The 115,343-nt window shown below is 32.8% G+C and carries 85 protein-coding genes and 2 tRNA genes (2 of these 87 only partly in view); 49 read left to right on the top strand and 38 right to left on the bottom strand.

Going from position 1 to position 115,343, the window contains the following annotated elements; genetic code table 11:
- A protein-coding gene (locus tag EAG11_RS07795) for a metalloregulator ArsR/SmtB family transcription factor (RefSeq protein ID WP_129538688.1) crosses the window boundary here: on the bottom strand, window positions 1-605 show its 5' portion. The gene continues 7 nt to the left of window position 1, outside the view; only the first 605 of its 612 coding nucleotides appear in the window; its start codon is at window positions 603-605; its stop codon lies beyond the left edge, outside the window.
- A gap of 435 nt (window positions 606-1,040) precedes the next feature.
- Here EAG11_RS07795 and EAG11_RS07790 point away from each other — a divergent pair, with 435 nt between their 5' ends.
- The 4 genes from EAG11_RS07790 (at window position 1,041) to EAG11_RS07775 (ending at window position 7,615) form a co-directional block, all read left to right on the top strand.
- Window positions 1,041-1,538, top strand: coding sequence for a DUF2480 family protein (locus EAG11_RS07790; protein WP_129538687.1), 498 nt, complete (start codon window positions 1,041-1,043; stop codon window positions 1,536-1,538).
- On the top strand, window positions 1,525-2,670 hold the full coding sequence (locus EAG11_RS07785) for an efflux RND transporter periplasmic adaptor subunit (protein ID WP_129538686.1): 1,146 nt from the start codon (window positions 1,525-1,527) through the stop codon (window positions 2,668-2,670). Before EAG11_RS07790 ends, EAG11_RS07785 begins: the two co-directional genes overlap by 14 nt.
- Before the next feature lie 6 nt (window positions 2,671-2,676).
- On the top strand, window positions 2,677-5,826 hold the full coding sequence (locus tag EAG11_RS07780) for an efflux RND transporter permease subunit (protein WP_129538685.1): 3,150 nt from the start codon (window positions 2,677-2,679) through the stop codon (window positions 5,824-5,826).
- A gap of 403 nt (window positions 5,827-6,229) precedes the next feature.
- Entirely contained in the window at window positions 6,230-7,615 is a 1,386-nt protein-coding gene (locus tag EAG11_RS07775; RefSeq protein ID WP_129538684.1) for an efflux transporter outer membrane subunit, read from the top strand.
- Between the two features lie 63 nt (window positions 7,616-7,678).
- On the opposite strand, the gene EAG11_RS07770 is transcribed toward EAG11_RS07775, so the two are convergent.
- Window positions 7,679-9,088 (bottom strand): MFS transporter, encoded by a 1,410-nt coding sequence (locus EAG11_RS07770; RefSeq protein ID WP_129538683.1) that lies wholly within the window; start codon window positions 9,086-9,088, stop codon window positions 7,679-7,681.
- A gap of 412 nt (window positions 9,089-9,500) precedes the next feature.
- On the opposite strand from EAG11_RS07770, the gene EAG11_RS22145 reads away from it, so the two are divergent.
- Both EAG11_RS22145 and EAG11_RS22140 read left to right on the top strand, forming a co-directional pair.
- The gene (locus EAG11_RS22145; protein ID WP_242499290.1) at window positions 9,501-9,872 is read left to right on the top strand and encodes an EamA family transporter; all 372 of its coding nucleotides are present in this window, start codon (window positions 9,501-9,503) and stop codon (window positions 9,870-9,872) included.
- 65 nt (window positions 9,873-9,937) lie between these two features.
- Entirely contained in the window at window positions 9,938-10,228 is a 291-nt protein-coding gene (locus EAG11_RS22140; protein ID WP_242499349.1) for an EamA family transporter, read from the top strand.
- A gap of 234 nt (window positions 10,229-10,462) precedes the next feature.
- On the opposite strand, the gene EAG11_RS07760 is transcribed toward EAG11_RS22140, so the two are convergent.
- From EAG11_RS07760 to EAG11_RS07750, 3 genes are all read right to left on the bottom strand, one after another.
- Window positions 10,463-12,457 (bottom strand): TonB-dependent receptor domain-containing protein, encoded by a 1,995-nt coding sequence (locus EAG11_RS07760; protein ID WP_129538682.1) that lies wholly within the window; start codon window positions 12,455-12,457, stop codon window positions 10,463-10,465.
- 63 nt (window positions 12,458-12,520) lie between these two features.
- A complete protein-coding gene (locus tag EAG11_RS07755; protein ID WP_129538681.1) occupies window positions 12,521-13,372 on the bottom strand; it encodes a hypothetical protein in 852 nt (283 codons plus the stop codon).
- Between the two features lie 78 nt (window positions 13,373-13,450).
- Window positions 13,451-13,822, bottom strand: a complete 372-nt coding sequence (locus EAG11_RS07750; RefSeq protein WP_129538680.1) for a hypothetical protein — start codon at window positions 13,820-13,822, stop codon at window positions 13,451-13,453.
- A gap of 237 nt (window positions 13,823-14,059) precedes the next feature.
- Here EAG11_RS07750 and EAG11_RS07745 point away from each other — a divergent pair, with 237 nt between their 5' ends.
- The 4 genes from EAG11_RS07745 to EAG11_RS07730 all read left to right on the top strand — a co-directional run bounded on the left by EAG11_RS07745 (window position 14,060) and on the right by EAG11_RS07730 (window position 20,416).
- Window positions 14,060-14,446 (top strand): hypothetical protein, encoded by a 387-nt coding sequence (locus tag EAG11_RS07745; RefSeq protein WP_129538679.1) that lies wholly within the window; start codon window positions 14,060-14,062, stop codon window positions 14,444-14,446.
- A gap of 176 nt (window positions 14,447-14,622) precedes the next feature.
- Complete coding sequence (locus tag EAG11_RS07740) at window positions 14,623-15,705, top strand: efflux RND transporter periplasmic adaptor subunit (RefSeq protein WP_129538678.1); 1,083 nt, start codon at window positions 14,623-14,625, stop codon at window positions 15,703-15,705.
- Window positions 15,706-15,822: 117 nt separating this feature from the next.
- Window positions 15,823-18,990 carry an efflux RND transporter permease subunit gene (locus EAG11_RS07735; protein WP_129538677.1) on the top strand — a complete coding sequence of 1,056 codons (3,168 nt, stop codon included), beginning with the start codon at window positions 15,823-15,825 and terminating at the stop codon, window positions 18,988-18,990.
- Entirely contained in the window at window positions 18,983-20,416 is a 1,434-nt protein-coding gene (locus EAG11_RS07730) for a TolC family protein (RefSeq protein ID WP_129538676.1), read from the top strand. Before EAG11_RS07735 ends, EAG11_RS07730 begins: the two co-directional genes overlap by 8 nt.
- Window positions 20,417-20,666: 250 nt before the next feature.
- Here the strand turns inward: EAG11_RS07730 and EAG11_RS07725 are convergent, their stop codons facing one another.
- Window positions 20,667-21,416: a DeoR/GlpR family DNA-binding transcription regulator gene (locus EAG11_RS07725; RefSeq protein ID WP_129538675.1), complete on the bottom strand. Its 750-nt coding sequence runs from the start codon at window positions 21,414-21,416 to the stop codon at window positions 20,667-20,669.
- Between the two features lie 84 nt (window positions 21,417-21,500).
- Between EAG11_RS07725 and EAG11_RS07720 the strand changes: the two genes are divergently transcribed.
- Window positions 21,501-22,034 carry a 5'(3')-deoxyribonucleotidase gene (locus tag EAG11_RS07720; RefSeq protein WP_129538674.1) on the top strand — a complete coding sequence of 178 codons (534 nt, stop codon included), beginning with the start codon at window positions 21,501-21,503 and terminating at the stop codon, window positions 22,032-22,034.
- A gap of 101 nt (window positions 22,035-22,135) precedes the next feature.
- On the opposite strand, the gene EAG11_RS07715 is transcribed toward EAG11_RS07720, so the two are convergent.
- Window positions 22,136-22,732, bottom strand: coding sequence for a methyltransferase domain-containing protein (locus tag EAG11_RS07715; RefSeq protein ID WP_129538673.1), 597 nt, complete (start codon window positions 22,730-22,732; stop codon window positions 22,136-22,138).
- A gap of 178 nt (window positions 22,733-22,910) precedes the next feature.
- On the opposite strand from EAG11_RS07715, the gene EAG11_RS07710 reads away from it, so the two are divergent.
- From EAG11_RS07710 to EAG11_RS07695, 4 genes are all read left to right on the top strand, one after another.
- A complete protein-coding gene (locus EAG11_RS07710; protein WP_129538672.1) occupies window positions 22,911-23,783 on the top strand; it encodes an AraC family transcriptional regulator in 873 nt (290 codons plus the stop codon).
- Between the two features lie 179 nt (window positions 23,784-23,962).
- The gene (locus tag EAG11_RS07705) at window positions 23,963-24,379 is read left to right on the top strand and encodes a cupin domain-containing protein (RefSeq protein WP_129538671.1); all 417 of its coding nucleotides are present in this window, start codon (window positions 23,963-23,965) and stop codon (window positions 24,377-24,379) included.
- 191 nt (window positions 24,380-24,570) lie between these two features.
- On the top strand, window positions 24,571-24,978 hold the full coding sequence (locus tag EAG11_RS07700; RefSeq protein ID WP_129538670.1) for a cupin domain-containing protein: 408 nt from the start codon (window positions 24,571-24,573) through the stop codon (window positions 24,976-24,978).
- Between the two features lie 1,823 nt (window positions 24,979-26,801).
- The gene (locus EAG11_RS07695) at window positions 26,802-27,857 is read left to right on the top strand and encodes an NAD(P)-dependent alcohol dehydrogenase (RefSeq protein WP_129538669.1); all 1,056 of its coding nucleotides are present in this window, start codon (window positions 26,802-26,804) and stop codon (window positions 27,855-27,857) included.
- A 65-nt stretch (window positions 27,858-27,922) separates the two neighbouring features.
- Here the strand turns inward: EAG11_RS07695 and EAG11_RS07690 are convergent, their stop codons facing one another.
- Entirely contained in the window at window positions 27,923-28,810 is an 888-nt protein-coding gene (locus EAG11_RS07690) for an S-adenosyl-l-methionine hydroxide adenosyltransferase family protein (protein WP_129538668.1), read from the bottom strand.
- 165 nt (window positions 28,811-28,975) lie between these two features.
- On the opposite strand from EAG11_RS07690, the gene EAG11_RS07685 reads away from it, so the two are divergent.
- From EAG11_RS07685 to EAG11_RS07640, 10 genes are all read left to right on the top strand, one after another.
- Window positions 28,976-31,672 carry a TonB-dependent receptor gene (locus EAG11_RS07685; RefSeq protein WP_129538667.1) on the top strand — a complete coding sequence of 899 codons (2,697 nt, stop codon included), beginning with the start codon at window positions 28,976-28,978 and terminating at the stop codon, window positions 31,670-31,672.
- A gap of 232 nt (window positions 31,673-31,904) precedes the next feature.
- A complete protein-coding gene (locus EAG11_RS07680; protein WP_242499289.1) occupies window positions 31,905-32,048 on the top strand; it encodes a LytTR family transcriptional regulator DNA-binding domain-containing protein in 144 nt (47 codons plus the stop codon).
- A 159-nt stretch (window positions 32,049-32,207) separates the two neighbouring features.
- Window positions 32,208-34,760 carry a magnesium-translocating P-type ATPase gene (gene mgtA, locus EAG11_RS07675; RefSeq protein ID WP_129538666.1) on the top strand — a complete coding sequence of 851 codons (2,553 nt, stop codon included), beginning with the start codon at window positions 32,208-32,210 and terminating at the stop codon, window positions 34,758-34,760.
- A 371-nt stretch (window positions 34,761-35,131) separates the two neighbouring features.
- The gene (locus EAG11_RS07670; protein ID WP_242499288.1) at window positions 35,132-36,472 is read left to right on the top strand and encodes a TolC family protein; all 1,341 of its coding nucleotides are present in this window, start codon (window positions 35,132-35,134) and stop codon (window positions 36,470-36,472) included.
- A gap of 10 nt (window positions 36,473-36,482) precedes the next feature.
- Window positions 36,483-37,739, top strand: a complete 1,257-nt coding sequence (locus EAG11_RS07665) for an efflux RND transporter periplasmic adaptor subunit (RefSeq protein ID WP_129538664.1) — start codon at window positions 36,483-36,485, stop codon at window positions 37,737-37,739.
- A gap of 29 nt (window positions 37,740-37,768) precedes the next feature.
- Window positions 37,769-38,530, top strand: coding sequence for an ABC transporter ATP-binding protein (locus EAG11_RS07660; protein ID WP_129538663.1), 762 nt, complete (start codon window positions 37,769-37,771; stop codon window positions 38,528-38,530).
- The gene (locus EAG11_RS07655) at window positions 38,517-39,737 is read left to right on the top strand and encodes an ABC transporter permease (RefSeq protein WP_129538662.1); all 1,221 of its coding nucleotides are present in this window, start codon (window positions 38,517-38,519) and stop codon (window positions 39,735-39,737) included. The genes EAG11_RS07660 and EAG11_RS07655 overlap by 14 nt, the downstream gene beginning before the upstream one ends.
- Before the next feature lie 105 nt (window positions 39,738-39,842).
- Complete coding sequence (locus EAG11_RS07650) at window positions 39,843-40,265, top strand: MgtC/SapB family protein (protein ID WP_129538661.1); 423 nt, start codon at window positions 39,843-39,845, stop codon at window positions 40,263-40,265.
- Between the two features lie 321 nt (window positions 40,266-40,586).
- A complete protein-coding gene (locus EAG11_RS07645) occupies window positions 40,587-41,459 on the top strand; it encodes an AraC family transcriptional regulator (RefSeq protein ID WP_129538660.1) in 873 nt (290 codons plus the stop codon).
- A 115-nt stretch (window positions 41,460-41,574) separates the two neighbouring features.
- A complete protein-coding gene (locus EAG11_RS07640) occupies window positions 41,575-42,429 on the top strand; it encodes an MBL fold metallo-hydrolase (protein WP_129538659.1) in 855 nt (284 codons plus the stop codon).
- Between the two features lie 175 nt (window positions 42,430-42,604).
- On the opposite strand, the gene EAG11_RS07635 is transcribed toward EAG11_RS07640, so the two are convergent.
- Entirely contained in the window at window positions 42,605-43,150 is a 546-nt protein-coding gene (locus EAG11_RS07635; protein ID WP_129538658.1) for a DUF4494 domain-containing protein, read from the bottom strand.
- A gap of 322 nt (window positions 43,151-43,472) precedes the next feature.
- Here EAG11_RS07635 and EAG11_RS07630 point away from each other — a divergent pair, with 322 nt between their 5' ends.
- From EAG11_RS07630 to EAG11_RS07585, 10 genes are all read left to right on the top strand, one after another.
- Window positions 43,473-44,465 (top strand): helix-turn-helix transcriptional regulator, encoded by a 993-nt coding sequence (locus tag EAG11_RS07630; protein WP_129538657.1) that lies wholly within the window; start codon window positions 43,473-43,475, stop codon window positions 44,463-44,465.
- An 8-nt stretch (window positions 44,466-44,473) separates the two neighbouring features.
- Complete coding sequence (locus tag EAG11_RS07625; protein WP_129538656.1) at window positions 44,474-45,463, top strand: helix-turn-helix domain-containing protein; 990 nt, start codon at window positions 44,474-44,476, stop codon at window positions 45,461-45,463.
- Window positions 45,464-46,125: 662 nt separating this feature from the next.
- Window positions 46,126-47,106 (top strand): helix-turn-helix transcriptional regulator, encoded by a 981-nt coding sequence (locus tag EAG11_RS07620; RefSeq protein WP_129538655.1) that lies wholly within the window; start codon window positions 46,126-46,128, stop codon window positions 47,104-47,106.
- Window positions 47,107-47,115: 9 nt separating this feature from the next.
- The gene (locus tag EAG11_RS07615; protein WP_129538654.1) at window positions 47,116-48,114 is read left to right on the top strand and encodes a helix-turn-helix transcriptional regulator; all 999 of its coding nucleotides are present in this window, start codon (window positions 47,116-47,118) and stop codon (window positions 48,112-48,114) included.
- A gap of 310 nt (window positions 48,115-48,424) precedes the next feature.
- Window positions 48,425-49,360 carry a type IX secretion system membrane protein PorP/SprF gene (locus tag EAG11_RS07610; RefSeq protein WP_207209627.1) on the top strand — a complete coding sequence of 312 codons (936 nt, stop codon included), beginning with the start codon at window positions 48,425-48,427 and terminating at the stop codon, window positions 49,358-49,360.
- A gap of 21 nt (window positions 49,361-49,381) precedes the next feature.
- A complete protein-coding gene (locus tag EAG11_RS07605; RefSeq protein WP_129538652.1) occupies window positions 49,382-51,616 on the top strand; it encodes an OmpA family protein in 2,235 nt (744 codons plus the stop codon).
- 372 nt (window positions 51,617-51,988) lie between these two features.
- Window positions 51,989-56,269 (top strand): hypothetical protein, encoded by a 4,281-nt coding sequence (locus EAG11_RS07600; RefSeq protein WP_129538651.1) that lies wholly within the window; start codon window positions 51,989-51,991, stop codon window positions 56,267-56,269.
- Window positions 56,270-56,358: 89 nt separating this feature from the next.
- A complete protein-coding gene (locus tag EAG11_RS07595; RefSeq protein ID WP_129538650.1) occupies window positions 56,359-58,758 on the top strand; it encodes a hypothetical protein in 2,400 nt (799 codons plus the stop codon).
- A gap of 125 nt (window positions 58,759-58,883) precedes the next feature.
- On the top strand, window positions 58,884-60,110 hold the full coding sequence (locus tag EAG11_RS07590) for a gliding motility-associated C-terminal domain-containing protein (RefSeq protein ID WP_129538649.1): 1,227 nt from the start codon (window positions 58,884-58,886) through the stop codon (window positions 60,108-60,110).
- A gap of 66 nt (window positions 60,111-60,176) precedes the next feature.
- On the top strand, window positions 60,177-60,641 hold the full coding sequence (locus EAG11_RS07585; protein WP_230728996.1) for a hypothetical protein: 465 nt from the start codon (window positions 60,177-60,179) through the stop codon (window positions 60,639-60,641).
- 291 nt (window positions 60,642-60,932) lie between these two features.
- Here EAG11_RS07585 and EAG11_RS07580 read toward each other — a convergent pair whose 3' ends face one another.
- A complete protein-coding gene (locus tag EAG11_RS07580) occupies window positions 60,933-61,565 on the bottom strand; it encodes an NAD(P)H-dependent oxidoreductase (protein ID WP_129538648.1) in 633 nt (210 codons plus the stop codon).
- A gap of 110 nt (window positions 61,566-61,675) precedes the next feature.
- Between EAG11_RS07580 and EAG11_RS07575 the strand changes: the two genes are divergently transcribed.
- The gene (locus EAG11_RS07575) at window positions 61,676-62,029 is read left to right on the top strand and encodes a helix-turn-helix domain-containing protein (RefSeq protein WP_129538647.1); all 354 of its coding nucleotides are present in this window, start codon (window positions 61,676-61,678) and stop codon (window positions 62,027-62,029) included.
- A 162-nt stretch (window positions 62,030-62,191) separates the two neighbouring features.
- Here EAG11_RS07575 and EAG11_RS07570 read toward each other — a convergent pair whose 3' ends face one another.
- A complete protein-coding gene (locus EAG11_RS07570; RefSeq protein ID WP_129538646.1) occupies window positions 62,192-62,626 on the bottom strand; it encodes an META domain-containing protein in 435 nt (144 codons plus the stop codon).
- 325 nt (window positions 62,627-62,951) lie between these two features.
- Window positions 62,952-64,244, bottom strand: a complete 1,293-nt coding sequence (locus EAG11_RS07565; RefSeq protein WP_129538645.1) for a S28 family serine protease — start codon at window positions 64,242-64,244, stop codon at window positions 62,952-62,954.
- A gap of 154 nt (window positions 64,245-64,398) precedes the next feature.
- Here EAG11_RS07565 and EAG11_RS07560 point away from each other — a divergent pair, with 154 nt between their 5' ends.
- The 3 genes from EAG11_RS07560 to EAG11_RS07550 all read left to right on the top strand — a co-directional run bounded on the left by EAG11_RS07560 (window position 64,399) and on the right by EAG11_RS07550 (window position 68,015).
- Entirely contained in the window at window positions 64,399-65,373 is a 975-nt protein-coding gene (locus tag EAG11_RS07560; protein WP_129538644.1) for an ornithine cyclodeaminase family protein, read from the top strand.
- A complete protein-coding gene (locus EAG11_RS07555; RefSeq protein ID WP_129538643.1) occupies window positions 65,366-66,433 on the top strand; it encodes a proline racemase family protein in 1,068 nt (355 codons plus the stop codon). Before EAG11_RS07560 ends, EAG11_RS07555 begins: the two co-directional genes overlap by 8 nt.
- Before the next feature lie 370 nt (window positions 66,434-66,803).
- Entirely contained in the window at window positions 66,804-68,015 is a 1,212-nt protein-coding gene (locus tag EAG11_RS07550) for a Xaa-Pro peptidase family protein (protein ID WP_129538642.1), read from the top strand.
- A 208-nt stretch (window positions 68,016-68,223) separates the two neighbouring features.
- Here EAG11_RS07550 and EAG11_RS07545 read toward each other — a convergent pair whose 3' ends face one another.
- The 10 genes from EAG11_RS07545 to EAG11_RS07505 all read right to left on the bottom strand — a co-directional run bounded on the left by EAG11_RS07545 (window position 68,224) and on the right by EAG11_RS07505 (window position 84,825).
- A complete protein-coding gene (locus EAG11_RS07545) occupies window positions 68,224-68,601 on the bottom strand; it encodes a hypothetical protein (protein ID WP_129538641.1) in 378 nt (125 codons plus the stop codon).
- 106 nt (window positions 68,602-68,707) lie between these two features.
- Entirely contained in the window at window positions 68,708-72,670 is a 3,963-nt protein-coding gene (locus EAG11_RS07540) for a M43 family zinc metalloprotease (protein ID WP_129538640.1), read from the bottom strand.
- Window positions 72,671-73,108: 438 nt separating this feature from the next.
- The gene (locus tag EAG11_RS07535; protein WP_129538639.1) at window positions 73,109-74,566 is read right to left on the bottom strand and encodes a SusD/RagB family nutrient-binding outer membrane lipoprotein; all 1,458 of its coding nucleotides are present in this window, start codon (window positions 74,564-74,566) and stop codon (window positions 73,109-73,111) included.
- 11 nt (window positions 74,567-74,577) lie between these two features.
- Complete coding sequence (locus tag EAG11_RS22135; RefSeq protein WP_242499287.1) at window positions 74,578-76,500, bottom strand: TonB-dependent receptor; 1,923 nt, start codon at window positions 76,498-76,500, stop codon at window positions 74,578-74,580.
- Between the two features lie 17 nt (window positions 76,501-76,517).
- The gene (locus EAG11_RS22130) at window positions 76,518-77,771 is read right to left on the bottom strand and encodes a TonB-dependent receptor plug domain-containing protein (protein ID WP_242499286.1); all 1,254 of its coding nucleotides are present in this window, start codon (window positions 77,769-77,771) and stop codon (window positions 76,518-76,520) included.
- Window positions 77,772-78,345: 574 nt separating this feature from the next.
- The gene (locus EAG11_RS07525; RefSeq protein WP_129538638.1) at window positions 78,346-79,641 is read right to left on the bottom strand and encodes an aminopeptidase P family protein; all 1,296 of its coding nucleotides are present in this window, start codon (window positions 79,639-79,641) and stop codon (window positions 78,346-78,348) included.
- Window positions 79,642-79,645: 4 nt separating this feature from the next.
- Window positions 79,646-80,881 carry an FAD-binding oxidoreductase gene (locus tag EAG11_RS07520; RefSeq protein WP_129538637.1) on the bottom strand — a complete coding sequence of 412 codons (1,236 nt, stop codon included), beginning with the start codon at window positions 80,879-80,881 and terminating at the stop codon, window positions 79,646-79,648.
- Window positions 80,882-80,958: 77 nt separating this feature from the next.
- The gene (locus EAG11_RS07515) at window positions 80,959-81,969 is read right to left on the bottom strand and encodes a 4-hydroxyproline epimerase (RefSeq protein ID WP_129538636.1); all 1,011 of its coding nucleotides are present in this window, start codon (window positions 81,967-81,969) and stop codon (window positions 80,959-80,961) included.
- Window positions 81,970-81,972: 3 nt separating this feature from the next.
- Entirely contained in the window at window positions 81,973-83,556 is a 1,584-nt protein-coding gene (locus tag EAG11_RS07510) for an aldehyde dehydrogenase (NADP(+)) (protein ID WP_129538635.1), read from the bottom strand.
- A gap of 348 nt (window positions 83,557-83,904) precedes the next feature.
- A complete protein-coding gene (locus EAG11_RS07505; protein WP_129538634.1) occupies window positions 83,905-84,825 on the bottom strand; it encodes a dihydrodipicolinate synthase family protein in 921 nt (306 codons plus the stop codon).
- A gap of 142 nt (window positions 84,826-84,967) precedes the next feature.
- Here EAG11_RS07505 and EAG11_RS07500 point away from each other — a divergent pair, with 142 nt between their 5' ends.
- Entirely contained in the window at window positions 84,968-85,855 is an 888-nt protein-coding gene (locus tag EAG11_RS07500; RefSeq protein ID WP_371414631.1) for an AraC family transcriptional regulator, read from the top strand.
- An 80-nt stretch (window positions 85,856-85,935) separates the two neighbouring features.
- Here the strand turns inward: EAG11_RS07500 and EAG11_RS07495 are convergent, their stop codons facing one another.
- The 4 genes from EAG11_RS07495 to EAG11_RS07480 all read right to left on the bottom strand — a co-directional run bounded on the left by EAG11_RS07495 (window position 85,936) and on the right by EAG11_RS07480 (window position 91,805).
- Entirely contained in the window at window positions 85,936-88,296 is a 2,361-nt protein-coding gene (locus EAG11_RS07495) for a mechanosensitive ion channel family protein (protein ID WP_242499285.1), read from the bottom strand.
- Between the two features lie 172 nt (window positions 88,297-88,468).
- A complete protein-coding gene (locus EAG11_RS07490; protein WP_129538633.1) occupies window positions 88,469-89,215 on the bottom strand; it encodes a succinate dehydrogenase/fumarate reductase iron-sulfur subunit in 747 nt (248 codons plus the stop codon).
- A 15-nt stretch (window positions 89,216-89,230) separates the two neighbouring features.
- On the bottom strand, window positions 89,231-91,141 hold the full coding sequence (locus tag EAG11_RS07485) for a fumarate reductase/succinate dehydrogenase flavoprotein subunit (protein ID WP_371414630.1): 1,911 nt from the start codon (window positions 91,139-91,141) through the stop codon (window positions 89,231-89,233).
- A gap of 7 nt (window positions 91,142-91,148) precedes the next feature.
- The gene (locus EAG11_RS07480) at window positions 91,149-91,805 is read right to left on the bottom strand and encodes a succinate dehydrogenase cytochrome b subunit (protein ID WP_129538631.1); all 657 of its coding nucleotides are present in this window, start codon (window positions 91,803-91,805) and stop codon (window positions 91,149-91,151) included.
- An 888-nt stretch (window positions 91,806-92,693) separates the two neighbouring features.
- On the opposite strand from EAG11_RS07480, the gene EAG11_RS07475 reads away from it, so the two are divergent.
- The 5 genes from EAG11_RS07475 (at window position 92,694) to EAG11_RS07455 (ending at window position 98,057) form a co-directional block, all read left to right on the top strand.
- Window positions 92,694-93,857 carry a DcaP family trimeric outer membrane transporter gene (locus tag EAG11_RS07475; RefSeq protein ID WP_164998670.1) on the top strand — a complete coding sequence of 388 codons (1,164 nt, stop codon included), beginning with the start codon at window positions 92,694-92,696 and terminating at the stop codon, window positions 93,855-93,857.
- Between the two features lie 31 nt (window positions 93,858-93,888).
- Entirely contained in the window at window positions 93,889-94,938 is a 1,050-nt protein-coding gene (locus EAG11_RS07470; protein ID WP_129538629.1) for a type II asparaginase, read from the top strand.
- 29 nt (window positions 94,939-94,967) lie between these two features.
- Window positions 94,968-96,377 (top strand): aspartate ammonia-lyase, encoded by a 1,410-nt coding sequence (aspA, locus tag EAG11_RS07465; RefSeq protein WP_129538628.1) that lies wholly within the window; start codon window positions 94,968-94,970, stop codon window positions 96,375-96,377.
- Window positions 96,374-97,708, top strand: coding sequence for an anaerobic C4-dicarboxylate transporter family protein (locus tag EAG11_RS07460; RefSeq protein WP_129538627.1), 1,335 nt, complete (start codon window positions 96,374-96,376; stop codon window positions 97,706-97,708). The genes aspA and EAG11_RS07460 overlap by 4 nt, the downstream gene beginning before the upstream one ends.
- Before the next feature lie 276 nt (window positions 97,709-97,984).
- Window positions 97,985-98,057: transfer RNA gene (locus EAG11_RS07455), tRNA-Met, on the top strand.
- A gap of 297 nt (window positions 98,058-98,354) precedes the next feature.
- Here EAG11_RS07455 and EAG11_RS07450 read toward each other — a convergent pair.
- Window positions 98,355-98,882, bottom strand: coding sequence for a hypothetical protein (locus EAG11_RS07450; RefSeq protein ID WP_129538626.1), 528 nt, complete (start codon window positions 98,880-98,882; stop codon window positions 98,355-98,357).
- Window positions 98,883-99,590: 708 nt separating this feature from the next.
- On the opposite strand from EAG11_RS07450, the gene EAG11_RS07445 reads away from it, so the two are divergent.
- From EAG11_RS07445 to EAG11_RS07435, 3 genes are all read left to right on the top strand, one after another.
- Window positions 99,591-100,148 carry a Crp/Fnr family transcriptional regulator gene (locus tag EAG11_RS07445; protein ID WP_129538625.1) on the top strand — a complete coding sequence of 186 codons (558 nt, stop codon included), beginning with the start codon at window positions 99,591-99,593 and terminating at the stop codon, window positions 100,146-100,148.
- Window positions 100,149-100,212: 64 nt separating this feature from the next.
- The gene (locus EAG11_RS07440; RefSeq protein WP_129538624.1) at window positions 100,213-101,661 is read left to right on the top strand and encodes an amidase; all 1,449 of its coding nucleotides are present in this window, start codon (window positions 100,213-100,215) and stop codon (window positions 101,659-101,661) included.
- 643 nt (window positions 101,662-102,304) lie between these two features.
- On the top strand, window positions 102,305-103,348 hold the full coding sequence (locus tag EAG11_RS07435) for a serine hydrolase (protein WP_129538623.1): 1,044 nt from the start codon (window positions 102,305-102,307) through the stop codon (window positions 103,346-103,348).
- Between the two features lie 109 nt (window positions 103,349-103,457).
- On the opposite strand, the gene EAG11_RS07430 is transcribed toward EAG11_RS07435, so the two are convergent.
- Window positions 103,458-104,843 (bottom strand): serine hydrolase, encoded by a 1,386-nt coding sequence (locus EAG11_RS07430; RefSeq protein ID WP_129538622.1) that lies wholly within the window; start codon window positions 104,841-104,843, stop codon window positions 103,458-103,460.
- Window positions 104,844-105,361: 518 nt separating this feature from the next.
- On the opposite strand from EAG11_RS07430, the gene EAG11_RS07425 reads away from it, so the two are divergent.
- Window positions 105,362-105,434 (top strand) — tRNA-Met (locus tag EAG11_RS07425).
- Window positions 105,435-105,556: 122 nt separating this feature from the next.
- Here EAG11_RS07425 and EAG11_RS07420 read toward each other — a convergent pair.
- The 10 genes from EAG11_RS07420 to EAG11_RS07375 all read right to left on the bottom strand — a co-directional run.
- Window positions 105,557-106,447 (bottom strand): hypothetical protein, encoded by an 891-nt coding sequence (locus EAG11_RS07420; RefSeq protein ID WP_129538621.1) that lies wholly within the window; start codon window positions 106,445-106,447, stop codon window positions 105,557-105,559.
- A gap of 119 nt (window positions 106,448-106,566) precedes the next feature.
- Window positions 106,567-106,935, bottom strand: coding sequence for a VOC family protein (locus tag EAG11_RS07415; RefSeq protein WP_129538620.1), 369 nt, complete (start codon window positions 106,933-106,935; stop codon window positions 106,567-106,569).
- A gap of 204 nt (window positions 106,936-107,139) precedes the next feature.
- Window positions 107,140-107,955 carry a helix-turn-helix domain-containing protein gene (locus EAG11_RS07410; protein WP_129538619.1) on the bottom strand — a complete coding sequence of 272 codons (816 nt, stop codon included), beginning with the start codon at window positions 107,953-107,955 and terminating at the stop codon, window positions 107,140-107,142.
- Window positions 107,956-108,011: 56 nt separating this feature from the next.
- Complete coding sequence (locus EAG11_RS07405) at window positions 108,012-109,679, bottom strand: DUF6138 family protein (RefSeq protein WP_207209625.1); 1,668 nt, start codon at window positions 109,677-109,679, stop codon at window positions 108,012-108,014.
- 370 nt (window positions 109,680-110,049) lie between these two features.
- Window positions 110,050-110,202, bottom strand: a complete 153-nt coding sequence (locus EAG11_RS22125) for a hypothetical protein (protein WP_242499284.1) — start codon at window positions 110,200-110,202, stop codon at window positions 110,050-110,052.
- A 56-nt stretch (window positions 110,203-110,258) separates the two neighbouring features.
- Window positions 110,259-110,702 (bottom strand): hypothetical protein, encoded by a 444-nt coding sequence (locus EAG11_RS07395; protein WP_129538618.1) that lies wholly within the window; start codon window positions 110,700-110,702, stop codon window positions 110,259-110,261.
- 212 nt (window positions 110,703-110,914) lie between these two features.
- Window positions 110,915-111,229: a hypothetical protein gene (locus EAG11_RS07390; RefSeq protein ID WP_129538617.1), complete on the bottom strand. Its 315-nt coding sequence runs from the start codon at window positions 111,227-111,229 to the stop codon at window positions 110,915-110,917.
- Window positions 111,230-111,397: 168 nt separating this feature from the next.
- Window positions 111,398-112,123, bottom strand: a complete 726-nt coding sequence (locus EAG11_RS07385; RefSeq protein ID WP_129538616.1) for an SIMPL domain-containing protein — start codon at window positions 112,121-112,123, stop codon at window positions 111,398-111,400.
- Between the two features lie 603 nt (window positions 112,124-112,726).
- The gene (locus EAG11_RS07380) at window positions 112,727-113,914 is read right to left on the bottom strand and encodes a restriction endonuclease subunit S (protein ID WP_242499283.1); all 1,188 of its coding nucleotides are present in this window, start codon (window positions 113,912-113,914) and stop codon (window positions 112,727-112,729) included.
- A protein-coding gene (locus EAG11_RS07375) for a class I SAM-dependent DNA methyltransferase (protein ID WP_129538615.1) crosses the window boundary here: on the bottom strand, window positions 113,857-115,343 show its 3' portion. It continues 541 nt past the right edge of the window; only the last 1,487 of its 2,028 coding nucleotides appear in the window; its start codon lies beyond the right edge, outside the window — the gene reads right to left on this strand; the stop codon is at window positions 113,857-113,859. Before EAG11_RS07375 ends, EAG11_RS07380 begins: the two co-directional genes overlap by 58 nt.

Here is a 115,343-nt window from a genome sequence, read left to right as displayed (position 1 = left end):
GAAGTAATCTGATACGCACATCTTCTGTCACCTCCGATGATATGGCTAACGCGATTAATTATAATATCTTTACCTAATACTGATCTAAAAGTATTTAATTCAGAAGAACAAAAACCTTGATATATAGTTGCGGCCGCACAAATTGGGCAATGATTTTCGACTAAAAGATAACCCTCATCATTTTTTGAGTATTCCGCCATATAACCTTCTCTTGTTCTTATTTCGACAAGTTTTTGTAATTTTTGTTCCAGATTACTAATGGTATCAATTTCTTCATGATATTTCTTTTTTCCTGTTTCTTCATAAACATCTATAACCGTTTGCAAAGCATTTTCACCCATTGCATTAATAATGTTTATCAACTTTAGAGTTAATTCAGCGTGCGTGTCTGGAAATTTTGCATTTCCATTTGAAGTTAGGCTAAATGTTTTTTGAGGTCTACCCACACCTTTGGATTCTTCTTGTGGATGAATAAGATCCTCTTCAACAAGTTTAAGTAGCTGTTGTCTAACCCCTTCCTTTGTTATCTTAAGTTCATGCGCAATTTCAAGAGCCGTAAGAGGACCTCGCATTTTGAGTAGCATTAATATCTTATTTGTAGTCATAAATTAATAAAACAAGTATTTAGTTGTTTTATTATGCAAAATTATTAATTTTGCATAACTTATCAAAGCTGATTGGAAGATTTTATCCACCTAAATTCAATCAATATTGTAAGTTACAGAATTTAAAAACGTAAAATTATAGATTATGTTATTAGAATTACAAGAGCTTCCCATTAGTTCATATAATATGATTGACTTTCCTGTATACATCGTTCCGTACTGGAATGTACTTATGAAATTTACAATTAGTATATATCCTCAACTATAGATTTTTAGAAATCTCAAAAATCTTTAATTAAAATTAAAGCAGTTTTTACAATGTGCTCAGCAACCTAGAATAGTATTCAGATTGGGCGGGGGATACCTATGTCTAAAAATTAGCAATACCCAAAAATTATAACGCAATAAATAACTCAATAATTTAATAATCAGAATATGGAAATAATAAATAAAATAGATGCTTCAGGCATACAAACACTAGATCTACGTAACTATAAATCTAATGGAGAAGATTTTATAGTATTTGATATTGTACCATTTCTAATAGAAGATTTTCTATTACAGGAAAAAATATTTCGATCAGAAATGGCTCAAATAGATTGGAATCAATTTACAGGAAAAGACGTTGTTATCTGTTGTTCTAATGATGCGATTATACCACTTTGGGCTTATGCATTAATTAGTTCACTCTTAGCTCCTCATGCATCTATAGTGGTGTATTCAACAATAGGGAATCATGAAAACCTTTTATGGATGGAAAGAATAAGAAAGATAGAATTTTCGGCTTTTATCGGTCAGAAAGTGGTTTTAAAAGCAAATACAGCTATACCAGAAGAAATTCTTGTATTGGCTACAAGTCAGTTAATAAAATATGTACAAACCTTAATGTGGGGAGAAGCAGGTTCTCCTTTAATGATTTATAAAAGAAAATAAGAGATATAATGAAAATATAATAGCAATTCTGTTCATAGGAACTCTTTCGATAGTTTCATGTAATACAAAAAGTACAGAACAAATAGAAAGTCCGACAGCATATCCAACACTTATATTAAAGGCTCAAGAAGCAAATGTTTCTATTGAATTTCCAACAACATTAGAAGGAGAACAAACAGTCGAAATACGCTCTAAAATCGACGGATATATAGAGCAGGTTTATGTAGAAGAAGGTTCGGTTGTAACCAAAGGGAAGCCTTTATTTAAAATAGACGCTAATAGTTATTTACAAGAAGTAAACAACAAAAAAGCGGCAGTTCTAGCTGCCGAAGCCAGCTTGGAAACAGCAGTTATACAAACCAAAAGAACGGCAGCATTGGCAGAAAAAAAGATAATAAACAACTACGAATTAACATCTGCCAAGAATATAGAAAGAGTAAAAAGAGCTGAATTAAGTCAGGCAAATGCTGATTTGTCAGCAGCTAAATCAAAGCTTGCTTTCACCAATATAGTGAGTCCAATAAATGGAGTAGTAGGAAGCCTACCGTATAAGATAGGAAGTTTGGTGAGTAGTTCTGCACCAGATCCTATAACTACAGTTGCTAATACCAAAAACGTTTTTGCTTATTTCTCATTAAGTCAGCAACAATTAAATTCTTTTTTGAGTCAATATTCAGGAAATCAATTAAAAGAAAAATTTAAGAATATGCCAGCCGTTTCTTTAGTTACTGCTGATGGAGAAACATATCCACTAAAAGGAAAAATTCAAACTTTAAGTGGTGTATTAAATGCAAGTACTGGAGCTGCTAATTTTAAAGCAGTTTTTCCAAATCCAGATGCTAAACTTTGGAGTGGAGCAAGCGCTACGATTGTTATTCCAACACAATTAGAAGATGCAATCCTGGTTCCTAAAAAGGCAGTATTTGAATTGCAAGGGCGCTTTTTTGTCTTTACTGTAGATGCAAAAAACGTAGCACATAATACTGAAATAAAAATAAGAAACACTGCAACCGAAAAAGAATATGTAGTAACCGAAGGCGTAAAATCTGGAGATACTATAATTGTTGACGGAATTGGAAATTTAAGAGATGGAATGAAAATAGCACCGATAGCTTCTTTAGCTAAAAAATAATAAATCATGTTTAGAAAATTTATAGAAAATCCGGTATTATCCACGGTAATATCGATAATAATAGTGATTTTGGGATTATTAGGATTGGCTTCATTGCCTATCTCTCAATATCCCGAAATTGCTCCACCTACAGTTGTTGTAACAGCTTCGTATCAAGGAGCAAGTGCCGATGTGGTCATGAAAAGTGTGATTGTTCCTTTAGAAGAACAGATAAATGGAGTAGAGAATATGAGCTATATGACTTCTACTGCAAGCAGCAATGGTAATGCATCAATAACGATATTCTTTAAGCAGGGAACTAACCCTGATATGGCTGCAGTAAATGTTCAGAACAGAGTTACAAAAGCTACAAGTTTATTACCTAATGAGGTCATAAAATCTGGGATTACAACAAGCAAACAACTAAGCAGTACTGCTTTTAGTTTTTTGTTATATAGCAAAGATGGAAAGTATGATGAAAAATTTCTCGATAATTATTTGAGAATAAATATTATGCCAGAGATGAAACGTGTCGAAGGTGTAGGAGGGACAGAAATTTATACGAGCCAGGAATATTCAATGCGTATTTGGTTAAAACCTGATGCGATGGCAAGTCAAGGCCTTGTTCCTGATGATATCATCGCGGCATTAAAAGAACAAAATATCGAAGCAGCCCCAGGGAAAATTGGAGAAAATAGTAAAGAATCAGTTCAATATGCTCTAAAATTTACAGGAAGATTAGAAAGCCCTGCTGCCTTTGAAAACATTGTTTTACGAAGTGGTAAACAGGGGAGTTTGTTGCGCTTAAAAGATGTAGCTGATATTGAGTTTGGTGCTTTAGATTATACGACTTCATTAATTACTCAAGGAAAAGTTTCTTCGGGAGGAGCAATAAGTCAAATTTCAGGATCCAATGCCAGAGAGCTTATTATTGCTTGTGAAGACATCTTAAAAAAAGCATCTAAAGATTTCCCTCCAGGATTAGAGTATCATACATTTCTAAATGCCAATGACTTTTTAGACGCTTCAATCGAAAAGGTGGTTTATACTATTATTGAAGCTTTTATTCTGGTTTTTATTGTTGTATTTATCTTTTTGCAAGATTTTAGATCTACATTAATTCCAGCAATTGCAGTTCCAGTATCGATTATCGGTACCTTCTTTTTCTTGAAGTTATTTGGCTTTACGATTAATTTATTGACTCTTTTTGCTTTGGTTCTTGCTATTGGTATTGTCGTGGATGATGCGATTGTAGTTGTTGAGGCTGTTCATGCAAAATTAGATCAAGGTGCAAAATCGGCTAAGAAAGCGACTATACATGCTATGAGTGAGATTAGTGGAGCGATTATATCAATCACCTTAATTATGTCAGCAGTATTTATTCCGGTTACATTCATTACAGGTTCGGCGGGTGTGTTTTACAAACAATTCGGATTGACATTGGCAGTAGCCATATTAATTTCTGCAGTTAATGCATTGACTTTAAGTCCTGCTCTTTGTGCTATATTATTAAAACCACACGATTCACAAAAATCAGATTATCCCAAAGGTTTCTTGCCTAAATTCTATGCGAGTTTTAATGTAGCTTTTGAAACGGTTACAAATAAATATATTAATGCAGTTCGATTCCTGATTCGTAGAAAATGGATATCCTTAGTTGCAATTGCAATTTTCGGAATAGTGTTCTATGTACTTATGAAAAATACGCCAACTGGTTTTGTACCTAATGATGATGGAGGAGCTATTTTTGGAAATGTAGTTTTACCACCATCTTCGACTCTGGAACGTACCGAAGAAATTACCAAAGAAATTGATAGTATTGCGAGAAGTATTCCAGAAATAGAGCTTTCATCGACACTTTCTGGAATGGATTTAATTCATGGAAATGGAGGTTCTTATGGAGCATTGTTTATTAGGCTAAAGCCATGGAACGAAAGAAAAGGCAAAACTCAGGATGTTAACTCAATCGTTGGTCAGTTGTTTGCAAAAACAGCACATATAAAAGGGGCAAGTATTATTTTCTTTGCTGCACCAACCTTACAAGGATTTGGAAATAGCAATGGATTCGAAGTACAATTGCAAGATAAAACGGGAGGTAGCTATCAGAATTTTGATAAAAATATCGGAAAATTTATGGCAGCAATCAATCAAAGACCTGAGATTATGTATGCAACAAGTCCGTTTAATATTGGATTCCCAGAAATGGAAGTCAATGTAAACGTAGCAAAGTGCAAAGACGCAGGTGTGTCTGTAAATACGGTGCTTAATACGCTCCAAGGGTATTTTGGCGGAATTTATGCTTCGGATATTAATAGATTTGGAAAACAATATCGGGTGATGTTACAATCGCATCCTGACTATAGAGCAAAAGAAAGTGATATCAATAAAATATTTGTCAGAACAGATAAAGGAGCAATGGCTCCAATATCGGAATTTGTAACGTTGAAAAAAACATACGGTCCTGAATTTCTAAATCGGTTTAATTTATTTACGTCTACTACAGTTACAGGCGCACCAAATGCAGGATATAGTTCTGGTGATGCGATAAAGGCAATCGAGGAAGTGGCTGCCCAAACATTAGACAGAGGATATACATATCAGTTTTCTGGTTTAACCAAAGAAGAGCTTTCTAGCGGAAGCCAAACAATATTAATCTTTGGGCTTTGTTTGATCTTTATTTACTTTTTGCTAAGTGCACAATACAAGAGTTATATTTTGCCATTTTCGGTATTGTTATCCTTACCAATAGGACTTGCGGGAGCATTTATATTTGCGAATCTTTTTGGGGTTGACAATAATATTTTCCTTCAGATAAGTTTGATTATGTTAATAGGTCTTTTGGCCAAAAATGCAATTCTTATTGTAGAGTTTGCACTATTACATCGCTTAAGCGGAAGAAGTCTAGTACAGTCCGCAATATTTGGAGCAAGAGCCAGATTAAGACCAATATTAATGACCTCTTTTGCTTTTATTTTCGGATTAATTCCATTGATGATTGCTACAGGAGCTGGAGCATTAAGTAACAGATCAATTGGTACAGCTGCTGTTGGCGGAATGTTGATTGGTACATTATTCGGAGTTTTTGTAATTCCAGTGTTGTTTATCATTTTTCAATCTATGCAAGAAAAAATAGGTGGAGTAAAAGAACCAATTCATGAGCCGAGACAAATTGATTAAAGAAGGTTCAAAGGTTCAGAGTAGCAAAGGGACAAAGGTTCAGAGGGAATAGTTTTGTGGTTATTTTACCGCGAAGGACGCAAAGTTTTTACCTGGATGGTTTTGTAAAACGCAAAGTTCGCAAAGTTTTGTGTTGAACCTGCTTTGTGGACGCTGTGAAAACCTTTCTGAAAACTACGATTAAATTTTTACATAGACCATAATACTACAACAATCTTGTCACCCTGACGAAGGAAGGGTCTCATTAAGTTGCTCGACAAAGATTATGGAGTTTCTCGCGGAGATTTACTACGTCTGTTCGCTATCGCTCGAGTCTCCTGCGTCGAAATGACAATATTGGAGAGAGACTTTACTAGCGAACCTTGCGGTTAAAATTATAGATTAAAACAAAAAACATATTATAATGAATAAATACAATTATAAATTAATAGTTATTATACTGATTGTTGGCAGTATATGGAGTTCGTGTAAAATCACGAAACCTTATACAAAACCAGCAACAACAGTAACGTATCGTGAGCCTGATAATAAGGACACTACAAACATGGCAACAATGAAATGGTCAGAGCTATTTACAGATGTTAATTTGCAGCAACTTATTTCCGAAGGATTGGCGGCAAATCTAGATTTAAAGATTGCGGTAGAACGTATCAACCAATCAACAGCTAACCTTAGACTGAAAAAAGCTGCTTTTTTGCCTTCGGTAGATGGTAACGTTTCTGTAAAAGAATCCAGATTAGCTTTCCCGCAAGGGTTTGGGCTTTTTGACCAATCGACACAATATGATTTGGGTATTACTGTTGGATGGGAAGCAGATGTTTGGGGTAAATTAAAAAGTGCCAAAAAGGGAGCTATTGCCAATTTATTAGCTACAGATGCAGCTAAACGCGCCATTCAGACCCAACTTATTGCTAATATTGCTAATTCGTATTATGAGTTACTGATACTCGACGAACAATTAAAAGTACTTAAAAAGACAGCCAAAAATAGAGAAACCGATGCAGAAACGATTAAGGTTCTTTTCGAAAATTCGATTATTAATGGAGTAGCAGTGGTACAGAGCGAAGCCAATTTTTATGAAGCTGAATTAGCTATTCCTGATATCGAACAAAAGATAACTGAAACAGAACATGCTTTGTGCGTGCTTCTGGCAAAATCTCCAACTAAGATTGAACGTAGTTCTCTAGAACAACAAAAACTTGTTTATGATTTAAAAATAGGAGTTCCGATGCAACTTCTTGCTAATAGACCAGATGTACAACAAGCCGAATATAATTTTAGAGTCGCATTTGAAGAAAGTAATGTAGCAAGAGCTTATTTCTATCCTGCTTTAACAATCAGTGGAGCAGCAGGTTTTTCTAGTTTTGGATTAAAAGATTGGTTTACAAACGGTGGACTTTTTGGCAATATAGCCGGAGGACTTACACAACCTATTTTTAATAAAGGAATCAATAAGGCAAGATTAGCTACAGCATTGTCTTTGCAAAAAGAAGCGCTATATAATTTTGAACTTTCGATGTTAAAAGCAAGCGAAGAAGTTTCGAATGCTTTGTCTAGATACGATAAAGCCACCTTAAAAGAAGAAAAAAGGAAAAAACAGTTAGAGGCTTTATTTAAAGCGGTAGATTTTAATAAAGAGTTATTAAATAATTCTACTACTAATTATACCGATGTATTAACAGCCGAACAGAACTTGCTAAATGCGCAACTAAAAGGAATTGATGATCAAAGCCAAAAATTACATGCAGTTGTAAATCTATATCGCGCTCTTGGTGGCGGATGGAATTAATTTATAAAATTCAAGAAAATAATAAAGCTCAATTCTAATTTTAGAGTTGGGTTTTATGTTTTATTAATTAGCTGACTTTAAATTGTCACCATCTTTATCATGCAGTCTTCTGAAAACTAACCCAGATAAAATAGTCAGAAAGCCTACAACCAAAAATGTATATCGAAAAGCATTGTGAATTTCGTTGTGAATGAGTTTTACATCACCTTGAAAAATTTTAAGAACCAATAGTCCGAAAGCAATACCAAAACCAATTGCCAGTTGCTGATTTACAGAAACTAATGAGTTACCACTACTAGTATGATAATTTCTCAAATCGGCAATAGAAATAGAATTCATAGAGGTAAATTGTATAGAGTTAAAGAATCCTAATACCGAAATAATAGGAATATACCAATAGATAGAAGTATGAATGGATGGAATGGCAAGGGTACAAATTAGGATGCCAATAATAAAAGTGTTCACCATTAAAGTTTTTCTATATCCGTAAGTATTTAATATTTTAATTACTGCCGATTTTCCAAACATTGCAGTGAGAGCCATGGGAGCGACAATCCATCCTGAAGTAACTGCCGACTGCCCGTAGGCTATCTGAATCATCATAGGTAATAATAAAGGGATTGAACTAAAACCCAAACGAGTTGCGAGGTTACCTATTATGCCCACACGAAAGGTTCTTACCTGAAATAAATTTAAAGGAAAAATAGGGTTGTTGTCGGTTAAAGCATGACGATAATACCAATACAACATCATTAAACCTGACATTAATATCAGTAAAACGGATGTTAACTGAACGGTGTTACCAAATAATTCTAAAGAAATAGACAACAGGAGCGAGGCTGCAGCAAAGATTAAGAAGCCTTTTAAGTCAAAATCGATTATAGGAGATTTATAATCAGGCATGTATTTTAAACTTAATAGAATACCAATAATTCCAAATGGGATATTAATCAGGAAAATCCAATGCCACGACAAATAATCAACCATATATCCACCAACCAATGGACCTAATACTGGACCAATTAAGGCAGGAATAATGGCAAAATTCATTGCCTTTAATAATTCTTTTTTTGGAAATGTTTTAATAAGTGCAAGCTTTCCTACAGGTGTCATTAAACTTCCTCCAATACCCTGAATTACACGAGAAAAAACTAAATGAGTTAAGTTTTGAGAAAGCGAACAGAATAAAGAGCCTAGGCTGAATAATAGTAACGCAAAAATAAATACTTTCTTGGTGCCAAATTTATCAGACAAAAAACCGCTAACAGGCATAAAAAGTGCCAGAGTTAAAACATAGCTGATAATAGCATTTTGCATGTCAAGCGGCGACTCGTTTAGATCTTTGGCAATAGCTGTTATCGACGTATTAAGGATAGTAGAATCGAGCATTTGCATGAAAATGGAAGTCGCCAATATGAGGGGTAATACTTTTTTGATTGTTTCCTTGTTTTGTCCTGCACTATTTGCATTCATCTTTAATATTTTATTTAGAATTTAAATATGAGTTTATTTTAAAATCTTGTTCGTTTCATTTATCAGAGAAGTCATTAATTCTTTTGCATTATAATAAGGTTCTTTCTAGCATTAATGAGTAAGACAATCAATAGTAAACTGGAGGTTTATATACGACTGATATCAAATTTAATCATTTCTCGATTAAGAAATAATCAGAATCCAGATTTTCATTATTTAGGTTTGATTTAATATATTTACAAAAATATAAAATGAATAGAAAAGGTTGTCTTCCTCCGCCAAGATTTTAATTTCAGTCTAAAATTAAGATGAAGTTTTATAGTTGATAATTAATCGACTGTTTTGTTATGCTTCATTGTTTACTTAGTATTAAATTAAAATTTTGTTCGGTTCTTCCGGCAGACAATTCTTTATGAAAAATTCCTATTTATTATTACACGTGGCTGTAATACTTTCTGGTTTTACCGGTATTTTCGGTAAGCTTATTTCCCTTAACGAAGGTTTATTAGTTTGGTATAGAACTTTGTTTTCGGCTATTATTCTATTTCTCCTTTTAAAGTTGACAAAGACTTCAAGTCAAATGAAGAGCTATGAAAAAATAAATATTTCTAAAATAGGTATTTGCATAGCCATTCATTGGGTGTTTTTTTATGCAAGTATAAAATATTCTAACATTTCTATAGGTGTTATTTGTTATTGCCTTACCAGTTTTTTTACTGCGATTTTTGATCCATTGATTAATAGAAAAAGATTGTTTTTTCTCAATTGTTATTTAGTGCGATAACGGTATTTGGGATTAGCTTAATCTTTCACTTTGACGGATCATATCAAACAGGAATTTTACTAGGTGTGATATCATCAGCATTTGCAGCAGTTTACACTATTTATAATGAAAAATTAGTTAGAGTTTATGATAGTAAAGTCATTAATTACTATCAGATGATTGGAGGGATAATAGGTTTAACAATTCTAATGCCCATCTATTTAAGTTTCTTTCCTGCACAGAGTTTAATTCCAAGCAGAGAAGATTTCTTTTACTTGATTTTATTGTCGCTATTTTGTACTGTTGGGTTGTATGTTTTATTTGCTGAATCCTTAAAAAGATTCCAGCTTTTACGGTTAATCTTAGTTTTAATTTAGAACCTATTTATGCAATAATCTTGGCCTTCGTCTTTTTTAATGAAGGTAAAGAAGTGAATAATTCATTTTATATTGGATTGTTTTTTGTGATGAGTTCAGTCATTTTACAAACAATAATTTCTTTACGAAAACAGAAGTAAACGTAATAAGCCTCTCAAGTTATTTTGAGAGGTTTATTTTTTTCGTATTGACTATGGAAACGATTGTCTAAAATCTGAGCTACCATTATGATTACTAAAATAGAGCATATGTAAGATTAATAAAGAAGTTTCGTCCTTGTCGCGGAATTTTATTCCAATCGGAGAATGTGGTATAATATTTATCAAGCATATTTTCTATTCCAGCCTGAATGTTTAGCTTGTTATGATTCCATGGCAATGTATATCCTGCATTTAAATTAAAAATCACATAATCAGGTGTTTTGTTTTCTCCATATACAGGAGCGAATTTTGTTTGTGTTAAATTTCCAGAGGCACCAAATCCTAGATTAAAGTGTTCTTTTTTGTATTGAATATTCCCCGAATAACGTAACGGACTTATAAATGGGAGATTATTGTTATGATTGTCTTTTCCGTAGCTATAAACAAACATTGTTTTAAAGTTCCAATTTTCTGCAATTTTATATTCCAGATTCAAATCGGTATTAAAAATTGTACCATAATTTAAAGCGTTATATACTTTTACTCCCGAAGCTCCAATAGTCATTGGTTGTATGTTGGTATCAATCTTGCCGACAATATAATCCTGAATATGAAAAAATGACGAAGTTAAACTAGCGATAAATCTCTCGGTTTTAAATCCAAAAGAGAGATTCGCTTCAAATGATTTTTCGTTTTCTAGATTAGGATTTCCGATATAATCATAAAAATCATTGCTGTTGTATAGATAATAGCCATAGCCTTCAGAAACTGATGGTGCTCTTTCGCCGTAGGCTAAACCCAAACCATATTCAAATTTATCATGATGCAAAATGTAATTTCCAGACAGACTTTTTAAGATTCTATTTTTGGATGCATTCATATCAGGATAAAATATCTGTAGGCTTTGCAAACCAAATTCATCTGCCACCTTATTTGATTGCATTCCGATATTTGCAAAAAGTTTGACGGTAGAGTTTGAGGAAACTTGTATTGCATCTTCTAAATACACCCCGTTATATAATGTTCTAACATCGGGCCAAGTGTACATAAACATTGCGTTTTCACTAGGATTGTTAGGATACATGGTCATTTCGGCAATCGATTTATTGTAAAAACCATTAAGGTTTGTCATAAAGTGATGGTTTTTGAATTTCCCTTTTAATTTTGAATAGTATCCGTAGGTGTCTGACCAACCTGGCATATCCATATGAATGGGCACGTTTGGTCTTTTGGTATCGTCCATTCTGTGGGTTATGGTATTAAAATATACTTTCGTTTCCCAATTGGTGAAATGGGTAGAAGCAGGAATGTAATTGTAACGTAATGAGGTTATTGTGGCTTTTGCCAAAGAAACATCCATAGGTAGTGCAGGATAACCTACATCTGTAGCTTTATCATAAATTATAGAACCTTCTATTAAGCTTTTTTTGTTTAGATAATAGCCTGCCGTGGCTGATAGATTGTATTTTGTAAATTGAGAAAAATTAATCTCTTGATGATTTCCAGCTTTGTAATTTTCAGCATCGCGATAGGTAAAATCAGTATTGAAGTAAAATGAACTATGATTGTAGCCTATGGATGTTCCGATGATTTTTTGCTGATTATTAGTTTCGTAACCTGTTTTAAAAATTCCATTCCATCCAAGTTCTTTTTGAATAAGGTTAGTCCGTTTCAGGTCAATAGCTCCACCGATTGTAGGTCCATGACAGCTTCCTTGCTGACCAGAAGCAATAGATGCTTCAGAAAGGTTTGACACTTCAACATAAGAGGTCACGGGATCCATTTTATCAGTACAAGCACCAAAAATCCGCATGCCATCTATTGTTATCACTGTTCGTTCGGTAGTCATGCTATTAATGATAGGTTCAAGAGCATATCCGCCTCTTCGTACCATATTTACTTTCGATGACTGCTGTAAGTATTCCTCGACTGTTGCTAACGATTTAGACTGTTTTTTGTATGTTGGTATTTTTTTACCAATAACAATTATTTCATTCAGACCTATTGGAGAAATACTGTCTTTTTCTTCTTTCTGTGCAAAACAAATACTTGTAAATGTTGCTAACAGAATTGTTGCTATAGTTTTCATAATATCATAAATAATTAGAACCAAGCGCTATCACTTGGTTCTTTCTTGTTAGTAATAAAATGATTAAAATTCAAGCTCAAAGAACAGACTGCTAGATGCGTTTTCAGGAGTGACTACTTCTCCTTTTAATACCTCCCCAGAAGCATTTAAGAGTTGTATGTTAATTTTCCAATACCCAGTCATTGTTAAGGAAAGTTTTCCGTTATATAAATCTCCTGATACTGATTGTACTAAATCGGTATTGTTTGGCGAACTGTGATTACCCATACTAGGCATCCTAGGATCGATTTTTACTTTAAATTTATCAACTGCAGTAAATGTCATCATATCTTCCATTTTGTATAAACTTACAGTCATATTGTTTAAACCTATTTTAGGAGTTTTAGGAGAAATATATGCCAAAACATATCTTACACCATCTGTTCCTGTAAAAGAGTTTACGATACGTTTGTCTGAAGCAGTAACGCTTATCGGTGTCGTTACTGTATAATCAATAGCATTAATGGTATAATTAATTTTTAATTCCCAAAAATCAGAGGTGTTTTGAGCCATTTGAAAAATGATATTACCATTATATAGTGTTTGTTTATCGGAGACTTTTTCAATTAAAGATTTAGGGCAAGAATGTTTCATTGTTGCCATATTCATTATAGGCACCCAGTTAAGAGATGCATTGGTTACATATTTGTTGGTTGTTTTGTCTTTTATCCTTAATGAGATTTGATTGTAGCCTTGTGTAAGCTTTCCTGTTTCTGTATAAAGTTCAACAGTATGATTATCATTAGATAGTTCTTGAACTTTAATAAGTCCTGAAGTTTCGTTAATAGGGTTTTCTGGTGCTGAATCACTATCAGAGGAACAAGAAAAAAAGGAAATTGCTAAAATGAGGACTGATAAATATTTTAAATTTTTCATGAGTATTAAATTAAAAATGGATAATAAAATGCTTGTCGGTTGAAAGACCGAGAAGACAATTAAAAAAGATTTCAAAAATTAATACAGAAGGGCAGGTGGACGAAAGAGATGGTTAATATTAGAATAAGAATAGAAATTTCTAGGAAGTATGTCTTTCTTTACTATTGATTCAATAGCGAGGTTAAAATTAAAAGAATCCATTTTTTCAATAAATAATAAATCAATTCCTGTTGGGAAGATTTTTTTTTCTGTTGATGAAGGAGAATCATTCTCAGAGGCTTTGCTTAATTCTTTTTTTAAATAACATTTTCCTTTACAATCTAATTGTGGCAGGCTTTTGTTCTCACAAAGTTCTGTTGCTATATAATCATAATTAATGATGTAGTCCAAGACTGGAAATACTGGTCTTAAAATTATAGCTATTAAAAAGATGTAAGCAAGGCTTTTCATTATATTTCTTGAAACCACAAAGTTAAGAGCAACTTTTTTTGCAAAATATGATTCTTGTCATATTAAGTAAAAATTGAGATAAAGAGACTTTTTTTACTTTTATGAGGTCTTTTTTTATTTATTTTAAGATAATAACTATTTGGTAACCAATAGAAAACGTTTTCGTTGGCTTTTACTTGTTAAAGCCTAGTGAAATTTCTTTTTTTGTTTCAATACTTTGTTTACTTTTGACCCCAAATGAGAAAATTAATTGTGCTATTTGTATATTTAGGATTGCTTCTGCTAGGCGGAGGGCAATACCTTAATGCGGGTACACATCAAAATTCTAATTCTTCTCATAGTTTAGAAAAAAAACACCGAGTAAAATTTACTAATCAAGATTCTGGCAGTTCATTAATTGAGGATGCTGACTTAGATATCGACGAAGAGCATCTTGGTGGTGATATCAAAGACGGAATTTCAGATAAACTTTTCACTGGAAATTATAGCTTATTAGATAATTGGTATTTGACAATCTCTTGTCAGTCACTTTTAAACCATTGTCAAAAGAATTTCAAAATCTTCACGCCATTTTGTGGCCAAACCAATCCTATTTATATTACTCAACGAGTATTAAGAATCTGATAAACAAGATACATCGGTTACCTAAAGTGTAATGATCCATATCTTGTGGTTGTATATTAAATTTACATCTTCTCGTATGACTGTTCATGCATAACTATGGCTACTGATGTTTTTTTTTACATCTAAAGGAATCCTCGCATTCCAAGCATTCAATCGCTTAATTACCATTTTATACCATGAAGAGAATAGTCGTGTTAACGGGCGTTATTGCCTTGTTGTACCTTACAAGTTGTACAACTAAAAAAGAAGAAAAAGAAGAAGCTGAAAAATTTACAGTGACCAATCCTGTAAAAATTGACACTTCATTTACTAAAGAGTATGTTTCGCAGATTAAGTCTGTACGAAACATCGAACTCCGCGCCCAGGAAAAAGGGTTTTTACAAAACATTTATGTTGATGAAGGACAGTTTGTAAAAGCTGGACAGGTGCTGTTTAGAATTCAGCCTAAAATGTACGAAGCAGAGCTGCTTAAAGCACAATCTGAGCAAAAAGCTGCAGAAATAGAATTACAAAATACAAAAACATTAGTAGCCAAAGACATCGTTTCAAAAAACGAGCAGGCAGTTGCTTTGTCTAAACTTCAAGCTGCAAAAGCCGAAGTTGCATTGGCAAAACTTCATTTATCATTTACTGAAATTAGAGCTCCATTTGATGGAACAATCGACCGTATTCCATTAAAATTAGGAAGTCTTGTCGAGGAAGGAGATCTATTGACGAGCCTTTCTGATAACAGTCAGATGTTTGCCTATTTCAATGTGTCAGAACCAGAATATTTACAATATCAAACTGATGTAAAAGATCGTGCAGAAACTAAAGTTAATTTGGTTTTGGCAAATGGTGAACTTTTTAAAGACAGAGGAAATGTTGAAGTTATCGAAAGTGAATTTAACAATGAAACAGGAAATATTGCTTTTAGAGCGAGATTCCCGAATGCTGCTAAATTACTTAGAAACGGAGAAACAGGACAAGTTCAGATGCTTGTACCTCTTAAAAATGCTATCGTAATTCCACAAAAAGCGACTTACGAAATTCAGGATAAAAAATATGTTTTTATAGTTGATAAAAATGATAAAGTTAGCTCTAAAGAAATCACAATTACAGGCGAAATTCCTGATTTGTATGTGATTAAGAGCGGACTTACTGAAAATGATAAAATCTTACTTGAAGGTGTTCAGAAGGTAAAAGATAAAGACAAGATTAAATATGGCTATATCGCTCCTCAAAAGGTGATTAATAATTTACGATTAAAAGCGGAATAGGGCTAAGTATAAAGTAGCAGTGTGCAGTAACAGTTTGCAATATAGTAGTTACAGTTTACAGCTTACATTTCACATTGTGAAATTCCAATTTGGTTTAATCATTAAAAAAATAAATAAATGTTTAATAAATTTATACAAAGACCTGTACTGTCGATAGTAATATCGCTTATAATTGTCTTTTTAGGGATATTGTCTGTATTGAATTTGCCTATTACGCAATTCCCTACAATTTCACCACCAATGGTAAATGTTACCGCCGATTATCCTGGATCTAATGGAGAATTGATGGTAAAAGCAGTTGTTATTCCTCTGGAAAGAGCTTTAAATGGAGTTCCCGGAATGAAATATATGGCTTCTGATGCGGGAAATGATGGTGAAGCAACAATAAAAGTAGTTTTTAATTTAGGTACTGATCCTAATCAGGCTGCAATTAACGTTCAGAATCGTGTAGCTTCGGTTACCAATAAATTACCTCCTTTGGTAATTAGAGAAGGGATTAAGATTACGCGTGAAGTGCCAAGTATGTTGATGTATGTGAATCTTTATAGTACGGATAAAAATACCGATATGAAATTCTTGTACAACTATGCAGATATCAATGTACTTTCTGAATTAAAAAGGGTAAATGGTATTGGTTCCGGAGATATCTTAGGAACACGTGAATATGCTATGCGTATTTGGTTGAAACCAGACCGTATGTTGGCTTACAAAATTTCTGCCGATGAAGTAATGGAGGCTTTATCAAGCCAAAGTTTAGAAGCTTCTCCGGGTAAAACAGGAGAAAGTTCTGGTAAGCGTTCACAGGCATTTGAATATGTATTGAAATATTCTGGTCGTTTTACTACCAAAGAACAATATGAGAATATTGTAGTAAAATCAAATGCAAACGGAGAACTTTTACGTTTGAAGGATGTTGCTAAGATAGAATTTGGAAGTTCAATGTATGATATTTATTCAAACTTGAATGGAAGACCATCAGCAGCTATTGTATTAAAACAGTCTTTTGGAAGTAATGCCAATCAGGTTATTGAAGAAGTAAAAGCTAAGTTGGAAAAGATCAAAGAAAGATTTCCAAAAGGAATGGATTATGAAATTTCATATGACGTCTCTAAATTCTTAGATGCTTCTATCGAAAAAGTAATTCATACGCTTGTTGAAGCTTTTATTCTGGTAGGTTTAGTAGTATTCCTTTTCTTGGGCGATTGGCGTTCGACAGTTATTCCGGCAATTGCAGTACCTGTATCATTGATAGGAACGTTCGTATTCATGACATTTTTTGACATATCATTGAACTTGATTACGTTATTTGCTTTAGTTCTGGCAATTGGAGTCGTCGTCGATGATGCGATTGTGGTTATCGAAGCCGTCCATGCGAAGATGGAGGAAGAGCATCTTTCGGCATATAAAGCGACTAAAAAAGCGATGCATGAAATTGCAGGAGCAATTATTGCAATTACCTTCTTAATGGCTGCAGTATTTATTCCAGTTGCGTTTATGACAGGTCCTGTTGGAGTATTTTACAGACAGTTCTCTGTTACAATGGCAACAGCTATTATACTTTCGGGTATTGTGGCTTTGACATTGACACCAGCACTTTGTGCAATGATGTTAAAAAATAATCATGGTAAGCCTAAAAAGAAAACACCTGTAAATATTTTTATAGATGGTTTCAATAACAAATTTAATTTAGCTCAAGGTAAATATCAAAATCTATTAGCTAAAATTATTGACCGAAGAGTAGTAACTGTTGTTGCGCTTCTTGGTTTTTGTGCAGGAACATGGTTAATAAGCAGTTCGGTTCCATCAGGATTTATTCCTAATGAAGATCAGGGAATGTTTTATGCTGTTATTCAGACACCTCCGGGTTCATCATTAGAAAGAACAAATAATATTGCTGAAAAACTGCAAAAAATTGCTGAAAAAATAGATGGAGTTAAATCTGTTTCTTCATTAGCAGGTTATGAAATTCTGTCTGAAGGTACAGGTTCAAACTCAGGAACTTGTTTAGTTAACCTTAAAGACTGGAGTGATAGAAAGCATTCTGTACTTGAGATTATGGCTGAATTAGAAGAAAAATCTAAAGATATTGCAGGTGCTAATATCGAATTTTTTCAACCGCCAGCGGTACCAGGATATGGAGCTGCAGGAGGATTTGAGCTTCGTTTGTTAGACAAGACTGGTTCTAATGATTACAAAAAAATGGAGCAGGTAAATAACGATTTTGTTAAGGAATTAAACACGCATCCGGAATTATCTAATGTATTCAGTTTTTATAGTTCTAGTTTTCCTCAGTATATGATGAAAGTCGACAATGACTTGGCACAACAAAAAGGGGTTTCTATCGAGAATGCCATGAATACTTTGTCAACACTTGTGGGAAGTAATTACGAAATCAGTTTTATTAAATACGGAATTAACTATAAAGTTATTGTTCAGGCTTCTCCAGAATACCGTGCTCAGCCGGATGATATTTTAAAACTGTATGTAAAAAACAATCGTGATGAAATGGTGCCTTTCTCTGCTTTCATGAGATTAGAGAAAGTATACGGACTTTCGGAAATTACGAGACATAATATGTACACTTCTACACAAATTAGTGGTTCTGCTGCTGCGGGTTATAGCTCTGGTACAGCCATTAAAATAATTCAGGAAGTTGCGGCAAAAAAATTACCTAGAGGATATGATATTGACTGGGCAGGTATTTCTGCTGATGAGGTTGCTCAGGGTAATCAGGCCGTTTGGGTATTCATGATTTGTTTAGGGTTTGTGTATTTGGTTCTAGCTGCTCAATATGAAAGTTTTATTTTGCCATTATCTGTAATTCTTTCATTGCCAGCAGGTATTTTTGGAGCTTTCCTTTTATTGAAATTAACGGGATTAGAAAACAACATTTATGCTCAGGTTGCCATGGTAATGCTTATTGGTTTATTGGGTAAAAATGCCGTATTGATTGTAGAGTTTGCTATACAAAGGCATGCCGCAGGTAAGTCAGTACTTGAAGCTGCAATGGAGGGAGCAAAAGCAAGGTTCCGTCCAATACTTATGACTTCATTTGCGTTTATCGCAGGTTTATTACCACTTGCATTTGCCACTGGTCCAGGTAAAATAGGTAACAGAACCATTGGTACAGCAGCGGCTGGAGGGATGCTTATAGGAACTATTTGCGGAGTATTTGTAATTCCGGGCTTGTATTTCATTTTTGCTAAAATTGCAGAGAAATACAAACTGGTAAAACATGAAGAAGAAAATCCATTAACAGAAGAAATAGATAACAATCATGTATAAATTAAAAATATATAAATATAGTATTGTTTTAGTAGTATGTCTTGCTGTAGTAAGTTGTAAGACTCCACAAACAGTAGCTGACACTCCAAAGAATCCAATTCCGGAGTCTTTTGGCAGTAATAAGGATACGACAAATATGTCGGATATTAAGTGGAACAATTATTTTAAAGACAAGAATCTTGTAGATTTGATAGATACTGCATTGAAAAACAATCAGGAATTAAACATCACTTTGCAAGAAATAGAAATAGCTAAAAATGATATTCGTGTCCGTAAAGGAGCGCTTTTGCCTACAGTAGGTATCCGTGCTGGTGCTGGAGTAGAGAAAGTAGGGCGATATACTAGCCAAGGGGCAGGAGATGCGACTACCGAGATCAAGCCAGGTAAAGAAACACCTGATCCGTTAGGCGATTTTACTATAGCTGCTTCTGCAAATTGGGAAGTTGATATCTGGAAAAAACTACGCAATTCTAAAAAGGCAGCTGTAAGCAGATATTTAGCTACAGTTGAAGGGAAGAACTTTGTAATCACAAATCTGATCGCCGAGGTTGCCGATTCTTATTACGAATTATTGGCTTTAGATAGTCAGTTGGATATTGTAAAACAGACTATTAAACTGCAAACAAATGCATTAGAAATTGTAAAAGTTCAGAAGCAAGCAGCAAGAGCAACAGAATTAGGGGTTCAGAAATTTCAGGCTGAAGTTTTGACGTCAAAAAGTATGGAGTTTGAGATTCTTCAAAAGATAAAAGAAGCAGAAAATAAAATTAACTTTTTATTAGCTCGCTATCCACAGGAAATCAAAAGAGATAATACTGAATTTTTGACTTTACTGCCTGCATCAGTTAATTCTGGGATACCATCACAATTATTAACTAATCGTCCGGATGTTAAACAGGCTGAGTTAGAATTAGTAGCTGCGAAACTAGATGTGAAAGTGGCTCGCGCAGAATTTTATCCTTCACTTGATATTTCAGCAACAATAGGAGTACAGGCATTTAAGCCTACTTATTTGTTTACTATGCCAGAGTCATTACTTTATTCATTAGCAGGAGATTTGGCTGCGCCATTAATTAATAGAAATGCAATAAAGGCAGAGTTTAGCAGTGCAAATGCAAGACAGCTTCAGGCATTGTATAACTATGATCGTACGGTTTTAAATGCTTATTTAGAGGTATCAAATCAGTTATCTAAAATAGATAATCTGCAAAAAGGATATGATCTAAAATCGCAACAAGTAGCTGCTCTAAATAGATCAATTGATATTTCTAATGATTTATTTAAGTCTGCGAGAGTTGATTATTTTGAAGTGCTAATGACACAACGTGATGCATTAGAAGCTAAACTGGAATTGATTGATACAAAGAAAGAACAACTGAATGCTGCAGTCTATATTTATAAAGATTTAGGCGGTGGCTGGAAATAAAATTGGTTATTTGTAGTTAAAAAACCTCTTGGGAGTAAAATCCTAGGAGGTTTTTTTGTGTCTTAAATTTAATTTTGTAGATGTTTAAGAGTCAAATCTCTAACAACCTTTGACAAAGGTCTATATGTCTATCCAAAAGGGTTTCATGAAAACGGGAGTCCTAGCCCAGACAGTAACGGCATCCTTTGTTTGCCTTGTTTAGGCAAACAAAGATATAGTGTATGGCTGGATTAGCTCCTTATTAATAGCATTAAACTATGATTATGCCTGCATCTTTATATGGTTTTAATGGCTCATCTTCGGGGGATATATTTGTAACCAATATATTTATGTCTTTAATCGGGCATACAAAATAAGCTTCGGCAGTTCCAATTTTCTCAATCGAGCTTAATGCAATTACCGAGTTTGAGTTTTGAATCATATTCTTTTTAATTTGGGAATCATCGTATATGATACCAGTAATGCCGCGTTCATGATGTATGCTGCATACTCCTAAAATACACACATCTGCTCTAAAATTCCTAAAGAAATCGATGGTTTCGATACTACCCGTTGCAAACGAAGTTTTGCACATTTTACCTCCTGCAAATATTAATTCAACATTGGGTAAATCCTCTATTAATACGGCTACTGGAAAACTATTTGTTATAACCGTTATTTTTAAATCATATGGAAAACTGGCTACTAATGCTAAAGAAGTTGTTCCACCATCAATAAAGACTACTTGGCCATCTTTTAGAAATGAAATTGCTTTTTCGGCAATAATCTTTTTATTTTCTAGATCATGTTTTTCTCTATTTCTAAAATGCAACGGAATAGGTGATGGAGCGACTGCGCCTCCGCGAACCGCCTTTAATAATCCTTGATCAGAAAGTTCTTTTACATCTCTTCTTACCGTGTCTTCTGATACATTTAAATACTCGCTAAGCTCTAATAAAGTTACTCGATGCTCTTTTGATAAGTATTCTAAAATTACATTTTGACGTTCCTCTTTTTTCATGTGTTGCAAATTTATATTGCAAAAATAATAAAATATTGCAATATATTGCAATATTTGCGTAGATTTGTGGCAAAATAATTTGCAATGATAAAGAAGACTATTGCTGTCGATATGGATGGCGTGCTTGCTGACATAGAGGCTAGCTTGATTGAGTGTTATAATAAAGAATGCGGAACTACTATTTCAAGAGAAAGTATTCAGGGATTGAGCGAAGAAGAAGCTTTTCATGGAAGAGACATTTTGCGTAGCATTTTAAATTCGGAGAATTTTTTCAGAACATTGCCTGTAATGTCTGATGCAGTGGAAAGTTTACGTCAGTTACAAGAAAATTTTGAAATCTTTATAGTTTCTGCAGCTACAGAGTTTCCTATGTCGCTTCATGAAAAAATTGGATGGCTTGGAGAACATTTTCCTTTTATAAAATGGGAAAATATCATTCTATGCGGAAGTAAAAGAATCATTAATACTGATTACATGATTGATGATCACAGCAAAAATTTAGATTATTGTATGGGTAAACCTATTATGTTTACAGCATTTCATAACATTAATCAAACACATCATTTAAGAGTAAATAATTGGAAGGAAGTACTAGAGACGTTAGAAAAAACGCTTTAGATCTATTTGTTTTTTTTGAATTTTGACAGCTTGAAAGAGCAACTAAACTGCCTATGAATATAATTCGGGCAGTTTTTTTATGTGGTATTGCAATCAAAAAGTTATACCTTTTTTTTCCAGAAATTTAATATTCCATTGCAAGCAGATTCTTCTAAATCAAAACTTTCTGGAATTTCCTCCCAGGTACTCCAATAGGTAACAAGTTTTGTTCCTTTTGGGGTTTTAGCTAATTGTTCTTTTACATAGTTTGAGTAAGAATGAAACAGTTCTTTTTCTGGAAGTATTATTTTGTCGATTGGACAAGTTATATCGATATTTTCATAAAAGGAGTTGTAAAAATAGAAAGCATCATAATCTGAAAAGGATATCTGATTGATATTTGAATGAATGAATTCAACATTTTTCACATTATGTTTTTCGGCTATTTTTTTAGACACTTTTATAAGTGATTCCCTTTGTTCAACACCATAAAACTTCCCCCTTGTAGAAGCTGCTCCTACCAAGCAAAATTTCCCCGCTCCAGCGCCTATATCCAAGACTTTCTTATTGGGTTTATCAACAAGATAATCAGCAGCGGCTTTGGCTATTTCTACAGGAGTCCAGTGACGTTCAGAGAGTCTTTTGATACGAGTTGAGTATAGTTCGTTAAATGTACTATCTTCAATATCAATGTTTAATCGTAGTTGTTTAAAAATCATTTAATTGGCTGTATATTTTCGATTCAATAAAAAATATAGTTTTATATATAATTATGATTCTTGAGAATCAGTGGTTATAATATAGATTGTAAGGGGTTTCAAGCAAGATAGCATTAGTTTTTGTAATTTCATAATTAATTCATGATAAGTTTATGTTTGATTTTCTTAACTTTGCATCATGAATAATCATATCGTTTCTCAAGCTTCAGATTTTAATACCAACGACTTAAAACTAAAAGGCTTTAAAGTATATGAGGTTAATAGTGGTGTTAATGCTATTCCTACCTATAACCGCAGAGATTTTTACAAGATTTGTATTAATACTAGTAAAAGTCTTATTCACTATGCTGATAGAGGTATTGAAACTGATGGTACAATATTATTTTTTGGAAATCCACATATTCCATATTCCTGGGAAATTATTTCACCAATTTATAACGGCTACGCCTGTGTTTTTACCGAAGAGTTTTTAAAAGTTAATTACCGTTCTGATAGTCTTCATGAATCGCCTTTGTTTAAGATAGGCGGGACTCCTATATTCTCGTTAACTGCTGTTCAAGAGGAATATATAACATCGATGTTTGTAAAAATGATAGCAGAACAAGATACGGATTACATTTTTAAAGATGACTTAATTCGCAATTATATTAACTTGATTATTCATGAATCATTAAAAATGCAACCTTCAGAAAATTTCTTTAAACACAAGAATGCTTCTTCCCGAATTACGACACTTTTTATGGAACTCTTAGAAAGACAATTTCCAATTGAGACCAAAGATCAGCCACTTAAGCTTAAAACGCCACAAGATTATGCTCAAAATCTTGCAGTGCATGTAAATCATCTTAATCGTTCGGTAAAGGAAATAACAGGTAAGTCGACTACTACTCATATTAGCGAAAGAATTATTAGCGAAGCAAAAGCGCTTTTGCAACATACCGATTGGAGTATTGCTGACGTAGGATTTTCGTTGGGATTTGAATATCCGAGTTACTTTAATAATTACTTTAAAAGACTAACTGGAACTGTGCCTAAAACCTTAAGGGTGTAAATTGTTTCATATTCTTAATTTTTTGTTTGATAATTGTTATCTAAGAATGTCTTTGCTAAAGTAAATTTGCACAGAAATAATTAGTATTAATCCATATTAGATTATTGGCTAAATAGTAAGGTTTTTATATTGACCGCTTCTTTAATTTAGTTTGTACTGATGTATAAAACAGAAAAATTATGAAAACAGAACAAAATGAATTTAAAAATACTATTTTTCCAAAAGGGGATCCTGCTTCAGCAGATTATTTTACAGGGAATGCATGGGTAAAATTACTAGTACCAGACGATAGAGTATTGAATACAGTTGTAGGAAATGTAGTTTTTGAACCTGGCGCTAGAAACAACTGGCATACACATCCCGGAGGACAAATACTTATTGTAACCCATGGAGTAGGATATTACCAAGAAGAAGGAAAACCTATTCAATTACTAAATATAGGTGATGTCGTTTCTATTTTGCCAGAAATTAAACATTGGCATGGCGCATCACCTGATAGTGAATTCACTCATATAGCAATAAGTACTAATACTCAAAAAGGTATTGTCGATTGGCTGGAAAGAGTTACAGACGAACAATACAATAGCTTTAAATAGACTTAAAGTATATAGGTGTTGTTTAGCCCCAACATTAATTTAAAAACGAATCTAAAAAAAGTAATCTTTATTTTTTTATCTCACGCTTGTAGTGATAAAATATTTTTGTAAATTACTGTCTTTAAGTTTGTTGTGTTTTTTTATTGGTGTTCATTGAATAATTTAAATCAAATTAGAATAAATAACGATTTATGTCGACACATTATACAACCATTATAGAAGAAGGAATAGTTCCTAATAAATATACTACTGGAGAAGTTTCTTTTAAAAAGCGAACCAGTGACATTCAGCCACGTAATACTACCATAAAAGAGGTTGCTTTTGAACCTGGATCGAGAAATAATTGGCATACCAATACGGGTTTGCAATTACTTGTTGCAACAGAAGGTATTGGTTATTTTCAGGAAAGAGGTACTTCAATTCGATTAATTCGTAAAGGAGAAGTTCTTACCATCCTACCAGATGTTGAACATTGGTATGGTGCAACACCTACTAGCCGATTCTCACATATAGCAATTATTACTGAGATTGACAGAGGTATCGGAATCTGGATGGAACAGGTGACAGATGAGGAATACAATAGTTTTACGGCATTGTAAAGAGTGGTAAAGATTTAAAAAGAGTAGGGAAGTAGGGTTTTATAAATTTTGATTTTTTCACGCAGATTTTGCAAATTCATTATTGAGAGTAAATACTATATTTTGTTTTTAAACCTGAAACAAAGAAACTCTGAGGTGAAGAAATTTTGATTTTTTCCCGCAGATCTGGCAGATTTCGGAGATTTATTATTGAGAGCAAATACTATATTTTGTTTTTAAACCTGAAACAAAGGAAACTTGAAACAAAGAAAACCTGAAGCGAAGAAATTTAGGTTTTTTTCCCGCAGATCTGGCAGATTTCGGAGATTCATTATTGAGAGTAAATACTATATTTTGTTTTTAAACCTGAAACAAAAGAAACCTGAAACAAAGAAAACTTGAAACAAAGAAAACTTGAAACAAAGAAAACTTGAAACAAAGAAAACTTGAAACAAAGAAACTCTGAGGTGAAGAAATTTAGTTTTTTTTCCCGCAGATCTGGCAGATTTCGGAGATTCATTTATTGAGATTAAATACTATAGTTTGTTTTTAAACTTGAAACAAAAGAAAACTTGAAACAAAGAAAACTTGAAACAAAGAAAACTTGAAACAAAGAAACTCTGAGGCGAAGAAATTTAGTTTTTTTTTCCCGCAGATCTGGCAGATTTCGGAGATTTATTTATTGAGATTAAATACTATAGTTTGTTTTTAAACTTGAAACAAAAGAAAACTTGAAACAAAGAAAACCTGAAGCGAAGAAATTTAGTTTTTTTTCCCGCAGATCTGGCAGATTTCGGAGATTTATTATTGAGAGTAAATACTATAGTTTGTTTTTAAACTTGAAACAAAGTAAACTTGAAACAAAGTAAACCTGAAACAAAGAAAACTTGAAACAAAGAAACTCTGAGGTGAAGAAATTTAGTTTTTTTTCCCGCAGATCTGGCAGATTTCGGAGATTCATTATTGAGAGTAAATACTATAGTTTGTTTTTAAACTTGAAACAAAAGAAACTTGAAACAAAAGAAACTTGAAACAAAGTAAACTTGAAACAAAGAAACTCTGAGGCGAAGAAATTTAGGTTTTTTTCCCGCAGATCTGGCAGATTTCGCAGATTCATTTATTGAGAGTAAATACTATAGTTTGTTTTTAAACTTGAAACAAAAGAAACCTGAAACAAAGTAAACTTGAAACAAAGTAAACTTGAAACAAAGTAAACTTGAAACAAAGTAAACTTGAAACAAAGAAACTCTGAGGCGAAGAAATTTAGGTTTTTTTCCCGCAGACCTGGCAGATTTCGGAGATTCATTATTGAGAGTAAATACTATAGTTTGTTTTTAAACCTGAAACAAAAGAAACCTGAAACAAAGAAAACCTGAAACAAAGGAAACCTGAAACAAAGAAACTCTGAGGTGAAGAAATTTAGTTTTTTTTCCCGCAGATCTGGCAGATTTCGGAGATTCATTTATTGAGAGTAAATACTATAGTTTGTTTTTAAACTTGAAACAAAGTAAACCTGAAACAAAGTAAACTTGAAACAAAGAAAACTTGAAACAAAGAAAACTTGAAACAAAGAAAACTTGAAACAAAGAAACTCTGAGGCGAAGAAATTTAGGTTTTTTTCACGCAGATCTAGCAGATTTTGCAGATTTATTATTGAGAGTAAATACTATATTTTTTTTTTAAACCTAAAACAAAAGAAACCTAAAACAAAAGAAACCTAAAACAAAAGAAACCTAAAACAAAAGAAACCTGAAACAAAGAAAACTTGAAACAAAGTAAATTTGAAACAAAAGAAACTTTAACCCTGAAACAAAAAAACTTTAAACAAATAAATTAATAAATAGATGGAAACAAAGAACATAAAAGCCTTTGGTACAGTAGCTGCCGATGCACCATTAAAAACATTAGATATCAAACGTAGAACTGTAACAGCACATGATGTTGAAATTGAAATTTTGTATTGTGGTATCTGTCATTCCGATTTGCATTCGGCTAGGAATGAATGGCATGGTACAACTTACCCAATAGTTCCTGGGCATGAAATTGTGGGTAGAGTAACCAAAGTGGGAGATCATGTTAAGAAGTTTAAAGTAGGCGATTTAGCCGGTGTAGGTTGTATGGTCGATTCTTGTAGAGAATGTGAACATTGTAAAGAAGATTTAGAGCAATTTTGCGATTCAGGAAGTACACTTACATTTGATTCTCCAGATAAACACCTTGGTGGACAAACTTTTGGCGGATACTCTGAGAGCGTTGTTGTGGATGAGAATTTTGTGCTTCACATATCTGATAAATTAGATTTAGCAGGTGTTGCTCCTTTGCTTTGCGCTGGAATTACAACTTATTCTCCTTTAAAACACTGGAAAGTAGGGCCAGGTCAAAAAGTAGGTATTGTAGGTATTGGCGGATTGGGACATATGGGAATTAAAATTGCAAAAGCAATGGGCGCTCATGTAGTCGTTTTTACAACTTCATTATCTAAAACTGAAGATGCTAAACGTTTGGGAGCAGATGAAGTAGTATTGTCTAGCGATCCTGAAGAAATGAAGAAACATGCTAGAAGCCTTCACTTTATTTTAGATTGTGTATCGGCTCAACATGATATTGATGCATATTTAAATTTACTTAGAGTAGATGGTACACTTACATTGGTAGGTGCTCCTATGGATCCACTTCCGGTAACATCATTTAGCCTTATACTTGGTAGAAGAAGTTTCTCAGGCTCACTTATTGGTGGTATTGCAGAAACTCAGGAAATGCTTGACTTTTGCGCTAAGCACAACATTATTGCAGATATCGAATTGATTGGTGTAAACGATGTAAATAATGCTTACGAGAGACTATTAAAAGGAGATATAAAATATCGTTTTGTAATAGATATGGCTTCTTTGAAAAACTAGATTTTTAGAAACAAAAAAGGTGTTCATTATTACAATGAACACCTTTTTTATATTATATAATGAAATTATTTGCTAATTAGAATACTCCAGTCAGCTCCACTATAAATTTTATGCTTTTGAGAGAAACTGCCTTGATTTACAGCCAATGAAAAATTCAAAAGACTATTAAAGTAAACGACATCAGTTCCAACTTCAACTTCTCCAAAAGTATGTACTAATTTTAGTTTTCCATCATATACTTTTTTAGTTCCATTAAAAATCTGAACCTTAACAAAGTCTCCCGCTTTTACATTTAAATTAGCAAATGTTTTTTTGTCGATGTTTGTCCAAATATTACCATATTGAATATCTAAAATTGGAATACCGCCTTTGATGATGCCCTTTTCAAAAATTGGTTTTTGGTACTCGATCTTTACCACTTCATTAGGTAATTTTGGTCCAACCTGATCAAATGTAATTGTTTTTGAAGCTAAACGTGCACCTGTATAGGCATACACATCACGACCATGAAAAGTATATGATTCATTTGAGTTCTGACGACGGTTTTTTACTTCGTCGATTTCACGAATTTCTTCGATACCCAATTGTTCAGCAACTAAAGTTAAAGTTCCATTATCAGGAGTTACAAAATAATGACCTGATTTAGTCAATAAAACAACCGAATGTCTAGCTGTTCCAACTCCAGGGTCACAAACTGATACAAATACCGTTCCTGTTGGGTAATATTGTGCTGTTTGCGACAAACGATAGGCTGCTTCCCAAATATTAAATGCTGGAATTTCATGTGTTACATCAAATATTTTCAAATCGGTAGAAACACCTATTGCAACCCCTTTCATAGCAGATACCGCCCCATCTTTCAAACCAAAATCAGATTGAAAAACTAATACATTATTTTGAGAAAAACCATTAAAAGTAACAGCACACAAAAAAAGTAATAATCGTAATTTCATTTTTTTATTTTTAAAAATTTCTACAAATATATTTCATTAAAATTAGAATTTATCTTTTTAACTATATAAACTCTATTTAATAAGTGAAGTTTAACTTTTAAAAATTACATTTGCACTTTGTTAATCTTAACAGAATATTTAACAAGCCCATTTCATTTTATCTAAATGAATTATTTACAATGTATTAAAATAACCAGCAATGAAAAAAAATTAAAAATACTAATTACAGCGGTTCTCACTTTATCGAGTACTTTATTTTTTGCACAAAGTCAAGATATAAAAGGAACTATTACTAATGAAAATGGAAGTCCTTTAGAATTTGTTACTATTCTTATAAAAGGAAGTCATGTAAGCGCTACAAGTGATGCTTTGGGAAATTTTACTATAGTATCAGCAGCAGTTAGCCCGACTTTTGTTATTTCGTTATTTGGATATCAAACTAAAGAAGTGATAGTAAAAGGACGCATTATTGATGTTCAGCTTATTTTAGAAAGTAATAGCCTTGACGAAATTGTTGTGGTAGGAAGTAGAAATCCGAAGAAAAGTAAACTAGAAACTGCTGTTCCAGTTGATGTTGTGAACTTAGCTAAAATTAGGAACACGACTCCACAAACAACTACAAATGATATTTTAACCTATTTAATTCCTTCATTTAATTCAAGCCGACAGTCATCATCGGATGGTACAGAGCATATTGATCCTGCTTCCTTAAGAGGTTTAGGACCAGATCAGGTTTTGGTTTTAATTAATGGAAAAAGAAGACATACAACTTCATTAGTAAACTATCAAAATACAGTTGGAAACGGATCTGTAGGAACAGATTTAAGTGCTATTCCTGCTTCGGCAATTAAGCGTATTGAAGTTTTACGAGACGGTGCAGCAGCGCAATATGGATCAGATGCTATTGCGGGAGTTATCAATTTAGTTTTAAAAGATAATGCAGGTTTAGATGCCAATGTAACTTATGGCAGTACATCTAGAAATGATGGACAAACAACAAATTTGAACCTGAACTACGGTGCGAAAATTGGAAACAAAGGCGGTTTTATTAATTTAACCGCAGAGTTTAATAACCGTCAAAAAACGAATCGCTCACAAAACAATAATCTGATTATTTTTGATCAAACTTCTATTGGTAATGATAACCAGACTCTTTCTTATGATTTTGCAAATGACGCTGCTGAATCTCGTCAATTTGATGATAATTTATTAGCACAAAACGGATTGAAACGCGATGATTTTAATTTCCAGATAGGAGATGCGAAAATCAAAAATATCCAAGGATTCTTTAATGCATCGATTCCATTAAATGATCAAATAGAATTTTATGCTTCAGGTGGTGTAAGTCACAGAAACGGTACTGGTTATGGGTTTAGACGTTTGCCGAGTGAGACAGAGAATATAGTGTTTTCTATTTTTCCATTCGGATTTCAGCCTGAATTAAATTCAGTTGTAACTGATCTTTCTTCTTCAGTAGGGTTTAAATTCAAATTTGGTGAATGGAAATTAGATTTGAGTAATACTATTGGTGAGAATAAATTTGTTTATGATGTTTCGAATACCAATAACGTTTCATTAGGTGCTAATAGCCCAACTGATTTTAAAGCTGGAAATCACTCTTTTTTACAAAATACAGTAAACGCAGATGTTACAAGATTATATAAAGATGTTTTTAATGGTCTGAATGTAGCTTTTGGTGGAGAGTATCGTTTTGAAAAGTATAAAATTGTTGCAGGTGAAGAAGCTTCTTATATTGATGGAGGATCACAATCATTCCCTGGGTTTTCTCCTTTGAATGCTGTAAACGAAAATAGAAAAAGTGTAGGACTTTATGCTGATGTAGAAGCTGATGTTACCGATAAATTATTAATAGGAGTAGCTGGTCGCTATGAAGATTTTACAGATTTTGGAAATACTTTAAACGGAAAATTATCGGCTAGATATAAAATTCTAGACAACCTTTTTGTGCGTGGTGCAATAAGTACTGGATTTAGAGCGCCATCATTGCACCAACAATACTTTAACAACATAGCAACTGATGCTGTTGATGGAAAAATTTTAAATTCAGGTATTTTTAGAAATGATAGCGATGTAGCAAAGCAACTAGGAATCCCGAAATTAAAAGAAGAAACTTCTAGAAATTATAGTTTTGGAGTAGTTTTTTCTCCAATAAAGAAATTAAATATTACAGCCGATTATTATCATATTAGAATTGACAACAGAATTATTTTGACTGGGAATTTAGGTAATGATGCTTATGGAGAGCCTGTTCCTGAACTTCGCGATTTGTTTGCTGGTTATGGAGCTCAAACAGGGCGTTTCTTTACAAATGCAATTAATACAACTACAAACGGATTGGATGTGGTTATTGATTATGATATGAATGTTGGTGAAGGAAAAATGAATCTTTCATTATTGTATAACTATAATGATAATAAAGTCGATAAGCATTTAAACAATGTTCCCGCCTTATTTGCTGGTCAGGAAGATGTTTATTACGGACCACAAGAAAGAAGTTTGATTGAAACAAATACACCTAAACACAAAGGAACTTTTGCAATAAATTATAGTTTGAACAAATGGAACTTTTTATTAAGAGATACTTATTTTGGAGAAGTAATTCGTGATGGATTTCCATTTGGTGGAATTCAAAAACATAAAGGAAAAGTGGTTACAGATTTAATAGTTGCGTATAAGTTAACTCCAAAAATTCAAGTTGCTTTAGGAGCAAACAACTTATTTGATGTGTTCCCAGACAAGCAAATCTATGAGAACAGTTATTATGGAGTGTTTAAATATGCACCTGTGCAAATGGGGACAACAGGAGCGTACTACTTTGGAAGAATGAGTTTTAGTTTGTAGAAAGTGAACTGTGAACTGTAAACTTAAATAGAAAAACCGCCTAACTAGGCGGTTTTTTTATACTGTTTTACTCCAGTTTTATGCAATCAAAACTAAGAATATTGAGTAGTTCTATGATTTTGCCAGATTCAATTTTGTTAGCTTCAATTTGCCGTTCCGATAGCTATCGGAATCAATCACAGTCTTCCAAATTAAAACTAGTATAGCTAAAGATGTTGATAGCATTAACTTTGTGCAAATACACCGATTATTTATTGTAAATACGCATGCTATACAATCACTAACCTCTAGAATGCTGACGATGAATAATGGTGAAGTTTTACCTATTGGAAGGAAATATCAAATTTTGCTTGATAATTTAAATTTATTACGCTAAAGTTTTCAATTTCTATTAAGTGAGTTGTTCTTAGTACTAGTAACTGTTTTTATTGTGTTATTTTTTACTAGTTATTGAATGTAAATTAAATGAGTATTTAAGTATCTGAATATTACTAAGTTATTAGCTATCTTTATATGAACTATTAATATGTGATTTATGGAAAGCAAGTCAGATGTAGAAAATAGCTTTTGGAATCTAAGCATAGATGATGCTTATCATAAGATGAATGCAAGTTCGAATGGACTAAATGATTCAGAGGTTACACAAAGGCTCAAGCAGTATGGTCCTAATACTTTAAAGAACAATGCTAATACTTCCATGTTTATACTGTTTCTTTCGCAGTTTAAGAGTCCCATTACCATATTACTTATTGTTGCAGCTATATTATCAGCTGGTTTAGGAGATATTTCAGATACTTTGATTATTCTGTGTATTATATTATTAAGCAGCTTACTTGGTTTTTGGCAGGAAAAAGGAGCAGCAAATGCTGTAAAAGAACTGCTAAAAATGGTTCGTTTACAATGTAGAGTAGTTAGAAATGGAATTTCAAAGGAAGTAGCTGTAGAAGAAATAGTACCTGGTGATGTGGTGACTTTATCGGCAGGGGATATAATTCCTGGAGACTGTCTTATTCTGGAATCTAAGGAATTGTTTGTTGATGAAGCTGCGTTTACGGGAGAAACTTTTCCTGTAGAAAAGACTAGTGGCGAACCGCTTCCTGCTAATACAGTATTGTCTAAAAGAAGCAATACGTTGTTTATGGGGGCCAGTGTTATTAGTGGAAAAGCTTCGGCATTAGTAATGGCAACAGGAAAGCAAACGGAATTTGGAAAAATATCGACTAATCTTCAATTAAAAGCACCCGAAACAGATTTTGAACTTGGAATACGCAAATTCGGATATTTGTTAATGGAAGTTACTTTGATACTTGTAATTATTATTTTTGGTGTGAACGTATTTCTACATAAGCCAATTCTCGATTCGTTCTTATTCTCTCTTGCGCTTGCAGTAGGGCTAACCCCACAGCTTCTTCCTGCAATTATAAGTGTCAATCTTTCTACAGGAGCCAAAAGAATGGCTAAATTACAAGTAATTGTAAAACGGCTGTCTTCGATTGAAAATATTGGAAGTATGAATATTCTTTGTTCTGATAAAACAGGAACAATTACTCAAGGTAAAGTAAATTTAAAAGATACCTTAGATATAGAAGGAAAGCATAATGATAAAGTATTACAATACGCATGGCTCAATGCTTCTATGCAGCAAGGGTTTCGTAATCCTATAGACGAAGCAATATGTTTGTCTTACAAAGAAACAGCAACTATATTTACAGCAGAATCTGAGATTCCTTATGATTTTATTCGAAAACGCTTAACTATAGTAGTAAAAGGAGATAAAGGAAATTTAGCTATTACCAAAGGAGCTTTAAATTCTATATTGACTATTTGTACGCATGCCGAAGTTTCAGAAGGCAAGCTGGTTGATATATCAGATTCTAAGGCATCAATAGTAAAGCAATATGAAGCGTTAAGCGAAGCTGGTTTTAGAACTTTGGGAGTAGCCTATAAACCAGTTAATACTACTGATGAGTTTACTCGTGATGATGAAAAAGAAATGATCTTTTTAGGATTTATTACTTTATTTGATCCTCCAAAACCTAATGTTCAGGAAATAATCAGCAAATTAAGTACGCTAGGGGTAAAACTTAAAATCATTACTGGCGATAATGCGCTCGTGGCAAAAAGTTTGGCATTGCAAGTAGGGATAAAAGACCCTAAGATTCTTACTGGTGCCGAATTGCAAAAAATGAATAAAGCATCATTGATGCATCAGGCAATAGGTACTGATATTTTTGCAGAAGTAGAACCCAATCAAAAAGAACGTATTATTTCTATTTTAAAAAGTAGCGGTAACGTAGTAGGATTTATGGGTGATGGTATTAATGATGCACCTGCATTGCATACTGCTGATGTGGGGATATCTGTAGATACAGCTGTAGATGTAGCCAAAGAAGCTGCAGATATAGTATTGTTGAGTCAGGATTTAGGAGTTTTGACTAATGGTATAGTCGAAGGACGTAAAACATTTACCAATACAATGAAATATATTTTCATGGCTACCAGTGCCAATTTTGGTAATATGTTTAGTATGGCAGGAGCCTCATTATTTCTACCTTTTTTACCCTTGTTGCCAAAGCAGATTTTATTGACCAATCTTTTAACGGACTTTCCTGAAATGGCAATTGCAACAGATCGTGTTGATGATCTCAATATACAAGAACCGCAGCGCTGGGATATTTCTTTTATCCGGAAGTTCATGATTGTTTTTGGGCTGTTAAGCTCCGTTTTTGATTTTTTGATGTTTGGTATTCTATTATTTATTTTTCATGCCAAAGAAAAAGAATTTCAAACGGCATGGTTTATAGAATCGGTGATTTCAGCAACATTAATAGTATTGGTAGTACGAACCAGACTGCCATTTTTTAAGAGTTTACCAGGTAAGTACTTATCTATTGCAACAACAATCATTGTATTGTTTGTTCTCATATTACCATTTACACCAATTGCAGAATGGTTTGATTTTGTAAAATTACCTTTTATGATATACATATGGATGTTTTTATTGATCACTATCTATATCCTATCTGCTGAAATTGTAAAACATAAGTTTTATAAGGTCATGATAAAAAAACATAGGAAGTACCGCTAGTTTTTATATTATAAAACTGAGTTTTAAAAACAAAAACTTAGAATCATTTTGTTTGTCAAAAAGATAACCATATAAGTTGTGTGAGTTTATTAAAGGAAAGAATTGTACAGCTTATATTTTCTTAAATGACTTATATAGTTTGAAAAAGTTTTATTGAGGTGATTTATCTTTTATTTATGATTGCAGTGGTTTTATTTCTGTAAAAGTGTTAAAATAATCGTTATATTTGATATGGTTAATCATTTTGGACAATGTTAATATAAATAACACACCAAAATCCCCCTTTTTAACCAAATCTATAATACGCTCAAACCATTTTTATTATCTAAGATCAGGTTACATTTTATTTTTAATTTAAAATAAGTACAAGTATGAGGTCATTTATGATAAATACTTTAATGGCGATTTTGATTATTCATGCTGCTCATAGTACAGCTCAAACTATTGAATCAAATCAACTGCCTACAGTATGGAATCTGGAACAATGTATTGCTTATTCAAAGCAACAGAACATTCAAATTAATACATTACGTTTAACAACTAAATCTACAGAACAAGATTTATTGTTATCAAAAGCAGCAAAGTATCCTAATCTTTTAGGTAATGCTTCACAGACCTTCACTAATGCAAAAAATGCAGATCCAGTAGTTGGAGGATTTCAGACCCAGTCTAGTTTTGCAGGTAATTATTCTTTAGGATCATCAATGGTTATATACAATGGAGGTTATTTAAATAATGATGTCAGACAGAAAGAATTATTTATAAAATCGGCACAATTTAATGCCGATGCTGCTCAGAATGATATTACAATACTAATTACACAGTCTTATTTAACTATCCTTTTGGCAAAAGAAAATAGTATATATTTAAATGAAATTGTAACGACTTCAAAAGCACAGCTCAAGTTAGGAGAGTTAAAATATAATGCAGGGAGCATTGCAAAGAAAGACTTTGTTTTATTAAAAGCACAACTAGCAACGGATAATTATAATTTGGTTGTTTCTCAGAACAACGAACGTCAAAATACATTAACATTAAAGCAGTTATTACAGCTTCCGTCAGGATACAATTTAAATATTCAGAAGCCTGAAGATTTAGCTGCTGCTTTTCCTGTGATTAATTTAGAGGATGCTCAAAAAATAGCGTTAGAACAAAGACCTGAAATTAAAAGTAGTTTACTAGAAAAAGAGGCAGCTGATTTGGAGTTATTAAAAGCTAAAGCTAGTTTTAAACCAACACTTACCGCAAGTGGTACATTGGCTTCGGGATATTCAGATAATCTGAGCACTTCATTTGCGTCACAATTAGATAATAATTTTTATCAACGTGTAGGACTTTCTTTGTCTGTTCCAGTGTTTAATAATCGGATAGCAAGAACAAATGTCGAAAAATCCAAGATAGCAATAGATCAATCCAAGTTAGATCTTACGAATACTGAAACAGTACTTTCTCAAAAGGTAGAACAAGCGTATATTAATGTACTTAATGCTCAATCTCAGTTTACTGCAGCCGATGAACAACTTGAAGCCAATACAGAGAATTATCGTATAGCAAATGAACAATTAAGATTGGGAGGAATTAATACTGTAGATTATCTCCAAGAGAAGAATTTGTATGTTCAGGCATTTCAGAATTTTATTCAAGCAAAATATAATGCTGTAGTGAGTTTAAAAATATATGATTTCTATAGAGGAGATCCAATCAAACTATAAAAAGTGCAAAATGAAAAAAAGTAAATTAATAATTATCATCATCATTGGGGTATTACTTATAGGATGTATAGGATACTTTATTTTTCATAAAGAAGATAGCTCTGTGGCATTGATTACCGAAAAGCCTCATTATGGAGATATAGCAACTAGTGTAACCGCAACAGGAAAAATTCAACCAGTGGATACCGTTGCAGTAGGAACTCAGGTTTCGGGTACGATACAAAAGGTGTTTGTAGATTTTAATTCAGTTGTAAAAAAAGGGCAATTACTTGCGCAAATAGATCAGTCATTATTTCTTGCACAAGTAGAGCAAATAACAGCCAATTTGCAATTAGCAAAGAGTAATCTAAGTTATCAATCATCTAATTACAATAGACAAACAGAATTATATAAAGCAGGAGGAATCAGTAGGGCCGATTTTGAAACTGCAAGAAATCAATATGAAGTCGCAAGAGATAATGTAAATAGCGTTGGCGCACAGCTTAAATCAGCGAAGAAGAATCTTTCGTTTACCGATATTTTATCTCCAATTGATGGTACTGTTTTATCTAGAAAAGTAAGTGAGGGACAAACAGTAGCTGCGAGTTTAAATACTCCAACATTATTTAGTATAGCCAAAGATCTTACTAAAATGCAAGTTCAGGCATCAGTTGATGAGGCTGATGTTGGGAATGTTAAAGTAGGAGAAAATGCTAGTTTTACAGTCGATGCTTTTCCTGATGATGTCTTTACGGGAACTGTAATAGAAGTGCGTTTGCAGCCTGCTATTTCTTCAAATGTAGTTACTTATACGACTATTATCAACGCTCCTAATGATGCTTTAAAGCTAAAGCCAGGAATGACAGCCAATATTATTATTTATACCAAAGAGGTAAAAAATGCATTGCTTATTTCGGCGAAAGCAATTGCTTTTCAGCCTGATTCTACATTAGGAAAGCAATTTAAAATTAGAAAAATGTTTCTAGGAAACAATAAGGGAAAGAAGTCTAGAGGAAATTCGAAAAGCGAAACTGCTAGGAAGCCACAAAAAGACAGTATCGATCATAAAAAAGCTATTGTATGGAAGAGAGTAGGAGATTCATTGTTGCCCTTACATATAAAGATAGGGTTAGATGATGATGTTAATGTTCAAATATTAAAAGGAATCACTGAGCAAGATGAAATTATTACCGGAGTCAATACAGTAAAACAATCTAAAAATTCTAAAGCAACAGAACAAAGTCCGTTTATGCCAAAACGTGGCGGTGGTGGATCAGGAAAAAAATAATAGCATTTAGAAAAACAAAATACATTGTGATGGGTAAAAAGATTTTGGAAATACAAGACTTAAAGAGAGAATTCACCATGGGATCAGAAACTGTTAGAGCCTTAAAAGGGGTGTCTTTTGATGTCATGGAAGGGGAGTTTGTCACTATTATGGGAAGTAGTGGTTCTGGAAAAACAACATTACTTAATATTCTAGGATGTTTAGACAAGCCTTCGGATGGGAATTACTTATTGGATCAGGTAAATGTAAAATCATTATCTAAGAATGAATTGGCAGCATTAAGGAATACTAAGATTGGTTTTATTTTTCAATCGTACAATCTTTTGGCTCGTACTTCGGCTATAGAAAACGTAGAGCTTCCATTATTATATAATTCAAAAATATCTACAAAAGAAAGAAGAGAAAGAGCTATTTATGCACTTGAAGCAGTAAAATTAGCCGATAGACTGGATCACTTTCCGAATCAGCTTTCAGGGGGACAGCAGCAGCGTGTAGCTATTGCAAGAGCCTTGGTAAACGATCCTGTAATGATTCTTGCTGATGAAGCCACAGGAAACTTAGATACAAGAACTTCTTATGAAATCATGGCATTAATTCAGGAATTAAATGCACAAGGGAAAACAATAATTTTTGTAACTCATGAGCCAGATATAGCTGCTTTTAGCAATAGAACAGTAACGCTTCGTGACGGAAGAATCATGAAAGATTTTAATAACCAAAACATAAAATCAGCGAAGCAAATGTTAGCAGATTTTCGTGTAGATGAAGATTATAAATATGAAAATAGCTAATCTTTTTCTAATTGCTTTAAAAGCATTACGCCGTAATAAGCTCCGCGCATTATTAACAATGCTGGGGATTATTATTGGGGTGGCTTCAGTTATTGCCATGGTGGCTATAGGGCAAGGTTCTAAAAAAAGTATACAAGATCAATTGTCTAGCATGGGATCGAATATGATTACTATTCGGCCAAATAGTAATGTAACTGCAGGAGCACGTTTGGATATATCAAGTGTACAAACCCTTACTCTTAGTGATGTTGAGGCATTAAAAAAAGAAACCAAATATTTGAATGCTATTTCCCCCGCAGTATCAAGCAAAGGGCAGGCAATAAATGGCGCTTTAAACTGGCCTACTACAATGCAAGGTGTAAGTACTGATTATCTAAAAATTAGGGATTGGCCATTAAAAGAAGGTATCGTTTTTAGAGAATCGGATATACATACTGCAAATAAAGTTTGTCTTATTGGTCAAACAGTAGTCGATAATATATTTCCGTATGGAGTAAATCCGATAGGGCAAATTATCCGATTTAATAAAATTCCTTTTAGGGTTATTGGAGTATTAGAATCTAAGGGAGAAAATGCATTCGGACAAGATCAGGATGATATTATTATTTCACCATTTACAACGGTACAAAAAAGGATAACAAATTCTATTTACCTGCAAAATATTTATGCATCAACATCTGATGAGAGTTTAACGCAATTGGCAACAGATGAGATTGAACAGATTATGCGTACAGCACATCGGCTTAAAGCCAAAGATGATGATGATTTTTCGGTACGAACACAGGCTGAATTAATTAATACGTTTAGTTCAACTAGTCAGCTATTGACTGTATTGCTAACTGCAATTTCAGGAATTTCACTTTTGATTGGTGGAATTGGAATTATGAATATTATGTATGTTTCGGTTACGGAGCGAACCAAAGAAATAGGATTGCGTATGTCTATTGGGGCAAACGGAAGAGATATTCTATTACAGTTTTTAGTCGAAGCCATATTAATTAGTTTAACAGGCGGATTGATCGGTATTGTTTTAGGTATTGTTGCTTCAGAACTGATACAATATTTCTTGCACTGGCCTACATTAATATCTGAATCTTCGGTTATTCTTTCGTTTTTAGTTTGTGCTATTACGGGTATATTTTTCGGGTATTATCCAGCACTCAAAGCATCAAAACTAGATCCAATAGAAGCTTTACATTTTGAATAATATAAAAACTTAAATTTAGTTATTTTTAATTGTTTAAATATATTTATCTAAAGCTATAGATTAAGTAATAATAAGAATGGTTTAATAATAAAAAAAGTAATTATTTTGGATACAACAGAATTTTTAATACGTCTTATAACAGCAACATTTGCGGGATTAATTATTGGTTTTGAAAGACAGTGGCATCATAAAGAAACAGGTTTAAAAACCAATATGCTTGTGGCTACAGGAGCAGCAGCATTTGTGCTGTTGTCGATAAAAGTTTCGGATACGGCACCTAATATTGATGTAACTCGTATTACTGCTCAGGTTGTTATGGGAGTTGGTTTTCTAGGAGCAGGAGTGATTTTTAGAGAAGGACCTAATGTACACGGGTTAAATTCGGCAGCTACAATATGGTGTAGTGCGGCTATTGGTTGCATTGCTGCATCGGGTTATTTTATAGAAGCTTTAATCTGTACGTTTTTGGTGATTATAGTAAATACAGCTATTGAGCCTATAGACAGATGGTTAAGAAATAGAAAGTAATATAGATAGCTAAGAACCCACAACAAAGTTTTCGTTTAATTAAAAACTGGATATGTTGAAGTGGTACTGAATTTTTAGCCCCATATTTACCTGATTTAGGAGATTGTTATTGGGTGTTAAATTTTTATTCGTTATCAAAATGGTATTTATTTGGATTATTTTTGTATTAAACTAGGTATGTGTTATTCAGTTTTAAGATAATAATTTTATCTTAAAGTATTAATTTAAATTAGTTACCATAAACGGTATATAACTAGGACTTTTATTAATTACAAATAAGGTATTTTATCCATAAATATTCAAACAGATAATACGAATAAATTGAGAACAATTGAATTTAATAAGTCAGAATGTGGCGTTGAGGTACTTCTTAATGTTTTACGAGGAGATCAGGTAAAGGAAAATTATGTAGATACAGTTATTTATAATACTGATTTTTTTGAAATATCACTTTTTAAAAAGGCTAAAGGATCTTTGATTTTAAATCAACAAAAAATAGATATTACTGATAATACGATTGTATTTATTTCGCCATTTCAGAAAAGGCAGTGGAACTTAGAAGTAGAAGGATTAGATTTCACTATACTCGTTTTTCAGGAAGATTTTCTAAATGATTTTTTCTCAGATAAGCTATTTACTTATCGGTTGTTATACTTTTATCAGTTGGATTATCTGCTAAGTATTAAAATTGATGAGGTTGATCTTCAGAAATTTTGCAACTTACTTACTGAAATTAAAACTGAACTCATAAATAACAAATCAGATAGTATTCATATAATCCGTTCGCTCATTTATTATCTTTTACAGAAATTCAACAGGGAATATGCTGCTATAAATAATCTTTCTCTTGATAGACCTGAAAATAATTATGCGTATCAGTTTAAACAATTATTAGAACTGCACATTCGAGAAAAACAACGAATTGAGAACTATGTGCATTTATTAGGGGTAAGCAGAATAACAATTAATGCAGCGGTAAAAAAGCAGTTTAATGTTACTGCGACACACCTTTTAAAACAACGTCTTCTTTTTGAAATAAAAAATGACCTTATACACTCAGGGAAAACTGTGACTGAGATTGCTTATGCACTTCACTTCTCGGAACCTAACCATATGATGCGTTTCTTTAAGACACAAACCGGAATGACTACTGGTCAATTCTTGCTGGATTATCAAAATGGTATATTTTCATAGTTGTTTGGTAGCTTGATAAAATGGTACCCTATCTATTTTTGCATTATAGATTATCTCTCTACGCATCTCATACAAGAGGATGGAGGATATAGTAATAATTTAAATAAAAATAGTTATGAAAAGGGTCATTTTAGGTATCGCATTAAGTTTATTCATGGTCGTTTCTTATGGACAAGAAACTGCAAATAAAAAAGCAAGTATTCAGTTAATCAGAAATGCAACTTTGGTATTTAATTATGGAGGAAAAGAATTTCTTATTGACCCAATGTTGGCTAAAAAAGGAGCTTATGCGGGTTTTGAAGGAACAGAAAATTCACATTTGCGTAATCCATTAGTTGAGCTTCCAGTTGCAGCTAAAAGTCTTTTAAATCCTGATGCAATTATTGTGACACATCTTCACCCAGATCATTGGGATGAAGCTGCAATAAAAATGCTTCCAAAAAACAAACCTGTTTATGCACAGAATGGACAGGATGCTACGGTAATTAAATCTGCTGGATTTAAAGATGTTCGAGTTTTATCGAATGAGTCACATTTTGAATATATTAAGCTGCAAAAAACAACCGCTCAGCACGGATCAGATGAAGCTTACGCTATTCCTCAATTAGCGGAGATTTTGGGTGAGACTTCTGGAGTTTTCTTTAATCAGTTGGGACTAAAGTCGGTTTACATTGTGGGAGATGGAATCTGGACAGATGCTTTTGAGTCTAATTTGAAAAATTTAAAGCCTGATGTTATTGTTTTGAACGCTGGTTTTGCACAGCTTACAGGTTTTGGGGCTATGATTATGGGAAAAGAAGATGTGCTCAGAGTGCATAAAATTTTGCCCGATGCAACAATAATTGCTGTACATATGGAGGCAATTAATCACTGTATTTTAAGTCGTAAAGAGCTTACGGAATATGTTAAGAGTAATGGAATTTCAGATAAAGTGATTATTCCAGACGATGGGCAGATTATTAAGTTTTAATACTACTTTATAAAGAATGATAGTTTGATTCTTAATTTAACTGCAATCACAATCAAATAAACCACTCCGTAATAGGAGTGGCTTTGTTTTTGTATCATTTCATCCGTTTGTATTCTAAATAAAAAAGAGGACTATAAAAGTCCTCTCTGTATATATGATCATAAAAATGCAGTGATTATTCACTTTCAGCACCAACGAAATCATCTCCTGTTTCTCCTGTAGCTACCAATTCAGGTTTTGAAGCTTTAAGAGCATTGAATCTTTCTAGTTGTTCCATTTCTCCTTCTTCACCACTAAAGTACGGGAAAACGTCCATAATTGGAGACTCTGCAATAGCAGGAATAGTATAATCTCCCATCGTGTTTTTCATTATAGCAATTGTATTGTCATAAGCCTCTTTTACATCATTGGCTTGAACTAATATATACATATTTGATCTTCGTTCTTTTCCACTTTCTTCGTCATACGCCATTAAAGAAACTTTTGATTTAAACCAGCGATCTGCATTTTCAAAAGGGTGAATTTCGGCATAATTAGCCATTTTTATATTTGTGATTTTAAATTCTTCACTAATATAGGCAGACATTTCTTCATTAATTCGGGTTTCTGCCTCTGTATAAGACAAAGCATCTACTAAATAAGGTTCAGTTGTAACTTTTTGTGTTCCAATATCATCTGTCTTTCTATATTTTACTTTGCATTCGTACCAAATTGTGCTCATTTGTTTTTTTTTAAGGGTGTCAAAGATAGATTTTAATGAAAAAGAAATCAACAATTCAAAAAATAGATATTCACAATTTAAAAGGATAGTAGTTTTTTGCACTTTTTATCTTTTATCTTTTTAGTTTGATTTAGTTTTTTTGTTGAAAAAAAGAAGAAAAATAATATTTTTTTATGGATTATGTTATATTATTTTACAATATTTCTTATAAAAAAACAGGTCTTTGCTCTTGTTTAATATATTGATATAGTGGTAATTATAGTTGTGTTTTGCGATTTTATTTGACTGTTTTTCATTAATTTTATAGTAAATAAAATTATTCATGAAAGTAATTACCCATCGTTACAATAAAGGTTTAAGTTGGACTCAAGTATTATCCGAAGCAATGGGAGGGACTATTAATGGGACTATTGATGGAAACTTTATTAAAGGGAATAATGAATTATACGAAGGAATACATTTTATCTTGCCATGGGAAAATAAAATTTCTGGAATGTTAATAGATGTAACTTTTAAAGAAAGCGCTTTATTAGAATATATTAATGATGTCGATGATTTTGTTGCATTGAATTTTTATGTATTAGATTATGATACCAACATTATCTCAAACAATGAGGCCACATTAATGGGGAAACAAGATTATAATTTATCTATTATAGATAGTGCATTAGATTTTGATTATGTAGTTGACGAAGGAACGAGAACATACGTTATTTGTATCTTCATTGATAAAATAGTATTAAAAGAGTATATGGACAAAATCCCTGAATTAAAATCTATCGCCAAGGATATTTTTAATTCAGAAAAGAATACTATTATTAACATGGATCGGATGAATGCGGAATGTGCCGCCTTAATTAATGATTTTATGAAAATATCGTATGATAATTCATTATTTAATTTTTATTTTAAGGGATTGGTATATAATTTACTCGGAAGTTATCTAGGGCAATTATTGAATAAAAAGTTTGTTATAAGTATGGTAATGAGTGATGATGTAAGGAGCATTCTTGCTTCTAAGGCTTTGTTGTTAGAATCTATAGACGAAGTATTTCCCGGGGTAGATTTTTTGGCAGATAAAGTGTTTATGTCTCCTTCTAAATATAAAAAACTCTTTACAAAGATTTCTGGATTGAGTCCTGGAACTTTTTTTTATGGCAAAAAAATAGAACGTGCCAAAGAATTATTAGAAACTGGACAATATACAGTTAGCGAGGTTGCTGATAAATTAAATTATGCTAATATTTCTTATTTAGCAAAACGCTTTAATAGCAAATATGGAATTTTCCCAAAAGAATACCAAAATTTATTATAAACATATTTATGAGTGATTTTACCCCCGAATTCAAACATATTTATTCTTTAACCCCTGAATGGCAACAAAAGTTTGTCGATGAGTTTGGTGGTATAATTGTAGATAATTATATGAGTTTCCCTTCTGAAGCAGCTTGTGGCTCTAGTTATTTTTTAGAAATTCTTCCAGATATGTCCGTTGATCTTATTGATTTGGTTTTAAATAGGCCGATTCACTTTACAAGAATGCCCACTGATGAAGATTTTTGGATTGTATATTATGATTTAAGCGAAAGCTACAGTAAGCATGTTGTAGATGATGTAAATCATAGAACAGGCTATAAGTCAAAGCTAAATTTTGCAATTGTAGATAATAATATTTCAAGTAGCTATACGCCAAATGTGGGTGAGCGATTTTATTCTTTAAGATTGTTTATTCGAAAATCGTATATGAAAACATTTTTTAATGATATCGAATTAGAGAAATATTTTAAAGATGTTTTTGATGATAAAAAGAAGAAGATGTTCTTTTATGGTCATATTGATAGCCGAAGCAAAGTAGTATTACATACTTTAAAACAACAGAGTATGGGTAATCCTAGTTTTGAATTTTTATTAAAAGGATCTGTTTTTACTTTATTAGGATATTTAATAGAAAGGTTAAAAGTAAAAATGCCTAATATAGCAACTTACTTTGAAAAAGATTTTGATGCAGTTATGCTCAGTCAACAATATTTATTGTCGAATCTTATAGCACCTTTTCCTGGTATAGAATTTTTAGCCAATATTGCTCATATGTCTTCTACAAAGTATAGGAGTTTGTATAATACTATATTTGGAATGAGTCCTGCATTGTTTTTTAAAAACGAGAAATTACTATTAGCAAAAGAATTATTAGAGAGTGGTGATTTTAAGTTAATTAGTGATGTGGCTTATGAGTTAGGATATAACAAGACTACCTATTTCTCTTCTATTTTTAGAAATCACTTCGGAGTTTTACCCCATACTTTACTTCGTTAATTTGAGTTTATAAACTTAATTTATTAAAAATTTTGTTTCCCGATTATTTTAAATAATCGGGATTTTTTTTTGCTTATAGAAATTTAAAAAGTACTAATGTTGTTTTATGACATGTAACTTTTCATGTTGATTTTATGACTCTCTGTGGTAGTTTAAAAAGCGATACCCGATATACTTTTGTGATATGTCTTTAATAATATTTGATTAAAATTAATTCCAAAGTATTGATTTAGTAGTGAATACATATTATGTAAGATTATTATTAATTAATTGAATATTTATTGTAGTACTAGTAGTATTTGTTTAACAGTAATACGAGCAATTTACTATGAATGAACATTTAACAGATAAAGATAACCTAAGAAATTAGGAATGCGAATATGATTTACCCGACAAGGTGCATGAAGATTTTAGTGTTTATGATAAGCTGGTTATAAATAAGCCAGCAATAAAAAATAAGAGTTACATACTTGAATTCCCAAATCTGCTTAAAGTATGTCGAAGATAAAAAAATCCTTATAAACTGGTTATACAAAAGTGAGTATAACAACAACCAATTTATTACTTAGTGATTAGGTTCACTTGTTTTATAATCAGTTAGTTGTGTTTTTGGAAGAATTTATCAAATCAAGGATTACAAAATTATAAGTTAAACTTTTAGTATGAAAACAATTACTCATAATAATAATGCAGAACACAACTGGATTGATGTATTAGCGAAAGCCATGGGAGGCTCAATAGAAGGGAATTTTATTAAAGGTGATAATGAAACTTACACAGGAACTCATTTATTTTTATCAATAGAAGAAGGAATTACTGCTTTGTTGGTTGATACAACATATAAAGAAGAAGTATTATTAAAATATCACAATGAAAACACCAATTTTATAGGACTGTATTTTTATCTAACTAATTCAGATGTTGAACTTATTTTAGGAGATCAATCAACTTTAATAGGGAAATTAAATTTTAATTTATCTGTTGTAGACTGTACTATAGACATGGATTATATAGTTAGAAACGGCACTCGAGTATTTGTTATTTGCATACTGTTTGATAAAGATGCATTAAAAAAATACTTTTCTAAAATAACTAAGTTAGCTCCAATAGCAAACATTGTGCTTGATGCTGAAAAAAACACAATTATTCGTTTGGATCGAATGTGTCTTGATAGTTTAATTTTAATAAATGATTTTAGAAAAATAACATATGATAATCCTTTATATGAAACCTATTTTAAAGGACTTATATATGGATTAATTGGAAATTATCTGAAGCAATTAGGAAGAAAGAAAATTATAATTGATAAAATAATTAATGAAGATGTAAAGAGGATTATTACCTCAAAGGCAATGATGCAAAAAAACATTGAAGGCCCTTTTCCTGGTGTAGTTTTTTTGGCAGAACAAGTCTCAATGTCACCTTCTAAATACAAAAAACTATTTGCTAAAATATCAGGTGTTAACCCAGGAACTTATTTTTATAATAATAAATTATATCGTGCTAAAGAGCTTTTGGAAACAGGGAAGTTTACAGTAAATGAAGTGGCTCATAAACTAAACTATGCTAATGTTTCTTATTTAGCAAAACGTTTTAATGAGATGTATGGCGTTTTTCCAAAAGAATATCAAAATTTATTTTAAAAAGAATATATGGATGTAACAATACCCGAGTTTAAACATACTACATCTTTAACATCAGAGTGGCAACAAGATTTTGCTGATGGATTGGGATGTACAAGAGTTAATAATAATTTAATGTATTTTCCAGAAAGCGAGGCCAGTGGTTCCAGTTATTTCATGGAGATTTGTTCTGATGTGTCAATACTTATTGTAGATGTAGTATTACACAAACCGATACGTTTAACGCGAATGCCATCTGAGGAAGATTTTTGGATAGTCTATTACGATATGAGCGATAGTTTTAGCAAACATTTTGTAGATAATGTTAAACATAATATAGGGTATAAATCGAAACTTGGCTTTGCTATTATAGATAGTCATCTTAAAAGTACCTATGTTTCTCAGGTAGGAGAAAGATCATTCTCTTTGAGATTATATATTCGTAAATCATTTATAAAAAAATACTTTAAAGATGCATTTTTAGATAAAAATTTCAAAAGAATCTTTGAAGATAAAAAAAGAAAAATGTTTTATTACGGACATATAGATAGCAGAAGTAAAATTCTGCTACATAATTTGAAACAGCTTAATATGAATGTTATGAATTATGAGTTTTTAATAAAAAGTGCGACTTATAAGCTCTTTGGCTATTTTGTAGAAAGACTTAATTCTAATATGCCAAGAGTTGGGTTGTTTTTAGAAAAAGATTTAACAGCTATTATGAAAACACAGAAATATTTATTATCAAATCTATTGGTGCCTTTTCCAGGGATTATAGTACTTGCTGAAATAGCTAATATGTCGATTTCAAAATATAGAAGTTTATATGCTAATGTATTCGGAATGAGTCCAGCAACTTTTTTTAAAAATGAAAAATTGATATTAGCAAAGGAGTTATTAGAAAGTGAAAAATTTCAATTAATTAGTGATATTGCCTATGAATTAGGATATCATAAGACTTCTTATTTTTCACTTGTATTTAAACAGTATCATGGATATTTACCCAATGTAGTATTTAGAGCAAAATAAATATAGTTTTCATTATGTTTTAATAGGTTCTTAATAAGTTGTTTTTTGTTTTACGGTTTGCCCGATTATGTGATGTAGTCGGGTTTTTTTGTTTTTAATTAGGAGCACATAGAAATATAAAGAATGAGGTTATTAAGTTGATAAATGGCAAATTTCAGGAAAAAATAAAAGCTCATTTTATATGTAAACCAGTTGATATATAGTAATTTATATACTATACCTTTTCATGATGATTTTATGAATTTATGTGGTAGTACCAAAAAAGGATGATACTATAATTTTGCCCATATTTTTAATAAATAGTATGAAAATGAAAAGATTAAATTTATTTATAGTAGTTATATTGTGTTGTTACTCTAGTGTGATGTTAGGACAGCAAGATGCTCAGTACACACAGTATATGTATAACACGATTAATATAAATCCTGCTTATGCAGGTTCACGTGGTACACTTAGTGTTTTTGGATTACATAGAACACAATGGGTAGGATTAGATGGTGCACCAGTAACCAACACTTTTTCAGTAAATACTCCTATTAATTCAAATATGGGATTAGGAGTTTCTGTAATTAATGACCGCATAGGACCTTCAACTGATAACAACCTTTCGGTAGATTTCTCATACTCAATTGATACTTCATCATTTTATAAATTGTCCTTTGGGTTAAAAGGAACAGCCAATTTGTTAAATGTTGATTTTAATAAATTAAATATTCAAGATCCTTCAGATCCAAGATTTCAATATAATATCGACAATAAATTTTCCCCTAATATTGGAGCAGGAGTATATTTTCATTCTGATAAATCTTATATCGGATTTTCAGTTCCAAATATGTTAGAAAAAAAATATTTTAATACATCAGCAAATGACGAGTCAGAAAGTTATGTTGTAAAACAACGTATGCACTATTATTTGATGGCAGGTTACGTTTTTGATTTAGATTATAATTTAAAATTCAAACCTTCATTATTGACAAAAGTCGTTCAGGGTGCTCCATTACAAACGGATATTTCTGCAAATTTCTTATTCAATGATAAATTTACTGCTGGAGTTGCATATCGTTTGAGCTCTTCGGTTAGTGGCCTCGTTGGATTCCAGGTTTCAGATTCTTGGTTTATAGGATATTCTTATGATGCCGAAACAACGAAACTGGCAAACTATAATTCAGGATCTCATGAGATCTTTTTAAGATTTGAACTATTAAGTAGATCTAAATCTAGAATGATGTCACCAAGATTTTTCTAAATAAAACTAATTAAATTAATTATGGGAATAAAAATACGCAAAGTACTTGTTTTAGTTTTTTGTTTTAGTAGTGCTATCAGTTTTTCTCAAAAGCTGAACCAAAAGCTAGAAAAAAAATTGGCAATAGCTAATGAAAAATACGATGAATTTGCTTTTGTAAAAGCAGGAAGACTTTATGAGCAATTGATTGAAAGTGGATATGAATCTAAAGAAATATATGCTCGCTTAGGAGATACCTATTTCTTTAATTCTGATTATTCTAATGCCTTAAAATGGTATTCTAAAATGATGGAATGGAGTATTTATACCTCACCAGAGTATTATCACAGATATACTGTAAGTTTTAGAGCGAATGATAATAGGCAAGAATTATCAGTAATGAAAGCTAATTATGATAAGGCTTCAAATGTAGCTGAAGCAAAAAAATGGGATAAAATAGAATATTTAAAGGCTATTGAGCTACAATCAGATAGATATGCTGTGTTGGAAGAGGTAGGGATAAATTCGATATATTCAGATTTTGGAATAGCATTAGTACCGAATGAAGAAGCAATTAAACAAGTTCTTGAAATTGCTAAATTCGAAAAGGAAGAAAAGGCAAGAATTATAAGAGAGAATGCTAAAAAAAGAAGAAAAGATGATAATAGCGTAGTAGTTGAGAGATCGAAAGGTTCAAACAAGAGCAAAGTTGAAAATGAAAAAAAAAATGATTCTATAAAATCTTTAGGCGGTACAATCGGTAATAATAAAATTAATCTTTTTGAGAAACTTCCAAAGTACAAAGAAGTACTATTCGCTAGTGCAAAAGATTCTGGAACTTTCATTAAACGAAAACATAATTGGAACGAAAAGCCATATCTTAAATTATATTCGGCACAAATTGGTGAGGACGGAAAATTACAAAATGAGAAAAAATTACTTGGTGAGATCAATTCAAAATTCCATCAGAGCACACCAATAATAACAAATGATGGTTTAACAATGTATTTTACTAGATTGGTTCCTTATGATAAAATAAAGAACAAAACGGCAATTGCAGGACTGAAGCTTTTTCAGGCGCAAAAAGAGAATAATAAATGGGTTAAGATAAAAGAACTTCCTTACCCAATAAACATGGAGGGAACTTCATCGGGACATCCAGCACTAAGTCCAGATAATAGCGAATTATATTTTGTGTCGAACAGAAACAAAAATAGGTACGATACCGATCTATATGTGGTAAGCAGAAAAGAAGGAGGAGGATTTTCTAATAAAGTTGAATCTTTAGGTGGCGAAATTAATACATATGGACGTGAAACATTTCCTTTTGTAGATAATAGCGGCATATTGTATTTCTCTTCAGATGGGCATCCTGGTTTAGGAGGATTAGATGTTTTTGCCGCTGTAAAAAATAATGAAGGGAAATATACAGTCGTAAATGTGGGAAAACCTATAAACTCATCAAGTGATGATTTTGCTTATGTGATAGATAGAGATTCTAAAAAAGGATTTTTTTCATCTAATAGAATAGGGGGAAAAGGAGATGATGATGTATATCAATTTTTAGAATTGAAACCTGTCTTTTTTCCTTTTAAAGTTAATCCTGTTTTTTCAGGAACAGTAAAAGATAGTATAACGGGGAAGCCATTGCGTGATGTTGAAATAACTATCTATAATAATTTAAATGAGAAAGTTGAAACAGTGACTACAGATGGATTGGGAAAATATTCATTGGATTTATTGCCATTAAAAGATTATAATTTCGAATTTAAAAAAGAAGGGTTTGGAGTAGAGCGAATAGCTGTTGCAGGACATAAAATTTCAGAAAATATAGAAATACCAATTGCTTTGTTTAATGAATTCTCGGTTATGGTTGATGATAAGGTTGTTACTTTGAAAGAAGGGGATGATCTTACAAATAAATTGAAATTAAGTCCGATTTACTTTGATTATGGAGGTTATGCAATTCGTAAATCATCAAAACTAGAATTAGATAAAATAATTGATATACTTAAAAGTCGTCCTAATATTTCGATACAGGTAAAATCGCATACAGATAGCAGAGGTAAAGATGATTACAATTTGCGACTTTCCAAAAACAGAGCTAAAACTACCATGGATTATATTATTCTAGAGGGAGGAATTTCTAAAGATAGAGTTTGGGGTGACGGTTACGGAGAATCACAGCTCATTAATAACTGTAGTAATGGTGTAAAATGTTCAGAGGCAGAACACGAATTAAATAGACGTTCGGAATTTATTATTGTAATAAAATAACAAAAGAGAACGTATCAATTTATAGTTAGGTTGTTTAGTAAAAAAAGGGTTTGACTTTTAATAAAAGTCAAACCCTTTTTTATGTAAAATTATTTGATTATTAATTCTATTTAAGGTGTTTTTTATGATGTAATTAATTGGTTTATAGTTTGTTGTTCTGTTTTTAGGCATTTGTAACTTTTTATGCTGATTTTAAAAGTTTATGTGGCAGTTCCAAAAAAGACCTAGACTATAATTTTGCTAATATTCTAAACAGAGATTGTAAGCTGATAAATATTTGAATGTTAATGAACATGCAAGCTTACAAATTAAGTTTAGGATAGAATAACAAATTATAATTTATAAATGAATAACTCATAATTATTAAATCTTATGAAGAATAAATTACTCCCATTAATTTTTGTTCTAGCTAGTTACTCTGCTTACTCCCAGGTAGGTATAGGTACACCAATGCCCAATGCTTCATCTCAATTAGAAGTTGTAGCTAATGACAAAGGTATGTTGATTCCAAGAATTAAATTAACAAGCACAACAGATAAAAGTACTATTACAAACGGTAATATAAATAGTTTGTTGATTTTTAATACTATGGCTGTTGCAGATGTTAAACCAGGATACTACTATTGGTATGATAGTAAATGGAATAGAATTGTTGTATCGGGTGAAATTAATACTAATACAGGAAATGTTATTTATAATCCAACTAATCAACAATTTACTTACGTTGATGGTACTGGAGTTACTCAAATTATAACTCTTGACGGATTAAAAGGCGAAAAAGGAGATTCATTTAAATATTCAGATTTTACTCAAACAGAACTTGATGGATTAAAAGGAGCAGATGGAAAATCATTCACATTCTCTGATTTCACACAAGAACAACTAGATGGCTTAAAAGGAGCAGATGGAAAATCATTCACATTCTCTGATTTCACTCAAGAACAATTAGATGGCTTAAAAGGTGCAGATGGAAAGTCATTTACATTCTCTGATTTTACCCAAGAACAATTGGACGGCTTAAAAGGAGCAGATGGGAAATCATTCACATTCTCTGATTTTACCCAAGAACAATTGGATGGCTTAAAAGGTGCAGATGGAAAGTCATTTACATTCTCTGATTTTACCCAAGAACAATTGGATGGCTTAAAAGGTGCAGATGGAAAATCATTCACATTCACAGACTTTACGCAAGAGCAATTGGATGGCTTAAAAGGAGCGGATGGAAAGTCATTTACATTCTCTGATTTTACCCAAGAGCAATTGGATGGATTAAAAGGTGCAGATGGAAAAGCATTTACGTTTGCAGACTTTACCCAAGAGCAATTGGATGGATTGAAAGGTGCAGATGGAAAATCATTCACATTCTCTGATTTTACCCAAGAGCAATTGGACGGATTAAAAGGAGCAGATGGAAAAGCGTTTACGTTTGCAGACTTTACCCAAGAGCAATTGGACGGCTTAAAAGGAGCAGATGGAAAAGCGTTTACGTTTGCAGACTTTACCCAAGAACAATTGGACGGCTTAAAAGGAGCAGATGGAAAATCATTTACATTCTCTGATTTTACCCAAGAACAATTGGACGGCTTAAAAGGAGCAGATGGAAAAGCGTTTACGTTTGCAGACTTTACTCAAGAACAATTGGATGGCTTAAAAGGAGCAGATGGAAAAGCGTTTACGTTTGCAGACTTTACTCAAGAGCAATTGGATGGCTTAAAAGGAGCAGATGGAAAGTCATTCACATTCTCTGATTTTACCCAAGAACAATTGGACGGCTTAAAAGGAGCAGATGGAAAATCGTTTACGTTTGCAGACTTTACTCAAGAACAATTGGATGGCTTAAAAGGAGCAGATGGAAAAGCGTTTACGTTTGCAGACTTTACCCAAGAGCAATTGGATGGCTTAAAAGGAGCAGATGGGAAATCATTTTCATTCTCTGATTTTACCCAAGAACAATTGGACGGCTTAAAAGGAGCAGATGGAAAAGCGTTTACGTTTGCAGACTTTACACAAGAGCAATTGGACGGCTTAAAAGGTGCAGATGGAAAATCATTTACATTCTCTGATTTTACCCAAGAGCAATTGGATGGCTTAAAAGGAGCAGATGGAAAATCATTCACATTCTCTGATTTTACCCAAGAGCAATTGGATGGATTAAAAGGAGCAGATGGAAAATCATTCACATTCTCTGATTTCACCCAAGAACAATTGGATGGACTAAAAGGAGCAGATGGAAAGTCATTTTCATTCTCTGATTTCACCCAAGAACAATTGGATGGCTTAAAAGGAGCAGATGGAAAATCATTTACATTCTCTGATTTCACTCAAGAACAACTAGATGGATTGAAAGGTGCAGATGGAAAAGCGTTTACGTTTGCAGACTTTACTCAAGAACAATTGGATGGCTTAAAAGGAGCAGATGGAAAGTCATTTTCATTCTCTGATTTCACCCAAGAACAATTGGATGGATTGAAAGGTGCAGATGGAAAAGCGTTTACGTTTGCAGACTTTACTCAAGAACAATTGGATGGATTAAAAGGAGCGGATGGAAAAGCGTTTACGTTTGCAGACTTTACACAAGAACAACTGGATGGATTAAAAGGAGCAGATGGAAAATCATTTACATTCTCTGATTTCACCCAAGAACAACTGGACGGATTAAAAGGAGCAGATGGAAAGTCATTTACATTCTCTGATTTCACCCAAGAACAATTAGATGGATTAAAAGGAGCAGATGGAAAATCATTCACATTCTCTGATTTTACTCAAGAACAATTAGATGGATTAAAAGGAGCAGATGGAAAATCATTTTCATTCTCTGATTTTACCCAAGAACAACTAGATGGCTTAAAAGGAGCAGATGGAAAGTCATTTTCATTCTCTGATTTCACACAAGAGCAACTGGACGGATTAAAAGGTGCAGATGGAAAAGCGTTTACGTTTGCAGACTTTACCCAAGAACAACTAGATGGCTTAAAAGGTGCAGATGGAAAAGCGTTTACGTTTGCAGACTTTACCCAAGAGCAATTGGATGGATTAAAAGGAGCAGATGGAAAAGCATTTACGTTTGCAGACTTTACCCAAGAACAATTGGATGGCTTAAAAGGAGCAGATGGAAAATCATTCACATTCTCTGATTTTACTCAAGAACAATTAGATGGCTTAAAAGGAGCGGATGGAAAAGCGTTTACGTTTGCAGACTTTACACAAGAGCAATTGGACGGCTTAAAAGGAGCAGATGGAAAAGCGTTTACGTTTGCAGACTTTACCCAAGAACAATTAGATGGATTAAAAGGAGCAGATGGAAAATCATTCACATTCTCTGATTTCACACAAGAGCAACTGGATGGTTTAAAAGGAGCAGATGGAAAAGCGTTTACGTTCTCTGATTTCACCCAAGAACAACTAGATGGATTGAAAGGAGCAGATGGAAAATCATTCACATTCTCTGATTTCACCCAAGAACAATTGGATGGATTGAAAGGTGCAGATGGAAAATCATTTACATTCTCTGATTTCACTCAAGAACAATTGGATGGATTAAAAGGAGCAGATGGAAAGTCATTTACATTCTCTGATTTCACACAAGAACAACTGGACGGGTTGAAAGGTGAAAAAGGAGATAAATTAACTTTTGCTGATTTAACCCAAGCCGATAAAGACACTTTAAAAGGTGAAAAAGGAGTTGATGGAGTAACTACATTATTACCAGTTGTAACAGTAGGAAATACAATTGCAACGTATACAAATGCAGCAGGCAATCCAGAAGCAATTAAAGAAACAATAACGTCCTTGGCTGATGTTGTAACACAAGAAACAGATGTTGATGGACAAATGTTTGACAAACACACATTAACTTATACAGATGAAACAAACACTCCCAATTCAATCGATTTATCAGTTTTAGTTAAAGGAGTAGAGACATTAACTTCATTAGTTTATGATGGAGCAGATCATTCTTTGATTTATAAAGATGAAAAAGGAAATGCTACAGAATTTAAAATGGTGGATTTGGTTGGAGATACTGAAACATTAACAACTCTTGATGTAAATGCTACAACCAGAACCTTAGATTATACTGATGAAAATAAGAAATTAGTACAATTAGATCTTGGAGAAGCTTTAAAAGAACCATGGTTTAGCGCAACAACTAATGTTGGAGCGACATTAAATACAGAGGATATATATACAAAAGGTTGGGTTGGAATTGGATATACAAAACCATCGAATGCTGTAAATGAAAAATTGAGAGTAAATGGTACGATAACGACAGTAAATAGTTTCTATGCTGATTATGTGTTTGAAGATTATTTTCAAGGATTTTCTGAGATTAAAGCTGATTATAAATTTAAACAATTAGGAGAAATAGAGGAATATATTAAAAAGAACAAACACCTTCCAGGGATAACACCAATCACTGAGTTAGAAAAAACTAAAGATGGTTATTCATTTAATATGTCAGAATTGTCAATACAATTATTAGAAAAGACAGAAGAGATTTACCTGCACATTATAGAGCAAAATAAAATAAATGAAACTCAAAGTGAAGAAATTGAAGCAAAGGATAAAATGATTAAAGAATTGAAAGAAGCTTCAGATTTAATGAATCAACGTTTAGAGAAATTAGAAAAAATTATAGAAAAAAAACTTAATTAGAGAAATAGATAAAGTTAGCGAAAAAGTGAATAAGGTATTGAATACCTATACTTTGAGTAGCATAGTTCTAAAAATTTAAATATAAAATCATGAAAATTGAAATATCTAAAATGAGAAAGGTTATTTTATCAATGGTCTTCAGTTTATTAAGTTTCTGTTCTCTTTTTGCTCAGGTAGAAAGTACAAAAATAAAAGACGGAACAGTAAGTGCAGGGGCAGAAAAAGCTTTTCCAGGTGCTTTGTTTGAATTAGAGAGTACCAATAAAGGAATGTTGACCTCGCGATTAACAACTGCGCAACGTGATGGAATATCAGCAGGAAATTTAACCGATGGATTATTGATCTTCAATATAACAACAGGATGTTTTGACTATTGGAGTAAGGCACAAGGTGTATGGTTAAGTATTTGTGGTACACCACCGCCAGCTGTATTTAATGTTTCTACAGTACAATGTGGTCAAATAAAAGCAAATGGAAATTTTAAACAAGGAGAAACTTTAGCATTGTCTAATTATTTAAATATTCCAGTAACAGTTACACAACCTGGTACCTATACGGTTTCGGCAACAACAGCCAATGGATATTATTTTAATACTAGCGGAACTTTTCCTAGTGCAGGTTCATACGTATTGAGTTTACCAGGAGTTGGAACACCAAATAGCGGTTATGACGTAGGAAATGCGGGGGATGCAGTGACAATTTCATTAAACGGGATAGACATTTCGTGTGTACCACATATTTTTGTTGAGAATGCCAGCGTTGATTTTGCAATATCATGTGCAAGTATAAATCCCGAGGGGACTTATTTTATAGGAGTTCCACTTACGGCTTCAAATAAATTATCAGTAAGTGTTAATGTGACTAGTGTTGGTTTTTGGAGTATGAAAACAAATACAGTAAATGGATATTCATTTAGTGCAACTGGAACATTTACGACTACAGGTAATCAAACAATAGAATTATTAGGAACAGGAACACCAGTTGCTTCAGGTATAAATAATTTTAATTTGTCATCTAATGCAACTACAGTTGCAGGAGCTTCATGTAGTGGTATTCCAGTTAAAGTAGCACCAGTAGGGTATACAATAGATTGTAACAGTATAACACAAAATGGGTCATACATGCAAGATGTAAGCTTAATAGCTGCTAATACAATAACATTACCAATTAACGTTACTGCAACTGGAGAAACTACTATTACTACTAGTACTGCAAATGGAATTTCGTTTACTTCAGGACTGATAAATTTATCTACTCTAGGACAACAAAACGTAACACTTATAGGTTCTGGAAAACCAGTTGCTGGAGGAACAACAGATCTTATAGTGTCTGGAACTCCAGGCGTGGTAGGAACATGTACGCTTAAAGTTGTTATCGCTGGACAACCAGTTGCTTATACAACAAATTGCACAGGAATTACAACAAGCGGGACTTATGCCCCAGGTGTAACTATGAACGGTACAAACACAATGACAGTTCCTGTAAATGTAAGTTATGTGGGAGCATACACAATAAATACCAATACAGTAAACGGAATTAGCTTTTCGGCAACAGGAACGTTTGCAACAACAGGAGCACAAAACGTAGTAATGACTGCGACAGGTACTCCAGCGTCAGGAGGTTCATTTACTTATGCAATTACTGCGAATAGTACCAATGGAGGAGCAACTTGTAACAAAAGCATATCGTTTGTTTTCCGTACTATGCAAGTGTTAGGATTAGGATCAGGGATGTATCAGCCAGGAACAGCAGGAACAGCAGAGGCTTCAAGAGCTATATTAGCTTCTTCATCAAATTTTGGACCTACAGGTACAGTACAGGTACAAAGCTTAAAGATTATTAATGGGGCAAATAATGATGGTAATGCGTTAAAGAATCTAATTAATACAAACAATATTGATATAATAGTGATTGGCTATAACTATACACCAAATGCAGCTTCAATTTTAGTCTTGAATGATTTTGTAAAGAATAAAAAAGGAGTAATAATTCACTCTCAAGAAAATGATGCTAGTGGTACTACGAATTTAATTAATACTATTTGTGGCTCATCAGTATCGGTTTCAGGAACAGGAACAACCTACACAAATCCAATATTGAATGTTTCAGATCCGCTTTTAGAAGGGCCATTTGGAAATATAAAAGGATTTGATCTAGGTAGTGATGTGAATAACTCTTATTATGTTACAGGATTACCTACAAATGTAACTGTTTTAGCAACTCAAAGAGGTAATGCGTCTAGAGCATTTACATTTAAGCACAATACGTTAGGGTATGTCTATATAGGTGATTCAGGATGGACAGCAGGTACATCTGGTAATACATCAACAACTACTTGGCCAGCTAAAATAACATCAACTGGACTTGTGCAGTCAAAAGCTTATGATGGAGGAATTACAGTTTATAACAGTATGATGTATGCTAATACAATGGCTTGGGCAATTAAATATGCACAAGAAAACGTTAATCCTACTTATTTGATTCCTTAAATCAATGATAAAAGTAAAAACACCTCATTAATCAATGTAATAATTGAGGTGTTTTTTATAACTCAACGTTTAAATTAAGGATATGATTCGTTGCGTTTTAAAGTAACATTTTAAAAAAAATAAAGATGACCAAAACTTATATAAAAGCAATTCTATCAATACTTTTTATTGGTAAAATGAGTGCACAAACTATAAATATAGGAGAAGTATCGATTTTGTCAGGAACAGAGTTTGCAACGGTAGCAGATTTTGATAATAAATCGACAGGTGATTTTATTAATGATGGACAATTTATAGTTTATTCTAATTATAATAATGATGGATTAGTAACTTTTAGTCCCAAAGTAACTTCTGGATTAACCTATTTTAAGGGTTCGGCCACAGCTCAAATCATCTCAGGTAATGAATTAAGTGAATTTAATAATATAAAGTTTGAAAACAGAATGATTCAGCCAGCTTTTTTGTTGTCAACAGCAATTAGTATCTATGGAATTTCAGATTTTAATAAAGGAATAGTATCCAATAGTAATATAGGAGGAACAGTAGTTTTCGAAGCAAATGCATCTCACAGAAACACAAATAACGATAGTTATATCGATGGATATGTTGAACGTAATGGTAATAATGATTTTCAATTTCCTATCGGAGCAGAAGGTTATTTTAGACCATCAGCAATAAGTCAAACGAATTCAGTCGAGAATTTATTTAAGAGTAAATATGTGTTTGCAAATTCGGATGAATTATATCCTCATGCTAAAAAGGATGATCTGATTACATTAATAGATGCCAATGAATATTGGGAGTTCGAAAGCAATCAATCTACAGTTGATGTAGCATTAACGTTATCTTGGAATAGTAATACAACACCAAGTGAATTAATAAAAATAGATTCAGATCATTCTTTGGCAATTGTTAGATGGGATGATACTGAATCAAAATGGAAGTTTTACTCATCGGCTGTCGATAGCCAAAACGAAACTGTGACTGCAGCAGTTAATAAATCAGGAATTTTTACACTAGGTAAAGTAAAAACACCTAATGTAGATGATGTTGTTGTTTATAATGCTGTATCACCCAATGATGACGGTTATAATGATTACTTCAATATTACAGGATTAGAAAAATTTCCAGACAATACATTAGAGATATATAATCGTTATGGGGTAAAAGTATTTGAGACTTCAAATTATGGAGCCAATGGAAATTGGTTTAGAGGAATATCCGAAGGGAGAGTTACCATAAATAAGGGAGAAGGCTTACCAACAGGAACATATTTTTATATCCTAAAATATCAAGTAACCCATGGAGCTTCTAAAGATAAAGCAGGGTATTTATATATTAACAATGATTAAGTTATAGTATTTTATTATTTTTAAGTATTTTATTTCATATTTTTGGGAAAACTAAACAGCCAAATTATGATTATAGAAATAATAAAAAAGCAAGTAGTTACTCAATCTATATCTTTATTTGTAATTACTTTGCTATTGTTGTTATATAGCTGTAATTCAAAAGACAAACCTATTAAAGAAAAGAAATCTTTTTATCAGGCAGTAAATATCAATAAAGACACGGCACTTTTATCGATAGTGATAAATGATACCCGTTTTTATGGTCAGTATGAGATTAAATATGGGGAAAGCACTAAAGATTCTGGAAGTGTAAAAGGAAATATTAAAGGAGATATATTTACAGGGGAGTATTATTGTAGACCTTACGGAGGGAATTTAAAAAGGGTTCCGATATCTTTATTAAGAAAAGGGAAGAAGCTATTCTTAGGAAACGGAGTTACAACCACCTATCTTGGTTTTCCTTGCTTCGCTCCTGGAGTTCCTATAACTTATACAGATGCTGAATTTATATTTGAAGAGATAAAAAAATAAATATTTTTTTAAGGTTCTTTTTTGAAGGTACAAAGGTTTAAAACTTTGCAAGAGGGCACTAAAAAAGTAGTCATTTATCAAAAGAGGCTGTTTTCGATATCGAAAACAGCCTCTTTTTCTTTGGCGTACTTGATAGGTAGCGGAGAGAATTTCCGTACAGACGATTCTCAGCGCTTCCTTTTTACTTATATAACTAGCTCTTCAACTTTTAAGGACTTTTTCAGTGCCCTCCTTTGCAATTCAGAACCTTTGAACCTTGGTTCCTTAAAAACCTTAGCACCTCAAAATAATTTATTTAATTTCTGTAATAAATTCTTCCTTAGGAGTTCTAACTTTTTTCATGTTAACTAACCAGTCGTTAGCTTCATCTCTGTAACCAAGTGGTAACATTAATACGCTTTTTAAGCCTTGTTCTTTTAATTCTAGAAGTTTGTCCAATTCTGCAGGAATAAAGCCTTCCATTGGCGTAGCGTCTACTTTTTGCTCAGCAGCTGCAACCATTGCAATCCCCATCGAGATATAAGCCTGGTGTGCGGCATGATTTGCATGCGACTCTGTAGAAAGAGGCTCGTAAAGTCCCCAAAGAGTTTTTTTATAATCATCCATTGTATTAGCGGGTAAGCCTCTCTCTGCAAGGGTTTTGTTGAAAACAGCAGTAATTCTTTCAAGAGAATAACCATCCCAAGCGGCAAAAACTAGTAAATGTGAACAATCTGTAATTTGACTTTGGTTCCAACCTATAGTTTTTATTTTTTCTAATAAATCAGGATTACTAATTACAAAAATTTTATAAGGCTGCAATCCAGAAGAAGAAGGAGCAAGTCTGGCAGCTTCCAGTATATAATCCAATTTTTCTTGCGGTACTTTATTCCCGTTCATTTTTTTAGTAGCATAACGCCAATTTAAGATATCTATTAAATTCATCTTTTTAATTATTTTTAATTAGGAGATACAAATCTATGTAAAACCTTGTTACTTTTAGTAACTTTGTAACGAAAAGTAATAGTAACAAATGGGTAACCAGGTAACATAGTATGGAAACAGACAATGAAATTCGATTAAAACAATGCTATAGTACAGTAATGGCCATTCAAGATGTGGTTGATATACTAAATGGTAAATGGAAGATATCTATTATTGCCTGCTTATGCTATAAAAAAATGCGCTATTCAGATTTATTAAAAGAAATCAAAGGCATATCAGGCAAGATGTTAAGTAGAGATCTGAAGGAGTTAGAAGCAAATTTACTTATTACAAGAAGGGTTTTGGGTACTCAACCTATTATGGTTGAATATGAGATTACTGAATATGGCGCAACACTCAAAGATGTTACTAAAGTAATTGCAGATTGGGGTATTAAACATCGACAGCGAATAATTGATAAATAGTACACAGTTTTAGTGATATAGTATTTACTCTCAATATCTAAAAATTGAACATAAAAAATCTCCAATACTGTCATTTCTTTAAATGATACAATATTGGAGACATTTTGTAGATAAAAAAGCTAAGATTTTAAGGGAGTTAAGAATCTTAGTATTTTAATGAAATTATTTGGCTACTTTTTTAAATCTCATCATTGGAATTTCATCCATCATTAAATTAAGTTTTCCATCTTTATCGATAGAATAGCCATTAATTTTTTTAATTGTTTGTAAAAATGTTTGTTCTCCGCCACCTTCACAATACATTAGAGTTGCAGGTCCTTGCTCTCCAAAACTAAGTTTTTTACCTTTTAAAGTATACGGAGCACTATAACCATTGCAACCTGCGTTTCCATAAACCTGACCAGTACTTTCGTCAAACTTAATAAATGGTTTTTTGTCAGGATATAAACCTTCAAACGCAATACGTGGACCAGTAATATATTCTAGTTCCCAAGTTGTATTATAAAGATCAGCAGTTTTTGTTGTGTCTTTCATTGTTGTACAAGAATTAAATGACAGTGTTAAAACAGAAACGAATAGTAATACGTAGTTTTTCATAAGAGATATTTTAGAACATAAATTTAAAGATTTTTAATCGAATTTTGTTAAAAAAATCATGATTATTTTGGATTTGGCTTGTTGATTTTTCTTGTTTTGGTACGAGCACAATCTCAATAAGTTAAAGCAATACTACTCTTTATAAATCATTCCTAAAGAAATTAAAAGATAAATACTTGTGCGCAAACGTGACAAATTAACGTCTGACGAGATAATTTATCACCTGTTTTCAGTCTGATTTAATTAAATATTAATAAACGGGAACAAAAAAGAGAACAACAATTTTGCTGTTCTCTCTTTCCATTTAATATATACTTTTATTGTATTATTGGGCTAACCATTTTTTTAGGGTTTTCATTATTTTTTCCTGATCCTGCTCTGGAAAATTTTTAATTCTTGTAGCGTGACTTCCGCCAGGTAAAACCATTTTTAGCGCATCAAGTTTAGGGTTCGGGGTTGGAGCGCATGCTCCCCAAGTGTCATAACCTCCATAGATATAAAGTATTTTAGAACCTTTATTTTCTACATAGTCTCTAACTTTTTTAATGTATTTCGGATTGTAATTTATCTGAATATCTTTTGGTGCAAATCGAGAATTTGAAGTGCTTTTTACTGACGTTACTAAATCTTTTACAGGTGTAAAATCAAAACCATAATAGCCCAATTCAGCCATATGCTGATAATAAGATGGTAATAAATCATGGAAAGTAGCATCGTTATAAAAACTAATACCAACTATTTTATTCATATAATCAAACAATTCTTTAGAAGTAGCATTTTTACTTGGAATATCTTCACATTTCCCTCCCCATTGCCAGAAAGAAAAAGGAAATTCTAATGCGCTATATTCTAATGCCCCATCCATAGAAACTTCGTTGAAAGTCATTTTTTTCTCTTCACCATAATTTTTTATTTCATTAAGAAGAGCAGTTCTGTTTTGTAGTAATGCACGTTGAAAGTCAATTATTTTCTCGCGGCACTCTGCAGTTCCTACAGTTGCAAGATGTTGTTGTATTCTAGGATCTTCTTGCGTATTAATTAAAGGAGCTACATAAGGAACGGCTACATCAACATCTTTTGGGTATTTCGATTTGTAAATTAAGGTTGTTTCTCCTCCTTTACTAATTCCGGTCGAGATCCACTTACCAGTATATAATTGTTTTAATTTGGTAACTATATTATGATAATCTGCTATAGCCTGATCATTGGTTAGGTATTCCCAAGGAATTGGGTTGGGTCTTGATTTTCCATAAAAACGATATTCTACAATGAGCTGATTAGCATTTAATAAAGAGCTTAATTCATTTTTTGTGTATCGAGCAGCATATCCTTCAGTTTCAATAACCATTGGGCTGTTAAAATCTAAATGTGATAAATAGATATAATGCTTAAAAGTTCCTTTTTTAGGGTTTTTATGATCTAATGGTTCATTAAGAACCAATTGATACGATTCGGTAAATCCTTCCAAATTTTTCATTTTGGTAATCTCAACGCCAGGAAATAATTGAGATAATTTATTTTCTAAATCGGTTTTAGTGATGGTTTCAGTTTGAGCAAAACTCAAACATGAAATGAAGGAAACCACCAGAAGTAATAAAGTGTGTTTTAACTTTTTCATTATTTTAAAATTGATTTTTTTATAAAAATATAGTCTTCAAAACTAATCAATTTATACTATATTAACCTTAAGTTGTCTTATGTTAACTAGTTCTTTGTAAAATTGGATTTGGAAAAAATAATCTACTATTTTTAGTGAAATTTCAACTCAAAATATGGAACCTATTCAACTTATTTCAGACAATTTCATTGAAGAAAATTGTGATTTTAAAAAACTAATAAAGGAACTTCGTGAGGGGTTTTCAGATTCAACAATAGAGGTACCTCTTCGGCACCATCATGATTTTGCTAATCCTGAAGAAAACAAAGATTCAACATTATTATTAATGCCTGCATTCCAACCCGGAAAAGATTTGGGAGTAAAGATTGTTACTGTAAGTCCTAATAATGGTAAATATGATTTGCCTTCAATACAAGGAACATACATTTATCTAGATGGGCATAAAGGCAATATCAAAGCAATTCTAGATGCAAAATCATTAACTGGTAAAAGAACAGCTGCGACATCAGCGTTGGCCAGTAGTTATCTTTCTCGCAAAGACGCTTCTTCTATGCTTATGATTGGAACTGGTGCTTTGGCAATTAATCTAATTCAGGCGCATGCTAGTGTTCGTTCTATAAAAGAGGTATATGTATGGGGGAGAACCATACAAAAAGCACAAATGGTCTGTGATGCATTAAAAGGCTTCCCGTTTACTTGTACTGCTATTTCGGCTATCGAAGAAGTTGTGCAGGAGGTAGATATTATCTCTTCGGCTACATTATCTCCTGTTCCACTTATTTTTGGAAAATGGCTTAAAGCCGGACAGCATTTGGATCTGGTGGGTGCTTATAAAAAAGATATGCGCGAGGCCGATGATGTAGCGATCTTAAGATCAAGTGTATTTCTTGATACCTATCAAGGAGGATTAAAAGAAAGTGGCGATATTTTAATTCCATTAACTAATGGGATTATTACCCGAGAATCTATTAAGGCAGATTTATTTGAACTATGCAGTAATAAAAAATTGGGTAGAACATCTGATACAGAAATCACTTTCTTTAAGTCTGTAGGTCATGCTTTAGAAGATCTTGTTGCTGCTGCTTATTTTTATAAAGAGTTTAATTTAAAATTAGAAATAAATGTCTAAAACCTATAATACTATTTGTGCAAATACAGAATATAAAATAGCGCCGAATGCGTTACAAATAAAAACTATCGATATGCATACTGGTGGAGAACCGTTGCGTGTTATTGTTTCTGGGTTTCCAGATCTTAAAGGGAATAGTGTATTGGAATATCGTCGAGATATAAAAGAAAACTATGATTATTTAAGAACTTCATTAATGTTTGAACCTCGAGGTCATGCCGATATGTACGGTTGTATTTTGCTTCCGCCAAATGATGAAGAGGGTGATTTTGGAATTCTCTTTATGCATAATGAAGGATATAGCAGTATGTGTGGTCATGCTATTATTGCTATTAGCACACTCGCTGCAAAAATGAATTGGATTACTGTAAAGGAAGGCGATAACGAATTAAAAATTGATGCTCCATGTGGTCGTATTTATTCATATGTCAACATTAAAAATGGAGAAGTAACTGGTGTTAGATTTCATTGCGTACCAAGTTTTGTTGTAGGATTGGATCGTGCTGTAAATGTTCCTGGAATAGGAAATATTATTTATGATTTGGCTTATGGTGGTGCTTTTTATGCTTATGTAGATTTGAGGAAAAATACACATTTAAATTTTGGATTAACAGAAGAAGACTATCGTACTATTATTTTAAGTGGTATGGATATAAAACATGCTGTTATGGTTCAGGATAAAGAAATTTTGCATCCCTTTGAAGATGATTTGAGTTTTCTTTATGGAACAATTTTTATAGATGAACCTCAGGATATTACTAATCATAGTAGAAATGTTTGTGTTTTTGCCGATGGCGAAGTAGATCGTTCTCCAACAGGTTCAGGTGTTTCGGGTAGAATTGCTATTGAGAACGCTAGAAATGCAATAAAACCCAATGAATCTATTACAATAGAAAGTATTACAGGAAGTACCTTTAAGGGGGCTCTTGTTGAGGAAAAAGATTTTGGACCATTTAAAGCTGTAATTCCACAAGTAGAAGGAACTGCATTTGTAACGGGCGTTAATACTTTTATTATAGATCCAAAAGATCCCATGAAAAATGGGTTTATTCTTAGATAGGTTTTTTTGAGGTTCAAAAGATCAAAGGTGCAGAGGTTCAAAGGTGCTGAAGGGCTAAGATAGGAAGGTTCTGAGGAAAAGTGCAAGCACCCACAAACTTGTCATCCTGACCTAGGAAGGATTTTCTCGAGTAGCTCGATAAAGATTATGGTCCTTCGACTCCGCTTAGGATGACAAGATTGAGGAGAAACTTAGCGAGCATTACGTAAATATTTGCTCTTTTGCGGTTAAATTTCGTTCATGATTAGAATGGTTTTAAAAACTTTGCGAACTTAGCGGTTAAAATTTTACGATTCTGAGATACTGAAGCTAGAATTTTTTTGCCACACGGTTTTAAACATATTAATTAAAATAATTAAAAACATAAAAAATGACAATTGGAATAGGAGGTTCAACCGCTGCTGTTGAGTTGGAAAAAATAGAAGATATGACACTGGATGTAAAACCAATACAGACAGAAGAGTATGAAGACAGAATAAAAAAAGCAGTTGCATTTATGAAAGAAATAAAGGTAAAAGCTACTTATGTAAATGCAGGAACGAATCTTTATTATTTTACAGGTACAAAGTGGAATCCATCTGAAAGAATGGTAGGGGCTTTATTGTATGATGACGGGACGCTTGATTATATTGTTCCAAAATTTGAAGAAGGTACATTTAATAAATACATGCAATTAAGCGGGGAAATTAATTGTTGGGAAGAGCATGAATCTCCATATGCTTTAATGGGAGATTTATTAAAAAATAAAAATATCGTTGATGGGACCATTGCTATAGACGAGTCAGCTCCTTATTTTTTAGTCGATGGTGTAACTAAAACAAATCAATCTTATACAATTATAAATGCTTTGCCAATTACTTCGGGTTGTCGAATGCAAAAATCGGTTAATGAAATTGCTATTATACAAGCAGCCAAAGATATTACAATGGTAGTGCAACGTGCAGTGGCTAGAATATTGCGACCAGGAATTAGTGTTAATGAAGTTACAAGTTTTATTAATGATGCACACATCAAAGCAGGTGTTGCTTCAGGATCTTATTTTTGTATTGTTTTGTTTGATGATGATACTCAATATCCACATGGTGTATCTGTCCCTCAAGATTTAAAAGAAAATGGGGCTGTTATTATAGATACGGGTTGTCGATTAGAAGGATATCTTTCGGATATTACCAGATCGTATGCCTATGGGACTCCTTCTGAAGAATACAAAACGATTTGGAATCTTGAAAAAGCTACGCAACGCGCTGCTTTTGAAGCTGCTCAAATAGGAGCAAGCTGTGGTTCTGTAGATGATGCAGCTAGAGTAACATTGGCAGCGGCAGGATTAAGTTCGGATTATAATTTGCCTGGATTGCCACACAGAGTAGGGCATGGAACAGGATTAGACATTCATGAATATCCTTATTTAGTAAGAGGAAGTGATATAGAACTTCGTGAAGGCATGGTGGTTAGTAATGAGCCTATGATTTGTATTCCAGGAAAATTTGGTATTCGCCATGAAGATCATTTTTATATGACTGCTAATGGGCCTAAATGGTTTACTGAACCTATGGATAGTGTAGATAATCCTTTTGGATATTAATATTGATCGAAGCTTTTTATAGTTTAAAGTTTCACGCAGATGATGCAGATTTAAGCTAATTTTTGCAGATTTATTATCCTACAAGGTTTTTAAAACCTTGTAGGTGTGATAATATTTATAGATACTATTTAAAATTAAACACAAATTCCACGAATTTACACAAACCAATTAGTGCAAATCCGTGGAATTTGTGTTTAATATAGTATGCCTAATATGGCAATTCATCTGCCGGAATACCTATAAAATCAGGTTCTGGAGTAATTTCAAATTGTACTGCTTTAATATCAGTATGTCCTTGTTGTAGTGCTTTCATAACCCGATGCATACCATCCATTAATCGTCCGTCGGCACATAAAATAATAGGATATTCTAAACTAGCTTCTTCCATGAGTTTTATATGTTCCAAAATTGCCGTACCAGTGGGTAGTTGACTTGGGTCTTGAAACCAGTATGTTTCATTTACTTCTTTAATTTCGCTCAACAAAATGTTTTTAACTAGGAAGTTTTTAGATAACTCTATTAATCGATGTATATCCCAAGCTCTTAAACCATCTTTACTTGGGCGTAAATTATATTGTTTTCTCATATGATTCTCAAATTAATCACACAAAGTTATAAAAAGAAAAACCGCCGAAAGATATCTTTCGGCGGTTTAGTTTTATGAGCATTATTCTAAAAAAATTAAGTATCGTTTATTTAATTATTAATTTTTTAGTTTCTTTAAGCGTACCATCTGTAATTACTACATAATAAATGCCTGTTGGTAAATGGTTCACATGATAACTAGTTGTATTACGAACGGTATCAATCAATGCTCCGTTATTGTTATAAATTGTAATTATCAGATTAGTTGATTCTATATTTTTAAATGTGAAATTAACTACATCTGAAGCAGGATTAGGAGAGATTGTAAATGATTTTTCATTTTCAACTTCATTAACTCCAAGTGTAGGAGGAAGGGTAACATCCATAGGAGTACTCCAATCACTTGTTCCATTCGCGTATACAGCTCTTATTCTTATTCTATAGTTTCTTTCTGCACCTTGTTTTTCAATATATTGATTGTAAGTGGTAGATGTTGCAAAATCAGCCCATCCTGTTGCTGGGTTATATAATTGAATTTCATAGCTAGTAGCGCTATTGATTAAAGCCCATGTAGCGTAGAATCCATATGCATAAGTTCCATTTGTAGGGTCGTAAAATACTGGTATTTCAAGAGATGGGTTTACATCATCAAAAGTTACTGTTGCAATATTCGAAAATGAAGAATATGTCGTATTCTCGTTTGTTCTTATTTTATATGAGTAGCTACTTCCTGCAGTAAGACCTGTATCTGTATAAGAAGTTTCGTCAGAACCAAGGGTTGCAATTACGCTATATGCCCCGTTTCCTAAAGCTCTTTCTATAGAGAACCCAGTTTCTATATCTGAGTTATCATCCCATGTTAAATCAACTTCAAGAGTTGTTGCATTAGCTGTTGCAACAAGATTTGATGGTGCTGTTAATGCTCCAGGAAGTGTAAAATCGCGTGGATTACTCCAGTCACTCGTTCCAGTTGCGTTTACTGCTCTCATTCTTACTCTATAACTTGTTTGGCTACCTTGTTTGTTAATGTATAAATAATGTACAGTTGATGTTCCCTGGTCAGTCCATCCTGTTGTTTCATTATATACCTGAATGTCATAGCTTGTAGCTCCATTAATTAATCCCCATGTTACATAGAATCCCGTTGCATAGATTCCTGTATCACCTTCATTGATTACAGGTTTTGCTAAAGTTGGATTTGGATTCACATCTTCGATAGTTACTGTTGCAATATTCGAATAATCTGAATTAGTGGCATTCATATTTGCTTTAATTCTATAAGAATATGCACTTCCTTTTGTTAAACCTGTATCTGTATAAGAAGTCATATTTGGAGCAAAAGTTTTAATAGTGCTGTATGCACCAGTTCCTTCGGCTCTCTCTAATGTAAAACCTGTTTCATTATCTGAGTTATCTACCCATGTTAATGCAACCGTCAACGCTGTTACATTTGCTGTTGCAGTAAGATTACTTGGAGCATTAATAATTGGAGTTGTTATAGATTCATTTGGTTTTGTATTATAAGCAAAATTAGTAATGGTATATCCATTTCCGGTTGCATCTACTTTTACTTTCATCCATCCATAACAAGTTCTTCCTCTGTTGGTGTATTCAAAACCTACATAACCAGTTTGGTTATCCCATACATTGTATGTAGCTGTACGTAGATCCAATTGATTAGGATATGCTCCTGGAGCTGTAAAATTACTTGAAGCGCCTATTGTAGCTCCTGCAGCAACTTTGGTGATGTTTCTTGTTCCAGGTTCGCAAACCAATCTTTTGCCATAGGTTTCAATTTTTAATGCATTGACAGCATATTGCCATGCTCCAAATACTGTATTATCTCCGATAGTTAAATCAAACCATTTCCAGGTTTCTGCGGATGAAGCGCTATAATCAGGGTTATCTACATAATAGATTCCATAAGGAGCCTCAAATTCTACTTTTATTGTTTTTGATGCATTATCAAGTGTTGCAATTCCACCAGTTATAGCTGCGTCTTTAAAAGTTACTATTACCGATGAATTATTATTAGGTAAGTGAGAAGTTGCCTTTCCTGTAAATGCGAGAACAGCTTTGGAGTTATTCTCTAATGTTAAAGTTGCGGTTAGTCCAGCAGGAACTCCTGTAATTGTATAATCAGTACCTGCTGTTAATGTACCTGTACTTTTTGTAAAAGTTCCGTTATTGGTAGACAACGTAATTACAGCATTTGTTGGAATGCTACCATCATTAGCATCAGATTCATATAGTGTACTAGGGGATAATGTTACTCCAACTTTTGCAGTTACTCCTGTAGTAATAGGAGAGCCTGGCTGTGTATTATAAGCATATTCGGATATTGTATATCCGTTTCCATCGGCATCTACAGTAACTTTAAACCATCCATAACAAGTAGCACCCTCAAGTAGATAGTCAAAACCTACATATCCAGTTTTACCATCCCAAGTTTTGTATGTTGAAGTACGTAAATCTAATTGATCAGGGTATGTTCCTGGAGCTTTAAAATTACTTGTTGGTCCTACTGGTGTATTTGCAGGAAGTAATGAGATATTTCTTGTTCCTGTTTCACACACCAGTTTTTTTGCATAAGTTTCGATCTTTAATGCATTGGTTGCATATCTCCAGGCTCCAAAAGACGGATCATCACCTTTTTCTATATCAAATGCTTTCCATGTGAGTGATGCATTTGCAGTAGCGTCTGGCATATCTACGAAGAAAACCCCGTATGGGTCCACAAATTTAATATCAAAATACATTGCAGTACAAGTCATGGTTGAGGCTCCGCTAGAAAAAGCTGCTGGCAAAAATGTAATTGTTGCTTTTGCACTATTAGATTTTAAATGACTTGTCGCTTTTCCTGTTAAAGTAACTGTTAATTGAGAATTAGAATTAACTGTAATTACTGGAGTAATTCCAGCAGGAAAGTTATGAGTAAAATGTGTTGCAGATACCATTGTTCCAGATGCCATTGCAAATGTTTCAGTTCCAGTAAGGGTAATCACAGGTGCTGCATCAAACGAACCATCATTAACAGTAGTTTCTTTAAAGAAGTTTGTGCTTGATGCTAATAATCCTCCTGTATTGTTTACTCCTGTAGCGATTAAATTACTTTCTTGCCAAAGTGTTTTTCTAGCTGGATGTTCTAATGCGGCAAGCATTCTGTCGATTTGTCCCTGAGTGTACATTTTATAGCAACCTTGGGCTCCATTGTATCCCATATAGTTTTCATTATTTACTCTGTCGCCATTACAGTTTGTACCTTGTGTACAAGATAAATTATGTTCTCCGTCTTCAAGTGGCGTATCATCTACCTCATCTGAACCTGTACATCCACCTTCGAAAGTGTGTATTAAGTTTAGGAAATGGCCAAATTCATGTGTTAATGTAGCAGAAAACTCTTTGCTGTATGAGTTGTCAAATAAATATGCTCCGTTAAAAACAACTCTAGCTGTATTGCTGGCAGTCATACCTGTGCTTGGGTACCATGCAACCCCTGAATTGTTAAGTGCTCCATTAGCATATAAATCGTTTTGAATGTAAACATTCATATATTTTTTATTATCCCATGCATCAGCAGCAATTTGGTCATCGTATCCACCGCCATTACCGTAACCATTTTTAGCTGGGTGAAATACAACCCCTGAGCTACAACCACCATTTGGATCGATTTTGGCAAGTTTAAATTCAATTTTTAACGTTCCTCTTCTTGCTTGAAAAAAAGGATCAACGGTAGCATAATCAGCATTACGACCATTAAAATCATCATTAAGTTCTTTCAGATGATTTACGATTTTTTGGTAAGTAACGGTTTTTCCACTTTGCACATCACCATAAATATGAAACACTACTGGTATAACATAGGATGTTTCTGTTTTTTTAGATGTCTTGGATTTTCTTTCTGTACTGAATTTTTTGCTAAATGCATCAAAGTCTTGTTTTTCTTTTAATGCATGTGGATTCAGTTTGTAGATTTTTTCATTTTCTTCGCTAGTCCGACAAGGTAATCCTTGCGCACTTATTTTTAAAACGAAAATGAACGCCATAAATAAAAATAATTTTGTTTTCATAATCTTAGGAATTTGTTAGTATGAAACCAAAGATATTTTTATATTAAATTATCTAGTTGTACTATTTTATTCGTTTATGATATGAAATTATCTATAAATTATGCTTAAAATTTAATTATGTATTTTTATTCTTATAAAACATTGAATATTTCTCATACTGCGATTATTGTTTTTAATTAATAATTAGCATTGAGTGTAATCTTAAGAGAGGGTATCTACATAGATTTTATGTGTACAAAAGAATATTTCATTAGAATAGCTGGATTATAAATAAATAAAACATCTCTTTTAGAGTTTGTGAAATCTATTTTTCTACGTGCTGTAATGTTTTACATTCAGTTGTTTAATGATAAACTAGTAAATTAGGCATAAAAAAAACAGGCACTGAGTAGTGCCTGTTTAAATTCAAGGAAAGTTTAATATGTTACTAATTCAAAATTATAATTTATCCCAGAATAATTTTGTTGTCATTTTATCACCACCAATTGCAGTGGCAGCAGCATTGTAGTTATCTCTGTTTAATGTAGAGTCAAAAAGAGAATAGATATTTCTTACTGGTACTTTTCCTTCAGCCTCAGAAACTGCTGTTGGTGGAGCTACTAAAATAGGGAAGTCTAGTCTTCTGTACTCAGTCCAAGCTTCAAAACCACGGTTGTAGTAAGCGATCCAAAGTTGATAAGCAATTTTTTGTTTATCAGTTCCAAAAGCAGTAGCAAAAGCCACATCAGTTCTAGCTATATAAGCATCAGCATCAGCACTTGAAACGTTCCAATAATCCATGCTTGAACGAATTCCTTTTTCATAGTAATCGGCAGCTGTACCACCCACGCTAAACCCTCTGTTTGCGGCATCGGCGAGTAAAAAACAAGTTTCAGTATAATCGAAAATCACACCAGGATTTGTATTTTGTTTTATTCTAACCCCAGGGAGTGAGAAGTCACCGTAAGTAACTTGTTCTGCATAAGGAGCACCTTTATATACGCCGCCAATTTTTGTAGCTGGATCAAAAAAGATATCTCTTCTTGGATCAGATTTGGCATTTAACTCGTTTACAAAAAATTCTGCAAGTATGATTTGTTTCTCCTCAGCCAAACTTGTATATAATGGATTTTGATCTACAATAGTGTTAAAGTATTGAAATAAAGCATTTTCGGAATTGTTATTTATTAATCCTGAGTTATATGCAGATTCTACCATAGTTTTTGCTTTTGCAGCGTCAACGTCAGCAAGATGTAATCCCATTTTTAACTTGACACTGTTGGCTAGTTTTTTCCACTTTGCAGCATTACCATGATATATAAGATCTGCTGAATCAAAACTTTTGTAACTGCTATCTAGGTTTTGAATAGCGGCATCCAATCTGTTTGCTAAATCAAGATAAACTGTTTTGGCATCATCATATTTTGGAGTTGGATGATTCACAATATCCAACGCTTCTGAGTAAACAATGTCACCAAAAATATCAACTAAGGTTTGGTAAGCCATTATTATTTGAATATCTAGTACAGCTAATTTATTTTTCTTAATAGCAATTTCTACAGAACCTAGAGCTTGCTCATTAGTTATCATGTTTTTAGCAACTTGTAAATCTTTTAAAACGTCTCGATATAATATTACAGAATGAGAATTTCCTAAATTTCTTTTTGCCTGGTTGTAGTTTACCTCATCTGTATACATTGATGTAGACCAGTACTGAGCATATCCTCTAAAATTATTATCATTTACAGATGCATTTGTCAAGAAATAAGAATAATTTACTTGAGAGCTAGTCATTAAAGCACTAGGTATAGTAGTTGTATACGCTTTAGTGTTTTCGTTTAATCTATCGAGATCATCACAAGAAGCTATTGTAAGCAATAGTGCTCCTGCAAAGAATATTGTTTTTAAATTTTTCATTTTATTTGTTTTTAGAATTGAACTTTTAAATTAAAGTTATACTCTTTTGTTGTAGGCAATACTCCTGACTGAAAACCTTGTAAGTTACCAGATGATGTTCCAGCTTCTGGATCTGCATACGGAAGGTTTTTACTAATAATCCATAAGTTGCTACCGTTTACAGCAAAAATGACACTATTCATAAATGTGTTTTTTAAGTATTTAGAAGGCAATTTATAGCTTAATCCTACTTCACGTAATTTTACGTAAGAAGCATCATAAACGTATCTTTCCTGTGGCATAGCGTTGTAAGTATCATAATCAGCTAAAACAACTGTAGTATTAGGAGTTCCATTGGCTTTTACACCATCAAAGATAATTCCTCCACCATTAGCAATAGAATTTCTTACTGGGTTGCCCAAATGGTTATTTCCTACAGTACTTTGGTAAATACCAGTTGTATGACCATATTGTTGATCTAGTGAGTACACATCACCACCTTTTTTAATATCTATAAGGAAATTAAAGGTAAAATTCTTGTAGTTAAGAATGTTGTTGATACCTCCTGTCCATTCAGGATTAACATCACCAATTGTTGCTCCATTTACAACTTCATATCGTCCGTTGGCTTTTACAACTTTTTGTCCGTCTAGATATTTGTATCCTCTTCCGATAAGTTGTCCGATTGGTTTACCAACTTCTGCGATATATCCAATTCCCTGAGTCGATCCGATAGAAAATCTTTCAGCACCACCAAGGTCAATTACTTTATTTTTATTGGTTGCCCAGTTAATTCTAGCTTCCCAAGAAAAGTCTTTAGTTTTAAACGGAATAACATTTAAAGAAAGTTCATATCCTTTATTCTCTACATCTCCAGCGTTTATCCATGATCTGCTGTATCCAGTCTGTGAAGGAGTTTCGATTGATAAAATTTGATTAGTTGTATTTGTTTTGTAATAAGAAAAATCTAATCCTATTCTGTTTTTTAAGAATTTAAGTTCGATACCAGCTTCATAACCTTTAGTAAGTTCATTCTTTAAGTCGGCGTTACTCTTATTGTTTTCATCGGAAAAACGTATACCATCAGGTCCAAAATTACTGAACTTGTCATAGGTTGATTGGGTTACTGCAAATTCAGCATCATTTCCAGTTTCAGCATAATTTAAACGTAGTTTACCAAATGACAACCAACTAGCATCGATATGATTGCTGAAAATATAAGTCCCTGTAATAGAGGGGTATGTGTATGTGTTATTTTTCTTAGGTAATGTTGATGATTGGTCAACTCTATAAGAACCTTCCAAGAAATAGGTTTCTTTAAAATTGAAAGTTGCATTTGCATATACACTTTGTGTACCTATAGTTTCTAAAAATTCCTGAGGGAAGTTAATAGGGGATATAGTATTACTTAACATATACTTTTCAGGAACGATTAAACCTCCATTAGTTGCTGAAAAGATAGTACCTTTAACTGATCGTCTTGAATTACCTCCTAATAGCCCATAAAATTTGATATTTTCTGTTATGTCAGTTTTAAAATTTAAGATTAAATCTAAATTGACTTCACGGAATGTTTTGTCATATCTTGAGTATTGCCCTTTTTTATTTGCTACTCTTCTAGATCCTACAGCTATACGTTCTTCTTGTAATTGAGTATAATAATCTACAGATCCTTTACCTAAAATGTTTAACCATTTTGCTACGTCTGTGCTTATTGCAAAATTACCAAAGAAACGATCTCTGTTTAAAGAGTTGTAGTTTTTATTTCGTTGAAAGTATGGATTATCATGAAATTGTACATCTAAATCTTTTGGCCCTCCAATGCTCCAGCTCGTGTTTCTGCCTGTTATATTGTAAGCATCTTCTAAATCCTGAAAATCAATACTTGTATTATACCATTGTCTCACACTACTTAGGTAGTTATTTCCACCATCACCATATCCAGTTTCGTTCATCCCTTTAGCATATGCTTTTAGGTAATTTGCTGAAGCAGATATTTTAGTTTTTGGACTAATGTTGTAACTTGCAGAAAAATTAAAGTTATCTTTTTGTTACTACTATTTGGTAATATTCCTTGTGCTTGATTGTAGTTTGTATATCCAAATCTAAAATCTCCATTTTCATTAGAACCTGCTACAGCTATATTATTAGTGTAAGTAAGGCTGTGTTGATAAAAATCATTAGGCGTTTTTTTAACAGGAGCCCATGGAGTTGGAACACCATAGGTAGGTAATTCTGGATAAAAAGAGTTCCACTTGTAAACTAATATGCTTGGATCATATTTTGGTCCCCAAGAAGCATCATCTGTTGCCGCATAAGGATGTACACCACCACCTAGATTTACAGTACCATAAAAACCTCCATAACCACCACCGTATTCCATTTGGTACTCTGGTAATGTTTTTTTATCTGCAACTCCAATGTTTACTCCACTGCTAAAAGTAACACCTAATCCAGCTTTAGTCTTGTTGCCTTTCTTTAAAGTTACAAGAATAACCCCATTAGCAGCTCTAGAGCCATAAAGAGCAGATGCAGCGGCCCCTTTTAAAACGTTTATAGATTCGATATCATCTGGATTTATATCCGATGCAGCGTTTCCATAATCATATCCGCCAGTGTTTCCTGCTGTTTTTTGCTCACTAGTATTGGTGTTGTCATTGTTTAACGGAACTCCATCTACAACCCATAAGGCTTGATTGTTTCCCGTTAACGATGATGATCCACGGATAACAACATTCGTTGAGCCACCTATGTTGTTATTTCGTTTAATATCAATACCAGCAACTTTTCCTGAGAGTGAGTTCGCTACGTTACCACTATTTACCTTAGTTAAATCTTCTCCTTTTACTTCCTGAGTAGCGTAACCAAGAGATTTCTTTTCTCTTTTCACATTTAATGCAGTAACTACAACTTCGTCAAGTGATGTCGAACCACCAGACATTTTAATGTTTACCTTGTTGGTAGTTGCAGGCATTTCTTGAGTTTTCATTCCGATGTAGCTAAATGAAAGAACTTGAGCGGGAGATGCATTGATAGCGTATGCTCCATCAAAGTCAGTCTGTGTTCCTGTTTTAGTTCCTTTAACTAATACACTCACGCCTGGTAAAGGCATTCCTGTGTCATCGGTCACAATTCCTGTAACTAATCTTTCTTGTGCAAGAATTAGTTGTGTTGCAAATACAAAAAAGAGTATTGCAATTTTCCTAAAATTAAATTTAAATTTCATTATACTGGTTTTATTATTAGTAAGTGCAAATATTTTGCATTTATAGCTTTTTTTATGCCAATATATTATCATAAACTCAGATTATATTATCTTGTTTTGAGTATTCTGTTTTTTGGTCTTGGTTTGTAGTATTTAGTTTGTAGTATCAGTCTCAATATCCAGTTTTTAGGGATCAATACGAAAACCTGTAGAGTAGTAAGAAATGTTTTTTGTTGGAATTCTTTTAGCCAAAATCTTGTCTTTCTGAGGAATGAAGAATCTTACTAGTAACTCTTTAGACTTGTCTTAGTTTGCGGTATTCAATTTCAAGAAACTTAGCGTGTTCTCTTTGTGAATCTTTGCGAAATAGCTTCAATGCAGTTCGTCAATCTTGTCTTTCTGAGGAATGAAGTTAAGAGAGAAAACCTGCTAATTTTGCCCCAATCCCCTTTAATCTGCGTGTAAAAAAAGTCTCAGTACTCAGTGTCACTCTGAGCGAAATTGAATGGTAATTTGACTAACAATCAAAAAAAAAACAGCTACAAGATTACTCAGTAGCTGTTAAAATTAAATAGACTTAAAAGGAGGGTATAAGCTATTTTTTTAGGATAAGTTTTTCTATATCTTCAATCTCTATTGGTAATGCTTCAGATAGATTGATATTTCCATTTTCAGTAAGTAAGTAGTCATTCTCTAATCGACAACCTATTCCTTCTTCTGAAATATAAATTCCAGGTTCACAAGTTAGGACCATTCCTTTTTCTAAATCACGAGAGTATAGTCCCAAATCGTGAACGTCTAATCCTAAATGATGAGCCGTTCCGTGCATGAAATACTTTTTGTAAGCAGGAGAATCTGGATTTTGATTTGCAATATCTTCATTGGTTATAAGTCCAAGTTTGATTAATTCTACTTCTATTAAACCAGCCATTTGTTTCTCATAATCACTATGCTTAACTCCTGGCTTTAATAACTTAGAGCCTTCTTTTAAGCAATGTAAAACAGATGAATATACTTCTCGCTGACGCGGAGAAAAGACACCGTTTACTGGAACACATCTGGTTGTATCCGAATTATAATTGGCATAACAAACACCAAAGTCAACTAAGACCATTTCGTTGTCTTTACAAACAGCATCATTAGAATTATAATGTAGTGCACAGGCATTTTTACCAGTTGCTATAATTGGTTTAAAAGCATGACGTGTAGCTCCATTTTTAATTAATTCATAAGTAAGCTCAGCTTCGAGTTCATACTCTTTTATGTTTGGTTTTATAGCAGTAAGGAGCCCTTTAAAACCTTTAATACTAATTGCAATTGCTTTATTTATAAGCGCTACTTCTTCTTCAGATTTTATAGGTCTTAATTCACGGGTTATCTTTGCAACTCGATCATATTTGTGTAATGGATATTTTTCTTTGCACCATTGTATCATGCGATCTTGTCGAGTGGTCATTTCTGATGTTATTCTTTTAATGTGCTCGTTATGACCTAAATAAATTGTATCAGCTTCAAAAGCAAAAAGCTGTAATGTTTTTTCGAACTCATGAACCCATTTTACATTTTTTATACCCGAAATTGATGACACTTCTTCTTTACTCAAAAAATCGCCGTCCCAAAGTTTAGTATGTTCGCTTACTTCTTTTACAAATAAAATAGCTCGATTTTCTTCTTTATACGCATCTGGATATAGAACCAAAATAGTTTCGTCCTGATCGATTCCTGTTAAGTAGAATAAATCATTGTTTTGTGCAAATCCCATTACATCATCGGCATTATTAGGCATTACATCATTGGAAACTAAAATAGCTAAGCTATTTGCATTCATTTTTGTCGAAAAACGTTTTCTGTTTTCGATAAATAAAGAAGAAGGAATCGATTCGTATCTCATAATTTTATAATTGAAACATTTGTGTATTAACAGAGGTGTTTTTTCCAGAAATAATTTCTGAAACAATTTTACCAGTTGCAGGTGCCAAGCTTAATCCCATCATGGCATGTCCAGTTGCCAAAGTTAAGTTTTTTATTCTTTTATCTCTAGCAATAATTGGCATTCCAGATGGAGTACAGGGTCTAAATCCGTACCATGTTTCTTTTTCTTTCGGCATTTCAATCTTTAAGTCTGGATAAAAATCATTGATACTGTTAACGATTCCCTGAACTCTGTTTTGGTTAATTTTGATATCGTTTGTATGTGTAATTTCCATGGTACCTCCAAAACGAATATCATTACTCATAGGAGTAACAGCGACTTTTCCTTCACACAGAATTGCCGGAATAGAAGGCTTTTTGCTAGCATCTCTTAAAGTAAAGCTATATCCTTTTCCTGGTAGAATAGAAATAGATCTATTTAATTTTTTAGCAATATTTGGACTCCATGATCCAGTTGCTAAAACAACCTCATCAGTCATAAAAGGACCCATGTCGGTAAGTATTTCGGTAACGGTATTGTTTTTTATTACAAAATCTTCAACTAGAGTTCTGTTATGAATTGTTACATTCAATTTATTCAATTCTTCTTTTATAAATTGCATAAATTTCTGAGGATAGATATGCGCATCACTTTTATAATGTACGCCACCCAGAACATCCGTATTAGTGCCTGTTTCTAGTTTAGTTACTTCATCTTTAGAAAGGTAATCTACTTCTAAACCAAAACATTGAGCTAATTTTCCTTCATGAATAATCTCTTCAGCTGTTTTCTCTGTTTTATAAAGCATTAAGAGTCCTTTTTTTTCATAAAAAAAAGAATTGTTTTCTTTAATAAAATCTTGATATAGCTCTTTACTAAAAAGGGATAAATTACAAAGCGCTGGCATTGCTTTCTCTACATGTTGTTTATTGGCGTGTTTGTAAAATTGTAATCCCCACTTTGCCAAATCCATACTTAATCTTGGTTTTACATAAAACGGACTTTGACTATCAAACATCCATTTTATCCCTTGAGTAATCATTCCTGGTTGCGCCAACGGAATAATATGCGAAGGAACTATCATTCCTGCGTTTCCATAAGAGCAACCATCTGTCATATCCGATTTATCGAAGACAACTACCTGATACCCTTCTTTTGCTAAATAATACGCTGAACATAGTCCGATTATTCCTCCACCAATAATACTTACTTTTTTCATTATAATTATAGATTTAAATAATCATTGGGAAGAACTAGGTTCTATCAATCAATGATTTATTTTGGATTATATTTTTATTAAATTACCTGAAAACCAAATGCATATGGGTCTTCATCTTCATCAATGATTATATTGTTATATCCATATACTTTTGCCCATCCCTGTATACTTGGAACAATGGCTTTAATGTCTCCAATAGTTGTTTCTTCTTCGACTCTTCCTATAAATTTGCTGCCTATAAAACTTTCGTGTATATAATCATCCCCTTTTTTTAGTTTGCCCTTTGCATGAAGCTGAGCAAGTCTTGCTGATGTTCCTGTTCCGCAAGGAGAACGATCAATAGCTTTATCTCCATAAAAAACGGCATTTCTTCCTGATGATGTAGGGTCTATAGGATCACCTGTCCATAACATATGACTTACATCGCGTATAGTATCATTTTCGGGATGAATGAAAAAATCAGGATACTTTTCGTTAATTCGCTTACGAACTTCCTGACTGTATTGAACAATTTTTCCTGCTGTAAAATCCTGTATTCCCGAAAAATTGGTTTGCGGATCTACAATTGCGTAATAATTTCCACCATAAGCAACATCAAAAACTATTTCACCCAGTTCAGGACAATCTACAGTAAGTCCTTCTGCAGCTAAATAGGACTTAACATTCGTTAATCGTACCCAGTCCACTTTTTTACCCGTTTGTTGGTATTCAATCTGAACCAAACCAGCAGGAGCTTCCATTTTTATCTTACCAGGAATTTTTGGCGTTACCAATCCTTCTTCAACAGCGATAGTTATCGTTCCGATAGTTCCATGACCACACATTGGTAAACAGCCTGATGTTTCTATAAATAAGATCCCAAAATCATTATTTGGATCACTAGGCGGATAAAGTATGCTTCCACTCATCATATCATGACCTCGCGGTTCAAACATTAGCCCCTTACGAATCCAATCGTACTCTTTTAAGAAATGTTGGCGCTTCTCACTCATGTTGTTTCCAACTAAATTCGGACCGCCCCCTGCAACCACTCTCACTGGGTTACCGCAGGTATGTGCATCGACACAAAAAAAAGTTTTTCTTGGCATAAACTAAATAGATTTGTTGGTTATTATATCATTTACGGTTCTGGTAATATTTAAAGGGTTTTTATTTTGTAATGCATCAGGTAACAATTCGTCTGGCCAATTTTGATAGCTAAATGGTCGTACCCAACGTTTAACCGCATGGATTCCTACAGCTGTAAATCGTGAATCTGAAGAAGCAGGATAGGGACCACCATGAATCATCGAAGCACAAACTTCGACACCTGTAGGTACTCCGTTAAAAATTAATCTTCCAACTCTGTTCTGTAAAGCATCTACAACAGTATTATAAGTAGAAAGTTCCATTGGTTCGGCAATTATAGTTCCTGTTAACTGTCCGTCTAATTTATTAATTATTGTTAGCAATTCCTCATTATTTTCGCATTGAACAATAATAGAAAATGGACCAAAAACTTCATGACTTAAAGCAGGGTTTTCTAAAAAGGTTTTACCATCTACAGCGAGTATGGTTTGTGGAGCATAATTTGGAGCGATTTCTCCTTTATATTCAGCAACAGTACTTACTCCGTTTTGCGATTGTATCTTTTCTTTGCCATTATTAAAATCGGCTTTAATAGATGGATGCAACATACATGAAGGAGCTATTTTTTCAATTTCCTCAGCTAATTGAGCTATAAATTGATTTAAATTGTTTCCCTTTATACCCAAAAGCAGACCTGGATTGGTACAAAACTGACCAGTTCCTAATGTTATTGAACCTGCATAGGCAGTTGCCCATTTTTCACTATTTTTTTCTAATGCATCAGGTAATATAACCACAGGATTAATACTTCCCATTTCGGCAAATACAGGGATAGGTTCTGGACGCTGTGAAGCCAAATCAAATAAAGCTCTACCACCGTTAATACTTCCTGTAAAACCTACAGCTTTTACAAGAGGATGTTTCACCAAGCTTGTTCCGAGCGTTACTCCGCTACCAATCAAGTTAGAAAAAATACCTTCTGGCATATGGTGTTTTTTTGCTGCTTTTATGACTGCAGAAGCAACCATTTCACCTGTTCCGATATGCATCGAATGGCTTTTTACAATAACAGGACAACCAGCTGCCAAAGCCGAGGCGGTATCACCACCTGCAGTAGAAAAAGCAAATGGGAAATTACTCGATCCGAAAACTACAACTGGTCCTAATGGAACTAGCATTTTACGTAAATCGTCTTTTGGCAAAGGTATCCTATCAGGAATAGAAGTATCTATTGTTGCTTCGAGCCAGCTTCCTTCAGTAAGCATGTTTGCAAAAGACCGCAATTGAAAAATGGTGCGACCTCGTTCGCCTTCAGCTCTACCTTTTGGATATCCTGATTCGGAGCAATATACTTCTAATAATTCATCGCCAAGCGCAAGAATTTCTTCGGCAATAGCATTTAAAAAGTCAGCTTTTTTTTGTGCTGGAAAATTTTTATAAATTTTAAACGCATCATTTGCCAGTGCAACAGCTTCGTTTATTTCCTCAGAAGTAGCTTCTATGAACGACCAAGGATTTTCTATATTCAACTGAGGATTTATTGTTTTGTATATTTTGGTTCCTGCTGCTTTAAGCTGACTTCCTATATAATTTTTTCCTGTAATCATTTTTATATGTTTAAGATTATAATTGAATCCAGACTTGCTAAAAAGTAGTATGTTTTATGAGCTGGCCATCATCACAAAATAACCAGCTCAAAAACAAACCAAACTAAAAACAAATCAAACTAAACTTTTTAAAAAAGTATTTTAATCCCGTTGGTTTTGAATTGCAAAGTTTTACTCAACACCTAGAGTTGTGTGTTTTGTTTTGTCGCAGATTTTACAGATTAAAACGATTCAGTTTTTTAATCTTTTAGTCCGGACAATTTTTTTTAAAGTGCCTTTAGAAGTTTGCAATAAATAATTTCAAATTTTTCAATAAAAAATAGGCTTATTAACCAACGGGGTATATTTTTATAGTACTATCGATTTATAATCAGGAAGCGTAGGTCTTGTACGTAAGCCTTCAGCAATGATTGCTAAAACTCTTTCTCTTTCAGCCCCATGAAGAGGTAATCTCGGAGCGCGAACGTATTCTGTTCCCAGACCTGTAGCTACTTCAGCTAATTTTATATTTTGTACCAAAAGCGGATTGATATCTAATTCTAATAATGGTAAGAACCATCTGTAAATTGCCAATGCTTCTTCGGCTCTTCCTGCTTTTGCTAGTTTAAAAATGGCTACTGTTTCTGCAGGGAATGCATCTACTAGGCCCGAAACCCATCCATCAGACCCCATAAAAATACTTTCTAATGCTAGTGTATCAACACCAGATAATACTTTTAAACGCCCTTTAAAACGATTTATAATTCGGGTTACGTTTGAGATATCTCTTGTAGATTCTTTTACTGCTTGAATATTATCGAATTTCAAAATTTCTTCGAACATATCCAGTGAAACGTCAATTTTATAATCGATAGGATTGTTGTAAATCATTATAGGAAGTGAGGTGCTTTTTGCCACTTCAGAGAAATAAGTAACTGTTTCATGACTAGCAGCATTGTAACGCATAGGAGGTAATAGCATTAATCCTTTAGCGCCATTTTCTTCGGCTTTATTAGCGGCTAGAATTGCTGCCCGGGTAGTTTGTTCAGCTATATTCATGATCACTGGAACTTGTCCGTTAACTATATTAATAGTCTCTTTGATCAATTCTTTTTTTTCATCTTCTAATAATGTGCTTGCTTCTCCAAGTGTTCCTCCTAGGATAATTCCAGAAACACCAGCTTCGAGCTGCGCTTTTACATTTACTTCAAACATGTTGAAGTCTAATTTGTCATCGGCAGTAAACTTTGTTGTAACTGCTGGCATAACGCCTTTCCATTGAATACTCATAATTACGATTTTAATTTTTTCAAAAATATTTATAACCAGTAAATATGTAATTAGGTAAGTTATCATAAAAAGATACTATATTATCCTGTTTAGTGCTAAATTTTAAAATTATTACTTAATATGTATATGTTTTTTTATATTTATGGCATATAATTTATCTGTTATGAAAGTGTTTCCATTTAAAATTCCAAAAACTAAAGAAGATTCATTAATTTATCAAGAGGATGTAGAGTTTGTTTTTTATGATAAATTACATCAACATGAAGAAATTCAAATCAGCTATATCGAAAATGGTGAAGGAACCATTTTTGTAGGCGATACTATTTCTCCTTATCAAAAGGGAGATATTGTCGTTATAGGAAGCAATCTACCACATGTGTTTAGAAGCGAAACCAATACAAATGAGTTATCGGTTATGCTAACCTTGTTTTTTACAGCGAACTCCTTTGGGAAAGATTTCTTTATGTTGCCTGCTTTAAAAGATATTCAGCCTTTTTGGGAAAATAGTAGGAATGGATTTGTAGTTAATAACCCCTCTAGTAAGACCGTTAAGTGCTTTAAGAAAATTAAAAAGGTAAATGAATTGGATCGTTTTATTCTATTCCTGGAAATAACAAAGAAGCTTTCTAAAGATAAGAAGGTGCCACTTTCTAGTTATATATATGATAAAAAAATTACAGATAATGAAGGAAAACGAATGCAAACCGTTTTTGAATATGTAATGACAAATTTTCAAAAGAATATCACTCTTGAAGAAATCGCCGCTCTATCGAATATGACTAAAAATGCTTTTTGCAAATATTTTAAAGTCCGGACCAACAAGACTTTTTTTCAGTTTTTAATTGAAATACGGATTGAGCGGGCGGGAAAGTTATTGTCTCGTTCGCATGAACTTTCAGTTCTAGAAGTTTCAGAATTATGTGGGTTTAATAATATTTCTAATTTCAACAGAAAATTTAAAGAGATCAAAGGAGTTTCTCCATTGGTTTACCGAAAATCCCAAATACTAAAATGGAAACAAAAAGCATAAACTCTTTTAAAGAAACAATATCGCATAAAAAAAGCTAAATCCATATGAATTCAGCTTTTGATAATTATGTTCAAGACTGTTTAGGTTGAAAAGGTTAATCCTTTATTTTTAAAATTACTAAACAACGCTTGACGAGCACTACTTATCGTTTCTTCGGTACGATAAATACTGCACCAAAATTTAACTAATAATTTATAATTCCCATCAGATATTGCAGTGTAATATATTTGTGGAGTTCTAGAATCGTTTATCAATGGTTGACTCTTTAGCGCTTCTAGTACAATTAAATTGATGTTTTCCGGAATAATATCACCTACTACTTCGAAGGAAATCTCTACAAGTTTAAAATTATCGGTATAGGTCCAGTTGGTTATATTTTGAGATAATAAATTACCATTTGGAATAATTATTTCAGCACCATTTGGAGCATTAATTTTGGTAGTACGAAGTCCCATAGCTTTTACTCGGCCAGATTGAGAGCTTATCTCGATAACATCACCAATTTGTATTGGTTTATCAAAGATCAAAATGATACCAGATACAAAATTGCTTACAATGTTTTGCAAACCAAGTCCAACACCAACACCCAACGCACCGAGTAAAATACTAAGTTTGTCTAACGGCATTCCCGATGCAGCTACTGCTAATAAATAACCACCAATTAGCACAACAAGACGTGTAATTAATAATTTAGAATGCTGACGCTTATTTACGTTTTCTTCATTCTCTTCATCAACCTCTCCAAAAAAGTAGGCAACATATTTTTGCAGAAGATGTGCCATCCAAATTATAATAAAGAATAAAACAATATTCCCCAGAGTAAATGTGATGCTTCCGATAGTATTAGGGTGGGTAAGTATTGATTTAAATGAAGTACGTAGCGACTCCCAGATATTTAAATTAGATGCAATCACAACCAACCACATATAACTAATTACTATTATAAATGGTCTTTTCAAATTATCTGATAAGCTCTCGTGATCAAAGATAGTTTCGATACCGCGCTTGATTCTTGTGGTATATATTTGTAAAAGAATAATTTCTAAAATTATTTTTAAGAGTACACTAAGAGCAATAATTTGTGTAATTGCAATAAAGGCAGTAAGGCTAAGCATGTTTGAAAGAGAAACTCTTCCGAAAAGATTAAAAATTATAGCTAAAACATTTAAACTAATGAATATTATACTAGCCCACTTGAAGAAAGCCTTTATGTATAATTGGTCTTTTATACTCTTTAGTTGTACTAAGCCATAGCGTATTCCTAAGACATTAATTAGGATAAATGCACAACGCTGAAACAAGCTAATTCCGATAAATAAATCCAGAAAACAAAGGGCTGAAAATAATCCTACTAAGAGAAATAAGTTTCGCATGGATTCCTTAGACCAATGATTTTTAAAAAGAATAGTAAGAGCTATAAGAAGAATCAACTGTAATAATTCTATAAATAAAGCAGGAGCATACAAATTACTTACTATAGCAATGTTGAGTCCAATTACAATCACAGGAAGGAGGATACCACTATTTAGATATTTAAAATCAAAGAGAGAAAGATTTTCAAAATGATTATTGCTCTTTAGGTATTTAAGATTACGTGATATATACCAAGCCAATAATCCCATAAAAAAAGCCAAAGTAATTAACCCACTGATGCTGTAGTTTAAGTAATAAGAAACTACGCTATTTTCTATAGCAACTTTTCCTTTGATGTTTTTAGAAATGTCTTTTTTAGCAATGGTATCGCTTGTTTTCCATAAAAAAGGATATTCTCTGCCTAAAATACTTATTCCTGATTTTTCGAGTTTCTTTTCGACTGTTAATAGAGCACTGGATACAGCGATTTTTCTTTGTACAGTTAATCTGTTTTTAGTGTTTAGAACCTCGAGATTATGGTTCATAAGACTATCTGTGCTCAAATAGCTTTTTTTCAGATTAAGAAATTCATTCTTGAACTGTTTTCGAAGAATAGTATCTTTTAGAAGAGTAATTAAGGTTTTGTCTTTTCGTAAGTCGATAAATCTGTCTTTGATTTTATCAAGGTTCTTGTTGCGTAAATTAATAGCAGCATTTTGTTCATCTAGCTCCTGACGAATTTCTTGTAGAACAATACGATACATTTGCTGATTACGAACATTTGGGTTTGCGCCTTTTAAATTAGTTAATATAAGATCTAATTTTTGTTGGGTTCTGTCAATTTCAGCAAACAAATGAAATGTGCTTGTCTCAAAATCAGCATCATTGTAGGCAGATTGTATAACTTCACCAGCCTTTTCGATAGCCATAAGATATTCGCTATCGGTATTACTTGTTCCTCCAAATAATTTACTACTTGCTTCAGTTTTAGCAGAAGGAGTAGTAGTTTGAGAGTACGTTAGGGGGGAGAATAAGAGTATTGTTAGTATCGATAACAGATAAATAATCTTGTTTTTGGGAAGCATCATAGACTCATGTATTAACTGCCAAATTTAGAAAAATAGACGGTTATAATGCTTATAAGATGTAAACTTTAAGTTTTGTTTACCTAAAAAAACAACAACCATATAAGTGATTAAATTATAATGTTTAAAAACTTATAGGGTTGTGTTGGGTAATGCGAGTAAATAAGATAAGAGCTTATTTCTTCATTATTAATGCTTTATTGTATTCGTAATTCATTTTCGCGATAGACAATACCGATATACCTTGTGGGCATTCTACTTCACAGGCTTCGGTGTTAGAACAAGCGCCAAACCCTTCAGTATCCATTTGATCAACCATAGTTAATACCCTTTTTGAAGCTTCTATTTTTCCTTGTGGGAGCAATGCTAAGTGTGTTATTTTGGCACCAACAAATAACGCGGCACTCGAGTTTTTGCAAGTTGCTACACAGGCACCACATCCTATACAGGCCGCTGCATCAAATGAAGCTTCGACAGTTTCGTACGAAATAGGAATGCTATTGGCCTCTGGAGCCTGACCAGTTGAAGCTCCGATATAACCGCCAGCTACGATGATAGAGTCAAAAGATGTTCTGTTAATTTTTAAATCCCGAACTACAGGAAAAGCAGTTGCTCGAAAAGGTTCAATATATATAGTATCACCATCTTTAAAGCTTCTCATATGAAGTTGACAAGTGGTAGTATGTTTTAAAGGGCCATGTGCTCTCCCGTTAATCATAACACCGCACTGCCCACAAATACCTTCTCTACAATCATGATCAAATTCAATAACACGTTCTTTAAGCTGAATAAGTGATTCATTTAAAAGATCGAGCATTTCTAAGAAAGACATATGCTCAGTAACGCCATCTATTTCATAATCTACCATTTCACCTTTGGAAGTGGCATTTAATTGACGCCATATTTTAAGATATAGTTTCATGTTTTCGGATTTTAATTATTTGTAACTACGTACCGCAAGTTCAACATTCTCAAATACCAAAGGTTCTTTGTGCAGTTCAGGAGGATTAGCAATACCTTTCCATTCCCAAGCCGAAACATAACAATAGTCAGTATCATTTCGTACTGCTTCCCCTTCATTACTCTGATATTCTTCTCTAAAGTGCGCACCGCAAGATTCTTCTCTTTGTAAAGCATCATAACACATTAGTTCAGCTAATTCTATATAGTCTGCCACACGTCCTGCTTTTTCTAATTCGCTGTTTAAAGTATCATCTCCCGTTATTAGTAAATCTTTTTCAAAAGATGCTTTTAATGATTTAATGGCAACAATAGCTTCTTCAAGATTTTGCTTGCTTCTAGACAAACCACATTTTTCATAAAGTAATCTGCCTATGGTTTTATGGAAGTAATCAGTTGAAAGAGTTCCTTTGCTCTGCAAAAAACGATTTAATTGCTCTCTAACCGAATTTTCTGCTTCTGCAAAAGCGGGATGCTCAGTAGTAACTTTGGTTGTATTTAACTCTCCTGATAAATAATTAGGAATAGTATAGGGAGCTATAAAATAACCATCGACACAAGCCTGAAGTAGCGAATTGGCTCCAAGTCTGTTGGCACCATGATCAGCAAAGTTGGCTTCTCCAAGTGCAAATAATCCAGGAATTGTTGTCATTAGTTCATAATCTACCCAAAGTCCACCCATTGTAAAATGGGCTGCAGGGGAGATAAGCATAGGTTCTTTATAAGCGTCGATTCCGTTTATTTTTTCATACATAGCAAAGAGATTGCTGTATTTGGCTTCGATTGTTTTTTTGCCTTGAGCGGCTATAGCATCAGAGAAATCTAGATATACTGCATTTTTCATTGGCCCAGCGCCATGTCCAGAATCAATGCGTTCTTTGGCGGCGCGAGATGATATATCTCTGGGAGCAAGGTTTCCAAAGGCAGGATATCTGCGTTCTAGATAATAATCTCGTTCTTCTTCGGGAATAGAATTAGGAAGTCTGTCGTCACCAACTTTTTTAGGTACCCAAATACGTCCATCATTACGTAATGATTCGGACATAAGAGTAAGCTTTGATTGATTTGCTCCATGTTGTGGAAGGCAAGTAGGGTGGAACTGAATCCAACTTACTCCAGCCATATAAGCTCCTTTTTTGTGGGCTCTCCACAGTGCCGAACTATTGCATCCCATGGCAAGGGTAGAAAGATAGTAAACTTTACCATAACCCCCTGTTGCAAGTACTACTGCATCGGCAGCATGGCGTTCTATTGCTCCAGTTTCAAGATTTCGGGCTATAATACCTTTGGCTTTACCATCAACTAATACTAGTTCTAGCATTTCATGACGGGTATGCATTGTAACTTTTCCTGTGTTTACTTGGCGAAGAAGTGATTGGTAAGCTCCCAGTAAAAGTTGCTGACCTGTTTGCCCGCGGGCATAAAAAGTTCTTGAAACCTGCACTCCTCCAAAGGATCTATTATTAAGATAGCCTCCATATTCTCTGGCAAAAGGCACACCTTGAGCTACAGATTGGTCTATTAAACTCGCAGAACATTCGGCTAATCGATATACATTGGCTTCACGAGATCTAAAATCACCACCTTTAATAGTATCATAGAACATTCTAAAAACGCTATCACCATCATTTTTATAATTCTTAACCGCATTCACTCCTCCTTGTGCTGCTACCGAATGGGCTCTTCTGGGAGAGTCTTGGAAACAAAATGATTGAATATTGTAGCCTTGCTCAGCAAGCGATGCTGCACAAGAAGATCCTGCAAGTCCTGTTCCTACCACTATAACAGTAAGTTTTTTTCTATTGGCTGGGTTAACAAGCTTTGCTTTTGCTTTATAAGTATTCCATTTATCAGCAAGAGGTCCATCAGGTATTTTTGAATCTATCATTTTCATACTATTTTAAATAAATATAAAGAGGAATTGCCATGAAGCCTCCCGTAATGATTAGGGTATATCCCCATCCGAATATTTTTATTGCCTTTACGTATTTTGGATGATAAAGACCTAGCGTTCTAGATGCGCTAAAGAAACCATGCAACAAATGAAAACCTAATGCTACAAAAGATATCTCATAAATTATAACATACCATAATTGTGAATAGGATTGCACGACAATTTCATATAGATCTTTATTTCCAGCAGCATCTACAGGCAGATTTGTAAATTTATAAACATACCAAAAGTCCTTAAAATGAATTATAAGAAATAAAAGCAGAATCGTTCCTAGTATTCCCATGTTTCGGCTATTCCAAGCACTGGCAAAATTTCTTTTGTCATAATGATAGTTTTGCTTGCTAGCAGTATTGTTTTTTATTGTAATTATTATTGCATAGAGAGCATGAGATAGTAAAGACAAATACAGAATCCATGAAATGATTTTGATGAACATATTACCGGATAATAGCTTAGAGTACCAATTAAATTGTTCTCTTGCTTGATCTTCGGGTAAAAAAAGCTGTAGGTTACCTAGTAAATGGATTACAAGGAAAAAGCATAGAAAGAGACCAGTGCCAGCGATAATGATCTTGTTTTTTAAAGTTGTAGATTTCATTTATTTGCAAGATTATTTAATAACTTATTATTTAGGAGAACCTAAATTTACTATTTATCATTGAATTTTAAGAAGAATCTTTCGATTAAAAATATAAATTGGAATGGGTTTAAATAATTTGGCTATAATCTTATGGAATAATTATTTTAATAAATGCAATTATGGTTTTGTTGCTTTAAATGAATTTTGTTCAAAATAAATGACATTAAGGTTATGTGAAAGAAATAAGTCTATAAGAACTATTTTGGATATTATTTTATACTTAATATTTAGAAGCCCTGAATGCTATTTTGATTATTATTCACAAACAAATTAATAATATTTCAAAAAAAAGCACCTAAAATAGGAGTATTATTTATTCTTTAATTTTAAGCCGAACTTATTCACTAATAATGAATTATTAAAAATAAAATAACGGTTTCATTAAATAGTAAGTAATTATTTAGGATAAAACAAATTTATTTTTGTAAGATTTTGCAGTAAATTTTTTATATTTGTCTATATCACTGGCTTTGTACAAAATCCAATATCAGGAATTGTATAAGAAAGGTATCTTCTTATTTATTAACTTTATTAAGTTATGCTACCAATTTTGATAGCAGGAATACAAGAATAGATTAAATATTTGAGGATGATTTTAAAAGCATTGAGATATTTACAATACCACCAATCTAGCAAATTTAATCTAGATAAATCTTTATAATTATTTTACAGTATAATTACTATACCTGTAGAGGTATAATTGTATAAGCCATTCCAAAAACTACCTATTTAAAAGGAATATCATTATCCCACAAATTCTTATAAATTATGAAACAAAACAAACTTTTTCTAGTAGTTCTTTTTTGTTCTTTTATGTTGTTCAGCAACTTATTAAGCGCACAGTTAATGGCAGTAGAATCAAAAGACACTTTAAACGGAAAACCTAAATTTAAAGCAAGGCTTATAGGTAGGCTTAAACTAAATGGTATTTATGATATTAAAGGAAATCTTAACGGAAATAGTTCCTTTCTTATTCATAATAATGATGTTTCTGGTTTGGATATACCTGCTTTTAGTATGGATATGAGACAATCACAGTTGCGTTTTGTAAGTACAATACAATTAAATAATGGTAAAGAATTAAAATCAATGCTGGAAGCTGATTTTGAAGGAGCGAATAATACATCTCAATTTAGGTTGCGTCATGCTTATATTCAATATGAAAATTGGACAGTGGGGCAAACCTGGTCAAATTTTGGAGATTCATCATTATGGCCAGCACCCTTACTAGACTGGGATGGGCCAACAGGTATGGTACTCTCACGTAGAATTCAGATACGATATACAGGGCACTTTAAAGAAAATGGACATACTGCTTTTGAATTATCTGCTGAGACTATGGAACCGCGCCGTTTATATGATTATACCTTAAGTCCAACTAATGGAGTAGATTATGCGCCATCCAGACTTCCTGATGTGGTAGCAGGTATACGATATGCTTTTGATAATGGAGGATTTATGAAATTAGCAGGTCTTTATCGCAGTATCGCTTATGATTCTCAAAACATTGCAGCTGGTGCGACCGAATTTGACTTTGATTCTCAAAATGCGGGTGGTGTTACAGGTATTATGAGTGTTTTTTTTAGAAAAAAATCGGGATTAGTAAATAATCTGCAGGCACAATGGACAATAGGTAAGGGGATTAGTGATTACTTTTTGGCTGTAGGAGGCTCTGGTCTTGATGGTTTTGCCAGATCTGATTTTTCAGGAAAACTGGATTTAATGCCTGTACATGCTGGGTTTATTTCCTATCAACGCTATTGGGATAAAAAGTTTAATACCATGCTTATGACTTCATACAATCATTTTTATGATGGAGGTGGTACTCTGGCAGGATGGGATAAAATGACTAATTATCAGTTTACGCTTAATGTGTCTTATGATTTCTTTGATTTTTTAACATTGGGTATTGAACCCCAAATAGGCTATAAAGAATTGCAATACAGTGATGGCAGCAAACAAGGTGCTAACGCTGTCCGCATTAATTTTGGAATGCTATTTAATTTCTAATAACATGATTAACTCAATAAATATTAAAAAAATGAAAAAATTAGTACTTGTATTTTTGTTGTGTATAGCAACATCTATGGCTTTTGCACAACAAAAGCCAAGAATTATAATTCTTGCTACCGGAGGAACTATTGCAGGTGAAGGAAAATCATCAGATAGAGCAGGGTATACTGCAGGTAAAATACCTGTGTCTGATCTTATAGGGAGTATCCCTAGTGTAAATGCTATTGCAGATATTAGCGGTGAACAAATATCTTCTGTTGGAAGTCAAGATATGAGTATAGAAATTTGGAAAAAGTTAGCGGTACGTATTAATGAAATAGCTAGCAAAAATGAAGCTGATGGTATAGTTATCACACATGGTACCGATACTCAGGAGGAAACAGCTTATTTTCTTAACTTAGTTGTACCAAATGATTTGCCTGTTGTATTAACTGGATCTATGCGTCCAGCAACTGCTATTAGTGCCGATGGGCCTAAAAATCTTTTTGACGCTATTACTGTTGCCGCAAATCCTAAAAGCAAAGGACGTGGCGTAATGGTTTCTTTTAATGAATCAATATACGACTCAAGAGAAGTAACTAAAACAAGTACGACCAAAGTAAATGCTTTTAGATCTCCAGATACAGGGCCACTTGGTGAAGTATATGACGGACGTGTTGAATATTATAAAACAGCAGTAAGAGAAAGCGGTAAAGAAAAACCTTTTGGAGTAAACAATAATACTAAACTGCCTAGAGTAGAAGTTGTATATATGTATGCGGATGCATCTGCTGATTATATAAATTATTTAGTAAAGCAAAAAGTAGATGGAATTGTAATAGCTGGAGTTGGAAATGGAAATTTCTCAAAGGCTTTTACAGATGCAATAAAAAAAGCCACTAAGGCAAAGATCGCTGTATGTCGTTCAAGCCGTAGTCTAGAAGGCAGAGTAGTGCTGGATGGAGAAACTAATGATAATGAACTTGGTACAGTTGTATCAGATAATCTAAATCCACAAAAAGCAAGAATCTTGTTGATGCTTGGACTTACAAAAACTAAAAATCAAAAAGAACTGCAAGATTTTTTCTTCCGTTTTTAATTTCCTTTAATAATTTAATATATACTATTATGAGCGATTTTCGTACAGAGCATGATTTTCTTGGAGAAAAACAAATACCAAACAATTGTTATTATGGAGTACAGACCGTACGTGCCAAAGAAAATTTTAATATAACAGGTATTCCAATAGGATCAGAACCTTTATTTATTAAGGCCTTTGGTCATGTAAAAAAAGCTGCAGCAATGGCCAATAGAGATCTTGGCGTATTAGATGCAAAAAAGGCAGAAGCAATTATTTATGCATGTGATAGATTAATTGCTGGAGAATTTGTAGATCAGTTCATCAGTGATCTAATTCAGGGAGGAGCAGGTACATCTACCAATATGAATGCAAATGAGGTAATTGCCAATCTGGGATTGGAATATATGGGGCATAAAAAAGGAGAATATCAATACCTTCATCCTAATAATGATGTGAACCTTTCGCAAAGTACAAATGATGCTTATCCATCCGCTTTTAGAATAGCAATTTATCTTAAAATAGAGTCTTTTACCAATGCATTAGAACAACTACAGGATTCATTCTTCCAAAAAGGGAAAGAATTCGCTAATGTTATAAAAATGGGACGTACACAATTGCAAGATGCTGTACCAATGACATTGGGGCAGGAGTTTAATGCTTTTGCAACAACCATAGGAGAAGATGTGATCAGGTTGCGTCAATCAGAAAGGTTAATTACCGAAGTAAATATGGGAGCTACTGCTATTGGTAGTAAAGTAAATGCTCCAGAAGGATATCCTGAGCTTTGTGTAAAATATCTTGAGGAAGTAAGTGGAGTTCCTGTGACTCTTGCAGCCGATTTATTTGAGGCTACTTATGATCCTAGTGCTTTTGTAGAAGTAAGTGGTACTTTAAAAAGAAGTGCTATTAAATTAAGTAAGGTTTGTAATGATTTACGATTATTGAGCAGCGGACCTCGTTGTGGATTTAATGAAATAAACTTACCAGCACTTCAGCCAGGATCATCGATTATGCCTGGAAAAGTAAATCCTGTTATTCCAGAAGTGGTAAATCAGACTTGTTTTTATGTTATTGGAGCCGATTTAACGGTTACTATGGCTGCTGAAGCGGGACAATTACAATTAAATGTAATGGAGCCTGTAATAGGATTTGCCTTGTTTACATCATTGGAATACCTTACCAAAGCTTGTAATACTTTAAAAGATAAATGTATTGTAGGAATCACAGCCAATGCAGAACATGCTAAAGATTTAGTGATGAATAGTATTGGTATTGTTACACAGCTTAATCCAATTCTTGGCTATGAGTCTTCTGCAAGCATAGCTAAAGAAGCACTTAAAACTGGTAAATCAATCCATGATATTGTAGTAAATGAAAGAAAGCTTATTACTCAAGAAAAATGGGATGAGATCTACTCAATAGAAAACCTAATTAACCCTAAATTCATTACTTCATGATATTAGTACAGTTCGCTATACTTTTGGCTATGATCCTAATCGGATCTAGGCTTAAGGGAATCGGTTTAGGCGTTATGGGAATGATAGGACTGCTTATATTTGTTCTGATCTTTAATATGCGCCCTGCTGAGCCTCCTATAGCAGTACTACTTATCATTTTAGCCATTGTAACCACAGCTGCCACATTACAGGCAGCTGGTGGTTTGGATTATTTGGTAAGCATTGCCGAAAAAATTATTCGACGCAATCCGAAGCACATTACTTTTATAGCGCCATTTACTGTTTATTTCTTATGTTTATTTGCAGGAACAGCGCATATTGTATATTCACTGCTTCCTATTATAGCCGAAGTATCTGCCAAGAAAAGAATACGACCAGAACGACCATTAAGTATATCGGTTATCGCCTCGCATATGGCGCTTACTGGTAGTCCAATGAGTGCAGCAACGGCATCATTGGCAGCCATATTGATGTATTCTACAGCTGTGGTTGATATAATGAAAGTATGTATTCCTGCTTGTCTTATAGGAATTGCCGCAGGAGTTTTTTCGGTATGGAAAAAAGGAAAAGAACTTAACGACGATCCAGAGTTTATCGAAAAAATGAAAGATCCTGTATTTGCAGAGAGTATAGATAAAACATCTGAATCAAACAGAGAATTAAAACCAGGTGCTAAAACAGCCGTTTTTATTTTTGGAAGCGCAATATTGCTGATCATCTTTTTTGGAGCTTTTCCTCAGTTTCTTCCTAATGTTGGAGCAGGAGCAGCAGGATTTGCGGTAGGAGCAGACGGAGCTGTTAATCTCACTGGATTGATCATAATGATTACACTATCGGCTTCGGCATTGATAATGATAATTACAAAAACATCGGCTGTATCGGTATCAAAAATGAGTCTGTTTACCTCAATGGCGACCGCTGTTGTTTCAGTACTTGGTGTTGTATGGATGAGTGCAACTTTTATGGGGGCTAATGAAGTTTTAATAGAAAGCACCTTCAGAGACATAACCTCTGAGTATCCTTTTACTTTTGCTTTCGCATTGGTCATCATGGGGGCGCTGACTTTTAGTCAAGCAGCTACGACAAGAATCATGATGCCAATAGGATTGTCTTTAGGAATAGGACAGCCACATCTTATAGCGATGTTCCCTGCAGTTAATGCAGATTTTATATTACCGGGTTACCCAACATTGGTTGCTGCAATGGATTTTGACCGTACTGGCACAACCCGTATTGGGAAATATGTAGTTAATCACAGTTTTATGCTTCCCGGACTTGTTACTATTGCTGTAACGATTGCTTCAGGTTTTTTATTAAGCATGTTTTTGTAGTATTGATTTTGAGTAAAAGCGGTACATAGCAATAAAACATAGTATAAAGAATAGCATTCTGATTGCATTTTTAAAATATAAAAGCCCAATTCTTCACAGGATTGGGCTTTTTGTTTCTTATTGGCAGATTTATTTTTGAAAAAATAATAGGTATAAATTCCTTGAATAACAGTAAATTAAGTAGTGTACTTAGTTTGGTACTTAGTTTTATTTAAAAATATTTCAATTTTTGTATTGTATAATCGTAAAGACTACGTATCTTTGCACCCGAAACAACGCGGGATAGAGCAGTAGGCAGCTCGTCGGGCTCATAACCCGAAGGTCACAGGTTCGAGTCCTGTTCCCGCTACTAAGACAAAGCTTCAGAGAAATCTGGAGCTTTTTTTGTTTTACTATTTTACTTAACGTTCCATACCATGCACGAGCGGGACGCTTGGGACCTTCTGCAAATATTGATATTCATTTGTAGAAAAATGTTGATTTTTGGCCCTGTAAAGAGCTCTGGACTAAGTTAAGCCATATTTTTGGAATTTTCGGATTTGCCGCCCGAGCGAAGCGAACAGACGAAATAAATCATCCCAAATACAAAACCATCTTTCCATTAAGCCCAATGCCCAAATCCGTTGTAGTGGCTGTTAGGCGTAGTTTATTTGAATATGTTTTTTAGTCTGTCCCAAAATGTATCTTTTGTCTGCTTGTTTGTTTGATTAGGCTTTACAACTTCTTGCAGTTTTACATTTGGAATTGTTTGTTTATTTAATTCTGCAAGAAATTGTGGTGTGTCTGCCACCAACATTTCTCTTGTGTATTTCATTTGGTCGTCCATATAATAAACCAAAGCATTACTTAGGTCGATTAATGCTATTGAAATAAGTCCGATACAAGCACCTGCAGAAAAGTCTGCACCCCAAACAAATGATATAGCAATATCTTGATTCGTTATGTCAGGTTTAATCCATTCCGCTTCTGGTTCGGTTATAACATTTTCCGTTTCGTCAAGGTAAGTTTCAAAATATGTTTGATGTCCGTTTATGCTACATTCAAGACCATCTTCATCAATCTGCTTTTCAAGGTCGTTCAATATTTTAAAGTCATAGCCAAGCTTTTGGATAACTTCTTGAATTTGTTTGTTTGTTGGCAAGTCTACTTTTCTTATGAAAGCTATTTGTGTCATTGACATACTTTTGGTTGTGTTAAATTACGCCTAACTTGTATATATGTCTGACTACGTCCGACTTATCTATCCTAAAGTGGGTTGCTAGGTCTGACAAATGTCAGAGTTTATTTGTTTTCAAAAATAGGATTTTTACTTAACATTATCCAAATGAACTTATATTTGTTGAATCCTTTAGTACATTTATGAGTGCAATTTCAACAGTATAAAATTTTATGTCAAGCTAATTCTTGTTTAAACTCTAATTAGTTCTACTTTCTGAGAATAAAATAAGAACTAAACAAGCAGACTTTTATTCCATTGATTCAATATTATAAATGACTAAGATCAAATTTAAACATGGAAATTAATATAAAATAATATTTATTTTTTTAAGTCATCCACAAAATGGTTCGAAAATTGTCCCGTTTGGGCTACTAAGACAAAGCTTCAGAGAAATCTGGAGCTTTTTTTGTTTATATTTATAAAAATTATCTGTACTTGATTCAGATCTCAGGAGACATTCGCCCACACGGAACTCTACGAGGGGTGCGGAGTTCATTTTAGAAGACTTTTTATTGTATTTATATCAGTTTTTTTTTACTCATGATACCTTATTTTAGTTACCTTCGTAAGACAATAAAAGTCACAATAGCACTACCTAAGATCTAATTCAACCTCACCAAGAGACTAAACGTTGGGGACAACATTAATCCAAAATAACAAAAATTGATATTCAACAACCTAAATTTCTCTGATCAAATTTCATCAGATTTCTTGGAAGATTTTAGTAAACTAATGACTTTTCAGGAATTACCAAGCAAGCACTTGTTACACCATGAGGGAACCATTTGTAGTCAATTGTTTATTTTACACAAAGGATTAGCAAGAGCATACTACTACAAAGATGCCAAAGATATTACTGCTCATTTTGCGATAGAAAATACCACAATAACAGCTATTGACAGTTTTATCCAAAGAAAAAAAAGTCGTTATAATATTGAATTATTAGAAGACACTTCTTTGTCTTATATTAACTATAATGATTGGAAAAAATTACTAGAAGATAAGCCTCATTACGAAAAATATGCTCGTATTTTTTTAGAAAATATCTACATAGATATTGCAGAACGTATTGAAGATTTACTTTTTCACTCGGCAAAAGAACGTTATGCAAAACTAAACAACAAATTCCCATCACTTCAACAAAGGGTGAATTTAGGTTACATTGCATCTTATATAGGTATTACGCAAGAAACATTAAGCAGAATTAGAGCCGAAAAATAAAGATGATTTTGATATTTATCAAAAAGAGGCAAATATATTTCCTTGAACTTTGCAAAAAAAGACAATGGAAAATATCGTATTTGAAAGTGCGACAGAGCTCGTAAAAAAAATAAAAGCTAAAGAAGTAACAGTAGTAGAAACTGTAACCGCTTTTCTAAATCATATTGAAAAGTTTAATCCTAGAATTAATGCCATTTCAGATTTAAGAAAGAAAGAAGAAATTTTAAATGAAGCGAGAGAGAAAGATTTGGATATCGCACAAGGAAAAAGTCTTGGACTTCTTCACGGATTACCAATGACAATAAAAGATAGCTTCTTGGTAGATGGATTAAAAAATTCAAATGGAGACCCTTTTTTAAGAAATTTTGTTGCCACAGAAGATGCCGAATTGGTTAAAAGATTAAAAGATGCAGGAGCTATTATTATTGGAAAAACAAATACTGCACTCTATTGTATTGACTGGCAAAGCACTAATTTCTGGAACGGACAAACTAATAATCCTTATGACATTTCGAGAGTTGCAGGAGGAAGTTCCGGTGGTTCGGCAGTTGCGGTAGCTTCGGGGTTTAGCCCTTTGGAATTAGGGGCTGATGCTGGTGGATCTATAAGAGTTCCTGCTCATTTTAACGGCATTTGTGGTTTGCGCCCCACTGAAAATTTTCTTTCAAATAGAGGTCATCTCAAAGTAAAAAACAAACCTCAAGGCAGACGCCATATTATTACACCTGGCCCTTTTGCAAAAAATGCAACAGACTTACTTCTAATGATGGAAGTTTTAGGAAATAACACGAAATATGAACTCCCTGAATTGTCACCAATTAACTTAAACAACAGTGAATGGGACAAACAATCTTTAACAATTGCTTACTCTGAAACGATAAACGATACAGAAGTTGATGCAGAATATTTAGAATTGTTCAGGAACTTTATAGCCAAAATCAAAAATAAAAATCACATTTTAACTATTGATCACCCTAAATATAACGAAGAAAAAGCCTATTTAGAATGTAGTAAAATTATTGGATTTGAAATAGGAATTAATAATCCTAAATTACCACTATTAGCCAGTTTTATGTATGCTTTTATTCGTCTGAAATACAGAGACCATTTGTGGGCGAAAGGAATGGCTTTGGGACAGCGTTTGACCAATATTAACTACGCAAAAGCAATTGACTATAAAGATGATTTTGCTAAAATTTATAATTCTTTTTTGACAACTTATGACGTTTGGATTACCCCTGTTTGTTCCTTTGAGGCTTATAAACATCAAAATGCAGGAAAACCATTTACTGTTAATAATAAAAAAATAGGCTATACTAAAGCCATCGCTTCCTTTAACTTTACAACTGCATTTTCGGGACATCCAATAGTTATTATTCCGATTGGAAAAAAGAAAAACGGAATGCCGGTAGGAATTCAAATACATTCCAAAAAATGGACCGATAAGAAATTATTACAAATCGCTCAGCATTTTGAGAAATTCACCGATGGATTTGAAAAACCAATACTATAAAAAATATCACTACCAACACACGCTGGGATTTGAGTCAAGTCTTTTATATTAGTTTTTTGCATTATTAATTTTAAAATGCTAAAGTAAAAATCGCATAATAACCCTCAATAATCTGGTTAGATAATTCAATACTTCCCGCTACTAAGACAAGAGGAAGTCTCAATACCCTGAGATTTCCTCTTTTTAAATTTTATTAACAGATAAAAATCGGTTTTACGCTGATTGTGTTAATATAAAATCCTAAAACAGAGTGCTTTATTACGAATTTAGCATCGATTTTTCTATTTTTTGAGTTCTGAGACAGCCTCTTTTGTTTTAATTATACTTACAAAATAATACCCGATTCAGATCGCGGGTACGAAGTCACGAGGTATTCTCGTAGCTTGCATGCTAATACATAAAAGTGGCTAATCCTCAGGAATTTACATTAATGTTAGTACGAAAAGTATTCAATAAATAAAAACTCCGTTTGCGTTTGATCGTTTATGAAATAAAAATTCTATTTTTGAAAACAAAGAAAGAATGACATTTATGAGACATACCCATCCAGTTTAGGTTAGATATACCAGAAATCGTTTGATCCATATACAAGTTACTTGCTATCTAACCACTTAATCAGAAAATTAAACCATAAATTACGACAATGAAATATTTAACCACTATTTTATTTTTCACATTACTTGCATGTAAAAGTGTCCATCAAACCAATAAAGAAAGTGTTGAAAATGCGATTACAAAAAATGCTGTTCAGTTATTAGAGGATAAAAGATTTCATTCTGTTTCCGTGACAGTGTTTAAAGATGGAGAAGCCACAATAAAACATTTTGGTGAATTAACTATCGGAAAAGGAAATAAACCAAACGATTCTACACTTTATGAATTAGCTTCTGTAACCAAAACTTTTACTGGTTATATAGCCGCTAAAGCCGTACTTGATAAAAAAATAAATCTAGATGATGATATTAGAATCTATCTTGATGAACCTTATCCCAATTTAGAATTTAAAGGAGACCCCATAAGAATCAAACATCTCATTACGCATACAAGTGGATTTCCAAATTTCCCTATAAAAGGCGAAAATAAAAAAGCTTTTTTTGAGGGATTAAAGCTAATCAAAATAGAAACGCAACCAGGAGAAGTATATTCCTATTCAAACACGGCTCCAGAGTTGACAGCATATATACTTGAAAAAGTCTATCAAAAACCATATGAGGAATTGGTAACTGAATATGTTTTGAAACCAAATAAAATGAACCAAACCAAGTTTACACTAAATGAAAATGATAGCACTAGATTGGTAAAAGGTTATAATGATAAAAACGAGTTAATGCCTAACTTCAATAGAACTTTATGGGGCGGGATTTCTGGATTGCATTCTACGACTACGGATTTAGTGAAATATATGAAATTGCAACTAGACAAGTCAAATCCTATTGTAAACGAATCTCATAAAAAATTATATAAAGAAGGTTCTGATTTTTGGGAAGGCTATCATTGGTATATCATAGAAAGTGATAATAAATTAATTTATAGACATCACGGAGGTATATACGGAATGCAGAATTGGTTTGTAATTTATCCTAAACAAAATATAGGGATATCCATATTGACAAATACCAGCTTTAATGAAACAGGAGAGATTTTAGAAAAAGTAGTTGATAAATTGTATGATGACATAAATAAATAGACACAAAATAAAAACAAACCGTACATAACAGCAGTTGGGCAAAATGGCGGTTTTAGTGCTAAATTCAAGTTCAGTTCTTCGATTGAACTTTTGTACAAAACCGAATATTTTAGATTCGTTTTGCTTCTATCTTTTTTCCATTCTGTAATAAAAACAAATTTGAAATTTCTCCTTTTTCGTTCTTTTCAAACTGAATTTGTGCATCTACTACTTTGTAGAAAAACAACATTTCACTTTCTGCAAATATCGGCAACACATTTTGTCCTGTCAATTGTGAAAAAAGTTGGTCTTTATCTACTGTAATTTTGATTTCAAAACCATTTTCAACTTCATAAGTCCCAACAAACTTTTGAAGTTCTTCAGCTGTAATACTAATTTCTTTTCTGATTTTTTGCACAGGCAATGGTTTATTATATAGAATACTTCTAATTGCTTTAGTAGGAATTGAAACGTTGTTGTGATTTTGAAGTATTATTATTGTTTTATCATTTGTAATATGTCTATCGATTAGAGTTGCATAACCTGGCCAACCCCCATCATGGTTTGCAATTTTTCCAAAATCAGCATTGTTTTCAATTCCCCAACCAAAACCATAATTCCTTTTAGCTCCGTCTTTCAAAGTTGCTAATTCAAAAACTGCTTTCATTCCCTCTTTTGTGAGTAATTTATTGGTGTATAATGCTCTATCCCAAATTAATAAATCTTTTACAGTTGAATTAACTGATCCGTCTCCAACAATACCATCAAGCCAAATAACGATTTTAGTTTCTTTCAATTCGTCTGGTAAAGCATATTTTTTCAAACTATCTGAGTAAATATAACCAAAAGCATAATTGTCAATTTTCTTTGGCGATAATCTACGATTGTAAACAAAGGTATTTTTCATTTTCAACGGTTCGAAAATAGCTGTTTTTAAATAATCAGCGTATGTCAAACCCGATGCTTTCTCAATTATTGATGCCAATAGTGCATAGCCCGTGTTGCTATATTCCCATTTAGTATTTGGCTCAAATAATATTTTTGGCTGATGGTTACTAAATGTATTAATTATGTCTTTGTTAGTAGCAATTTTAGATTTGTCAAATAAACTATCCATAAGCGCCATATAGTCTGGCAGACCTCCAGTATGATTCAATAAGTTTCTTACAGTTACACCTTTATAAAAAGAAAGTTCTGGTAAGTATTTTTTAATGTCATCGTCCAAATTCAATTTCCCTTTTTCTTTAAGTATCATTATCCCCATAGCCGTGAACTGCTTTGAACAAGATGCCAATTCAAAAATCGAATTTTCGTTCAATTTATCTTTTGTTGTTTCGTTTGCAAGTCCAAAACTACGGTTATAAATAACTTTCCCTTTTTCTGCAATTAGAAAATTTCCATTGATTTTCTCTTTTGAATAAAGAGAATTGAGTAAACTGTCAATTTTTTGAATTCTGTCTTGTCCAAATGTAAGATGCCCAATTAAAAGAAGTCCGATTGTAATTGTTAATTTCATTTTTTTATTTCTAGTTAATTAATGTAGCGAGATGTCTCGCAAAATTGCCACCAACTTATTTATATGTGTGACAAAATCACACATAGCCATCCAAATTTGGATAGCTATGTATGATAAATTTTATACATTATTTATCTTTCAAATATATATTTTTTTCACTACAAACTGTCAAAAGGACATTAAATTTGATTGATACTTTTTAGCACTTATATGAGTGGTTATGCAAACAAAAAGCATAGAGAAAATTAAGATGCACGTGCTAAAATACCGTAATAACCCAAGATAATTTGGTTAGCTATTTAAATACTTCCCGCTACTAAAACAAAGCTTCAGAGAAATCTGAAGCTTTGTTTATGCAGTATAGTATATTGAGGTTTAATGAGTAAGCTAAATCTGTAGACTTGTTTTTAGGATGAGACAAACGTTTGTGCGCAAGGTTGCAAATCTGGACTATCGGGTATAATTCATTTTTTGTATTGTTTAACCGTAAAAACTACGTATCTTTGCACCCGAAACAACGCGGGATAGAGCAGTAGGCAGCTCGTCGGGCTCATAACCCGAAGGTCACAGGTTCGAGTCCTGTTCCCGCTACTAAGACAAAGCTTCAGAGAAATCTGAAGCTTTTTTTGTTTTTTAACTCTTTTTCTCAACATCTCATTGTATTCACAAACGAGATGCTTGCGCAAGCAGGGCGATAGCTTTTTTGTCTGTTGTTATATGTCACATAATATTGTTACTGGGTACTTTTTCTGTTGAAATATTTTTATGTGATTTTCTAAGTCACTAAAAATTGTTTCAAATCTTTCAAAGTCCTCTTCATAACCAAATGATCCCATCTTTTTTAGTCCATCTATAATTCTCAAAGTCCCAACTTTTTCAAATCGTTCTTTGAAGTTTATAAAGTCTTTGTGGGTTATAGCAAGCTGTATTACGCCAAAAAAGAAATTACAATTTCCACCTGAAAAGTTCCAAATTCTCTCAATGCCTGGTTGCATCTCTTTTGTTGTTCGTTGGTCGTAGCCACTTCCAATTTGTCTGCCTAATATTTCCTTGTCTTTCAAATTGTCAATTGTCGGTTTTTTACTTGAATTGTAAGTTGTCGGAACTAAAATATAATTGCATTGTCCTCTGTATTGCTCAATAGCTGTACATATAACGGCTCTGTAATTGCCGTCTTTAAGTTTAAAAGTCAATAAGTCGTCAGATTGAAAATAGAAGTTGGTTATTTTTCTATATTTTTTTCTTGCTCTTATTTTTGTATTTGTCTGACTTATTTTCTTCCAAAATTTGTCAAGTTCCTTTTTTCTTGCCTTGCCGTCTTTTTCATTATTTTTTGTCCATTCTCTAACGCAAGCAGCTTTGTCAATAATTGATTTTACATAAGCTAATTTTTCATCAGTCAATACTCCCATTTCCCAAAGAGCCAAGGCACAAGAAGTAACATAAATTTCATTGTCAAAGTCGTCAAAGTAGTCAGATTGAATTAAAGGGAATTCTTTGTCTATAATGTCAAATTCTACTCCATTGTCATACAAGTCCATAATACCCCAATAAGTATCGTGAGCTGTGTCACCATCAATTATCTTAACTCCGTCTGTTGCCATTTTCTGTTAATTTGTATCGTTTTGTAAATTTACCGCTAAGGTTCTAATACTACAGCGGATTTGAAACTAAATTAAGCCCATTCAGTTGATTTACCACCCGAGCTATTTGCTTTAAATTTTTATTTCGGTGAATGAAGTCCTATTTTATTTCCTTCCGAGTCAAGAAATATTGCAAAAAAACCGATTCCATCTGCATGAGATGCTTTTGGTACGAGAATTTTACCACCATTTTTCTCTACTTTGTCAAGGATAACCTGAAGATTGTCACCACCATTCAAATACAGAGTAACACCATCAGCAGAGGGTTTGTAACCATCGGCTTTAGTTATTACACCTGTAACCATTTGTTCTTCATAGGGTAAAATTCCCATTTGCATTCCGGGCATGTCTATTTTTTCGATTTTAATGTCCAAAATTGCCTCATAAAAATCGATTGCTCTTGAAATGTCCGTTGCTGGAATTTCAAAGATTGAAACATAACTTTTCATATTATTTGTTTTTGTTAAAGTGTCTTGGGATGTGGTTTTTGCATTAGTCTTGTTTGAATTATTACAAGAGGTCAAACAAAGTCCCAAAAATGCTGTTGCGAATAAGATGTTCTTTACTACCATTGTCTAATATGATTAAATTTTACTGCCAAATTTATCATAGTACTTTGTGTCAAAATAGTAAGAACGCGACACCCAAAAACTTTATTTATAAAAAAGCGAAGAAAGTACCATGTTTTCATTATCTAAAAACTCTTTTGGGGTAATTCCGATAAATTCTTTGAAGTCTTTTATGAAATGATTTTGGTCGAAATATTCATTTTCATAGGCAATCTCAGTCAAGGTTTCAGATTTTTTATTTAGCAACATTTGTAAGGTAGACTGCAAACGAATTACTTTACCTAATTGCTTTGGACTTATTCCAATTTGTTTTTTAAAATGTCTTTCAAGCTGTCTTCTTTTCGACAATTCATCTTTCAAAATAATATTGATTGGCGTACTACCATTTGTGGATATAAGGCTATCAACAGTATTTTTTACAATGTTTTCAATAGTTGTTTCTTCATTGAGTTTGCTTAAAAGAAATGTTTCAATGATGTCGATTCGTTCTTTTGTGTTGCTTGCAGTAATGATACTTTGTTCCAAGTCATTCGCTTGAATTTCATTGAACAAATATTTGATTGGTGTTTCTTGGTCAACTAAATTCTCGAGTGGTGTGTTTACAAAATTTGCAAACCCATATGGATAAAAGCAAATTGCAAATGTGTCAACATTTCCAACTGGCTCTATAAAGTATGATTTGGTTCGCTGTCCCATTACCATTGCACTTGGATTAAAAATGTACTCGCTTTCAGAAATATATCTTTTAATCTTGTCGCCAAAGTTAAATGTCATTTCAATACAGCCGTCAGGAATAATTTTTTGCTTTTGATTTTTGGGGTCAAAAGGTACTTTCAATGTCCAATAATATTTGACTAATGATTCTAAATCGGGATGTGGTTTATAAGTCTGATAGTCCATTTATGTTTGATGTTTCAAATTGGTATACTGTCATTCTATGCTTGTGGCTACACCAGCTATTTCTTTAGTTGTTCAAGCAATAGTTCTTTTAATTGTGAATCTAATTTTGTGATTGCTTTTGTATAATTTCTTCCCCAAATAGAATAGATAATCTCTTCAACGTTATAGCTTTCTAGTTTTTTCAACTCATCAATTAAAAGCTCTAAATTTTGTTCTTTATTCATCAATGCTGCAAGATTTTTATATGTCATTTCAAACTGTGCAGAGAGGATACCTTCACAAATCAGAACTATTGATTTTTTAGTAACTCCATATTTATCAATTAGGTCATTAATAAAGTATTTATGAACCATTTGATGTTCATCATCTAATATTTCAAAATATTTATGAACTAATGGAAAATATTTTTCAGAAGCCAATCCCAACCCAAATACGGCATAACTTCCAGGTAAGCAGCTTTTTTCGCCTTCTTCTACGTCATTATACCATTCAAATTCTTTCATGGCAACCAATGCATATTGCTCGATTTTATCGTGTAGTTCGGGATATTGTAAGCAATTGGTAAAAAATCTGTTGGTAGAAGATTTTGCAATTCCTTTAATTGGTAAAAATTGTTTTTCAGATTTTGAAGAAAATTTAATAGAGTAACTGTTAGGAAACCCTTTCTGAAGTAAATTAACTATGAAATCTAAAGCCTTTCCGTAGCATTCTGAAGTTTCGTTTTTGATAGTAACGGAAATTGTAGAAAAAACATCATTGGCTTTACATTCTATGTTTTTGTCTTTATAATGAATATCTTCTTGAGCAAATAATCCTGTACCGAAATCAAGATATTTTTTTGCCGTTTCAGAACCGAAATCCTTGCTTGCTATTTCTAAATCTTTCAACGCATCTGAAGCATAATCTTTAAGTTTAATCCTCAAATAGGAAGTGTAAACCCAAAGTGAAAGTTGTTCAGCGTTTACATTTTCTTTCTTAAAATCATTTTTGATTGTGATTTTTTTAGAGATACGGACTGAAATATCGAAATGTAATGGTTTAAATTCGTCTTTTACCCAGTTTTTGAGTCTATGTAAAATGCTTCGTTCAAAATCATCACTTGATTTTCTGTTTTTGATGTCTTTGAAAGTTTGATTTAAACAATGTTCTATTGTTTCAATTAGCTTCACTGGCGAAAAATCCATCAAATTAAAATTTACTAGGTTGCCAGCAAACACAGTTACTTCCCTTGCATCCTTGACTTTTCTGTCAAGATTGTAAATAACTTTTGTAATATAATTGTTCATTCGTTCCCGAAGCTCTAATTTTCGTTCTTCATCTTCGATGAAAAGTGTTTCCTTGTATGAACCGCTTTTATATTCAAATTCCAAAACTACCTTAATACAATAGCTAAACATTGGTTGATTGGCTTTGTCAAAAAAGAAATCTGAAATTTGTTGTTTCAGAACAGAAATTACATTGTCAATAAGATTCTCTTTTGGGAGATTATCGATGGGTTCTGAAATTTCGAGTTTAAAGTAAGGTGTTCTGTCCCAAGCGAAATCATATAAAAAGAATCCTATCTTCTGTCCTTTGAATTGAATTTTGAGGTAATCGTGATAGCCTTCCTGAATTTCACATTCAGAATATGCGGTTTCTCCGATATGATTTTTTAAGTCTTTTTTTGTTACTTCGGCAATACCATTGGTGACATTGTCGATAATCATTTTTTCGATTGTATTCATTTCTGTTTTTTGTCGAGTTTTGTTTTGACGTAGTGATGTTGTACTATTACAGCTAACGTCTCACTACTAAAGTGGGTTTGGTACTAAATTAAACCCTATTTTCGGATTTCGCAAATCATTCCAAATACAAAACCAAGTTTCTATTAAGCCCCGTTATAGGAGCTGTTATACTGTTGTTTTATTTATGCCAATCAAAACCGCAAAATCGACATTGTTTGGCGTTTGGCGTTCTTGCTAGTTTTTTACATTTTGGACATGTGTTGAAAAATACTTTATCAGGATACTCTTCAATAATTTTTTTAGCGGTATTAATTTCGAAATCATCATATCCAAGTTTAAGTAAATCTAAAACTTCTTGTTTATCAGTTATTCATCCTTTTCGTTTATACATTTCTAAAAGTTTAGGACTGTCATTGTCTTCAAGTTTTAAAATTGAAGAATGATGTCTCCAAGCAAGTTTTTCTTTTTCAGGTAAAAGACTAAAAAAGTATGTTACAATATATTCAGCTGTTTCTTTGTCCATTAGTGTGAAATATTTTATTACTTATATTTTTCCTTTAATAATTAGCATCATGATTTTTAGATTAAAATAGGATACTTTCTTTCTAATCCTAATTGGTAAAAAAATTGTAAATAAATATAAATTATAAAGGGAAAACCAATTATTGATGAAATTTTTATGAAGAGATTTTCTTTTTTATTTTTCATGACGTTTATCGATAATATTATTAGACCGATTAATATTCCACTATACATAAAAAAGTGAATCCATTCCAATCCCTCCAAATCGTGAGTTCCACCTGAATACAATTTTATTAAAATGTCATTTACTATTACTAATAAAGATATAGATAGACTTTTAAGTATTGAACTCAGATTTTCTGAAGCAAAACAAATAATTATAATAATTGTTGGAATTAATATAATAGTAAAATTAATTCCATTTGGCGGAAAAAAATGACCAATAATTCCATTTATCAATACCAAGATTAATGCAATTGCTAGAGTTAAAATGTTTTTCATATTCAATCATTATTATTCCACGATTTTTCGGCAAACTTTTATATAAAATTATGGCATTATAGCTAGTTTGGAACTAAATCAAGGCCTATTTTAGGATTTGTCACTGAAGCGATAGCTAACAGGCGAAGCAAATCATCGTAAATACAAAACCAATTGTCTAATTTCGCTGTAGTAGCTGTTAGTTATATTTGTTTTTTGATTAGCCATATTATTTAATCAATTAATTCAAATTCATATTTTTCATAAGTTAATCCGAAAGAACTTGTCCAATCTCCCCAATCTGGAGACTCATCCATGTTACCATTATAAAAAGTTAACTCGCCATCATCTACAACTACAGTTGGATAATTTAGGTGACATTCATTGATTAAATTGATACTTCTTGCTATATCTTTTCTTATGATTTTTAGCACAAATACATTCTCATTTCGACCAATACGGTTATAATCTACAAATTTTAATAAAATTGAATTCTCATCTAATTGTTGAACTTCTGCTAGTATTGGATATTTATTTATAATTTTCATTTTTAGAAAAACATTGATTATAATTATAGCTAATCTTCAATGCTACAGCATGTTTTAGATTAAATTAAGCCCTTTCTTCGGATTTGCCAAACATCACGAATACAAAACCAACTTTCCATCAAGTCTATTACCCAAATCTGTTGTAGGAGCTGTTATGTGATTGCTTTTTTATTTAGTTGTTATTTCGTAAACTATTGTTATTGTTTCTTCTAATTCAACATCTTCAACCTCAAACCTATCAAATGAAGTTCTAGGGTTTATTGATTCACTAGCTACTCTTGGCTTTAAAAATCGTACTTCATCTACTTTTATTGATGAAAATGCAATATCACGTAAATTATATTTAGAAACTTGTTTAACATTGTTTAATTTTACACTTAGTGCATTTGCAATATTTTCAGCATTATTTCTTGCATTTTGAATTGCATTTTGCACTAACTTTTGTCTTATGTTTTTTTCTAAAGATTCTGATATTTGAGTTTTAAATTCAATATCTACATCTTGTATGTTCTCGTTTTGAATCTCTTGATAAAACTCTTCAATTCTTTTGTTATCTAATACAAAATCTACAGATAATGTATTTATTGCAGAAAATTCTTTTCTATTTTGGTAATCATCTTTAGAGATTTTATACTCCGATATTTTGACATTCTTTTCTGTAAACCCCAATTTTAATAGCACACTTTGCAATTTTTCTGTTTCTTGATTTAATTCTTTTATTGCATTTTTTTCTATTGTATTTTGCTTTGCAATAGTTATTTTAAAATTTGCTAAATCAGGTTTTATCTTTGTTTTAGCAATTCCTTCGGCTACAAGTTCGTTTCCAGTTTTGGTTTGTGAAAAGGAGTGAATTGTGAAAATTAGAAAGATGAAGATTGGAATTATTTTTTTCATTTTATTTATGTTTTTTCATTCTGTTTGGTAAAAGTGTAGTACAACGTCAGTCTGTAAAAAATTTCCGTTTGGTTAAAAACAAATATAATAAAACAGTAGTATTGTAATAGAATTTTTCGTGTTTTTAAGAGCGCAACATATTAGATGTATTCCTGATCACCATTTACATTTTTCTAATCTGTGATTTTCTTAAATTCTTTCAATAGTTTTTAGTTCAATACAGAGTACCTTATTTTTTTTCAAACAGATTGACTTTATATTTTTAAAACTAAGATGCGCATGCAATAATGCCATAATATTCCTCAACAAACTGGTTAGCTATTTGAATGCGTTTTTATATTAAGACAAAGCTCCAGATTTCTCTGAAGCTTTTTTTGTTTTAATCTATAAAAAACAATCTATACCTGATTCAGGTCGTGGGTGCCAAGTCAGGAGACATTCGTACTGCTTTTAGTTGAATACTTAGGGGAGCGGGTAAATTTAAAAAGTCAAGATTGTAAAAATACAACCTTGACTTTTTCTCCAATTTTATTTGCATATTTATAAGCCAATTGCTCAAAGACATTTTAGTAGCTATTACATAAGACCGTTTATTTTATTTACTCACAGCACTTTTTGTTGCTTCTGTTTTATATCGGTATATAAAACAACATCTTTTATAACTGATTTTTGAATAGCAGATATAAAAGTACACATAAAAGCATAGTCAATTTTGTTATTGATAGTAGGTAGTTGAATTTTAGTTATTTTGATTTTGTCACGATTAAATTTTGTTCCGTAATCATAATTCAATTCTAAAATTGCTTTTCTAAAACTTGAAATAACAAAGAATAATTCAAATTTCTGAAATTTTGGATCGTATGCTTTCATTACTTGTAAATGGCTTTTGCCAATAAATTCAGTAGCTTGATAGAAAATTGTTCGTTCTGATTGCCAAGTGTCGCTCAATGTGATTACATTTGAAGGATTTAATGGTTCAAGATTACTCCAACCAATATAACCATTATTTTGTGATTGATTGGAAACATACGGGGTTTTGCCATTTTCTACAAGAATATCTCTGTCATTCATTACATATGCTTTTGACGGTGAAACCGTAAATAGTGTTTGAATTTCAAATTCTTCAAATTTTACTTCTCCTTTTTCAAATTTTTGAAGTACTTGCTTTTCTTCATTTGTCAAAGCATAATCTTTGACAAATGAAGCGGATAAATATGCTTCCAACTCTGCTATACGCTGAGCTTCCAGCTCATTTATAAAACTATTCATAAATTCAAAATCTACTTTGCCTTTTTTGGTTGGAAGTTGGATTTTGGTTTTATTCATTGCTTCACGATTAAATTTATTTCCATAATCGTATTGCTTTGAAGTGGAAACTCTACACGCAGAAATAATAACACTTGCAATTGCTTTATTAAAAGGTTCAAACTTTGGTACAAAATGTTGTATATGGGAATAACCTATAAAATCATTTTCTTGATAAAACATTGTTTCTGCACCAATTGTAGTATCGGAACAAGTAATTGTATTTCCTGCATTATTAGGTTCTAAATTAGAATAACCCATTATCCCATTTTCAGTTGAAGAGTTTGATATTAATGGAATGTTGCCATTTATTGAAATTATTTCACTATTCTGCAAACGGTAATAATTTGTTGGATTTATTTCAAATAAATCACCTAAATAAAAATCTCCCCACTCAACTTTTTGTAACTTTTCGTTGAGTAGGGCATCTACTTTCCCAAACTTTTGCTTTCGTTTTGTTGTTTGAGAATGCTTGAAACCTCCCAAGCGAGATAATCACCTATGGTTTTTTTGAAATCCTGTAATGTTGGCTTGGTGTCAATTTTTTGATATTGGTCATAATTCCAATCATCCCCTTTATTGGTTATAACACTCATTACAACAGTTTGTTTCAAATTCCATAAAGTGGGAGAAACATCTGCTGTAGCTCCATTTTTATATATTTCAATTATATCATTGTAGCGTTGTGCAGGATTATCTATCTCAATAAGGCTTCGTTTTGTGCGTTTGTAACCATCGTTTCTAAAATCAATAAATTTTACTTGCTTTTTATAATCGTGTGATTTGCCTGTATGCTCGATAACATAAATAGATGTTTGAACTCCTGCCATTGGTATAAATAAATCTATCGGCATTTTGATACTTGCTAATAACTGATTTTGAGCAAGAATAGCTTTACAACTTTCTACACCTCGACCGTTTCCTGCTGAATCTTGAATGATAATTGCGGCTTTGCCGCCAATTTGCATATTTTCAAGACCAAACAAAATAAAAGGCATTCCATTTTCCTTGAAGCTAAATGGTGGATTAAGTAATAATTTATCTGCGTTAAATGTTTTGTAAAGTTCAGCAGGTTCTTTAAAAGACGAGCCTTTCCTAATGTTACTGGAACCATCGCCACGCAAAATCATGTTAGTAGATGCAAGTGTAAACATTTGAGCGTCTAACTCAACACCAAGTAGTTGGTGCTTTTTGATTTGCTCAATTTTTTCTAATGCTTTTTGGGTTCTTTTACCATATTTCTGTTCGGCATAATCTATCATAAGTTCCATAGATGAAATTAGAAAACCGGCTGAACCTGTTGCTAAGTCCATAACTTTAGAGTTTTCGTCTACCTCTAAAATTTGTGTCATCATTTTGGTAACATAGGGAGGTGTTAGCACGATACCAATTTCTTTTCCATCTCCAAGTGCATATTTTAGAAATTCGGAATACATTTCTCCCATAATATCTAAATGGCCACTCATAGAGTCGATAGATAAAAAGATGTTTTCGTAAATGTAAGTGAAAATTTGTTTATTGACACTTGCCATATTAGGTAATAATTTTCCAATGATAGTGTCTAAATCTATTTTTTTGTCACGGTCAGTATCTTTATTAATTTCCCTAAATGATGCCATCATTAGATTTTTTTTATCTTGAGGAATCTCTTTTAATGTTAGGTAATTTTCTATTTGCATTACAATGTTGTCTCCGTCTCTTTGATTGTCGAGATTAAAACCTTTTAAATCCTCTGGTACTAAACCTTTTTTAATTTCTGCAATGTCTTGCATTGCTAAAAGCATGCCCGAAACATATAATACACGCTGCGGGGCAGTAATTGCATGGTTGTGCATTAGCTTGTTAAGTTTCTTTGCATACTCTTGTAGCTTTGCTTGCGAGTCGATTAAAATTTTATGTTTTTCGTCTTCTGTAA

This window comes from Flavobacterium sp. 140616W15 (genome assembly GCF_003668995.1).
Classification (GTDB): domain Bacteria; phylum Bacteroidota; class Bacteroidia; order Flavobacteriales; family Flavobacteriaceae; genus Flavobacterium.
Note: the sequence above shows the minus strand (reverse complement) of the source record. Positions and strands in the feature narration are given on the sequence as shown.

Coding starts and splice junctions, on each gene's coding strand:
- EAG11_RS07790 (WP_129538687.1), top strand. CDS start 1,041: ATGGAAATAATAAATAAAATAGATGCTTCAGGCATACAAACACTAGAT.
- EAG11_RS07780 (WP_129538685.1), top strand. CDS start 2,677: ATGTTTAGAAAATTTATAGAAAATCCGGTATTATCCACGGTAATATCG.
- EAG11_RS07775 (WP_129538684.1), top strand. CDS start 6,230: ATGAATAAATACAATTATAAATTAATAGTTATTATACTGATTGTTGGC.
- EAG11_RS07770 (WP_129538683.1), bottom strand. CDS start 9,088: ATGAATGCAAATAGTGCAGGACAAAACAAGGAAACAATCAAAAAAGTA.
- EAG11_RS22145 (WP_242499290.1), top strand. CDS start 9,501: ATGAAAAATTCCTATTTATTATTACACGTGGCTGTAATACTTTCTGGT.
- EAG11_RS07760 (WP_129538682.1), bottom strand. CDS start 12,457: ATGAAAACTATAGCAACAATTCTGTTAGCAACATTTACAAGTATTTGT.
- EAG11_RS07755 (WP_129538681.1), bottom strand. CDS start 13,372: ATGAAAAATTTAAAATATTTATCAGTCCTCATTTTAGCAATTTCCTTT.
- EAG11_RS07750 (WP_129538680.1), bottom strand. CDS start 13,822: ATGAAAAGCCTTGCTTACATCTTTTTAATAGCTATAATTTTAAGACCA.
- EAG11_RS07745 (WP_129538679.1), top strand. CDS start 14,060: ATGAGAAAATTAATTGTGCTATTTGTATATTTAGGATTGCTTCTGCTA.
- EAG11_RS07740 (WP_129538678.1), top strand. CDS start 14,623: ATGAAGAGAATAGTCGTGTTAACGGGCGTTATTGCCTTGTTGTACCTT.
- EAG11_RS07735 (WP_129538677.1), top strand. CDS start 15,823: ATGTTTAATAAATTTATACAAAGACCTGTACTGTCGATAGTAATATCG.
- EAG11_RS07730 (WP_129538676.1), top strand. CDS start 18,983: ATGTATAAATTAAAAATATATAAATATAGTATTGTTTTAGTAGTATGT.
- EAG11_RS07725 (WP_129538675.1), bottom strand. CDS start 21,416: ATGAAAAAAGAGGAACGTCAAAATGTAATTTTAGAATACTTATCAAAA.
- EAG11_RS07720 (WP_129538674.1), top strand. CDS start 21,501: ATGATAAAGAAGACTATTGCTGTCGATATGGATGGCGTGCTTGCTGAC.
- EAG11_RS07715 (WP_129538673.1), bottom strand. CDS start 22,732: ATGATTTTTAAACAACTACGATTAAACATTGATATTGAAGATAGTACA.
- EAG11_RS07710 (WP_129538672.1), top strand. CDS start 22,911: ATGAATAATCATATCGTTTCTCAAGCTTCAGATTTTAATACCAACGAC.
- EAG11_RS07705 (WP_129538671.1), top strand. CDS start 23,963: ATGAAAACAGAACAAAATGAATTTAAAAATACTATTTTTCCAAAAGGG.
- EAG11_RS07700 (WP_129538670.1), top strand. CDS start 24,571: ATGTCGACACATTATACAACCATTATAGAAGAAGGAATAGTTCCTAAT.
- EAG11_RS07695 (WP_129538669.1), top strand. CDS start 26,802: ATGGAAACAAAGAACATAAAAGCCTTTGGTACAGTAGCTGCCGATGCA.
- EAG11_RS07690 (WP_129538668.1), bottom strand. CDS start 28,810: ATGAAATTACGATTATTACTTTTTTTGTGTGCTGTTACTTTTAATGGT.
- EAG11_RS07685 (WP_129538667.1), top strand. CDS start 28,976: ATGAATTATTTACAATGTATTAAAATAACCAGCAATGAAAAAAAATTA.
- mgtA (WP_129538666.1), top strand. CDS start 32,208: ATGGAAAGCAAGTCAGATGTAGAAAATAGCTTTTGGAATCTAAGCATA.
- EAG11_RS07670 (WP_242499288.1), top strand. CDS start 35,132: ATGAGGTCATTTATGATAAATACTTTAATGGCGATTTTGATTATTCAT.
- EAG11_RS07665 (WP_129538664.1), top strand. CDS start 36,483: ATGAAAAAAAGTAAATTAATAATTATCATCATCATTGGGGTATTACTT.
- EAG11_RS07660 (WP_129538663.1), top strand. CDS start 37,769: ATGGGTAAAAAGATTTTGGAAATACAAGACTTAAAGAGAGAATTCACC.
- EAG11_RS07655 (WP_129538662.1), top strand. CDS start 38,517: ATGAAAATAGCTAATCTTTTTCTAATTGCTTTAAAAGCATTACGCCGT.
- EAG11_RS07640 (WP_129538659.1), top strand. CDS start 41,575: ATGAAAAGGGTCATTTTAGGTATCGCATTAAGTTTATTCATGGTCGTT.
- EAG11_RS07635 (WP_129538658.1), bottom strand. CDS start 43,150: ATGAGCACAATTTGGTACGAATGCAAAGTAAAATATAGAAAGACAGAT.
- EAG11_RS07630 (WP_129538657.1), top strand. CDS start 43,473: ATGAAAGTAATTACCCATCGTTACAATAAAGGTTTAAGTTGGACTCAA.
- EAG11_RS07625 (WP_129538656.1), top strand. CDS start 44,474: ATGAGTGATTTTACCCCCGAATTCAAACATATTTATTCTTTAACCCCT.
- EAG11_RS07620 (WP_129538655.1), top strand. CDS start 46,126: ATGAAAACAATTACTCATAATAATAATGCAGAACACAACTGGATTGAT.
- EAG11_RS07615 (WP_129538654.1), top strand. CDS start 47,116: ATGGATGTAACAATACCCGAGTTTAAACATACTACATCTTTAACATCA.
- EAG11_RS07610 (WP_207209627.1), top strand. CDS start 48,425: ATGAAAAGATTAAATTTATTTATAGTAGTTATATTGTGTTGTTACTCT.
- EAG11_RS07605 (WP_129538652.1), top strand. CDS start 49,382: ATGGGAATAAAAATACGCAAAGTACTTGTTTTAGTTTTTTGTTTTAGT.
- EAG11_RS07600 (WP_129538651.1), top strand. CDS start 51,989: ATGAAGAATAAATTACTCCCATTAATTTTTGTTCTAGCTAGTTACTCT.
- EAG11_RS07595 (WP_129538650.1), top strand. CDS start 56,359: ATGAAAATTGAAATATCTAAAATGAGAAAGGTTATTTTATCAATGGTC.
- EAG11_RS07590 (WP_129538649.1), top strand. CDS start 58,884: ATGACCAAAACTTATATAAAAGCAATTCTATCAATACTTTTTATTGGT.
- EAG11_RS07585 (WP_230728996.1), top strand. CDS start 60,177: ATGATTATAGAAATAATAAAAAAGCAAGTAGTTACTCAATCTATATCT.
- EAG11_RS07580 (WP_129538648.1), bottom strand. CDS start 61,565: ATGAATTTAATAGATATCTTAAATTGGCGTTATGCTACTAAAAAAATG.
- EAG11_RS07575 (WP_129538647.1), top strand. CDS start 61,676: ATGGAAACAGACAATGAAATTCGATTAAAACAATGCTATAGTACAGTA.
- EAG11_RS07570 (WP_129538646.1), bottom strand. CDS start 62,626: ATGAAAAACTACGTATTACTATTCGTTTCTGTTTTAACACTGTCATTT.
- EAG11_RS07565 (WP_129538645.1), bottom strand. CDS start 64,244: ATGAAAAAGTTAAAACACACTTTATTACTTCTGGTGGTTTCCTTCATT.
- EAG11_RS07560 (WP_129538644.1), top strand. CDS start 64,399: ATGGAACCTATTCAACTTATTTCAGACAATTTCATTGAAGAAAATTGT.
- EAG11_RS07555 (WP_129538643.1), top strand. CDS start 65,366: ATGTCTAAAACCTATAATACTATTTGTGCAAATACAGAATATAAAATA.
- EAG11_RS07550 (WP_129538642.1), top strand. CDS start 66,804: ATGACAATTGGAATAGGAGGTTCAACCGCTGCTGTTGAGTTGGAAAAA.
- EAG11_RS07545 (WP_129538641.1), bottom strand. CDS start 68,601: ATGAGAAAACAATATAATTTACGCCCAAGTAAAGATGGTTTAAGAGCT.
- EAG11_RS07540 (WP_129538640.1), bottom strand. CDS start 72,670: ATGAAAACAAAATTATTTTTATTTATGGCGTTCATTTTCGTTTTAAAA.
- EAG11_RS07535 (WP_129538639.1), bottom strand. CDS start 74,566: ATGAAAAATTTAAAAACAATATTCTTTGCAGGAGCACTATTGCTTACA.
- EAG11_RS22135 (WP_242499287.1), bottom strand. CDS start 76,500: ATGAACGAAACTGGATATGGTGATGGTGGAAATAACTACCTAAGTAGT.
- EAG11_RS22130 (WP_242499286.1), bottom strand. CDS start 77,771: ATGAAATTTAAATTTAATTTTAGGAAAATTGCAATACTCTTTTTTGTA.
- EAG11_RS07525 (WP_129538638.1), bottom strand. CDS start 79,641: ATGAGATACGAATCGATTCCTTCTTCTTTATTTATCGAAAACAGAAAA.
- EAG11_RS07520 (WP_129538637.1), bottom strand. CDS start 80,881: ATGAAAAAAGTAAGTATTATTGGTGGAGGAATAATCGGACTATGTTCA.
- EAG11_RS07515 (WP_129538636.1), bottom strand. CDS start 81,969: ATGCCAAGAAAAACTTTTTTTTGTGTCGATGCACATACCTGCGGTAAC.
- EAG11_RS07510 (WP_129538635.1), bottom strand. CDS start 83,556: ATGATTACAGGAAAAAATTATATAGGAAGTCAGCTTAAAGCAGCAGGA.
- EAG11_RS07505 (WP_129538634.1), bottom strand. CDS start 84,825: ATGAGTATTCAATGGAAAGGCGTTATGCCAGCAGTTACAACAAAGTTT.
- EAG11_RS07500 (WP_371414631.1), top strand. CDS start 84,968: ATGGCATATAATTTATCTGTTATGAAAGTGTTTCCATTTAAAATTCCA.
- EAG11_RS07495 (WP_242499285.1), bottom strand. CDS start 88,296: ATGATGCTTCCCAAAAACAAGATTATTTATCTGTTATCGATACTAACA.
- EAG11_RS07490 (WP_129538633.1), bottom strand. CDS start 89,215: ATGAAACTATATCTTAAAATATGGCGTCAATTAAATGCCACTTCCAAA.
- EAG11_RS07485 (WP_371414630.1), bottom strand. CDS start 91,141: ATGATAGATTCAAAAATACCTGATGGACCTCTTGCTGATAAATGGAAT.
- EAG11_RS07480 (WP_129538631.1), bottom strand. CDS start 91,805: ATGAAATCTACAACTTTAAAAAACAAGATCATTATCGCTGGCACTGGT.
- EAG11_RS07475 (WP_164998670.1), top strand. CDS start 92,694: ATGGCAGTAGAATCAAAAGACACTTTAAACGGAAAACCTAAATTTAAA.
- EAG11_RS07470 (WP_129538629.1), top strand. CDS start 93,889: ATGAAAAAATTAGTACTTGTATTTTTGTTGTGTATAGCAACATCTATG.
- aspA (WP_129538628.1), top strand. CDS start 94,968: ATGAGCGATTTTCGTACAGAGCATGATTTTCTTGGAGAAAAACAAATA.
- EAG11_RS07460 (WP_129538627.1), top strand. CDS start 96,374: ATGATATTAGTACAGTTCGCTATACTTTTGGCTATGATCCTAATCGGA.
- EAG11_RS07450 (WP_129538626.1), bottom strand. CDS start 98,882: ATGACACAAATAGCTTTCATAAGAAAAGTAGACTTGCCAACAAACAAA.
- EAG11_RS07440 (WP_129538624.1), top strand. CDS start 100,213: ATGGAAAATATCGTATTTGAAAGTGCGACAGAGCTCGTAAAAAAAATA.
- EAG11_RS07435 (WP_129538623.1), top strand. CDS start 102,305: ATGAAATATTTAACCACTATTTTATTTTTCACATTACTTGCATGTAAA.
- EAG11_RS07430 (WP_129538622.1), bottom strand. CDS start 104,843: ATGAAATTAACAATTACAATCGGACTTCTTTTAATTGGGCATCTTACA.
- EAG11_RS07420 (WP_129538621.1), bottom strand. CDS start 106,447: ATGGCAACAGACGGAGTTAAGATAATTGATGGTGACACAGCTCACGAT.
- EAG11_RS07415 (WP_129538620.1), bottom strand. CDS start 106,935: ATGAAAAGTTATGTTTCAATCTTTGAAATTCCAGCAACGGACATTTCA.
- EAG11_RS07410 (WP_129538619.1), bottom strand. CDS start 107,955: ATGGACTATCAGACTTATAAACCACATCCCGATTTAGAATCATTAGTC.
- EAG11_RS07405 (WP_207209625.1), bottom strand. CDS start 109,679: ATGAATACAATCGAAAAAATGATTATCGACAATGTCACCAATGGTATT.
- EAG11_RS22125 (WP_242499284.1), bottom strand. CDS start 110,202: ATGGACAAAGAAACAGCTGAATATATTGTAACATACTTTTTTAGTCTT.
- EAG11_RS07395 (WP_129538618.1), bottom strand. CDS start 110,702: ATGAAAAACATTTTAACTCTAGCAATTGCATTAATCTTGGTATTGATA.
- EAG11_RS07390 (WP_129538617.1), bottom strand. CDS start 111,229: ATGAAAATTATAAATAAATATCCAATACTAGCAGAAGTTCAACAATTA.
- EAG11_RS07385 (WP_129538616.1), bottom strand. CDS start 112,123: ATGAAAAAAATAATTCCAATCTTCATCTTTCTAATTTTCACAATTCAC.